The organism is Halorubrum sp. AJ67, assembly GCF_000513435.1.
Window position 1 is genome coordinate 140,807 of sequence record NZ_CBVY010000001.1, and the last position, 108,661, is coordinate 249,467.

Here is a 108,661-nt window from a genome sequence, read left to right on the forward strand (position 1 = left end):
GTGGATCGTGGCACCGAGAAGCGGTACATCGTGCCGGCGAAATCCGCAGATGAATCGACGATCCGGCTCCTGCTGGCTGGCCGCCAGCAGGAGCCTCTCACCGTCTATACCGATGGATTTCGCGCGTACGATCCGCTTGAAGAAGACGAAAACTTCGAGCGTGAATACGTCGTTCACGGCGACGGCGAATACGCCGACGACACGATCCACGTGAACACGTGCGAGAGCCACGCGTCGCTAGCGCGACGGTGGCTCTCGCCGCATCGAGGCATCTCAAAAGACCGTCTCACACAGTATTTCCGAGCGTTCCAACTCAGACGAGAACTCTACCGCAAACCCGGACGAAAAGCGCTCAAACACGCCGTCAAAGCAACTCTCTGAGATCAACAATGTGCTACACAAGAGCGTATTCACGATATGGATTTCAAGTTGAATGACTCTAAATTAATCGTTGAAGACGGGTCGAGTAGCTCCTATGTGTTTGGAGGCGAAGAGCTATTCTCGTTCGCTGGTGTGATCTCCGTCTCTATCGAAGCGATAATCTCTGACACCCACGATTACGTTACGAAGCGCCAGTTGATAACAATGTTGGATAATTTAACCGGTATCCACAACGTCCCTCTTTTTCACCTGACAGGCCATGAAGCTCCTATCATCCATTCACCAATGGAGCCAGCCGAAAAGAACCCATACAGGTGGGAGCCTTTAACAGAAGAAATCATACAAATCGCTCCCGTCGCTGAAGGTGATGAGAACTTTTGGCTGAATCTTGTCGGGCTTCATAACGGGGATGTTGTGAGTGAATGGATGATTCCCGGCGATGAGGTAATGGAGTCTCTAGAACCGGGATTTGATGTGTCCTCCGGTGACTTCGAGCAATATTCTGTTTAGTGCCGTTTCAACCAATAAATTGCTAAAAACGACCGAGAGATTCTCTATAGCAGGAATATAGCAGATAACGACTGAAGACCCACTAGTTCTACTCCTACGAGACCAGTCTCTGATTCCAGAATCATAACGTGTACCAGTTCCAGAAGCCGTCTGGTACAGGAGTAAAGGTGGCTGTGAAAGTCGTGGACCTACAGCAGTAACGAGGGGCAGAAACAGAAGGTACCACAACTAAGAGAGAGGAACGAGTACGTGTTCTGGAAGGGGTTGTGGTCACGTCACACGCTCTCAGCCCCTTCGTTTCAAGTAGAAAACTAGAAACGTCACGAGACGACCGTAACGGATCCGAAAAAACAGCAGCACCGGGCCGCACCGTATATCACCACGACACACGCCACCCGTCACTGTAGTTTTATCAAGATACCAGTACGTAGACGGAGACGAACGCCCGATGAACCCGTTTGATTTCAGTGACGTAGCAGACAACACCACGGACGAACTCCGTGATTTACTCCGAGAATACATTCTTACAAGCAGCAGCGAACTCCACGGTGAGCTCGTCACCACGCGCCGCACCCGGCAGTACATCGGGACCGGGCAGATCGTTGAGGTAACCGAAATCGAGGCAGTACAGTACGGAACCGTGATTCAGACGCACGATGCGTTCGTTGAGACGGACGCCGGCACTGCATTACTCACGTACCTTGTAGAGACACACGACTTCGAACCAAGCACACCGTACTTAACCAATCTACTACGATACGCGTTCGAAGAACTCGATGCCGTAACCGTCAGCGAAACCGAGACCGGGGATGAGAACGTACAGGAGTTACACGTGACGGTGAGTGATGATGAGTCGCTGCGAGGTGTTGTTGACGAGTGCATCCGGACCGTTACTGCTGATATTAACGAGCAACACCAGTACACGCTCCGCCTTGCACTCTCCGGTGCCGTGGTCGAAGATGGACCCGTCGAAATTAATGATACGCACCGGCTTCGCGGGGTGGACGACGGGTTACTGCTCGGAGAGAAACGAGTATCGAACACGGCCCCGGAAACCAAGCGCGGGAAGAACGTGAAGAGTTGGAGTACAGTCGCAGAAATCGACATGTCGACGCACCACGCGTTCAGTGACGCACCGGACGTAGCTGCCGAGTTCCTCGCAGTGACTCTCAGCGTGTTCAGTCAATCATGGATCGCCGTGAAAAACCATCACACCGTACCACAGACGTTCCACGTGCAAATGCACGGGTTTCCGGCACCCGGTGAAAATGGTGTATCTCTCGCAGAAATTGAAACGGAGCACGCCACGCAAATCAACGCGTTACTCGAATTATTACGCCCGTATTGCGACGGGTCAACAAAACTACAGCAATCGAATCCGTACTTCATCCAGGAGCTCTTCACACCGCCGATCAACCTTGCGTTGCACCACTGCGGTGAAGCGATCATTCGGTCCAGGTTACCGCAAAGCAGCATCGGACGCGTGTTGTTCGGGCTCGAGGCACTGTACAAGCAGTACACGGAAGGAAAGACATCATCCCGTGATGTCGCACGGTACGCCGCATTCACGATCGGGCAGGCGAGTAATGATATTGACCCGGAAAAGATCTTGGCGGACATCACTGATGCGTACGACTATCGGAATCAGTGGGCGCACGGAGACCAGACAGGTGAGATACCCGAGGATCTACAGCAGCGACTGTTCGGGTACTTGCGGTGCGCGATTGTTGTCTTCGCGTGGGTCGACACGCATACTGAACTCATGACTCCGAAACACTTGGACATCGAATCCGCGTTCATCGATGAATCGGTCCGAGAGGAGTTCATTGAGGAGCTTACCGGGTTAAAAATCACGGATTTCATCACCGGACTCCCAGCAAACGAGCAGGAACAGTAGTGACTGGAAGTGGTTTTACCTGAAACAGTAAGGATTACGTCCTGTTCCAGGTCTTCTTTGAGGCTTCTCGGTGTTTTTTGACGGTGAGAATGTGTGGTGGAACTCCGAAATCCGTGTATCGAACTAGTTTTTCCAGCGTGGTGTATTCCTGGTTTCCAAGGTTATCAAGTGAGTCTGTATCGAGTAGAAACTGGATTCTTTCGGTGCCTGGCAGTATCTCCTTGGAGTCCATGTCCCCTGTCTTTGTCCCCGATGTCAGTTAAGGGTCTGCCCTCGCATTTTAAAAACCATTTCCGGTACTACAGCGTAGCAAGGCCTTTAGACACTGGAACACCAGTCCTACGTAAGAAGACGAAATGCCTGAGCGGAAGAACCAGCACTACGTACCCCAGCACTTCCTGAAGGGGTGGGCTACGGACAACGTGGTTAACGTCCTACCTCTCTCTGAGGGCAAAATCTTCCCCAACAGCATCAGGAAGGTCTGTTCACGCGACTACTTCTACGGGAATCCTCCAAGGGTCGAAACCGAACTCGGCAAATTAGAAGGACATCAGCACAGCCCTTTCAAAAGGCTGCGTAACGGGGCTGACATCGGAGATCTCTCCGGCCAGGAGGTCAAGCTGCTTCTCTCTTTCATCACGACTCAGCGGGCGAGGACCGAAGCCGAGCGAGAAGATATCCGGAGTGCGGAAGAGTTCATGCGTGACGCGGTCAAAGACGATATGGAACACGACCGGTACGAAGGCAGTGTCATCTGGGACTCTGACCTTACCGAGGAAGAAATGGAGGACACGATGGTTGACGCCTCCCTTCTCGGAACACACCATTACATCATCACCCAGGGAATCTTCGGCTACACAGGAATCCAGGATCTCGAAGCTGTAATGCTGTGCAACGTCACCGAAAGAGAGTTCATCATCTCCGACGCACCGATGGTCCTTGACAATCCTCGCTACAAACCACGGTACGGAGCAGTACCGGCAGGGATCGGCAACAGAGGGCTTAAAATCTATTGCCCCATCGACCAGAACAGGATACTACTCCTCTACGACCCACAGGTCTACAGGTTCAAAAGCAACTCCCGGAAAGAGGTCCTGATCAAAGATCCTGACGTCGTCGACCAGATCAATCTAACCCAGTTCCACAACGCAGAGAACGCCGTAATATCCAGCTCCAGCAGCGAGGACTACATTCAAGGCCTACACAGCAGGATCAACGAAGTACGCCGGAGAGAAGAAATCACGATGCCTCTGGAAACAGAATCTATGGAAACCGTAGAGGTAGAAAAGACTCCGGCCTACCAAGCACCAAAAATCTCTCCTGACATACCCGGCTGTACCACCATAACCCATCTCCGGTACGACAAAAGACGTCCCAGCTGCCAGGCACCGAAAGGCCAGAACCTGGCCCGCCGGATTTTCAACGAGGTCGGATTTCCTGACGCAGCACTCATCTACGCAATCAGATTCTTCGAAGAACAACTGGAACTATAGGTGGCATACTGAGTCTATGAGAGCTCGATAATCCGGTCGACACCGCTGTACTCATCGTCCAAGATTTCTGGGGACATCAGCAGCTAAGTCACTATTACTGGTTCAGGTTTAGACTAAGTAAAGGTTATAAGGCCACCATTACGTAATATATGTATCAAATGACTCAGAAAACAATCGGACAGAATACCGGTCAATCAGGCCGTGTGAATCTGTCTGGTCCTGAACTCGCTCAATTCGATGCCGAGGTCGGCGATCCAATAAAGGTAGATGTCGCTGAGTCGAAGGGAATTGCTAAAGCCATCATTGAGAATAGCATTGAGGAGGAATTCGTTATTGTTTCCAAACCAGTCAATACCTCATCATCTACGGAGGAAACGGATGAGTAGCGAGTATCCCTCTCTGTTCGACAGTTGCCAACCTCGCGACGATGTACTCGACGGTTCTCTTCAGGAGGAACAGTTTGCTGCAAAACTATCTACCGTTGTTCACAACCCCGACAATGCTGCCCCTGTCTACCGCGATTCCGGTTCTTTCTATGATATGACCTACCCCACAGAGGGGTTGCGAACACTCCTTTCAAACCTCACTGGGCGGTTTCTTGCGACGACAGAGTACGATCCCGGTTCATACACCTCGAGTATTCTTTGTCTTGACACACGCTTCGGCGGTGGGAAAACACACGACTTGATTGCTGCCTACCACCTTGCGAAAAACCCGAGTACGATCAAGAATCTCTCACACTATCTTTTGGATGGCGACGATACACTTGCGTCAAACTACCAAGACGCAGTTGCTGATGATCTCGATATTGCGACCGGCGTTTTCATCGGGACGAAAGCCGACAGCAAAGATGCCCGTCACGCTGACGACGATCCGAATGCTCCAAACACCCGTACAATGTGGGGCGAACTGGCCTACCAGCTCTACGGTCTTGATGGCTACGAGTTTGTCAAAGACTACGATCAAGACCAGGCCGCTCCTGGTGAAGGTACTCTTTCAAAGCTCTTCGCTCAATATGACCAGCCGGCGCTGATCCTGATCGACGAGATTGCTGACTACATGAACAAGGCCGCCGGCACGCCTGTCGGCGATAAAACGCTTGCCGATCAGACGCTCTCGTTTGTGATGGCGCTGCTTGAAGCAGCTTCCGAATCGGATAACGTGACGGTCGTCTACTCTATCGCAGATACAGCATTCGGCGAGCAGGCCGACCGGGTTCGGGACAGCGTCAATGATCACATCGAGGAGGTCAACGAGATTGGTCGCCGACAGCACAAGACAGTCACCCCCACGGGTGAAAATGAGATCGGTAAAGTGCTACAACACCGGCTGTTTACTGAGGTTCCAGACGATACTTCTCGTGAAGCCGCTGATACCTACTTCCAGTTCTACGACCAGGAAGATCGTCAATATCCACAGGAAGCAACTGACGCCGGCTACGTAGATGTCCTTGCACGTGAGTACCCCTTCCACCCCTCACTAATTAATGCGCTCACGGACAAGATCGATACAATCCCCCGGTTTCAGCGTACTCGTGATGCTCTCCGCTTGCTTGCGCGAGCTGTCTACTACCTCTGGAATCACCAACCCGACAGTTACGACCGCCACTGGATCCGGATTTACGACCTCACAGTCGCCGATGACGACCCTGGTGGTGGGATTCAGACGATTCTTCGGGAACGGCTCTTCGACTTCGTTGACCTCGGCCCTGCAGTCACCGCCGACATCTACGACGACGACGGAACCGCTCATGCCCAGCTTGAGGACCGCAAATGGACTGAAAACGGCCTCCCACCGCTCGGCACTCACCTGACGACGACGGTTCTCTGGCACAGTCTCGCGTATGGTGAGCAGGCAGCCGGCCTGACACACGCGGACTTGAACCTCGCTATCGGCCACCCGGACCTGAACTTCGACGACTACGATGCCGCACTATCTGCGCTCCGGGGCGACGATATGGACGTCGCGTGTTATTTCCTCTACGAGGAAGAGCGAATCCGGTTCAAGCAAGAACCAAATCTGATCCGAATCATCGATCAGCGGATTGAGTCCACTCCAGAAGCGACCGCACATTCGCGTTTCGAGAACCGTCTCACTTCGAAGGAGATTGGGGACGGTGGCTTCCAGCCAGTCGTGTTCCCCGAATCGCCGGCGGACTTACCGGATACACCCGACACACCGAAACTCGCGGTTATGCATCCGGACACCGCTGCTGTCGAGGATGGTGGTGATACGTCGCCAAGCCGTGTGACCCAGCTCTACGAGCAGCAAGCCGCGAAACACGAGGGGGAGACAGAGACACGTATCTACAAGAACTACGCCCTATTCCTCGCTCCTGACGCGGACCGCATGGATGCAGCGATCGATGAGGCTCGGCGTCTCGAAGCAATTGAGGCCTTACTTGATAGTCCTGAGCAGAAGGCCGACCTCTCGTCAGAGCAAATCGAGGAGCTCCGAGAGCGAAGCGACGAGGCACAGCTGATGCTTGGGGAGCTCGTACGGAACGTCTATCGTCACCTCTACTACCCAGACCGGAACGGGCTAACCCACATCACCATCGGCGCGACCGAATCCAACGGCGGGACGACGCTGGTTGATGCTGTCCAGACAACGCTTGAGGATAAGATCGTGAAACGCGACGCCGGTGCTCGTGGGTCCGCACACGTCCAACAGAAACTCTGGCAGCAGACTCAGGACGCTATGTCCACCGAAGCGCTGGTCAACCAGTACGCGAAGAAGCCCGGACTGGACTACCTCTTCAGCACGAAACCGATTCGTGAGACTGTCTCCACCCTCGTTAGTGATCACGGGTACGCCTATTGGGATGGCGAGTCCGGAACTGCGTACTGGGCCGGGACAACAGAACCTCAGGCGTGGCCACACCCCGAACCGTTCGTGGAATCTCCCGATGTCGAGACATCGATTCGGGACAGCGACGTCCAGATCGGGAGTTCCTTCGTCGTCTACCGAGATATCGACCCACTCGTCGACAACCACCTCGACGAAATCGACCGACCAGAACAGACAGTCGCTACCTGTGCTGAGTGCGGGACGGAGATTGAAAACCCAGAAGGTACCGAACCCCACTACTGTGAGGAACACCAGTCGGATACGACCTGTAGTTCCTGCGGCAAAGAGGTCGCTAGCGAGCAGCTGCTGGACGGACGCGGTCGCTGCCAGGAGTGTCAGCCCGACGAGTCCTGGGAGGCGAGCAAGAAGACGATGTCTGCCTCACGGGCGTTCTCAGAAGTCCGGCGTGATGCGGAATCGAAGGCCGGGCCGGACCGGACGCCGCTACTTGAAGAGGTAACTATCCAGGTCGGCGGGGATGATCCCTTCCAGGCGGCCAAGTTCGTGAGTCAGCGCCCTGGATTCAAAGCTCGTGAAGATGCGGTGACGGTCCGAATGGAGTATGAAACCCGAACTGACGATGGGACGTACAGCGCGGAATTCACGGGATCACCGAGCCGATTCCGGGATGTGATCGACCAGCCCGGCTCGTTCGGCGACGACCGAGAAACAATCCAGTTCCGCTTCCAGTTCGACGAACCCGAGCCGATTACTGACGATCGCGATGACCTCCTCGCTGGCCTCGATAATGACCTCGATGCGGGCAACATCGACGTCCGGGTCGAGGGACGTGGCCCGATTCAGGCGAGTTCGGAGGTGACGGTCTGATGGCGAGCCGCGGATCGGAGTTTGAGACCTCACCTGCTGAGGGAACAGAGGAGGATCGGTTGGTCCGCTACGGAACGAGTATGTTCGGTGGCCGCCCAACGTTCACGCTCGTCCGGCGAGAGACAGACAGTGGCGGCGAGTGGACGCTCCACGAACTACTCCCTCGCGAGCAGGCCGAAGCCCGGCGTGACCGCTTGGAGCGGGATGGCCGTTCGCTGAGTACTACTCCTGTCGAGGATCTCATTTCGGATGTCGCTGGCGATGATCTCCTCTCCAAGCTCGACGGCTGGACGTGGAATGGGTGGGTCGGCGCAAAGGTCGCACGGCTTGATCCGACCCGCGTCCGTGCGCTCCAGGACGTCGTACGGGAGGCGATCGAGGACACACCGGGAGAGACGTCGGAAGTCCTCACTGGTGGGGCTGGATTCGTGTTCCTACCTGAGACAGCAGGCGTCCGGCTTGCTGTTGCCTTCCGTGGCGTGAAGCCGCTGCAGCGCATCGACCGGATGCGCTCGCTAGCTCGAGGCGTTGCACGGATGAGTGATGAGGAGTGCTACTACTGGTACGCGAAGTGTCGATCCCCGTCGAGTCCGAACGGTGAAAAGGCGCTTCGAGTGTTGCTGACGGACCATATCAAGTGAATTTCCATGGCTCAAAATAACCCTAAAACCGATGAGAAATCCGAATTAGATCAGCTTGCTATTGAGGGGAAGCTCCCGCTCAAAGCAGTTGGAATCGAGAATCTAAAGGAGGCTAACCCACAACATATGCCGCCTCATCGGTATCTTCATCCTTGGTTCGCACGGCGACCAACTCCTGCCTCCCGACTTGCTGTCCTAGCTTCTGTCCTACCTTCGGGAGTTGATGCTGACGACCTGCTTCGATGGATGAAGATTGGTCCATCCCAAGGAACAGACGGCGAGAGTATTGTCGAATACGTTGCACGAAAGAAGAGTACTGAGGATGAGCGGGATGGAACACTACAAGATCACTACGATTACCCGCGTCCATTTACTCAGTCACCGAGTGAGAACGACCGAAATGAGATTCATCAACTTCTTCGGGATCAATGGGACGGCGAACTACCCACCGTTCTAGATCCAACAGCTGGTGGCGGTGTAATTCCATTTGAAGCACTCCGGTACGATCTCCCAACGATTGCAAACGAATTGAATCCCATCCCATCGCTAATGCTCAAGGTTATGAACGAGTACGCGCCGGAGGTGGGTTCTCTGCAGAGCGAATTGAACCGATGGAGTGACAAAATCGATGAGCTTGCTTCAGAGCGGCTTGAAGAGTACTTCCCTAGTGAGAACGACCGCCGTAGTCCATCCCATTATGCTTGTACATATACCGTCACTTGTCCTGACTGTGGATTCGAAATACCTCTAGTGAAGAAGTGGTGGCTTCAAAAGCAGTCGTCGACAAGCGGTGTTGCTGCCCGCCCGCATCTAAATAAAGAAACAAAAGGTGTCGAGTACGACTGTGTACAGCTTCCTGATGAGGTGTCAAAAAACGAGTTCAACCCTCAGAATGGCCCACATTCCCGGAGTGGCGCAGAATGTCTGAATTGTCCTGTCGTGATGGAGTCAAATGATATCCGTACAGCGTTTAAGAAGGGGGAGTATGAGACGACAATCTACGGTGTCAAGTACGTCAACGATGGCTCTGGATGGCGGGCTCCGACTGAAGAAGATTACAAAGCCTGTAAAAAAGCCTCTGAGCGCACAGAATCTGATTTTCGACTGAATACAATTCTCACTCAAGATCGGTACATCGGTGACGAGGATCGAGCCGGCCCGTACGGGGTCAATAAATGGCAAGATGCCTTTACTGATCGGCAACTCGTCACTCATTATGAGTACCTTCGGGCCTTTGAGGAAGTGGAAGACGAAATCCGCGAAAACCACTCGGAGAAGGAGGCAGAAGCTATTCTCACGATTCTCTCTCTGGTATCCAGCAAGGCAATTGACCGAAATACACGGTTTGCACCTCTCGATACTGGAAAAGGATACCCCGCAAATGCTCTTGGTGGGAAGCACTTCACACTCCAATGGTCGTTTGTTGACAACAACCTGTGTACAGGAAATCAATCATGGGGAGATAACTTCAATCGTATCCGCGACTCCTACGAGGAGCTTGTTTCATATCTTCAAGACATCGAAGATCCCGAGTCGGAGGTTCTAGTCGGTGACGCAGCCGAGTTGGATATTGAAACTAACACCGTCCAAGCTGTTGTTATTGACCCGCCATACTACGACAGCATCATCTATTCCGAACTTTCCGATATTTGCTACGTTTGGCTGAAAGAATACCTTGGGGACACCTTCACCAAGATGTTCTCTGGTGAACTCTCGGATAAAGACGACGAGGCTGTGGCGAATGTCGCTGAATACGAGGAAGTTGCAGACAGCTCTAAGTCGAAAAAGGAGTTCGCCTCTGAAGATTACGAAGACAAAATGGCGGAGATCTTCCAAGAACTCTACAGAGTGCTTGAGCCTGGTGGAGTAATGACCGTCATGTTCACGCACAAGGAGTCCAGCGCGTGGGATACTCTCACTAAATCCCTCATCAGATCTGGATTTACTGTCACTTCAACACATCCCATCACGAGTGAAATGCCACAGAGGACTGATACCCGAGGTGGCGGGTCAGCCGACAGCACATTGCTCCTCACGGGCCGCAAACCAGTTGATGCGAATCAGCACAAGACGGACTCGACCCCGACCCTCTGGACTGATGTCCGTACAGATACACGAGACGTTGCTAAGGATGCTGCGCGCGAACTGCTTAATTCGGGTCTTCCACTTACAAAAACGGACGTGATTATCTCTGCATTCGGACCAACGCTGAAAGTCTACGCTGACGCCTATCCCGTTGTTGATGACCAAGATAATGAAGTTCCTCCCCGTCGAGCCTTAGAAGAAGCACGCGAAGCTGTAACGCGAGTCCTCGTCGAGGAATATCTTGAAGGCGAACGACTGGACGACTTGGATGACATTACAGAGTGGTATATTCTCTCCTGGCTGGTTCACGAGTCCGATACTTTCCATTACGATGATGGTCACCAGCTGGGCCTCGGCGTTGGCGTTGATATCGACGATATCAAACGCTCTACGAAAATCTGGGGGAAGAAACGTGGTGACATTCAGCTGAAGACGCATGAGGACCGCGTCCAGGACATCACACTCCCACCCGAGGAGAGATCCAACCGGACGCCGGTTGATCCCGAAGCGTTGTCCTACACTATTGCCCTCGACGCGGTTCACGCAGCAATGCACGTTTACGAGAAACAGGGCGAGGACGTCACGATCGATTGGCTCAAAGAACGCAACTTCGACACTGACGCGGGGTTCAAAGCGACGTTGAAAGCTCTCCTACAAGTTCTTCCCCAGAACAGTTCGGAATGGGAGGCTGCTCGCGACCTCGCCATTGGTCGGACCCACGACGCACTCGGCCTCGAATTCACCCCCACCGATTTCACTGATCCCTCAGAAGATAGTCTCGAACAGAGCGAACTCGGTGACCACGCCTAACTTGAAATATACCCAATATGACTAATCTGCGTGAACGCGAGTGGCAGTCCATCTACGAGAGCAAGCCCGAACAGGGGCGAGCCCACTTAGTCAAGGACTTCTACGAGCCCGCACTGGAACGCAGCCAGCAGTACGATCGGATCGCGGGCTACTTCTCCAGTACAGCACTCGCGGCTGCTGCTAATGGTGTTCACGCCCTCGTCGAGAACGACGGCGAAATGCGGCTCATCGTCGGTACCGAACTCTACGAGTCAGATCGACCGGTCCTTGAGACGCTCACCGACCGCCTCGAAGAGAACCTTGAGGACCTAGACGACGAACGCTTGGATGCGAACCTCCGCATTCTGGCACGCCTTCTCCGCGAAGGCCGAATCCACATCAAAGTCGCCTATCCTCGCTCACCCTCTCACGATTGGGAGATTTTCCATCCGAAAGTCGGACTCTTCTACGATAGCGAGGGCAACACGATTTCGTTCGAGGGCAGCATCAACGAGACTGTCGGCGGCTGGGCTCGCAACTACGAGCGGTTCAAAGTCCACCGTTCATGGGTTCCTGAGCAGGCGGACTACGTCACCGGCGACGAGGAGACCTTTGAGCGGCTGTGGAGTGATGAACACCCCTTCGTCGAAGTGTATGACCTCCCCAAGGCGATCGAAGAGGACATTATTGACTGGAAAGCTCCCGACACCGAGAGCGACCTCCAAGAAGCGATTCAGATCGCGAACGGGACAGCGCCGCCGACGGAGCGGGACAAGGCGAACATCATCCAAGATGGACCCATCTCCCCCGGCGGGCTCGCACTCGCCGAGGAAGCAAGCACGATTACGCCGTGGCCACATCAACGAGTGGTTTCAGACACACTCGTCAACACCTATCCACAGAGCTTCCTGCTGTGTGACGAGGTGGGGCTCGGGAAAACGATTGAGGCCGGCCTGACACTCTCCCGACTAGGGCTTACTGGCGAGCTTGAAACTGGGCTGTTACTGGTTCCGGCGAGTCTACAACGGCAGTGGCAAGAAGAGCTCTGGGAGAAGTTCAACATCAACGCTGTTCGCTTCGACCGGGACACGGCGGGAGATCACGTATTCCGAGACGTTCGTGGTCGCAACTACTATCCACCATCGGCTACGGACCTCGACCTCACCGGAGAGCGCGAATGGGCGGATAGCCCCATCTGGCGGTTCCTCTACGAACAGCAGTCGACTGACGCCGATGCATCGTCGCCGCTGGATGGGCCGACGGTCGTCATTATGTCCTGGCACACGGCTCGTCTCGACGACCGGTGGGATCAGGTCGCTCCCTTAGACCGTGTATCTGACCGGTCTCGGGACGTCATCCCGGCAAGCTGTCGCGGACGTGACCACGATACGGAAGACCGGATGGGTGTGTGGGACGCCGTCATCGTCGACGAGGCGCATAACGCCCGGCGTGGCAGTAATTTCTACGCTCTTCTCGAGCAGCTTTGCGATTATACGCACGCCTACTACCTCCTGACTGCTACCCCGATGCAATTGCACTCTGGCGAACTCTACGACCTGATGCAGTTGCTGGATCTTCCGGGTGGTTGGGATAACCGGGATTCCTTTATGGAGTTCTTCGAAACCCGAGACGGGCTGTCGCAGGCCCTCAACGGGGTTCTCGACAACCCTAGTTCAGAGTCCGACGAAGCGGAGGCTTCCTGGGGCACACAAGCTACGCTCGATGGACTGGAACATCAAGACCGGCTCCCCACGGATCGACCCTTCTCCTCGAAGGTCTTCCAGCACCTCGCAGACGAGCTCGAGATAGATGAGGACGGACAGAACCGTGCCATCGCCAAAGAGCGTGTACTGACCGCGTGCCGGCTCGCACGGGCCTATGGTGACGCATACGACGGCTATCTCGACGATGTCGACGATGCGATGTCAGAATATGACATCGACCGGTTTGAAGCGAGCGAAGACACGAAACTCAAACGCCTCCTCTACCCCGACGACGCCGACGAATGGTTGATGGCGTCCCATAGCGACCGTCAGGATGCACTGGACGAACTCTCTCAGGGCGGTTGGCGAGTTATCCGCGATGTCCTCGCGGAATCCACACCCGTCGACGCGCTCATCCACCGGAATACGCGGGATACCCTCCGGAAGTATGAGGCTGTTGGTCTCCTTGACACGACCGTACCGGACCGCAACCCGGAACAACGAAAAATCGAACTCACCGAGGAGGCACGAGCGGTCTACGACCAGATCGACGAATACACACGCGAATTCTACAAGCGAGCCCAACAGACTGACGAGGCACAAACACGCGCTATCGGCTTTGTGATGACTACGTACCGGCAGCGGCTCACGTCGAGTGTCTACGCGATCAGTCAGAGCCTGAAACACCGGCTAGAGACTCTTCGGACGCAACGAACCGTGCTTGCCGGTCGAGAGCGTGCTCGTGATCGGGATTATGGTGATGCGGAGCAGATCGTCCTCGAAACGCTACAAAACGCGGACCTCGATGACGGAGACGTTCTGGATGAACTCGACGCTAGTAGCGACGACTTGGACCTCTCTGAACTCATCCCGAGCGTGACCGAAGAGGGGAAACAGCTTATCGAGGAAGAAATCGAGGCCTTGGAGGCATTTGTCAACGACTTAGACTTGGTTGATACAGACCCGAAGATCCAGCAGCTGTACAACGACCTCGACGAGCTGGACCGGGCTGGCCACAACCGAGTGATTGTCTTCACGCAGTACGCGGACACAATGGACTTTATCCGGGACAGTCTCGCGGACCTTCTCGGTTCGACTATTGCTACCTATTCCGGACGTGGCGGCGAATTGTACGACCCTGAGACCAAATCCTGGGAACACGTCGGGAAAGAGCGCGTGAAGCGTGAATTCTCACGTGACGATGGACAGGTCGACATCCTCGTCTGTACCGACTCCGCGAGTGAGGGGCTAAACCTCCAAGAGTGTGGGGCGCTCATCAATTACGACCTGCCGTGGAACCCGATGCGGGTAGAACAGCGTATCGGTCGGATTGACCGTATCGGCCAACGGTTCGACGAGATCCGTATTCTCAACTACAGCTACGAGGATACGGTTGAGACAGATATCTATGATCGCCTTGACGACCGGATTGGCCTCTTCGAAAACGTCGTCGGTGAGATGCAACCCATACTCTCCGGTGTCAGTCAACAGATCCGGGATGCGACCTTGAACGCGGACAGCGCTGACGACCAGACTGCAGTCGAATCAGCTGACCGTGAGTTCTCTGAAGAACTCGAAGAACGCGATCAGGGAGACCGCGTTGATGTTGGTGAGTCACTCGAGGACGTCGACGACCTCGTCGCTCAGGACGTCGTCGACGAAGCAAAACTTGATGCGTGGCAGTCCTACAGTCACCCGGATCTCGTCGACGTCGGCGAGGAGGAATACGAGTATCAACCGCCGTTCGAGACGCCGAGTCTTCAATCAGTGTTGGTCGATAACGACGCGCTTACCGAGGCCGGTGTCGAATTCACTCCGGTTCACGAGATTGACTTCGAATACGATGACGGGGACTTCGACTTTGCGGACAGTACATATCGCCTCTCAGTAGGTGACGCACCGATTGAGGTCCCAGCCGGGGATGGAGAACAGACGATTGCACAGGCTATTGCGACTGCTGCTGATGAAGTGGCAGTAACGTTCTCAGCTGTGTGTGCTGACGAGTTCCCATCGGTTCAGCATCTTGCGCCAGGTCATCCACTCCTAGGACAACTCCTCACAGTACTGCTGGATGAAACTGAGGAGCCGTCGCGATTCCAACAGCGGATCGTGACTCGACCCGATCAAGACCAGGAGCCAGTAGTGTGTGCGTGGGGGCGGGACGGCGTGTTCACCCGGATTACAGTTGATGGGACTGTAACTGAAAACGGACCGATGGATTCCCTTCCGACGTGGTGTGACCAATTCCTCGATAACCGAGAGAAGCCAATAAAGCAGCCACAGTAGCGAGGTAGTTTTGTAGGTATGGATTCTCCAAATAAACTAATAGATGCCAAACAATGCTCTTGAAGCAAATCTCCGCGGTATCGGAGACGGTGCCAGACTGGAACAGTTGGCGGTTGACCTCCTAGGTCGAGATGGATACGATGTTGATCCAACTAGCGTGAGGGGCCCGGACGGCGGGCGCGATACACTTCTTGAGCGCTAGGAGCTCGACACGATTTCCAGTACAATCGAAGAATTCACAGTGCGGATTGATCTGGGGACGTAACCAGTCACAGGGTAGTGTCGTCATCCAGAAGCGCGCCAAGCACCATAATTTACGATACTACAGCACACACTCAGTCGTAGACACGAGATGTTCAGTGAGGCGATCGGGGAGAGAACAATCGATATTACCGGGCACGACGAGTTCAACACAATCCGTGTGACGCTTACTGAGGACGGGACGATCACTGGCGCAGTCACAGAGACAAACGATGTCGGCGGGATGGAACTTCTTCAAAAACTTGTGAACGAGGAGTCACAATTTACGTACGACGTAACCGGAACTGACCGGGAAACCGGTGGGCGTGTAACAATCAGTGACAGGTACATTACAACGAATACTCGTGAACAACACGGAACTGAAGACGATGAAATCGGGTTCCGAGCTGGGACCGTCACGACAAGCACTGCGCCTGACGAGACAGTAATCCTCGACAGTCCCGTCACTATCCAGTTCGACATGCTGAACTTCGATCCGCCGACCGCGTACGTCCCGCTCAGCAACGATACACCGCTCCTTGAACGCGAGGATTTCGAAATCCACGCAGACGAACTCCCGGACACTGACGATCGAATCGAGGAAATCAAAGAATGGCGACGCTCGCTCCGCACCGGGAAACTACGCATCACGCAGCAAGTCAACGGCCCGCCCGATCGGCAAGTCAGTCATGCAACTTCCACGCTCGAACCAGTCACGTGGCTCCTCGCATTCACACAAGGTGTTCTACCAGCGCCAGTCAAAGCCACGATCACGACCGTGAACGGCACGGAACCTGACTGGCAGTACGAGAAATGGGTTGGATCATGGCGGACGGACATTGGATCCGCATTCGCCGGTCGGAGTATCAGTAGAGCAAACGATCCGTACGCTTTCCTTGACCACGCGTACGACCAGTTCGTACGCCGTGAAGAGGAGTACAAGTACCGGCGGTGCTTATCGTGGTACCTTGATGCGTTACTGAAGAACCGGACTGTAAACGCGAAAACCGCGTCAATCGCAGCAGGAATCGAATCGCTCGCTCGGCGGTACGCAGCGTACAGTGACGAAGTCGGGAGTGGCACGGACGAGGTTATCGATAATCTTGCTGATGAACTTAGTGTATCAGTTAACGATCTCGCAGATTTCTCAACCGGATTCGAAGAATCAGGAGAAGGGAGTAACGCGTACTTCTACGTCGGGACACGGAACGCTGTCGTTCATAATGACCGGGTGAATGTCCCGTTCGACGACTTATTCACAGACTACGAAGCAGCACTCACGATGTTGCGACGCGTGATCTTTCACGAATTCACAAGTGAAGACGAACGGGACCAGTACACAGGGCTGAACGATCTTGAACCACGCGACAACCGGTTCGATTAACACAAACCTAGTGTTGAATCCGGGTATGTGTCACTCTTGCGTGTATTCGTCGTACTGTTTTTGAAGAACTTTGTTCAGCTCGGTCCCATCCCGGTAGTCGGCATTGACTCCATCTTCCACGTCACTACCGAATATCTCGCCTACTTCGCCGTCTTCTTCTAACCGTTCCGCCTCCTGCTCGAGTGCGCTCTCGGCCTCCATGATGACGCTTTCGACGGTTCCATCTGGTCCCTTCTCGGATTCGGGTCCGTTTTCTTTCTGTATGACCTTGTTCCAGGTCTGGTCGCTGGGGTCGTAGCTGACGCCGACGACAAACGCCTCGGTGGCTAGAACGGCGCTTACGACCAGCGATCGCGAGCGGTCTTGGTCCGGATCGAGTACAACATTGATCGGCGCGGCAGCGACAAGTGAACCGCTCCTATGGAGGGACTGGAGCTCGTCAACAGACAGAGGGCGAGTGGGTAGGCTTGAGAGCATAGGACGGAAGTCGTTGCTTGTTCCTATACGGTTTGTGGTGTAGTTCTACGCGCAGGGTCGGAAGAGACAGCGAACTCACGTTGGACGCAGTGTGTCACGACCAGATGTCGGTTAGTTTCTCTCTGGTGACTGTTTCTATACTCGTCGAAAACAGTACTCGGTTCCGGAATCGGATGTTGGTATAGGAGGGGGAGAGGGGGGGTCTATGAATAATGGAAGCGGCCCAAAAGGTGGGGGTGGGGGGTCGCTAGAATCTCCCGCGAGACCCCGCTAAACACCGATATCTCGCGCTAGACCTCCCCAAACCCTCGTATCCAAGATTCTATCTTTAAAACTGAGGGTTTTATATCAGATAGACGCGAACAATACCCGCGATGGGAAATAATCAGGTTGTATAGTAGACAACGCGATTGGTGTTTGACAGGACCGAACCACCGTGAGATCGACTTCTGTCTTCTCCCGTGGACTGTAGCTACGGTGTCTCTCTCGTGGTATCTCCCGTGTTTTCTGGTCGTTATCTCCCGTGAGGGGGACACCTTCTGAGCCCGATCCATTATTCATAGACCCCCTCCCCCACCCTTACCGATAATCTGCGTGATTGGACTGTGGTGATCTCGAGATCGGGTGGCAGTTCTGTGTTTCAAATGTTTGATGGGTAGTTAGGCGACACAATCCTTGTCCGTCCTTTTGACCGAACGCTTTCCGTCCACTATTCATCCGTCTCTGTGTCTCTGGCGGGCTAAATCGCCCTAATAGTGTGATAGAGGGCTTGTAAACAGTGTATTTAGATATTCACAGGGGGATATCTTTTTAACCCCTCCCCTGTAAGGTAGTTTCCAATGACAGGATCGGGCAATCTTTCTATTGGTGATATGGTCCGGACTGAAGAGCCGGCCATATTCCGAAATCGCAAGCTGCTCTCCACGTCCCGCATCGTGGACGAGGATCGTATTGTGGGTCGTGAAGAGCAAATTCAGTCGTACGTCACGCTGCTTCAGTCGCTCAAGACTGGCGATACCCCGCCCGATATACTCGTCTACGGGCCAAGCGGCACTGGGAAGTCGCTGATCACTCACCGTGTTGCGAGCGAGTTTCAGACTGTCCTTGCCGAATCTGGAAAGTCTCTGGCTGTAATCGAGCTCAACTGCCAGTGGCTGAATACGAATTATCAGGCCGCCGTCGAACTTGCTGAATCTCTCCCCCCAGAAGCGGGCTCGATCACCGTTCAGGGAAAATCGACTCAGAAGGTTCTCAAGGAATTCTTCAAGCGACTCGAGGAGAATTTCGATGCCTCGTTGGTCATCGTCGACGAGGTCGATCACTTGGTGAATCCGGTCGACAACACAGATGAACCGGCTTATTCGTCTCTCCTGTACCAGCTTTCGCGCGCGGAGGATCTCACAGATATCGAGACGTTGGGAGTCATCGCGATCACGAACGCTCCCGACTTCGTCGAGGAGCTCGATCCACGGGTTGATAGTTCGTTTAATCCCCGAGATATCGTCTTCTCCGATTATGACGCGAACCAGCTGAGGCAGATTCTGTACCGCCGTGAAGATGCTTTCGTTGAGGGTGTCCTTTCGGACGACGTCATCCCGTATGTGGCGGCTCTCGCGGCACAAGACCACGGCGATGCTCGGAAGGCTGTTGACCTACTCCGCACCGCGGGGGCGCTAGCACTCGATGAGGACGCCGAGAAAGTATACAAACACCACGTCGACCGGGCTCAAGAAGAGGTCGAGCGCGATCGTCTGCTTGAGCAGGCAAATGGCTACAGCAGCGGGAAGAAACTCGTTCTGTTCGCGACGGCGGCTGTCCACGCTTGGTCTAGTGATCCGATTGACTCTGTCCCGAATCCTGTCATGCAGCAAGTGTACTCGTTCATGTGCGATATAACTGAGTTCTCTGAGAAATCACAACCGACGCTCTCTCGGTATGTTGACGAGTTCGAACAGGGCGGTCTAATCGAGACTTCACATGCTAGCAAGGGGGTTTCGACCGGTGTTTACCGCCAGATCAAAATGGCTCGTTCTTCGGAATTACTCGTGGAGACTCTCTCTGAGAACGACAGTAGTATTCACGACTTGCTCGATGATCGTGAACTGATCTCCTCGGTCGTGGACACGAAACTGAACGAGTTCTACACCTAACGGGTCTCACCGTTCCATTATTCATTGACCCCCCCACACCGTTTTTCCAGTGTTCTTTCCCACATCCATTATTCATTGACCCCCCACACCGTTTTTCCAGTGTTCTTTCCCACATCCATTATTCATTGACCCCCCTGTTTATTCATGCCACTGTTGTCTGTGGCTCCGGGTTCGGGCCTGTCAGCTTCTACTACGGCCAATTTCGATGGTGTCCCCGGCGGTGATGCCTTCTGTCCCGCCGTTGATCGGCCTGAGTAGGACGTGCTTGCTGGTCACCTTCTCGACTGTCGCGACTGTTGTGTCGTCAGTGATCTCTTCTTTGAGTTCCTCGAGGTGCGCGATTGCCGACTCTATTTCGAGGACCCTTTCGGATTTCGGAGCTGGTGGGGTTGTCTCGGCAGTCGGTGCTTCTGCGACGGCCCCGTCGGTCCGGATCGGCTTCGGTTCCGCACCGGACGTGGTGTTGTACTTCGCATCCACGGGCTGGGATGGCTTGGAGAAGGTGATCGAGCTCATGTCGAGGCCCTCAGCGGCGAGACTGACGCCGTCAGGGGCGTCCAGCGCGTGGCCCCCGGCGGAGCGGAACTCGATGTTGGACCTCTCCTGTGTGGTCTTGAGGAGGTGTTTTGCCGCCTTGTCCTTGACCCAGAAGGGGGCAATCCACTCGCCGTTGCGGTATAGGGTGTAGCACTTGCGCTCTCTGGGTGCCCAGACGATCGCACTGTACTTGTCCCGGTATCGCCGGAGTTCTGATCCCTTCTGATGAGTGAGGTAGATCTCTCTCGGATTCACAAGTTCGATGTACTCGTCGACGGCAGTCTCCGTGGGGTGATTACTGAACCGGAACTGGTTGAGAGTACAGTTGTAGGAACCGATGTCTGCTTCCTCGTCACCACTCAGGAGAATGGCTCCAGCGTTCGGATCGTCTTTGATCTGCCTGAAGAGCTTCCTCGCACCTCCTTCAGTGGGCAAGTCCGGCCCGGTGATCGTGATTGGATTCTCGGAAAGGACGGCCTCTGGGGCGTACTCCGGGATCGCAGTCACATGAGGCGGGTTGAGGTCGAGTTTATCGAGCATCTTCGCGGCTTTCCCGACAACGGACACGCCCATCTCGAAGTTGCCCTCTTCAATTGCGGTTCCGAGCACTGTTGCGAAGTGGACGGCGTTCAGTGCTGTAGCCGTTACAAGGGCGGGCGAACCGGAGAGGCCCTGTCGGATTGTCGTTGCGACGGCCTCCGTGAGGTTGTCCTCGAAGTCTGCCTCTGTTGCGCCCGTCAGAACGACGAGATCGGCGTCTACAGGTGGGAGACCGGGATATCCGGCAACGGGCCGCCGGGTGAAATCACCCGTGATGAGGATGGATTCTGTTTCCCCACCGCTCGATAGCTCAAGGTAAAACCCGATCGCGCCGGGCGTGTGCCCAGCTGGAACGGCAGTGACATCGATCTTCCCGCCAATTGTAACACCGTCGTCGACTGAGGTGGCTGAGCGTTTGATCTCTGACTTGTCGATGGCGGTGTCCACAAACTTGTTCGCGTCGTCGACGGCGACGTCGAGGAGGTCTATGTTTGTCTGAGAGGTGTACACTGGCGCACCATCTCGCATGTTCTCACCCAGCGTGGCGTAGTGGTCCATGTGGAGGTGGGTGAGCAGGATTCCAGTCAGGTATTTGCCACGGCCGAGTAGCCCGTCGGTGTCGACCCCCGGACCGGGATCAACAAGAAGGTTCACTGACTGTCCTTGGAGAACTCCCTCAATGGTAAGGAGCACACTCGTCTTCGACCGGTTCGCGTATTGGCATTTGATATTCATGATTGGTGGATAGTCACGTATCGGTGGCTGATCTAACCTTCTCGGTCTGATTATAAACCCATTTGGGTCAGATTAGCAATTCAACTTCTATCACCCCACTCTGAGAGCTAAAAACCTCCCTCCCAGTGTGAGTTTTTAGCCGTCTATTCCGTCAGTCGTGTTCTAAAACTGCTACAGCGTTACAACTCATAGCCGCCGGGGCGTTGCTCTAATTTGGGGGTGTTAGCGTTGTGGTAGACTCTTCACAGCATGATCCTCGCAGCGAGACCAGCCATCACGCCGATGGTGAGGATGGATGCTCCGATGAGCGGGCTGTATCCGAATTCGATGCTTGCGGCGATCGACCAACCGCCGACAAGAGCGCCAGCGAGTGCTCCACACTGAAGTCGAGCGGCTTCGTTTTCGTGGTCGATTGCCTTGGTCAGGTCGAGGAGCCGATCGTTGATCGCGGCCTTGCTGTCTTGAAACGACATCGTCAGTCACTCTGGACGGCGGCGTTGAGCTTCGCGCTGGGCTGGAAGTACGACTTCTGCCAGTGATGCCGGACGGCCAGCATCTCTTTCCCGAGTTCCGTGATCACGTAGATGTTCGACCGCTCGTCTCGCTTCGACTTGTCGACGAGGCCCTCTTCGCTGAGTTGGTCCATGTTCGGGTACAGCCGACCATGGTTGACATCTTTGCCGTAGTAGTCTTCGAGCTCGTGCTTGACAGCCAGTCCGTGCGGGCGGTCCAATCCAGCGATGACGTGTAGGATGTCTCGCTGGAAGGAGGTTAGTTCTTCCATCGCAAAAGAACGGTTCGCTGGTATGTGGTTAAAACACTTCGGTCAGATTGACTTTCTTACTCGCTCGCCTCCACCGACTTTTTCGATGCTGTGGTGGTCGCGGGAGTGATCTGTTTTGGGGTGGTTGAGAGTATGTTCGTACGGAGGTGTATAGCGATGTTACTCGCTAAGACTGGTGGGACTGCGTTCGCAACCATCTCGTACTGTTCTGTCTTCGTGCCTGCGAACGTGAACGGGTCAATGAACGTCTGGATACGGGCAACCTCGCGCACGGTGAGCCGGCGGACGTCGTCGACGCTCCCGTCATTTGAGGGGGTCTTCCCGATGTAGTGGACGGGTGGTGTCCCATCGGAGTGGGTCATTGTCGGGGCCGGCTTGTCGGGGTCGAGCCGGCGGGCGGTTGTCGGCGGGCCGGACTTCCCGAGTTCGTACTCGGCCATCTTCTCACGGTGCGATCGACTGTGGTCCTGGTGTTTGTGGTTCGTCGGGATCCATACGTCTTCGCCGTCGCGAGTGACTGGGGCGGAGACGGTTCCGGGATCGACACGGGTTCGGGTGTATGCGTTATCGGGCGTGCGGAACCGCTCTGCGAGTGTATGGTGTATCGGGTCGTCTTTTGCGGGCTGGCTTTTGAGAGGCTCTGGGAGGTCGCTGAGCGCCTCGTGAGCCGTGGTGTATCCTTCGAGCCAGTTCCCGCCGTTGATGTCCGTCAGCCGTTGCTGGCCTTCGTTACAGACTCGTGGGGGCTCCCACTGGTCTGGTGGGGCGATATCATTGCGAACTCCGAGAATGAATAACCGCTTTCGGGTCTGGGGGACCCCGTAGTTCACGGCGTTGAGGGTGAGTAACTCGACTTGGTAACCGACATCTGCGAGGGCGTCTGTGAGCTCGCTGAGTGTGTCTCGGTGGGAGTGGTAGAGCCCGGTGACGTTTTCGATCAGGACCAGCTTCGGGTTCACGGCTGCCGCCCAGTCTACCATAGAAAACGCTAATCTGTTCCGGGGATCGTCTGTGTTCGTTTCGCCTTGTGCGGAGGAGAACCCCTTACAGGGTGGGCCGCCGGCTAAGAGATCGAGATCGTCGGGGAGCTTCGAAGCGTCGACGTCGGTCGCGTCTCGGTGTAAGGCGATATTGTTGGCCTCGCAATGGTGCTGGTGATACGTCACTCGCGGCATGTCTGCCTTCTCCCATGCCGCAACGACTCGGAAGCCGCCGCTCATGAGCCCCCAGGTCATCCCACCGCAGCCGGCGAACAGATCCGCTGCTGTTGGGGCGTCCTCAGGGCCTTCAAAATGTGGACACATAGTTGGTGTTATCGTACTTCTCCGCGCGGGCCGCTACTCAGTTCGTCTTCTGGTGTGTGGTCTGTCCCTCCGAGACGGTCGGTTGGGTATCGAAGGTAGTGGCCGACGCCGTCTCCCCACTCTGCGACTGATCGATTTTTCGTCTTGGGGATGGGGATCTCGATGGCGGGACAGTGGCCGAGGATCCACCAAACGTATTGCCAGGGTATCGCTGAGCGCACGTCTTGCTTTCTTCCGCTCCACGAGTCGGGGACGCCCTTGGCCTCTGCGAGCTCCTTTACCGATTGGTCACCTCGGGTGTCGATCGCGAGGTCGGGATTTCCTTGGATGTACGCATCTGGCACATCGAAAGTCGTCTCGAAATGTCGGGTCATGCTGTAGGGTTCGCCGAAGGCGAGTCCGTTCACCCGGCAGTTGGCGTCGAGGTCGCCGACTCGAGACGCGCCTTCTACGTTTTCAATCACGTAATGCGCGTGGTGGTCAAGAAGCCACTCGCGGAACGCATCGGGGATTCGTGGGTTCTCTTCGAGGGCGGCCTCCTTTGACCCGTAGTGCGTGGCTGAGAGACTCGAGTAGGCCGTACATGGCCAGCTGACCCACGCGACGTCGGCGATGGTCCCTGAGAAGGGAAGGTTGGTCTCTGAGGAGTCTCTGTGCTGGCTGGTGAACGGACTGATCAGATCTGCCTGGAGGAACTGTCCGGGGTAGTCGTCTCCATACGGTTCGATATCGACGCCGAAGTACATGTGCCGGGGGAGCCACTTATCGAGGGCATTTCCGACACCGCCTCTGCCACAGAAGTAATCCGCCACTTGGTATCGCCATTTTGGGGTCCATGTCTGGGGCCAGTGGTTTCTATCGAACCGTGGCGTGTCTCGTAGATACTTCCGTGACGGCATTGTGCTATCCGATTATTCGCGATCGCCCACAGCGGGTACAGGTCTGCTTGTGTGACCCGGACTGTTGGAGGCTGGAACTGAGGGTGCCTTGGCAGTACGGACAGCCGTCTCCGGTGTGGTCGTCGATCGTTCCCGGCTCGTCACTGAGTAAGAGAGCGAAGACTTCGGCAAAGTTCCCGAATTGCCACTCCCCCGTCGGGATCTTCAGGCCGTCGCCGTACTCAGAATGCCACAGGTACACCCAGTTGTTGTATCCGTGGAGATCGACACGGAACACTCTCCAGAACCCGTTGTCTGCGAGCGTCGTCGTGTACTCCTCGTGGAGCTCGTCGACGCCGACGTCATCGTCAGCGTCGAATTGTGGGTGGCTCTCGAGGAAGTCGCTGAGCCCGTCGCTAAACGGGAGTGGGTGTTCGGTGATCGGTGTGAAACTGCGTGGCTCGGTGGTTTCTCGTTCTGCAGTGGTCATTTCTGTATTAGGCGTGTCCGCCCCACTCGGGCGTTTCGGTATCAGATGGTCGGAATTCCACTTTGGGTTCTGCGATCTCGTGGCCTGCTTCCTCGAGGGCCGCGTGCATCGCGTCGGAGAGGCAGCTGTGTTCTTCATCGGAATCCTTGACCCGGTATGTCGAGTCGTCGACGGCGTCTTCATCGATCTCCCACTGTATATCCGCTTGTTCGTTGACGAAGACTTCCTCCGAGTCGTCCCACTTGAGTTCGCAGGTGACCCACCGAGAGGTGTTGGCGTCGAGGTCCGGAAAGACCGGCTCCGTGACGATCACGGAAGGGACTCCGGTGTCGAGCTCTCCGTCCTTCGCTTTTTGAACGTGTTCAGTGGCTTCCCCGAGATGGGCGAACGTCTCCTCACACCCGGTACAACAGAGGAAGATTTCACTGTTGTACGTCTCGCGGACCTCCGAACGCTGGTACTTCAACTCACTGTTCACCAGCTTCATCACTTCCTGTAGGACGGATCCCCGGTGTTCGCGAATGATCTGATGGCCGTGATCCGGAACGCGCGACTGAACGTACTCGTAGGTCTGGATATCGTTCGGCTCGACGAAACCCATCTGGTCGCCGATGAGAGCGACAATTTCTCCCTCCGAACCCTCCATCACGAGGACGTTATCGCGGCCGTGTTCGGTAGCGAGTTCATCATGCGCCTGTTCAACTGCCTCAACATCTTTCGTAGATTCCGACGTCTCGTAAGTCATCCCTCACTTCACTCGGGGGATAAAAACAACTCGCGGCCCCCTTGCGGATTGGCCGGGCTATACAGCGCCGGCCATAGCGAGGGTAAGGAGATCGGTGAACACGACGTACAGGAAGGCTAGAACGAACGCGAGGAACCCACCCGTCCACATGCCGAGGGTGATAAGCGCAAATGTTGGCTTACTCGAATGGGCCATCCCTGGGATGCTCGTGAGGCCTGCGATCGTGAGGGCACAGAACCCCGCAACACCGAGGACTGGATTCTGTACTAGCAGGGGAAGGACCAAGACCACTCCACAGATGCTACCCACCGCGAGATACCGCTGTGTGTACCGGTGCTGTCTGTCCAGTTGCCTTTGTGCGCGTTCTTCTAGTGATAGCTCCTGATAGTGGCTCTCCTCTGTCGTGTTGGTTCCCATGTGGTTGTTGTATAACGGAGTATTCGTCTTTGAAACGGACTAAGGGCGTTTCAAGGTCTCTTCCGACTTTGATATCTACCTCCAAATCAGCGCGTAAGGAGGTATAAAGGTTGTTTAACGGCCGGGGAGGGGAGGGAGGTGTTTGCCTATACGACTCGCATCTCTTCGTTAGAGACCACATCCCACTCGTCTGGGGTGAGGGTGTGGCCGCCGAAGTCGCCTGCCTCGGGGTAGGCGGTGGTGATGAGCATCTCACTCGCGCCCTCAAGGAATTCGGTGAGGCCCTTGATGTGCTCGGCGGCGAGCTGCCCGACTCCGTCCACGAGAATGGCGGGGACGATCTCGTCGACATCAAACGCCTGGTGCGCTGCGAGTGCGGTCACGAAGCCGATGAGTTCGACTTCGCCTTCGCTGAGGTTCGCGACCGACGTTTCGCGCCCATCTCGCAGGACGACGAGTTCGAAGGCTTTGGTCGACCCGTCATCAGTGACACTCCGGTCAAGACGCAGCATCTCGAATCCGGGGTCGAACTGCTTGAGCATGTTCTTCATCGCCGTCTCGAAGCGATCGACGACTTCCTCGTGCTTCTGGTTGCGGCGTTCGCGAAGGTTCACGATTTCGTCTTTGATCGTTTCGAGCTCGTCTTCCAGATCATCGGTTTTTCCGGCGGTTTCATCAAGCCGTTCGAGCTTTTCTCGGGCATTCTCGAGTTTCGTTTTCAGAGAGCCGATATCTGTACGAACCTCGGTTAGCTCCTCGTTAAGATCGTCTTGGGCCTCCTCGTACTGACTTTCCAGTTCGTCGATGTCTTCTTGTAGGTCCTCGACACGCTCGCGGGCCTGTTTGAGTTCCTGTTCATCCTCTTGGATGTCCAACTTGAGGTTGCCGATCTCATCTTCGAGGTTGTCTCGTTTTCGCTTTTTCGACCGAATCGTCCGTTTTTTGCTTTCGAACTCGTCGACTTCTTGTTCGAGTTCGGACTTCTCCTCCCGGAGTTCGAGTCGCTTTTCGTTGAGCTGGTCCAGCCGTTCTTCGATCTCGTCGGCGGTGGTCTTATCGCCCGACAGCCAGCAGACGATATTGTCACCTTCGATGCCGTGTTCGACATCGGTCACAAGGTCGACTGCGTCTTCGTCGAGGACCTGCTTGTTCGCGCTGTGGACTCTCCGAAGGAGATCGATCTGAAGATCTAACTCATCGATTCGCTCCTCTTTCTCGTTGATGTCCGTGTTGATCTTGGGCTCGGATGGGATTTCCAGTTCGTCCAACTCGTCCTGTTTGCCTTCGAGATTGGACTTCTTGCGTTCGATCCGCGATTCGAGCTTCTGGATTGTGTTTCTCGTATTGTTCAGACGCGACCGCTTGTCGCTCAGTTTGCTGCTGAGTTCCTTTTGCTCGCTGTCTTCGTCTACCTGGTCTTCTAACTCGTCTTTGCGCTCTCGGGCTTCCTCAAGCTCTTTCTCAAGTCTCGTGACTTCTTCCTGCGCTTTGGGAAGTTTCTTGTTCGCCCGCTCAGCTTCATCGATCTCGCTTTCGATGCTGTTCCGTTCGCTCTGGAGCTGGGCGATCTTAGCATCGATCTTGTCGACGTCGAGCGGCTCCATCAAAAGCTCCGTTAGCCGCTCGTCACCATCGGGGGTCGGATCTCTCACCGCGGCTCGGACTGGGTTGTTCTCACCGAGGAATGCGAAGTGGTGAGCGCAGGTGATATCTGTCTCTTCAGTCAGGTACGGGTTCCCAGACCGAACGACGCTCCCACCTTCTCGCTTGAGCTCTACTCGGTAAGTACCATCGTCGGTTTCCAACTCAGCGAATCCTTCGTTTTGGCCTTCTGTGAGGGGGTGGGAACCATCGACGCCTGATGTCCCCATTACCGTTTGGATCGCCTTCAAGAGACTCGACTTGCCTTGAAAGTTTGATGCCTGTACGACGTTTGTGCCTTCCTTGAACGTCGCTGTACCAGATTTGATCCCGGCGATGTTCCTGACTTGAAGCTTCCACATGGTAGTTATTGAATAGTGAGGGGTCTCTCCTAATAAAGCCTACCCAATATACTGCCTAAAAACGCCGCAGAAGGTGGATTGGTTGGCTGCTGGGAAGGTTTCTATACGGGCGAGGACTGGAACTCGTCTTCCATCTCAGCGGTATCTTCTGAGGCATCGTCGAGATTGCTATCTTCGCCCATGTGTTCCTTACAGATGTAGCCCCGATCGATGGCCCGTTTGAACCGGACCCGCGTCGTACACTTCGGACAGGACAGCATCAGGGGCACGCTCACTTCTGCCTTCGTCGCGTGGGGGATTTTCCCCTTATTCTCTAACGACTTCAGCGCCTTGAGGGAATTGTCGAGCGCGTTGTTGAGTGCGTACTGGATGCTCTCTGCTTCCCAGTTCGAGTCTGTCTTCTCGTCTGAGGACTCTTTTTGCGCTTCCAGACAGTTGGTGAAGTGCCGGTATAGCGTTGTCTTGGAGATGAAATCACTCGCGAGCTGCTCTCCATCGATTCCATCTTGCTCCAGATCTGCGATTATCTCGTCTTTCGCAATCTCGTCATCCCCGGTAAGGGCTTCATAATCGGATTCCACCTGCGTTTCGATGGTCCTTCGATCGTGCTCGGTGTAGACCTTCTTGAGAATTCTGAGGTTGAAGTAATCCGTTAGCTCCTGGAGCCCCGTCTTCGGGAATTCGTTATGCCCGTTCCACCGGGCTAGAAGGTAGTCATTCAGATCCCCAGTTACCACGTCGGTTTTGAGATCGTATCGGTCGATAGCCTTCCCAACCTTACAGCAACCCACCATATTACCATTCACTACGGTTTACTCCTATACAAAGCTTGTGTAAAATGGCGTGATTATTACATATGGGGGTATTTCAACCCGGAGGTGTGAATACCTTGGTGTGGGTCCGGTTCCAGTCTGTCAGTTTTTCGTGCGTTGGGGTGGGTGTTGGTTGGTCGGATTGTGTCAGTTATTCCTCATGCGCTGTCGCCATGACATCCGCCGGCCGTGCTTGGATGAACTCGTCTATCTCGTTGGGATGGGCGATGTGATCGAAGTTGTCGGTGTCGTTACAGCAGCTACACTGTTGGTCGCGTAGCATGATTATCTGCTGTTTGTAGCCGTTCTCACGTTCTGGGGTGGGGGGCATCAGATCCGTCCAGTGGACTCTCTTCCCGCAGCTACGACACGAGAACTGTTGTTGGAGCTTCCCGATCTCGATTGCGTGCTTGACCTTGTTAACGATCCGAGCCTTCTCGATGTCGTTCTTCGTCGGGGGGGAATCGAAATAGTACGTGAGGTGGTCGTACCCGTGGTTGGCGTCGACTGCCCAGTCTGTCGCGAACGCTTCGTCGGTGTTGCCGTGGGAGATGAGGCCCTCCTCCAGCTTGTTCTCTGAGTCCCCGTTCAGATCGAGGCTGTACACCGTCGCGATTTCACCAGTGTCCATCTCGATGTCCTGGATAGGGACGTAGTTGATACCTGCCTGAGTGAGGATGGTTCGGGTGGGATCTGGGTTGAACTCACGCTGGAAGTAGCCTGATTCTCTCGCAAGCCGCGCAAGGTGCCGCTCCGTTGAGCCGTCGATAAGAACACTGCCCTCCATTACTGCTGACCCCCGATTGCGAATCCGTTGCCAGACTTCATCATATTCCACCCGTAATCAGGTCGACAGTATAAACCCCATAGTTATTTGAAGAACTACCGCTTAGGGTCTGACTACTATGAAGAACTCCGCCTCCACGTCCCGCGATTCTCCGTCGGTACATTCTGACACGGTACATTCTGCCACCATTGATAGCATATCAGAATCGACAGTTGTTCTTGTCGGTGAATCTGAAGGTGGTGGTTGGTTAGCTTCTGCTGCCGAGAACCAACTGTGGGATCTGGTGCGACATGACAGCTATGACGAGGCTCTTGATGCTGTTCGAGCTGGAGAGGCTGATTGTATCGTTGATAATTCTTCTGTGCCTGCAAGTAGCAGCGCGGATTTCCTTGCGGACATCCGATCGATCGACCGACCGGTCCCGTTCCTTCTCTGGACGGCGGACTCCGATACCGAGTTGTTGCGCGATATTCTTTCTGAACCCCATACGACCTTTGTCCCGAAGGCGACGGAGGGGGTCTCTGATGGGGTCCTGCTTAACCAGATCAACGAGGAGTTACGCAAGCACTATCTCCAGTACATCGCCGACGTTCAAGTCGACGCGATCGAAAATGCGAAAGACGGGATTGCGATTCTCAACCCGGATGGGGAATACGTTTACGTGAATCAAGCCCACGCTGAGATTTACGGATTTACTGGGCCTAATGACTTCCTTGGGGAAACGTGGCAGCTCTGCTATCGGCCTCAAGAGGTAAACTGGTTGGAACAGGAGGTCTTCCCGCAGGTAGATGATGAGGGTGAGTGGGCAGGTGAATTGACTGCCCGTCGTGAAGACGGAACCATGTTCTCTACGGAGGTCTCGCTCACGGGGCTCGCAGAGGACTGGCTGATCTGTGTTGTGCGGGACGTCTCCAGCCAGTATGAGTATCAGCGTGAGTTGGAGACGGAACGGGAACGGTTCAGTAAACTATTGAATGCCGCACCGGACCCAATTCTGGTTGTGGATCCAGCCGACCGGACGATCGTAGAATCGAACATCGCGGCACGCGACATCTATCAGACACCGTTCCAACTCGAGGGCACGAGTATCTATGAACTGCCACTAGAGAAAGATCGTGACCGTGCTGAGGAGCTGTTCTCCCACATCTATGATACGGGTGGGGGGTCTTACCGGGAGTATTTCGATGGCGAGCCGATCATTTTGAAAACGGCTCAGGGCGAGACTGTGCCTGTTAGTATCAACTCGAAACTGGTGAGGATCGATGATAGCGACTTCATATACACGATTGTCCGCCCCATCGGCGAACAACTTGAGTATGAAGACAGTCTGAAAACACTCAACAGCGTCGTAACGGACCTTCTCGAACGCGACGGCGTGTCTGATGTCGCCCAAGTGGTTGTCGAGTCCGCGGTTGAAGAGCTGAGTTACACTTCGTGTGGGTTGTTCGAGTTCGATTCGGATGCTGTCAGACTCCAATTGCTGGGCTCGTCTGGCCCGATGCCGGAGAGGGTTGTCACTGAGCCCACGTTTGGGGCCGACGGGTCGAACGCATGGGAGGCGTACCGCGATGGTCAAATCAAGATCTACAACGGTGTTACGCTGTCTGGTGAGGGGGGCGGTATGGGTGATCGGATTGGGAGTGAGATTATCGTCCCGTTAGGTGATGAAGGCGTCTTGCTACTCTCTGATTGTACTAGATCGGAATTCGATCCGGTCGATATCGAAATCGCTGAGCTATTCGCCACAGCGGTTGAATCTGCGCTTTCGAGGGCGGAGAAGGTGAGATCTGTTCGTGAAAAGCACAAGCAACTGCGGAACGAGCGGAAGCATCTGGATTACGTAAACGACCTGAATGAGCAACTGCGAGCAGTTCACCACGCGCTTGTGAGTGCCGACTCCCGCTCGGAGGTCTACGCTTCAGTTGTCGATTCCCTGACCGAGATAGATGATTTCCTTGGTGCGTGGATCGGCTACACCGACCGAAAACGCGAAGAGATCGTCCCCGTGGAGTCGTCTGGTGTTCCGGATTGGTATCTGGATGGGATGGACTTCGATCTGTACAGCAACCAACCCCACATCTCCGCGCAGGTTTCGACATCCGGGATGCCTGATGCAATTTCGAATATCGCATCGGGACTGAAAAACGCGCCTCCGTGGCGGAAAGAGTCGGTCGATTACGGGGTCAGATCGGTTGCTGCGGTCCCGATCACGTACGATGGGGTCAGGTTTGGTGTGCTGGTGGTTGAAAGCCCCCTCTCGTCTCGCTTCGACGCACAGACAGTGGATGTTCTTTCAGAGATTGGTCTATTGACCGGCTTCGCGTTAAATACGATCAGCCAGCAGCACAGTCTCATGAACGAAGGGACCACCGAGATGGAATTTGATATGCGGGGAGAAACGGGTGTGCTGTCGTTAATCGCTCAACGTCTTGGGACGTCTCTGCTCGTTCACAATGTAGTTCCCACCGCTGAGGGGTCATACCTCATCCACTGCGGAGTCTCGGACTCGGCAATTTCTGTGAGTGAATTTGCTGAAGCGGCTTCGTCTCACAAACGGGTGGCGGATGTCGACGAGATATACGGTAACCCGATTCTGTTTGAGGTGATTGTGGACGGTGAATCGATCCCGACGAAAATCGGCGGGCATGGGATGAATGCTCGGGAGTTAATCGCGAAGCCTGATGGGGGCTACCAATTCAAACTCACAGTGCCGCCTGAACTGCCGCAGACCCGATTCGTCGAGGAAGTCAAGGACTACTTCCCCAACGCAGAGATCGACTGTCACGAGGCAACTTCGTCTACGTACACGGTCCCGTGGAACACCATCCTTGGTGATGTCCTTACGGAAATCGAACTGGATACACTTCGCACCGCGTACGTGCGTGGGTACTTCCTGACCAGCGGTGACTCTGGGACGGAGATTGCGGAGTCACTCGGGATTTCCCAGTCAGGATTCTCGAAGCGGATTCGGCGGAGTCAAGAGAAACTGAACAAGGTCCTGTGGGGGGACTCGCCGCGGATACCGTACAAAAAGTAGTGCCGTCTAGCTGTTGAACTGAAGACCCCACTCCTCGGCCATTTCGAACAGGTCATCGGCGTTCATCAGGCCGTAGATCATGGCGAATTCTCTCACGTCTGCTTTGTTGATCTCCGCGTCGTAGCGATTCTCGAACTCTCGCCTCACCGTCTTCACGAGGTCGTCAAGGTCGGGGTTTAACTCGATCGTCGTCCGGCTACGTCCGGTCGAGGTCCCGTCTCTCCACATCGCGTACGGGACCTGTGGGTCTTCCTCGTGGTACTCCCGATCCATGAGCAGCTGGGCTATCTCCTCCGGGGAGTAGCGTCGGAGAATGTCGACATCCCCAAGCTCTGGAACGTCTGTGCGATCGCCGCGGGCCGAGTCCTGATCCACCTTCGGGGCGGGCTCGGCGGTGGTTGTTCGCGTCCCTGCTTGTTCTGTTCCCGAGGTCGTGCTCTGCTCGTCTGTCGTGTCTTCCACGGGCTCTGTTTCTTCGTCCGGTTCCAACTCGGTATCATCGCCACCCTCCTCCTCGCTGAACGGATCCTGCATCGGCTCGCTTCCGTCCTCGAAGCTCATTGGCTGGCCTCCGTCGTGACAGGCTCCTTGATGGCTAACTCGGAGCTGTCGATCTCGCCCCAGAAGTCATCGCCAAGGAACAGCTCGTCTTCGTCCCAACCGCCGTTCGGTAGGTCCGCACCGGCCCGGTGCGCGATGTATGCGGCGAGAGTTCGGAACTTCGGCATGATGTCTGCGTTGTAATCGCGCATCCGCTGGCCTTTGAGATGGTCGAAGACCGTGTTGAACTCGTCTTCTGCTTTCTCGTACGCGCCCAGATTCTTGAAGTAGACTGGCGAGGGGTACGTCTCCTTTATTTTCTGGGCGTACTCTTGGTGGATGTTCTTCGACTTTTTCACCATCGTGGGCACGACGCCGACATTGGTGATCGCGATGTCCATCGCATCGCCGAAGTTCTCGGTGCTGTTTTTCACACCGTGAATGCTTTCGAACCCGCCTCGAGTGGGGACCGCCGGGATCAGGATATTGCGGGTGGCGTAGAGGGCTAGATAGAGTGCTTCGTCGGCCTTCGCGTTCGGGTCAACGAGCATCACGTCGTACTCGCTCTGGATGTCGTTCTGTTGGAGGACCTGGAGGAACCTCTGGTAGCGTGGGTACTCCCACCCATCGGGCTTCCCCGACTTGAGGTACTGTGCGTGGTCGTCGAGGCGATCGTCGACGGAGTTGAATCGTTTGTGCGACGGAATCACATCGATGTGCTCGGTTCCATCGACACTCCGTATCAGATCCTCGAACGGGCCTTTCCCTTGGTCGATCAGATGGAGTGTGATGTCGTCGGCATCTGGGTTGTGCTTGTCTTCGTCGAGGTCCAGGTAGTTCGAGACGCTCCCGTTTTGCGCGTCGAAGTCGACGATGAGCACGTCTAACTCCTGTTCTGCGAACGCGCCAGCGAGGTCGCGGGTGAGCGTCGACTTCGCTTGGCCCCCTGATTGGTTATAGACTGTAAGTGGCAGCATCACCCGTGTTATCGGCCATGCGGGTAATAAATGTTCGTAAGACATACATCACCTTAGTGACTGTATCACCTCCTGTTCAGTGTGTATGATGGTACAGAATCGTAATGGTGGTTGTTGGTTATGGGTGTTCACAATGGGTGTTCATACTGTGCGTTCATAATGGATTATCCAACATGACCCTCGTACAGATTGATATTCCACTATTCTCGGTCTTGGTGGCCTCTGTGTCGTGTTTTGAACTACGAACGTTGGTTGTGTATCTGTTCTGTGTCAATAATGTCTGGCCGGAAAATGTGGTAGTGGTGTTCATCCGGTATTGCCGATCGTGGACATCAGGATTCCATCGCTGTCACCCTGTTCAACACCTCTCAACAATCTTTCAGCTCAATCCTCCTTTTACACTCGGTGTTCGGGGGGTCCTCTCCTCCACTCCACCACTCCTCACTGTGGGTTCTACTGCGGTGACTTGGAACGGACTAACCGTATTTCACGGGGGGACTGAGGGGAAGAGTAATGGCACCCCTTGGAGTATCCTGCTACAAGCCCTATGAGTAGTGACGGCAACGCGACGGGGGTAGTCGACGATCCGCAAGGCGGTTTCCAGCTTGGCGGCGACCTGACGGAGGCCGCTGCGGTGAGCCTTGACGCCTTCGTTGACATCCTCATCGGTTTCTTCCGAGTGTATCTTATCACGACGACGAGTATCTTCATCCCGATCTTGCTCTTCTTCGTTGTCAGTTACTACGCCGGTCTGTGGCCCAGCAGTTACGGGTCAGAGATGATGATCAGGCGGATTCGGCGTTCCTCTACCGGTCTCTTTGCCATCTCCGTCATCCTTCCCATCCTGTACCTCTCGATGTGGTTCCTCACGGGGACGGAGTCGCATGATGGACGGGCGGCCGATCTTCCATCGAGCGGTGTGTTCGGGACCTCGTGGGAAGAGCGTCTTATCGGACCTGAGCCTGCTTCGGGTGGTCTCGGGATGCTGGCCGACATTTTCGTGAGCATCTTCTACACGTACCAAGTGACGGTCACGTTCGTCCTGATTTCGATCCTTGTGTTCGCGTCGGTGATTTTCCTCGTGATGAAATGGCCGTCCGAAGTGGACCCACTGGTCCGTCGCGATCGCGTCTACCGCATTTCGTTTGGGATGCTCGTGTCGTTTTCCATCCTCCCGGTTCTGTACGCTATCAGCTGGATCGCAACTGGCTGGTACACTCCGAACGAGTCGTTCACCCGTGTCTCCTCGCAGATATCACTCCCGTATGATTCGCTGTTCGGGGGCTCTCAACACCCGTTCTTGGAGCAGTTAGCGGCCGAGAGCGACCCACTTGAGGTGACCTTACAGAATGTTCTCTCACTACACGTTGAAACGCTTCTCTTCGTCGGGGTTCTCGCAATCGTGTTTGGTGCGATCCTGTTTGTGTTCTTGGGCAGGTCGAATTACTTCCAGACCAATCTTGGACAACAGTCGTTCCGCGGGGGCGTCATCATCGTCATCGTGATTCTGTTAGCGCCGACTATCCTTGCTGGTGGGGCGTGGCTGGCCACTGGTGTTGCTAGCGGCGTCGATCTCGGTGAAGGCCCGCCCGGATTCACGTCGCAGTGCCAAGACTTCGAGGATGGCGAGATGGGTGCGTGGTCGGCGTCGAGCGGTCGTGCTCAGGTACAGCCCGACGAGTGGTCACTTAGACTCGATGGGACGCTTGAGCGGAGCGTCTCGGCGGCAAACCATGCTGATCGGATGGTTTCGATTACACCCGCACAGGAGTCGTACGGCGAGGATGAGTTCCATATCCAGATGTACGACGGGGATGAGCTTGTCTTGGATGAAACGACGACATACCGTGCGTCGTTCACTGAAGAGGTCCAAGGCGATACAACCATCCAGATCAGCTCTGATGGTGGGGAGCTTGACCGGATCTGTACTGGCTTTCAGACGGTTGCTCTGCCCGTTATCGCGTTAGAAATGGATGCCCCCGAGGAGGTGATCCTTCGCGAGGGTATCGATATCGATTACAGCGTGTACAACGTCGGCCATGTGCCCACGGGAGAGGCGTTCGACGTTGGTGTCTACGCTAATGGAACTGGGTTCTTGGGTGAACACACGGAAGCATCTCAGACGTGGCGGCAGGATCCGCTGACCGGCGGTGAATTCAGCCACGAACAGGTCTCGTTCGACGGGCTGATCGATGCTCGGGCTGTTGGAGAAGTGGTGATCGTTACTGAGGTCGATCCGAATGGGGAGATGTCCCAACGGACGACCGTGCCGGGGCGGTCTACTCGAACGGTCAATGTTCTGTACGCGAACCTTGAGAGTTCGATTGATGCTGACGACGTCGAGCGCGCCAATCAAACCGACCTTCGGACTGAGGTGTTCAACAACGGGACGGCTTACAGCCTTGAAACGCCCTCTGACGTGCGGATACTCAATTCAGAGGGGAACACAATCCGGTCATGGTCTCCGACGGTCCCCGAATTGGATCCGCAGGAAGTCACACGAACGGACTTTGAGCATGTGTTTCGGGTTCCGGGGAGCTACACTGCCCAGATAGATGTCCACGATACCCTGTTCCCCGAGGGGTCTACCGACGAGGTAGACTTCGATATTATCGCACCCGATCTTCGTGGTGAACTGGTCAACGTCGACGATGACTCGCGGGTGGACACTGAGACGGAGTTCGACGTGGTTGTTGAAAACGCTGGTAATCTCAACATGAGTGGTGGGACGACGGCTGATGTCGACCTTCGGAATTCACAAGGCGAGGTCGTTGATGAGTGGGTGGTCGATGTCCCTGAACTTGAAGAGGGGGAGACGTTCGAAACGACGCTCACGTCAACGATTGAATATGGCGGTGTTCACACTGTTTCACTTGACGTTCACGACGAAGATTTCCCGTACGGCGCTCAGGACTCTGACCAGATTATCGGTATCGGGCCGAACCTGGCGACAAATGTGGATGGCTCTCGGATCGATGTGGGTGATACGACGGATATCGACGTGGACATCTCCAACATCGGGTCCGACGTGTCGCTCGCGACAACAGCGGATGTGACGCTCCGAAACGAGTCCGGTGACGTGGTTGCTGAAACGCAGTTGGAACTGCCGCCGATCGAGGCCGGCGAGCGATACACCGAACAACCGTTCGGGGTTGTGCTTGATGAGGAAGGGTTCTACGACGTCGACATCGATGTCGCACCAACTGCTGACACGGGACGGGCGACGGACTCGGACCGGTTCGAGGTGCGGTACGTCGACCTTGTCGTCGACGTGGACGCGACACCTCTGTCTGGCTCGAACGAAGCCCGAATCGACGTGACTGTCTCGATCGAAGGGACTGGGCGGAGCGAGTCTGTTGATGTTGATTCGGTAGTTACTGATGAGGGTGATACGATCGTCTTCAGTCGAGAGCTCTCGTTCGGTGAGCTGAATCCTGGTCGCTCACAAACGCGGAGTCGCACCGTAGAGCTTGATACCGACGGTCTACACACTGTAACCGTTAAAATCGACGAACAAGACGGCGATACCGACACTGAGACGTTCAGCAGCATGTCGCCGAACCTGAAAGGGAACATCACGGCGACTGAAACAGAGGTCTACGGACTTGGAACGGATGTCCGCGCCAAAGTAATCAACGTGGGCTCTGAGGCGAGTGACCGCACAACTGCGGACATTGTGGTGTACGACACGGCTGATGGCGATATCGTTGACACGTCGCGCATCTCTGTTCAGAGTCTTGAAGCCGGCGAACATCAAGAACGGGACGTGCCTGTGAACTTCCCCGGTGCTGGTGTCTACAAGGTCAAGATCGATGTCGATGACGACCTCTACTCGGGGAATACTGTCGATCGCACCGAGGAGATCCGGGTGTATCAGTCAGATCTCTCCGTCCAACTGAGTGCGAACGATAGTGAACTCCCGCCGGGGGCAACTGGTGGGGTGGAAGCGACGGTCTACAATAATGGGAACCACCGCAGCGATCCGTACGATATTGAAGTTGAGTTCGTGAACCCCCGCGTCTCGACGGTTGCTGTTGAACAGGACATGGTAGAGAGCATCGAGGTCGGGGAGAACGCGACCCTCTCGTTTGAGTCTGTTCTTGATGATATCGGTACGAACGACGTTATCGTCCGCGTTGATACTACGGAGTCTGGGACGATCTCCGACTCGGCAGAGATAGATGTCTCCTTACCACTCGAAGTTACGGCGGCTGAAAGCCAAATCCCGCCCGGTGAGCTGGGTGTGGTCGACGCAACCGTTTCGAATCCGGGTGCTGTTGAATCCGGGACGTATGATGTCACGGCTGAGTTCATCGCTCCCGACGGTTCGACTGTCTCTACAGACTCGGCCACTGTTGGCCCGATCCAGTCTGGCGGCGAGGAGACGCTCCAGTTTGAGTCGACGCTCGTTGATGCTGGTGTTCACGACGTGATTGTTGACGTGGACACGGGCGGAGAGAACAAGCCTCGGGAGGGCGCGTACGTTGAAGTGGTTCGGTCTGAACTGCGCGGTCAGGTGAACGCCCGCGATATCCATGAAGGCGATTCTGCTGATATCGACATCGTGGTGGATAACGTTGGTACCGACGCGAGCCCAGAGACGAACGTGACTGCCGTCCTGCGCGATCCTGACGGTGACGTGGTTGCTGATGAGCAATACACGGTCGGCGTCCTTGAGGAGGGCGAGAGCGACTCTCAGCAGGTGTTCGACACCCAACTGGATACTGTTGGTGTCTATGTGGTAGAGATGGTTGGCGAGCATGAGGGGAGCGATGACCAAATCCAGTCTGTTAGGTCGTTCGAGGTCCTGTATTCAAACCTCACTGCGAGTGTTACGGCTGACGACGTCACTCGGGTCAACGAGGGGGACGTTCAGGTCACAGTCGTGAATGAAGGGACTGGTCGGAGTGACGCAGCGCCTGTCGAGGTCGTTATTGAATCACCGGATGGATCGGTCATCCGGAGTGTTGACCTTGATGTTCCTGCGCTGTCTGCTGGTCGCTCCTACAGCGAGACACTTGAGTTCACGACCGGGGAGGCGGGAACCCACCGAGCGAGTATCGATGTCGAGGATACCGACCGCCCGGATGGGTCGGTTGCTGAGACGGAGTTCCACATTACTTGGCCGAACCTCCACGCTCACATCGAAGCTGAAAGCACTACCATCGAGGACAACACAGCAACGTTGAATGTGGAGATCGAAAACGTCGGGCCGGGTCAGAGCCGCTCGACGACGGCGAGCGTGGATATCTTGGGCTCGTTCGGGAACATCGTCGGGACGCGAACGGTTGATGTCCCCCCAATTGCTTCAGGCGACTCCCATGAGGTGTCTGTTGATCATGTGTTTGTCCGCCCCGGTTCGTACTTCGGCCGGATTCAGGTTCAAGACCCTGAATTCCCTGAGGGAACTACCGATAACACGGAAACTATCGATATCATTCACGGCCACCTGAATGGCGAAGTCCAATTCGATGAGGGCTACACCGTTGTTGAGAGCGAGACCAAATTCGAAGTGACGGTTCAGAACGTCGGTAACGACGGCGCTGCGCCGACCACTGCTGATGTGTGGGTCACCAATGCTGACGGTGAGACAGTGTATACGGATGTGATGGATGTGGGCTCGCTTGAGAAGCGTGAATCACAGAGTGAGGAGTTTACAGTGACTCTCAATACGAGCGGGAGTGCGACGGCACACGTCGATGTGAACTACCCGAAGTTCCCGCTGGGAACTGAAGATCAGGATGAGATCAGCGTTATCTCTCCTGACCTCCGGGCCGACCTGACGATCGACGATGTCCAAATGGGTCAGGAGACTACGATTCAGATCGATGTCTCGAACGTGGGTGAGACGCAGGCAGAGGCGACGACTGGTGAGCTGCTCATCTACAATCACGATATGGATCGCGTTGTTCGCGAAGAGTTCCCCGTAGAGAGTCTTGCCCCTGATGAGTCGACGAGCATCGAGTTCGTCCAGCTGATCGCAAAGGAGTGCTGGCGGACGGAGATGAGTTGTGCTCCGGGCGCGGAGCTTGGGACGGCAGGGACGTTCACGGGCAGCGTCGATATTTCGACGATATTCGCTCCGGAAGGGTCTGAGGACTCTGATACGTTCTACGTGAGCGAGGATTAGGGGGCCAGATCTGCTAGATTTGGACGCTCACCTCCCGAAACAGCTAATGTGTTCTGCTCAGTGGTCTAAACTATGAATGGCAGATTAAAAATTGTAGGGGGAAACGGTTTTACTCGGGTACTGCTTGGGTAAGGTATGCTAGGCCAGTCAGCCCTCCGAAAAGGCACTGTGACGTATGCGGTGTACTTCTACGTGCTGATCACCGTTGGGAGTCTTCTGTCGATCGCGTACTCGCTCCGGGGTGGTCAGTACCTAAGTTCGCTTCATGCGATAGGGTTGCTACTTGTGATCTTCGCGGTTGGGTTCTCGGTGTTGCGTGGCGATTATCTCCAGACAGATGTGCGATCGCGGGCAAGCGAGGACGATCCCGGGGAGGATGGGGATCACGACACGGTGGGTGACCTGCCGTTCAGTGCTGGTTTCTGGGAGGCTCTTTACACTCGGTACATCGACCGGTCTGGGTTCAGGCGCGTCGAAATGGGGATGTACGCCGTTGGTGTCCTCTCCCTCGCGATTGTCCAAGCAGCCGTGAAGTTCGGATTCTGAACTTACAGAGGTGTTAAGAGCGTGACGGTGTTTCCGATGGTGACTGCGGCTACAACCCCGAGAAACAACGGAACAACCAGTGGAACGACTGGCTGGATCCGCACCGACTGAGCGGTCAGTATGTGCTCGAGGCTGCCCCGGAGGTTGTCTGGTGATGTCCCATATGCTGTGTGGGTGATCGAGTCCAGAAACGTTTCTGCCCCCCACATGTCGTCCTTCTCGATGGGGACGTTCGTGTCGGCGATGACGGGGTTCTCGTGGCTATCGAAATCCTCTGATGCGAGTGGGTGACTTGAAGGGATTTTCGAGTAAACCACGCCCTCGTCGATTTCGTAGACGGCTTCAATTTCGGTGGCGGTTCGGTGATCGTCCGAGTGCTGGAGGATGTCCTCTACAGTGACGTTCTTCCATCGGAGGTACATTCGGAGTGCGTCGAGATCGAGTGTGTACGGTTCTCCTGTTTCGTCAGTCCACCGCATCTGTCCGGCCGTTTCTGGTATCTTGTGGACGGGGATCTTTTTGGTGATCAGCAGGTTGAGGGTCCGCTCTCCACGCCTGTAGTTCTGTATCCACATCTTGGGGAGGTACAGAATTGCGCCGAACAACATTGCATTGAATCCAATTGTGATAACCGCGATCTGGCCACGGTGGGCGGGTAACAGTATAGAGAGTGCTGGCAGGGCGTACTCAATGGGCGTCGGGAACACAAGTCCGAGCGCGAACAGCGCCTTCACGTCGGCTCCCCCGAATGCTCCTGTGCGAGAGAGGGCCAATGCGAAGAATCCCGTCGCGGGTGGGACGATGATGAGCTGCGTGAGGATCCGGTACTCGTCGACGGTGTGGATGGGGGCGATTTGGTCGACCTGCCAGACCGCGGCGATAGCTCCGATAAAGATGAGGACCGCCCAGACCCGGCGGTCGACACGTCTGGTGTGGTGGTCGCTCCATGCGGCCCACGCTAGCGGGGCGATCGCCAAGAGGCGAAGTAGGTCGGGATCGGCATCTATCATGTCGTACTACTACTCGTAGTCCGACCGGTGGTATGATTCTACTGGTCAGAGTGGGGTCTTCTCCGCGTTCTCGGGAGTGTTGTCTGATCAGTACCCACAACCGGGCGGCGCTGGGACGCCTCCTTCGGTCTGGACCATCCCCTCGGCACCCCCGAGGTTATCGTTCCGGCTGGGGAAGAACTGAATCTGGACGTGGACCTCGACGTCGTGGTTCCGGTACTCCGCTGGGTGTGCCTTTCCGGGCGGGTTCTTCCGGGCCTTTGTGATCTGCTTGGACTCTGTAGCGGTCGTCGACGCTTCCACTTCAAAGCCGGCCTCCCCGCCGGCCAGGTCGTTGACCGGCAGCACAGTATCGACTGTGAGCTCGTCAGTATCCCACTCGACGTTGCTGGTGTCTTTGATCCCGTCTGTCTCGATCGCGGTCGCGATGGCCATTTGTCCGATGCTCTGCTTCCATTCTGGGAGTGATTTGGTCGTCATTGTGATTGGTGAGGTGTCTCTTGTCAATCTACTCGGAGTGATCGTTGTAACGATTGACAAGACGCAATTCAGCGCCAGTCGCTCAGCATCGCCTGTTCTCGAACGGTCTCGACGGGACAGGCGAAGACCCACTTGTATCGGTCACGGATCGCTTTGTAGTCGCGGTTGGACGCCTGCTTCGGAATTGACCAGCCGAGACACTGCCATCCCTTCGTTCGGAGCGCCTTGATCATCGAGCCCTCGAAGTCTGCCCGGACGAACGTTATCAGGTAGTCAACCGAGTCTGGACATGCTTCGGAGTCGACGAACGTCTCCTGGCTGGCCGCGAGCGAGCAGCTGGCTAGATTAGCCATCTTGACTCCGATACAGATCCGATTCGCCTCTGCAAACTTGTCCCCTTCGAGGACGACGGACTCGCCGACGTCGTCTTGAGAGATGTCTTCAAAGAGGTCGCGGGCTTGGTACTCCATCTCCGGTGGGAGCTTTTCGAAGTCCGACTCCGTGTACGGCTGTGGCATCAACTCACCGTCCGTATCGAAGTGGAGCTTTTTGAGCGAGAACGGCGGGTATCTCCACGTAATCGCGCCGGTCAAATTGTTCTGATAAAATAACCCGTGGTGGGTGAAATTGGCGTTATGGAGGTCGCTCCCGCCCATATAACCGTGGTGTTCATCGTAGATATCGACGGCCCACTGCTGCGGGACCGACTCAACGTGTACGTGGGTCGAGAAGGGTAACCCCAGCGGGGCGGTGAAGGGGTCTTGCTGGCGATTCCGGTGGATCGGGCAGGCGCAGTCACCGTCGTGCGGTTGGTGCTGGAAAGCCTGCGGCTGAACAGCCACTGATGATTCTGAAGACATATCTGAGTGTTACGCGGTAGTCTGTTCTTTTGACGAGTCTGGCTGGGGCCGCTCGGGCGTCACCCAGAACTGGTTGGTGTTCACCACGAGGTAGTTGGCCGAGTCTTCGATTGGGATGAAGATCACCTCCTCCCAGTCCTCTGCGTTCTCTGGAAGTTGGCTGGGTCCGATTCGCCCGAAGGCTTTCTCCTCGACGAACATCCGGAGTTCTGTCCCGCAGTTCTCACAGGTGTGCGCGGCGGACTTTCGCCCCCGGTTGTTCGTCCAGATCACGTCGCGGTCCTCGTAGAGGCCGTCCGTGACGTCAGGGTCGATTCCCCTACCGCACTCGGGGCACTCTGCGAACTCGCGGAGGACACACGACGCGGTCGACGGCTCGATGCCGTCTCGCGGACCACGCATCGCCATCGCTCTCGTATTCCAGCCGATTTCTTTCTGGATCACTCTAATCCCTCACTCCTCGTGGGATTCAAAAACACCACTACTCGGAGCTGATCGTCCAGATCTTCCAGCCGTTTCCATCCTTCAGCAACTGGACGGGTCTTGTCGGGCGGTGCCGGCGACCGTTCTCGTTGTAGTCGATAACTGCTTCCACTTCGGCCATATCTGAGACCGTCGCGACTTGCGGGTTCGTGCCGTCTTCGTAGTGGTTGATTTCTTCTTCGAGGGCCTCGCCAGCCCCGTCCAACTGGTCAAGCTCCTCATAGAGGATTTCTAGTTCTGTATCGACCTCAGTCTCGTTCAAGAAGTGATCTTCAGGCTGTGGGTCCGTGTCGCTCTCTGTGACGCTGATGAGGCTGTACTCGTGAATCTGCATCCGCTCGGCGTCTCGCATGGTGATCGATTCAATCCGGCTTCCACGGTGGATGTGGGAATTGGCGGTCTCCACGTCGAGGGCGAATTGTGACTCGTAGAATTCCGTCACCACCTCCTCTGGGTTCATCCCGATGAGGGGGATCCTGTTGAGACAGCCCGATAACCCACCGATGACTATAACCGAGGTTGAGAGCAGCTCTCGTCGTCGCATACACCCTGTCCACCGGCCACCTACATATCTGTTTCCGTGTTTGACGTGTTCCCCCGGTGAACTTTATATAGGGTCACCATCTTATCTTTCGATATCGATGGACACGCAATTGATGGAGACGATCTCAACGGAGAACGTCGTGGCGTCGACGACGGTTGGACAGGAACTTGATCTCAACGCTGTCTCGCAGGACCTACTCGGTGTTGAATACGATACCTCTGAGTTCCCCGGCGTCGTGTATCGGACTCAGCACCGAAGGCGGCATCTCTTATCTTCCGCTCGGGGAAGATCATCTGTACTGGGGCAAAGAACGTCGACGCTGCTCAGGAATCGCTCGAGAGTCTGTTCGATGAGTTTCGCGACCTCGGAATCGATGTTGACGACCCTGACGTGGCTGTCGTGAATGTGGTCTCTTGTGCTGACATGGGTTCGCCCATCAATCTGAGCGCCGCAGCGATTGGATTGGGATTGGAAGCTGTTGAATACGAACCTGAACAGTTCCCTGGCCTCGTGTACCGCCTCTCGGAGCCCGATGTCGTGATCCTCCTGTTCAGTTCGGGCAAAGTGGTCATTACTGGGGCGACGGATGTGTCGACTCCGCCGAAGGCGCTCGAAGCGGCGCACGGTAAACTGGATTCCCTCGGGCTCTTAGCGTAGGTCTGGTTTTGCGATCGTCGTCGTCAGTCTCGTCTTTCAACCGCCCGGAAGCATTATGCTCTCCACCTCTGTCTCTCCGGTAAGAAGATGGATGACACGCCTCTATTCACAAGTGACAGGCGTACTCGAGACGATTCTTCGTGGAGCGGCGGGGACTGGGAAGCGGGGAGTGCGTCAAACGTAGATATCGTCGATGGTGGATTGGTCCCGGTGGTGACGAACCTATCCGGAGAGATTGGCGATCAGTTCGCGACGAGTTTCGAAACGGCCTCTGTGGGGTCAATTCCGGATGGGTGGACGAATGCGATTCACGGCTCTAACGGTGGTGCCGGTGTCGATGACGGGCGGGCAGCTGATGGGTCGCGATCGCTGAAGAACCGGGATCCGAATACGGGCTCGCCATCACACAGTCACATCTCGACGGCGGCGTACTCGCCGACGGGCGACCATGCTTTCGAGTTTGACTACTACGTCCACGGAAACAAGAACAACAGCGGATCTGCTGACTCGTTCAGTTTCACCAATCTCAACCAGGTGTACGACGCAACTTCGCACAATGGGATTCAGCGGGGATTCAGTGTGAATGCTGTAAACAACGGCTCTTGGATTGCGGCTTATGACGGTGATGGTGACGGGGGCGGGAATAATGTGAATCTGGAACCGGCCATCTTCGACCGCTGGGTCACGTTGCGGTTTGTCGTCGAGTATTCTCAGAATCGCTACTCCGTCTTCATCGACGGAGAGCAGTACGGTCCGTTCGGATTCCAGTACAACGGAACTTCGGCAGACTTCCCTGTGTTCGCGAACTCCGTAGACAACTACACCGGCTGGATAGACAACTTCCGTCCTGCTTGAGTCGGTTGGTGGTAGGGCGGGTCTGGTTACGCTGGGGCCGAGCTGTTCGTGTCCGTCTCGGTATCGACTGGAAGCGGGTCAGCGTCGTAGGTCTGAAGGTGGTTCCGAAGGCGGGCGTACGGCCCGTCGTTCGTTCGCGTCGACGCCGGGAATCGGTTCTTCGGCGTTTCGAGCGGGTCGCCGTTGTTGGCTTCCCAGTTTTCGATCGTCCACTCGTGGACGTCCAGGTCCTCGCCGTCCTCGTAGACGCCGATGACTACGGGGACATCGTGATTGTTCGCTCGGTAGGCCAACTTGACACGCTCGTCGCTCGTGTCGAATCTGTGCCATCCGCCGACGTTGTCCGGGGGACTGTTCTGGAACTTCCGTATCTGTAGCTCCCCATCGGCGAGCGCAGCTGCTTCGTCCCACATGGAGCGGGTGTCGCTGACGTAGTTCTCCTCGATCTCGACGAGGACCTCGGCGTCGATGTTGTCCCGAGCCCGCGCGAGGACGGTGCGTGCCTTCTGCTCTTTCGTCTCGCCGTCGCCTTCGAGTCGGCCGAAGTTGATCTCGTGAGACGAGAGCCCGAACGCGCATTCGCCCCAGTATCCGGGATCGTCGTCGACGTCTTCGTTGTACTCCGGTGCCCACCCGTGGAGAGACCGCCTGATCTCCGTGTGGTGAGTGAATCCCGTCCGGTTCCCACCCGCGTTCAAGACTCTCTTCGCGAGGCCGATTAGGTATTCACGGGGGGTGTCGGGGGCAGACTCGGGGTAGTCGACATCAACGAAGTACGGGAGTTCGTACTCGCTCTGGATGTAACTCCCGAAGCCAGCCTCCAGTATGCTCTCCTCAAGGAATTGTGCTTCACAGTTTGCGCTGTCGTTGTTGGGATCCATCTCTAAACCTCCACCTCCAATCGGGTTCTAAAAACTCCTCTCGGTCTCTCTCACGACGGGTGTTGAAACGCGGTAAGTCTGTTTCAAATCGGTGTGCATCGGTGGATCTGGGGGAAGACATAAGACAACTGACTGTGAGCGTTCTTATATGGCGCAGCGGTCATCGTCCGGTGGCGACAGCCGCGGACCAAGCAGGATGAGCCTCTTACGGGATGCTGCCGTAAACTGGGGCTGGACGATCGCACGGACTCACCGCGACGACATCGGGGTGTTCGCGCTCAAACTCCACACGGGCGAGGAGTACGTCTACGGCATCACCAAGGATATGCCGTATCAGGGGTGTGCCTCGTTCCCGAAAAAAGTCGCCAGTCGAGCGTCGGACAACGACTGCCCGGTGATCGTATTCTTCGGTGAGAAGCCGCGACTGGGGAACTCGTACGTCTTTGACTCAGATACGGTCCTCTGTGACGGCTACCCGAACATGGAATGTACATCTCCGACGCGACGAAAACTGTGGCATGACATCCCTCTAGAGAAGGGGGTTCTTCTCGGGGATTACATCAGCGGCCGGGAAACGGTTCTTCCGTAACCCCCACCTCTGTGAGTTCCACTTCATACGCCCTGCCGGATCTATCGCGTGTGCTTGCGTTGAAACGGAGTCCGGTGTGTGATGTCTGGGGGTTACGGTTCTTGAGACGGCGATTCAGCAATTCCCCAGTCCCACTCAGATCCTGATTCGGCTGTCTGAGCGTCTCGGTCCTTCTTGATCTGGTCGTAGATCATGTTTCCGTACAACGTTTGGAGCGCGAAGTAGCAGTCGTGATCGAATCGCTCGTTGAGGGTGATGGCCTTGAGGAACTCCTCATCGCCGCCGTGGGTGGGGATATTCCCGTCCTCGTGTATCTCGATCAGGCCGGATAGGTGGGACAGCACAGTTGGAAGGGACATGCCCATCCCGGTCCCGACGACTTCGTACACGCCGATGTGGTACGATACTTTTTCCAGGTCTTCGACACCCAACCGCTCTCCGATGTCAGTCGTTATCTCGGCGAGCTTCCGTAACCGTTCGCGCGGGTCGTCGATCTCGGTTGCGTTCTGGATCTGTTCGTCTTCTTCTGGGGTGAGTGTGAGGGTATTTGCTCTGGTCCGTAGTGGTGAGGTCGTCTTCGATGGTCTCTGTGAGTAGTTTACTGACGGCTTTGCTGTGGTGGTGATTGATGGGGTTGTTTTCGGACTGGATGTGTTCACGCAGTTGCTCACGCGAGGTGACGCCGAGGAGAATCAGGTTGCGACTCTTCGCCGGGCCGATTCCTTTGATCTCCTGTAGATCACGTTTCGTCTCGCCCATCTCCGATACTGGCCGTGGAAGCGACTCTAATGTATTCACGGCGATTTCATAGGCCATTGTTTTACTGACGCCCTTCGCGATCGTGGTCGACTCTGTGTCCAGTTCTCTGTATGAGACGGTGTGTGGGCGTCGGGTGTGGCTGTAGTGAGAGATTATTTCTGTTTCCTCACAGAAGAGCTCGGCCCGTCCGAGCCCCAATTCCCATTTCGCTAAGCCGATTGGTTGCTCTTTGGGCAGCGAGACGGCATCCCACTCGCCGACGCCGGTCGGAAACGTGGGTGGCTCGGTGAACGGCTCGATGCCGGGGTACCGCTCCATCCGCTGTTTTGCCTGATCACAGATCCAATCGAAGTTGGACGGGTCGTGTTGGCTGATGCTCTGGGTGTTGAGCAGATGGCGATACTTGTCGTAACATCGCTTCACGAGGGTGATGTCTCCATCACCTCGCTGGCGAGCGACGAGCTGCTCGAACGAACATGCGATATGGGTACACCCCTTTCGCCAGTATTCGAGGATGTTCCCCGGTTTCGTGGTCCGGCTGGTCCACCCAGACACGGTCTCTGGAAGGGTACACTCTGGGATGTTGGACTGTGGCTGTTGCTCTTCGGCTGGATTCTCTGTGTCGATCATGTGGGCTGATTCGCTACACTGGTTGGTTCGGCTCTAGTCTATTGGCTGGGAGAAGTCACGGTCAGTTACCACAGAACCAATTTTCTAAGCGTCCACCCCTCTCGCGGGCTAAAAACTACTTTCGCCGTTCGTCACGCGGTGATATCGTGCGGTTCGTAGATGATGACCTTGACCGGCGTCTCTAGGGTAACCGTGTCGTTGTAGTAGCGATTCAGGGTGAGTAGTAATTCCGGGATGGTCGATAGTCCGTATTCGGCTCCGTATGCTCTGACGGGGCCAAAGGCGCACATGGTGAGTAGCATCTCACAGTGGACCACCGTTGCGGTGCCGAACGGTTCCCCGTTAGCATCCTGTAACACGAGGTCGCTTCCCGCGCCGATCTCCTTTTCGTCGTCGTAGCGTATTGTCGCCGCGAGTGTCTTGTCTTCGTGGGCAGTTCTCGCCGTCTCTTGTGGGCCAGTTCCGTATTTCAAGCCGACTGGTCCGGATGGTTTCGTACTCATTTGCGTCCACTGCTGTTTTCGAGTGCCTTCTCGATCGCCGCCGATATCTTTCCTTCTGACCGGTTCACCGGGTTGATATCTGATAGTCTCTGTCCATCTATAAGAAGTGCGGGGACGGCATCGATTTCGAGACTGTGAGCGTATCGTCTGTCCGCTTCCGTGTCGGATTCGTATGTTTTCCAACTCCCATGGGCGATCGCAGTACATGGATCCACACCCGCGGCGCTTGCGGCGTCGCCAACGCCTTGCCATGTCGGCTGGTCAGAACTGAATAGTTCTGCTGCCGTCTCGATATAGCTCCGGTAGCCGTCCTGTCCGGCCTCGGCATAGATGTAGCGAGCGACACTCGCGAGTTGGTGTGCCCAGTCTGGGTCGCCGGGCACGGGTAGGTCGTAAAACTCGATTCGAGCTGTGCCTGTATCCACATAGTCGTCGAGAATCGCGCTGAGGGCGTGTGTGGTGAACGCCCACGTCGGTCTGTTCGAGAGGTCGTGGAACACCTCAACGCTTACTGGGGCGCTCTGCTGTCCGATGTGGGGCTGTCTTGTATGGGGGGTGGTCGTTGGTTCGTCGACGGCGCAGTCGTAGGCGGTCTCAACGGGGACCCCTTCGGTACACCCACTAAGGCTCACAGTGGAGCCGGCGGCAAGTGTGCCGAGGAAGGCTCGGCGCGAACTTCTCATTACGTACTGTCTCGCTGACCGGGGTAATGACTGCTTCGCTGCTGTCGTCGCGCTCTACGCTTCCTAACGGCGTTTATGATGCGACCGTTACGATGGGACGTCTTGGTCTTCCATTAGCTCAGCGGCGAGCTCGGCGCAGGCTTCGTCGGTCTGCTCTTCGGCCACGGCCGAAACGACGTTGCCTCCATACCGCCATTCGGAGTGGTCCTCGTTGTATTCGTACCGATCAATGTCGACGCCTTGGAACGCTGAACCGTACACTGCCTCGAAGTAGGTATCCGGTTCATCCGGTTCGCGATCGCCAACCTCGTCTCTGGTACTCCAGATACGACAGAATATGTGGCTCCCCGTGTGGACGACTGCTCCTCGAAACCACCCGTCTGGGGTGTCTATTGGCGATTCGTCTAGCGGGTCTTCCCAGCCTCGATCCTTCAGCTCGTCAGCGGAGAGTATTGGCATGGTGTTGAATCCTCTCGGGGCTCTAACTACCCCTTACACCCCTTTCTGGGGCTAAAAACAATCTCCGCCTCCAGATGACACGCGGTGGGTTGAATAGGGCTGCCTGTGTAATACTGTGTATGACTTCAGTAACGTATTGCCCTAACTGCGGGGAAGATGCTTTGAAAGACGACGGGTCGTACTCGTATGAGTGTGAGGAGTGTGGGTGTTTCTGGGAGATTCGGTGATCTGCGATTGAATGAGGTCTTCTTACTCTCGTTTCAGATGACTCGACTGTCGTGGTTCACTTGAGCGGGCTCGCGAAGTCTACCTTCTCGGTGGTGAACTCTGCGAAGTGGTACAGGCCGTTCGTTTGCGTAATGCCCCCTGACAGCGTGAGGTTGACTTTGAACGTGGGGCTGTCAAAGAGCCACCCGATGTTGATGTCGATGTTCTGGCCCGCGGTTTCGACCTGTTCCGGTGGGTCCCCTTCGTGAGTTAGGAGGTCGTCGATCGCGAGATATGTTGAATCGCCTTCGGAGAGGAAATAGCCGCCCAATTCGTGTGGGTTGACCGGCGTGAATCGGCCACTGTTCGGTTCTGGTGCGATCGCCGCGTTCGCGAACGATGTCGTTTCGATGCCCTTGGTGAGGGGAACGTCCTGAGAGGGGTTCCGAACAATGATCTTGTCTATCCGGGTTGGGCCTCGGCCACGGTTCGTGATCTCGAGGATGGGCGTCGCTGCTTGGATTCCGTCTACCGGCTGGTACCCCATCGATTCTGCGGTGTGAACGTCTGTAAGCCGTACAGCGGGGGCGTACGTCCACTCGGTACGTTTGAACCGGGTCCCTTCGGTATCTCGGAGTGTGATTGTGAACTCCTGGTCGTGGCTGTAGGACTGCTCGGCTGTCCCGATTGTTGCTGCTTCGCCTATCTCACAAGTGGCGACGGGATTGTCCTCGGTCACTTCGTCGACGCCAATCTGCCCGTCTGCCGTCTCGAAGATCACCTCGCTGATCTCTGATGGGGCGGTGATTCTGGCGTTGAGCTGGAGGTCCTCGCTCCAGACTCTATCGAATTCGGCGGTGTACTCTTTGGTCTCCCCCGTACACCCTGCGAGAGAGATAAGTGAGGCGCTACTGGACGCGATAAGGAAATTCCGACGACTCGGTGGCATTGGCTTGTACAATCCGTCTCAACGCCCCTGCTTAAACTACTCGCTCACTTTGAGACAATCGGGCCTGATTTGGTGCGGTTGTCTGCTTTCCACTATGCGCTGAGAGTCTTCAAATTTTGAATCGCCACAGAGGGGGCGGATTTGGGGCTGTTGGCTGCTCAGAAGTCTTGGAGACTGGTGGGTTGTCCCCCTGCTTTCGAGAAGGACACATCAGCGGTTGCGCCGTCTTCAGACGGGTTGATCTCGAGTGCCGTCTCCTCTTCCGTTGCGAGGTTGGTTGCGTTGAAGTCGTTCGACTGGATGAACTCGGAGATGTTCTTCGCCGTCACGTCGCCGATCATGGTGACCTGCTCGCTCAGGACCTCTTCGAATTGCTCGGCACTTGAGGTGTGGTCGTAGAACCCGATGAGCAGCGTCCCGAGAGACTCGCTTGAATCGAGATCGAGGGTCTGGGTTGCCATCTTCTCGAGATACGCTCGTAGGAAGCGAATCCGGGCACGCCCCATCGCGTTGATGTCGGCGGCCACGCCGACGGCGTCCTCTCTGACGCCCTTGTCCACGCGGAAGACGAGGCTGTCGTGCCAGTCGGGCTTCCGGGCGTTCGGTGCGGCTTCGACCACGTACTGCGTTGCGCGGACCGTGTTGCTCAACTTGCGGGCGAGACCGGGGAGATACGTCGGGTCGACACCCGTCTCCTCTTCGATCCGTTCTGTCGAGTAGTTCCGCATCCAGTACCAGCGCACCAGCCCGGCCGTAATCCCCTGTTCCGTCGCTTCGTACCCGTTATCGATGAGCGTCGGTTCGAGACGCCCGTCGACGGCCCTCACCGTGAGCGCGAGATCGAAGTTGTCGATCACCTGGTGGAGGTAGTCCAGCTGTCGGATGTCGCTGGACGCGGTTTCGTCGGCCCACTCGTAGAAGCTCTTGATGCTCTGTAACTCGGCGTCGACGAAAGAGTTGTAGTGGAAGTTGACGGCTCCCCGGCCGAGGTGCTTCGTGCTGAAGCCTTCGCGGGTCGCGTCTTCGCTGATGAAGTCCTGATCGACGAGCCACGCCGTCGAGTTCTTGAGCCGCTTCGTCAGCTTCTCGTCTTTGGTCTCCGGCCCCTGCCCCCAGGCGTTGTTGACCGTTATCTGGTGGTAGTAGAGCGATTTGTGGATGAAATCTCGCATCAGGTCGATGCTGTCCCACCCGTTCGCGATGAGCTCCAGCGTCAGCCACCGGAACTGCTCGTCGTTATCGATGTGGGTGTGGACGTCTTCGAGTTCGCGGGTGGGTTCGAAGAATCGCTCTGCGGCCTCTTCCGGGTCGTCTGCGAGTACGTGACAGTGGCCCTCTTCGTAACCCATCGACGGGCGAGCCGCACGCCCTGCCCACTGTACGTATTCGTATATGCCCACGTATTCGCCACGGCGCTTGCAGTCCGCGACGATGACCGTCTTCACGGGAGAGTCGAAGCCGTACGCCAGCGAGGTCGTCGTCGTGAGGGCCTGTATCTCGCCTTCGTCGTAGAGATCGAGGACGAACTTCTTGACGGTCCCCGGAAGGTCGGCGTGGATGTAGCCGACGCCGTTGTGGAGCATGTCGAGGATGTCTCGGTGGGTCTCGGTGAGGAGGCCGTCAACCTCGTTCGAGAGCTCGCGACGGAGATTCCGATCGTCCGACGGGCCGTCAAAGATACCTTCTTCAGCGAGGGCTTTCGCTCGCGATTCCGTCCAGGTCTTCGCGAAGCAGAACACCAGAAACGGGCCATCGTTTTGGTTCTGCTTGATCGTCTGGACGATGGTGTCTTTCGTCGAGGAGGTGCTGGAGTCGACAGCTAACTCACGGATGGGCGTCTGTCGATCCTCCGGGCTGACGTGGACGTTCGCGTTCATCCAGTCGCCGATCTCGTTGGAGTCTTCCAGAGTCGCGGATATTCCGTAAAGGTCGATATCGTTGTTTAGAGCCGCTGAAATGGCCAATTCTATCGATGTCCCACGAAACGAACCATATATTTCATGGAAATCGTCGAGTATTAAAGCGTCTAAAGACCGAGCGCCCTCTTTCCCTTGGAGAACGGCCTGATAGAACGAGTCGAACGTAGCGACGGCGACGTCGCCGCTACGGAATTTGCCCCGTCCGGAGTAGATCGAGTAAGTATCGCCCGCCCACTCTTCGATAGCCTCCTTTTTGTCCCAGACAAGCTGGGTCGACGGAACGAGGTAGGCTACGCGGTTGCCCTTCTTCAGGTGGTTCAGGGTGACTGCCTCGGCGGTCAGGGTTTTCCCGTTCCCCGTTTCAGCGATCAGGAGGTCGTTTCCTTCGTCGAGGATGCCACCGTTGAAGGCGAACGCTTGCGTTTTCTTCAGCCCAGTGTATCCGTGGGCTTGCATGATCTCTGCGATCGTTGCTTGCTGTTCAGGTGTGACGTCGAGGTCGGCTGGTGTGTTCATGGACTCAAGACTACGCTCTCGATCTGCGGGCTCGGTACTGGTAGTTGGATTGTTTGTACTCAGGTGGGCCATATTGCTCTTTCGCAGGGGAGTGCGGTCACTCCTTCCTACCAAACTACTGCTTCACCAACTCTCGGTGGCTAAAAACATCTTCCGCGGCTGACGGCAGATCGATTCCCTGACTGGGGGCCGGCTGGACTGTTGCGGTCGCTATCTCACTCAGTGATGAGCGGTTCTTCGATAACGTTGTGGCCTGCGACGGTCCGTTCAAGCTGGGCGCTTTCTCGAAGAGTATTCCGCAACTCTCTGGCGAGTTCGTAGGGCATCGGGGTTTCGTGTTCGGAGACGACGATCCAGTCATCGTCGCTGCTCGGGTTACACCAGAGGACACGAACGATGTTCTCCTCGATCGCGACGACCGCGGGGACGACTTGGACGTAGTAGCCCTGTTCGTCGGTGTCTTCGACTCGGAAGATGGGCAATATCATGTCGATGCCAGCATCGCGCTCCAGTTCGTTACACTCGTTGACTGTGATCGGCTCGTCGGGGAACGAGCTATACTCTGAGTGGACGATATCGCATTCGGGGCACTCGCCGTTTTTGATGTGGTCGGGGAAGCAGGGAATCATGGCTCTATTTCGGCTTATACACCCCTTTCGCTGTGGTAGACTAATAGTATTCGGGTGTGGGTGTCCAGTGGTTGGACCTCGCCATACCCGCTTTCCTCTACTCTGCGTATCTCGGGAAGCGAGAGATGTTCTTCTCGATGAACTGAGTCGGGAACCCCCACTCGTTTGCGAACGCTCGGAACTGTGCGAAGTCAGGTTCGGTTCGAGTGAGTGGGGTATCCGGAACCGACCCGATCGTCGGGGAGAGGAACAACTCACGTAACTGCGAGAGGCCGTCGATGGTCGCGTCTTTGTCCTCAAGGATATCCTCGACCGTCTTCCCGCTAGAGATGTACTGGACGCCTCTCTTCGGGCCGATCCCGCTGATGCCATCGTTGTAGTCGGTGCCGCACATGAGCCCGATGTCGACGAGCTGCTCGTGGGTGATCCCGTGGTTGTGGAGGGTTTTGTTCAGTAGTATCTTCTCTGCTGGGCCTTTCCCGGTGTACTGGCGAATCGTCGTTGGTGAGCCGAACAGGAGTGCGTCGTAGTCGTCGGTCATCGCGGCATCTGCGAGGCCGTATTCGACCATCTTGGCTGTGTAGGCTTCTCCAGCGCCGCCGGCTTCGATGTAGGGGATGCCGAGTAACTCCAGCGCCTCTCGGGTCGTCTCGTGGATGGTTGGCGTCAACGACTGGGTTTGCGCCTTGTACCGCTTCATGGCGGCGGTGTCGCCAGCTTCAGCAGCGTCGGCCATCTTCTGTTTCGCCTCCTGTTTTGCGTCTCGCCGGCTCTGGATTTCGTCGGCTTTCCGTTCGTGGGGCTTCCCATCGAACACGAAGATGGGTGTGATGTCTTCTCGGAGGATCGGGGGGAGTCCGCGGAAGACACCCGCGATATTCGGGAGCTCCGTCCCGTCTTCGGTGGTGTAGATGTCGTCGTCCATGTACCGGGTCAGACCGGTGAGATACCGGTAGATCCAGTGGTGGGCGTCGATCGCGACCGTTGCCCCTGCATATTCTGAGAGGGGTGTCTCCTCTAATGTTGCGAGCGTTCGGAGTGCGCTATTCCCCATTACACCCTCCACCGTTTCCGAAGCTTTTGGTTCTCATTATCTACTCTACTCTCAGCCGGTGGGCAAAAAACCACACTCTCACTTCGCGGGGTCTACATGCCCGAGCGTGTATTCCCCGATGAAGTATTCGACCTTCTCCTCGGCGGCTCGGCCCCTGATCTCTGCGAGCGCGCTGATGGCTACTGTGGTCCCTTCACCGGAGATCTCACCGATGACGTAGAAGAACTGGCCTCGCTTGTCTTTGAGGTGCTGCTGTTCTTTTTCTCGACTCTCCTCGTTGAGCTCGGGATATGGGGTGTCGAGTTGGATTGCGCCGCTTTCGGTGTAGTTGGCAGTCACCCAGTCAGATGTGAACTCCGATTCGATGAGGTCCTCGGCGAGAACTGCGTCTCGTTTGGTGACGTCGATGTCGTTGATGTCGGTTGGGGCGTCATCGAGTCGGTTCGCGCACTTGCGGAGTATCGCCTCGGCTTCGAGATCTTCGCTGTGGTAGTAGAACCCCATCGTTGCTTAGCACAGAGATTCACGCCGGGGTATGTAGGGGTTCCGGTGGTCTGGGCTCGTGGTGAGTCAGAATGGAAGTGGTGAGCCAGCGATCGCGAGATACCAGCGGCCGAAGATCACGGCGTTGTAGGCCCCGTGCATCATGGCGACGACGATGAGGTCTTCGGTCATGGCGTAGAACCCGCCGAGAAACAGCGAGAGGGTGAAGACCGTTGCGAGGCTGGTCAGTAAGCCTGCCGTCGTTCCTGTCGCATACGCCGGGATATGAATCGCTGAAAAGATGATACTCGCGATGATGACGGAACTCGCTTTTGTGAAACTCTCATAGAGTCGCTTCTGCACCAGATTGCGGAAAATGAACTCCTCTGCCGGACCGATCAACAGGAACGATAGCGGGATCATCAACAAAACGTACTGTGGATCGACTGAGCCCGCCGCTACCGCTTGGGAAGCGGTGTGTTGTGAGGCGTCGACGTTGAGGTGTGACTTGAGGCTGTTAATCGCGTACAGGGCTGTGAGGAGCGAGAGCGTGCCGCCGATGACGAAGATGGTCCGTCGCTTCGTCGGGATTTCGAGATCGATGTACTCCCGGCCCTTCCCGGAGTATTTCAGATAGAGGATGCCGATCGTCACTGCGGCGAGGCCCAAGGCGATATCGTTCATCACCATCGCCTCTCCGTAGCCGGGTGTGAACGAGGGGAGGTCTGAAGCGAGTCGGAACGGTGTGTACCAGAAGATACTGAGGCCGTAGCCCCCGAATCCCAGCACACTAGCGATTCCGAGGGTTCGGAGCTTGTCTTTGAGGTCGGTAAGTAGGTCTGATCCATCGGGGTGGTCCATGTGGTGGGTTGATTATTCTGTCTCCCGAGCTGCGTTGATGATCTCTGAGCGTCCTCCGACATCCGTGTAGATTGCCGCGTAGTAGTCGATCGGAGGAGTCCGGCCTTCCAGCTTCTGCTTTGCTTCGTCCTGGTCGTTCGCTCTGATGTGGTGGGTTTCGTCTGCTGGGTGGTCGCCGCCGGTTGGGATATAGACGGTACAGACTTCGCACCATCCCACGTCCGCTAATTCGACGACTGAGAGGCTTTCAACCTCTTCTTTTTGACCCCACTTCCCCTCCGTTTCTGCGTAGATATAGGTTCCGTCGCCAAGCCGAACGATGAGCAGGTATCGCTTGCCCTCGTCGTCGGTGAGTACCCGTGCCCAGCTGATTGCTCGGTTTGAATCGGAGACAGGATCGGTTCTCGTCAGGGTTGCCTCGGTGTCGTTCACTTGGATTCTGTCACCTCCTGCCAGTTCGAGGAGTGCTTCCATGCCCTCGTCATCGTATCCACCGCAGATGTCGAGTTCGATATCGTCGTGCCCCTCCGGGTGTTCGCTGGCTGCCATCTCTACTTCTCTGTTTGCGTTCTCTGACTTGAGTCTACGGGTCGGCCGTAGCACTTGCTCACACGAAACTCGTGAGTGTATTCTGGTTATCGTCTGTCAGCCGGCTTGGTTCGCTCACGTCGACGCCGATTCGAGACTGGGCTGTCGCGATATAGTCTTCGTTGAGTTCGATGCCGATCCACCGCCGACGGAGCGATTTGGCTGCCTTCCCCGTTGTGCCGGACCCAAAGAACGGATCGACCACGATTCCCGCTTTCGGCTCCGTGTCTGTCTCGCAAGAGCAGGACGGAATGTGGCTGGTTAGCTCCTTGTTCGGGTTGGTGAATTCTCTCGCGTAACTACCGAGTGCGTCTTCGGCCTCTGTGGCGAGTTGTTCGACGCTGTCGGTGTTGTTCCCGGTTCCGGACTGCGTTCGCTTTGCCTGTCCCGTGTGGCCGAGCCCGACCGATCTGAGAGCCCGGAGTTGGTCGTCAGTGAGGTCGTGTCTCGACGCGAGTTCGAGAGCTCGCTGAGCTTGTGGACGATCGCTGGGGAGGTTCCGAATATCGGTGACCTCGTATTGCTCTTCGTACGGTGCGCCACACTCCGGGCAGACCTTCTCGGGGACGGTCGTCCGGATCAACTCTTTCGGCAATCCGATGGGGTAGACGGCGTCATGATCGGTGTCGCTCGTCCCGACAGCGAAGTCGAAGACGTCGGTCGGATCTGCCGAGGCTTGTTTGTGGAAGTAGTGATCGCCGCCGTCGTGGGCGATGATCAGGATGTGCTCGTGACGGTGAGAGTAGCGATTCGTCGCGGCGTCGGGCTTTCCGTTTGGCTTCGTCCACGGCGCGTGGTGGACGATCTCGAAGCCCTGCTTGGTGATCTTCTGGTGGAGGCGGTGGGGGATTCCCTTGACCGACCCACCTTGATATGCGTCGTCGACGACGAGAGCTCCGAGGCCATCGTCGCGGGTGACCCGCATGAGCTGGTTGACGACGGCCATGATGGACTCGAGATACTCGGTGACGGACCCTTCTCGGCCGATTTGCCCGTCGACGTCGTAATCTCTGAGGTCGTAGTAGGGGGGCGAAGTGATCCAAGCGTGGACCGAACTGGTCGGAATCGTCGCCAAGACCTCACAGGCGTCACCGTTGTGGATCTCGTTGGTGAACTCGCCGACCGGCTTCGTCTCGCCGGCTGTTGCGGTGGTCAGACGGATTGCCCTTTCAGGCGGGTGGGTGTGGGGGTAGTTCTCCTTAGCGTACGCAGATGGGTCCCCATCGCCGGAGAGGATTTCCGGACACGGGGGGTGGGTTACATCTGCGGGGATGTTCGTGGATAGTTCGATGAGGGGGGCCGCATTCTCGTGAAGAACGTACTCGCCGGTCTCGTGATCGACTCGGTTGCCGGGGAGGTTGATGAACGCCCCACCGAGAAAGAGCCTGAAGGACTCGCTGTTCGACGAGTAGCAGAGGATACGGTCCGAATTGGCGATTTCCAAGCCGGTGCGGTACTTCGCGGGCGTTGGTAGAATCGCTACCACGAGAAGGTACTCCTCGTAGTCACCGCCACAATACTCGAGGATGTCACCGGGTCTGATTACATCTCCGCTGTGGCCTATCGTTGCGGCCGTATCCTCTCGCAGGCGCTGAAACACCGGGACTGGCCACAGGTAGTTTTCAGCGGTTTCCCGGTTCCCGCCTGTGAGATACGCTTCGGAGAACAGAAAGCCGTCATCTCGGAGCGTATACTGGACATCTCTACTTGGTGATCGGGTGGACATGGAGATCTTCTACTTCCTCCTCTGCCCCCTCCGGGATACAAAAACCAGTCCCTATTACGCCCGTCTTGGTTGTGTTAGAGGATGAGGAACGTCCAGCCGGCCATCAACACGTAGAGACCGGCCGCAGATCCGAGTGCTTTCCCACCACTCATCTGCTTCGAGAGGGCGATAAACAGCCCTGTACTCGAAAAGAGGAGTAGTACGAGGACCATCAGTTGGAGGGGGCCGATTCCGAGCGATAACATGAGCGGAACCTGAAGCGGCGTACTGAACGCAAGCGGTAATGTCGGCATTTTCCTATTTGACGGTTGGGGGAGACTGTCTTAGAGATACCGGTCGGATCGGGTGGGCGACCTCATACGATGGAGTATGATTGATCGAGTGTACGAGACGCCTTGGTGCCCGAAAAAACGGTTCCGCAAACGTTGGATCTCGGTGCTAGTTAGCTAGTTAGAGCCGGACCGCTTCGCCGTTGTTGCTGAAGAGGTCCGGGGCACGGAGTTCGACCTGCGTCGTCGCGCCTACGGGCGACACGATGTCGAGGGTTGCCTCCTGACCTTGGTTGAAGGCCGTCCCGTCGTCGAACGCACCCGCGGCGGGGTTGATCAGGATAGTGTAGTCATCCTGGTCGTTGAGGACGGGGGAGGACTCAAACGCCCCATCTTCCCCAACAGCGAACTCGTTCGCTCCGAGGTCAGCGACGCTGTTTCCGCCCGAAGTCGTGGTACTCTCGGCTGCACTGCCGGAGTCCACAGTCTGGGTGACCTGCGTGTCGAGAACGGAGCTGTCGCTGGTGTCTTGGAGGTCAACAACGAACTCGTCTCCAGCCGAGAGTGAACCCCCGGTGTTGATCTCGCTGTCTCCACTACCGGCCGAGTCGAAGGTGAACGACTGACCGTCGAGGCTGCTTCCGGTGACCGTCGTGGTGTCGTCCGCAGCACCGGAAACACCGCCAGCGTGGTACTCGAGAACCAGATCCTGATCGGTGTCAGCCGCGTCAAGACCGTCGATGTTGTCGTAGTTGATGGAGATGGAGACACTGGTGTCACTCGCCGCGATGGCCGGAACGGACAGCTGAGTCACCTGCGAACCACCGGATGTCGAGTCAACGAAAACCAGATTCTCCTGTCCACCCGGCCCGACGGCTTGGATGGTCGTTTCAGAGAGATCGATCTGACCCGCTCCGGGAGCGCCCGTGATTGAGAGGCGAATCTCGTCGAGCGTACCCGCGGTACTGTCACCGACGACACCGACCTCGCTGTTCACGTTGACACGCTCCGAGACGAGGTCTGTGCTTTCTTCGCCCGTTGCTTCGGCCTGCGTCTGAAGGAAGCCGGCCGTGTTGATCAGGACGCCTGCGGCGATCCCGGCGACGAGAACCATCGCGATGAACACGATGAGCGTGCCGATACCTACCTGCCCTCTGTCTGTGTCTTGTGTCGTCATGTTGTTGTCATTGTGTCCGTCCGTCCGTTGAACGGGTCGTTCATTACCATCTGCCGTAGTGGGCTAGTCATGATCTGCCACTTCGGAGTGCGTCGCTGTCTGGCTACATAGGGGGTCGCTGGGGTTCGAACCCAGAGCTGCCTCGCGTGAGTTGGAAAGGCCGGACGATTATACAATGTTCGAAGTTGTCTCACAGCTAAGGTTTTCTGCCGTTTGAACTACGGCCCCTGTTGCGGTTGCCCGAGGTGATCGGGCGTCTTCTATCTATTTGATTCCCACCCCAAAACGGGAAATATAAACAAATCTAGAGGCGGCTTCTCTAATCAGTCCAGTCTACTTCGGTTCGATTTGAAACGCGGTAAGGCTATTTCACTTCTGCGGGCTGGTATTATTCGAAGAGGTCCGCAAGGGCGATTCCTGAAACCCGGTGGATGGCTTCCCAGTAGGTCTCCAGCTCTGTGCTTACTCGCTTGAACGTAATCCGCATGTCTGCGCTGTATCCCTTTGCGTTTTTCCACTGGATGTGGAGTCGGTCTTGGCCCCACCGGTTGTCGTCTTTGATCCTGACGAAACCGTACCGGTCGTCGACCATCTTCGGATTAATGAAGTCGGCTACTTCTTGAGCACTGTAGATGCCTTCGTCGCGAGCGGTGTTGGTGTCGATGGGGAATTTGAAATCGTCCTGGCGTTCGCACTTGAAGCGTCCCGACACGGTGTATGGGTTGAGCGTGCCCGTCTCGTCGTCGTATGTCAGGACTGTTGCGCGGTCTGGTTCAGGGGTCTCGCGAACGAATCGGAAGGGCTGAGAGCAGTCTGTGTTGAGACATCGCTTGATTTCGATCGTCTCGGTTCCCTGCTCTTCGATGCGGATCGGTTTTCCCGTTCCATCGTGCGTACAGCTGGGACAGGACCGAGTGTCTGTGTCTGGGAGATACGAGTGGAGCATCTCTAGACCGTTCGTTTTCAGCTTGTAGATATCCCCGAACTCGCCGAGGAGGTGTGCCTTTCGAACGCCGCCTGTTTCACAGTCTGCGAGTGTGTCGACCCACGCGACGCCACCGGCTGAGCCATCGGTCATCCCTGCTGCGAGCTTCCCATGCGTACCGTTTTCGCCGACGACGATGAGGGGGTTCTTCCCGAGGATGGTGAATGACTCGTCGACGACGACGTATTCCGTTCCGGCGATCCAGAGGACATCCCCTTGCTCACAGTTGAAGACTTGCTCGGGGATGGTGATTGTTTCTTCAACCGCCGATTCGTCTACTTTGGGGGCGGCGATGGTCGTATAGTCGATATCTGAGAGCGTTACAGCACCGCCTGATTGGGTTGTTGATCCGGTCATATCTCTTCTCACCTATTCCGAACTCCGCATCACTCGATCTGGTGAATAAAAACTTCAGGTCCAGTGGTTCAGATCGCTTTGTCCGTCGCTGGAGTCAGAGTCCGTTTCCGTGTCTTCATCGGCCGACTCTGGTTCGGGGTTGTCCGTCGGTTCTGCGTCTTGGTCGCTGCCTGCCTTCCTGACGTGGGCGATCTGCTCACCGTTGATCTTGGCTGTGATCTCGTCAATCGCGGTGGAGAGTGCGTCCTCGAGTGAGGCGTTCTCTGTGAAGACTGGCCGGAACGGCTCGTAGTTCGCGAGGCCCATCACGGTCCATCCTGAACGGGTGGTTGCTGGATTCGTCGGGTAGATCGCGATCGAGTAGCGCGTTTCCCCTTCCGCACGGAGCAGTGAGATGTGCTCCTCGATGTTCGTGGAGACCACCCAGCCAGACGGAAGATCGGGAATGTCGTGGTGGGCCATGTTGTTATCGAGAAACTGGTGTCTGAGGGTTTGACCTTAACGCTCTACACATCACCCAAAACGCATACGAGGTGATTCGCTGCGGGGGTGTCGCTGTTGTGGATGTAAAGCGAGCTCATGGTGTCTATCCAGGCGTACTTCGCGAGTGCTTTCAGCACTGGAAGTAGCACCGTGTAGGTGTCGAGTTCGATGAAGTCAGTCGTGATGAACGATGTCCAGTCGTCGACCTCGACAGCAGTTGACTCGAATGGCGTCTCGTCGAACAGGTCTGTCGGGAACTGATCCAAACCCCCTCGGTTGACGATGACGCTGACCTTCGTAGTGCGCGTGGGGTTCGAGACGTGCTTGAATTCGAGCGATACAGCTTCCGGTTCGTGGGTGATCGTAACGGCTCGCTCGGTCTCTTCGTAGGTGAATTTCCGGTTCTCGTTGTCGGAGTATGGGTAAGTGGTCATGGTCATGGGATGATCGTCGCGACGACGTGGGAGTGGTGGTCCGATTCGACCGTCTGGACGTTGAGCCAGCAGCCGCCGGGATATTCCCAAGCGTAGTTCGCGACCGTCGAGAGGACGTCGACCAGTTCTTCGTAAGAATCCACGTTGTGGAGTTCGGTCGTGAGGAAGAAGTGAGCGGAATCCTCGTGGACCGTGTCGATCTCGAAGTCGGTCTCGGCGAACGGCTTGACGAGGTGGTCTGCGATCTGGTGTTCGTATGCGACGACGCTGAACTTGGTCGGGGCGTCTTCATACGCCTTATCGAACGTCACCTCTAGCGGTTCATCTCGGTGCGAGAGCCGCACTGAGTGTTTGGTTTCGGTGTAGTCGATACAGGTCTCGGTGCTTGTCGCTGGGTGGTGTGCTGAACTCATGAGAATTGAATCGGTACGGGCTACAGGTCAACGCCGGTCTCGTTAATGACCTCGACTAGGTCATCATGGATCCGGTCTGTGAGATCGACTTCCTCCGCTTCGAATCGGTCCAAAGCGTCGAGGGCGATGTCGGCCTCTTCGGAGCTGGTGATCATTATCGTGGGGGACCCCCTACACCGACCTTGCCACAGTCGCTTGAAATCTGACACCTGCTCGGCGTTGCCGTACTCTCCGTCGATCGCCTCTTTGAGGAGGCTGCTGAGTGCGTCGTCGACGTCGACAGCCTCCTTTCGGGTGACTTCGACCTCGATGTATGCTTCCGGGTCGGTGTTCACTTCGGTCACGCTTCTGTCGAGTGTCTCGAACGCTTCGACGGTGATTGTATCCATGTGTGGTGTCTCCTTAGACTCCCCTACATCTCTTTTCGGGGGCTACAAACTCTCTGAGGTATTCAACTGGCTCTTCTCGGCCACCGTGGTCAAGTCCTCGGTCAGTATCGCGCTTACAGCGCGAATTGACGAAACGGTGGTGTACGCAGACTTCGACTCGAGCCACCCGGTGAGGCCGTCCGGGAAGCTGGGATCGACGAGAGGGGCTGTCGTCGTGTCCTTCTGTGGCAACGAATCGCTTGGATCGGATGCGGTTAGCCGGAGTTGGTTGGTCGATAGCCTGAGTATCAGGTCTTCTTTGGGGACGCAGTCGGGCGCATCTGTGCTCCACGTGGCACTCACGAGATCGTGTTTGACTGGTTCCCACGGGGTGTCTTCTGTGTCTGGGAGGTAGTTCCGGATTGGGACTGGTAGGTGGTGAAGGAGGGCGATCAGGTCGATGATCCCGTCTCTTGGGTCCCCGAACTTGCGTTTGGTCCCGCCGAGAACAGAGAAGTCACCGGGATTGTCGCCGACACTGTGGCCGCGAATTCCGAGCATTGGTGACTCGTCGTCCGGAGTGTGCGACCGTATCTTCTCCCCGTTGGTGTACCCGACAACTTTCTCGGTTCGGAGGTGGTACTTATCATCTCGATTGGCCCCGCGGTCGTTTAGCGAGAGCTTGAATCTGACTAGCGAGCCGCCTTTGCCGTATTCCGTATCGTAGGCGGGTCCATCTGCGAGATAGCTCACGTGGGTGGCATCGTGGGTGACGAGCTTCCACTGGCCGATTGTGTCCGGAAGCGCATCAACGGCGGTTGGGATTCCGTTCGTTCGGTACCGTTGGTTCTCCGGATCGGGTGGCGTGACGATCGCTTGGTCCCGGAGGAATGCTGGATAGGCCTCTTCGATATGTGCCTCGACATCCTCGTACAGGTCTGTGAGAGGGGTCTTAGACTGAGGTGACGTGGTCGGTGTCGGCGTGGTTGTCTTCCCTGCGTTAGACTGTTCGGGCTGTTCGCACGTTTCGTCCTGTTTCTGTGGTGTACTCTGTGACGAGGTGTCTGGTGTCGAAAACGCTGAGAGAGACTCTTGGGTCTCGGTCATTTGTCTCCCCCAGTGATGTCATGGTGCGCGGCGAATGCGAAGAGTAGTTCTCTGAACGCTTCCGGGCTCTCGCTGTGGTGGTCGAGTTTGGATTTCTGGTCGATCGTGTTCGAGAACTGGGTGAGGATACTTTCCGCATCGAGGGGATACCGGCCAAGCGCGTGCTCGACACGGGGAAGTCGGAGCAGCTGCCGGTCAAAGGCGAGCTCGGCGTCGAGGTCGTTCCGCATGAATTCGGCCATCCGCCTTACGGCTTGGCCCCACTCTGGGTAGGTCGTATCACCCCGCCCGTTCACCCAGTCGGAGTCAGTAATCTCGGTGCGGATGTACGGCAGCAGTTCGTCTAACCGGGCTGTTCGGTCGTGATCGGTGACGTCGAGCGTCTCAATAGGGGCGACCTCGGTGGGTTCATCGGGGCCGTCGCCGGCAGGGACGAATCCGACTCGGTCGGGGATTTCGTCGCTGTAAGAGTGCGAATGGGCGAGAACCCCGGCGAACTGAAGGCCGTGGTCTGCTGAAGGCCCGTGGTAGAGTCGGTATGATTTAGTGTGGTCGTCCGTTTCTGCGCCGACCAACAGTGGCTCGTCTATCTCGTTGATGATAACGCCCGTTCCCCACGAACTGAGGGCGGAGAACGCCTCCAGTACGTGAGCGGGCGCTGACTCGCTGATCTGCTCTACCGAAGTGGGGGCCCCGGCTAACTCGAAGTCGCCGATCGTGGTGCTGGATTCACTCATGAGTATTCTTTATCTGATGGGCTCTTTTCGAACCCCTCCACCTCTAATCCGGGGGAGAAAAACTCACCTCCGGCGTGGTGGATAGGCGTCTCTTGTCAATTGCTTCCGCTATCGGATTGTAACGATTGACAAGACTGGTTCTGCTACTCGTTGTCGAGTTCCGCGAATGTGGTCTGCCCAGTCGGATCGGTTCCGTCTGCTAACTCCTTGAGCTTCCCGCGCTGGTCGAATAGTTGGACCCCCTCAAGCGGGTCCCAGATCGTCACACTGGCGTCGAGAGCGTCTTTCAACTTCTCTGCGTAGTCTCGCCCCATCAGGATGAGAACCTTGTCTGTGTGGGTCACGTTGTCTGCGACCTCCTCGGCCAACTCCCACTGTTCGTCTTCGGGGAGTTCTGAGATCTGCTGGTCGTACCACGGGAGCTTTTCGTCGGGTTCGACGTAGCCGAACTTCCCAGAGAAGATCGCCCACTCATCGCAGTTCGCTTTAAGCGCGTCTCTCCGGGAGTCGAACAGCCAAGAGTCGTAGAGGTGTTGTGCTTCGATCTTGCCTTGGAAGTCGTCGTCGACGCTCTTCGATTTACTACACGCCGTTATTCCGACTACTGTTTGGTCTGACATGGTGTTAGTCCTTCTTTCGGCCGAGGAGGAGGAGTCCGAAGAGTGTCCCCCACGCGAGAATCTGCCCAGAAGTGCCAGCTACTCCGAAGATGACCGGTAGAAACAGAAAGAACAGGATTGCGATGCTGATCGCTTTCAGCCAGCCGGCGTCTCCCGACCGAGCGGCGTGATAGACGACGGCGAAGAGGGGTCAGGGAGCCATTATTCTGGAGTGTACTTCTGGAGTTGGTCATATATCTGTTCGTGTTTTGGCAGGGACTTGAGGATCTTCTCGATCTCTCGTTGTGACCCGGTGTGTGTCTCTCCGTCCCCGAAGAGCGTCCATGCGAGTGTGTCGGCGGTCACCCGCTCGTCAGCGAGACGCTGGATCTTCCGGCTGGTCTTCTCGCCGATTCCGTCGAGGGATTGGAGAGTCGTTTGGAGTCGCGGTTCGGGGAGTGGTGATTCGAGGACCGTCCTGTCTGGTTCGATGACCGTTGGGTCCGGCGGGTGGTCAATCGTCGTGATCTCGATGTCCGAATAGCCGAACCTCACGTCGCGGGTGAACGCCGTATTCGGGGTGGGCGGCGTCTTTTTCGACCCGCTCATGTAGCACGTGGGACCGTCTCGGTACCGCGAGTCGGAATTCGGATTCATCCCGATCTGATAGTAGCCGCCTCGCGGATTTGCGACGACGACCGCAGTCACTGGGACCGTCTTCTCTCCGAGTGTCCCTCGCGGGATGACCGCGTGTGTTTCGTATGGCTCGGAGATGATGTCGAGCCGGGTCGCGTACTCCGGCGTCTCGATCTTGTCGCCGGGAGAGAGGCTGTCGAACGCTTCTTGATGTTGTTCTTTGGCCTTCTCTTGCGCCCGTTTCTCGGGGTTCAGGTGTTCGAGTTCGCCGGCTTCCCAGTGGGTCAGCGCCTTCGCTGCGCGTTGGCTGTCGTGGTCCGTTTCGGGGACGAATACCTGATACGAGCCGAGCCGCTTCGTCTCGGTGGTGTCTCGGCTGCGCTTGGCGTGTCGGAAGAGCTCTCGGTACCCTACCTCGACGGTCGCGTCGACGGCCCTAGTGTCTGTGAGGCGTCCAAGGACGAATCCACACCCCATCGGTGTGTTCATCCCGCCACCAGTCACGAGGAGTGGGTGACCTTTGAGTTGGTCCAGCAGTCCTGCTACCTCGTCGCGGTTGTCGATCTCCGTGGTTGGCCCCATACCGCCTGACCCGGCGAGGTGGGTGAACGTTACCGAAACTGCCCCCTCTGGGATACACAACGAGACGCTGATCGTTGATCCATCGGTGAGCGCGCCGATCTGGCTGTCGGGATACTCTCCCCCGGCGGATTCGAACTGGCTGTGGCTGGGGATGCTGATGGATTCGGGTGGTGTATCTGCGGGCTCTGGCTTCGTTCGGGCTGTCTTCCCGTCGAACTCCGAGAGAGCGGGTTGTGAGTCACTCATTGAGGAGTAGGAGTGGGGGGTATTCGATGGGACCATCAGTGACGATGCCCTCCGGGGTGAGCTTCGCTGGCGGCCCTCGGAAGAACAGCTCGGCGGTGTGGCCTGCCTCCTGGGCGATACTGAGCGTCGTGATGATGTTGTGGTCGTCGACATCGTTCGCGACCGTCCACTCGGAGGCAGGCGCGGCCAGCGTGATCCCTCGCTCTGACCCCCTCGCGGGAATCGACTCGACGATGATGACGGGCTCGTCCTGCGCTTTGAAGCAGAGAGTGATCTCACCAGTTGTGTCGGCGTAGTACGGCTCTATCTGGTACTTGACTTGAGAGTCGCCTCCGATGTCTATGTCTACCTGCTCGCCAACTGTCTCTCCGATCGCGACGAATTCCTCTCGGCTGAGTCCGGTCTGGCTCATCGGTGGCTCCCGCTGCGCTTGGGCATTATTACACATCTTCTACTACCACTCGGAGGCTAAAAACAGACTACTCCGCTGCTGAAAACCGGCTCAACTGCTGATTGTTCTGCTGCCGTCGCTCGATCTGTCTGGCTTCCGAGCAGGGGATACAGAGATATTTGCCAGCGAGTTCGGCGTCGTCCGGAACTTCCGTGTACTTGTCGATATCTGCGACATCTTCCCAGCAGTCCACACAGACATCGCGAAACTTGAGGTCCGATGTGAACTCCGGAGAGAGCGGGTACACTCCGGTGGTCGCGATCACGTCGTAGGCCGTGATGTAGTGGGTTTCCTTGAACACACCGTAGAGGTCGCCTTCGATGTGCTCTTCGTGATAGGCCTCGGCGTCGAATTGGGTGTACACCTCCGCGAGAACAGCCCGGTGTTGTCTATTCCAATGTGTTGCGATCGCTTTCGCCATCTCGGGGATGCTGGCCTCGGGAAAACTGACCCCGCAGTGAGCGCAGGAGCAGCTTTCGAGCGGGAAGTTGATCTCCGATAGTCTCTCAGTCATGGGTGGTGATCCGGGGTGGTGATTGTGTTATAGATTGGACTCGCTCTATTCAACTCTCGGTGTTCGGGGATTCAGTCTCTGTCTCATGAGGCTCCTGGAAGACTTCGGTTGGCTCCTCCTCTTCGTCGATCATCAGGGTGTCGAGATCCGTGATTGCTGAGAAGCGGTCCATCGCGGCTGCCGGGCTAAGTTCTTCGTAACAGGAGTGGGGGGCTTCCCACTCGTCTTCGATACAGTGCCGGGTGTGGACGTGGTAGCTGTAGTGGTTCGGGATCGACTCTCCCTGCTTGTTGGGGGCTTCGATGAGGAACTCTTCGTTTGTCGGGTCGAACGGATTGGGGTGCTTCTTGACGATGTGGACCGGGAACTGGTCGCGATCGTCGATGAGTAGCTGACCGTGTTCTCCCGTGTCGATATATAGATCCTCAAGGCCGGTCTGAGGGCACGTCTTCGTCGTGACCGCCAGATCGAGAACGTCGGTGGCTTCTCTGACGATCGCCTTCAGATCAGTCCCAGTTGACTGGTGTTCCCACGGCTGTTCAGGTCCGGCTCGGTGTTCCATTTCGAACTCCTGATCTGACGGGACCACCCTCACGAACTGCTCCGTCTCGGTGTTGTACAGTTTGAGGTTCGCGGGTGAGAGTTCCGCAAGACAGATGAGATACTCTGGACTGGGGGCGAGCACGGCGGCGTCGGTGTCGTCTGAGTGTGAGTGGTTAGATTCCATACATGGAGACTTCTTTAACAACAGGACACTCACAACGTGTAGTATAAACTCTATCCCCCGTCTGTGTTTGACCCTCAACACTTTTGATGGGGTGGGCTGAATCGATGGGTAAGAGACAGCGGCCAGCCGCTGTATCAACAATGAGTGACGAAAACACGAATTCGAGCGGAGAAGTGGATAGTGACGATGCTGCTGAGTCAGAGGAAGTGGTGGAGCCTGAAGATGGACAGCCCTCCTTAGTGCTCGTTCTAGCGGGGGTCGCGGGATTCGGCATCCTCATCGGAACTGGCGCTCTCATTGGGGTTGAAGCGTACACCGTGGATTGGGATGGCGAAGTCGAGCTGGTCTCGGAGGGTGAGACTGTTGAGACGTTCTCTGTCGTTCACGCGGACACGCAGTCGGAGAAAGAGTCCGGGCTCGGTGGGGTCTCAGAACTTGAAGCAGGTACGGGGATGCTGTTCCTCCATGATGAGATGCGGACGTTTACCTACGCGATGCCACGGATGGAGTTCGGCATCGATATTCTGTTTATCGACGATTCGTGTGTCATCCAAGCGGTTCACGAAGCGGACGCGCCGACTGGGAATGAGACTGGGGTTGAACCACATCATCAGTATCGAGGCGTTGGCAAATACGTTCTAGAAGTCCCCAAAGGGGCCGCATCTGGTGTTGTCGAGCCGGGTGATTCCGTGCGTATCGATGGCGGTTGTGGGGCATAATTCACGCTGACGGACGCGATGGAGAATCGAACGCCGGCTTCGTTGTCCCGGTGATCTCTTTGTCCCATCTGTCGAGCCGGTTCTGGAAGATACAACCCCGAGGGGCAGAACGCTTCTCGGGAGCCAGTTGTTCGGCCCACCAGACCCCGTCGACATCGAGGTGGCTGGCGTACCAAATCGGCAATAGTCCCTCTATCAGGACTGGTGAAGCGTGTTCCGGCGCTTGCCTGAACGCCTTGCTCCAGTAGTTCACTCCTTTCGCGGCGAGCGTGAGGATTGGTTCCTCTGTGTATCTCGACTGTCTGGATGCCGCTTCTTCCTGAGCAGTACCTTCGTCTTTGACTTTCAGATACCGCTCGTCACCGTTCTCGTCGGTGAAGCTCACACGATAGCCAGTCACCTCTGTAATGTATCCCGCATCAATACACCAAGCCCGCTCGGCTTCTAACTCGGCAGTGGGGTCGACGTAGTAGAACTCCGCTTCTCCATTTGAGAGCTCGTAGGTGTGGAGCGTTTCGTGGGTTGCTGTACCATCTCCTCGGATGATCCCTTCCCACACGTCAGGGTGGACTGAGATGGAGAGTTCTCCGCCTTCCTGTGAGGTGTATGGAACGGCTCGCTCTTCATCGAGATTTCCGACATGGTAGACTGTCGGTAGGGGAATCGTCTCACCGTGGGCTGCGTCTTGCTCACGGAGCGTGACGGCTGCGTTTCTGTGATTCATTCTGTGGGTTCTGGAGCAGATCGGGATTAGTACCCGAAGACCGGTGTTCCGGTTGCGGCTGTCTCTGGAGTGATCCGGGAGTTGCGAACTTCCTCCTCTGTAAGGCTCTTCGATTCGTCGAAGCGGAGATCAGACAGTTTGAGTCTGCCCTGAAGGTCCACTACCACCCATGCTTTCGGGTAGTGTTTGTCTCTGGGATCAGGTGTGTAGACGAGCTGGTAGAGGTGGAACGTCGTTCCTCCGTAGGATGCTGATATGGGGACGTTCTGATGGCCGGTCGTCTCTCGACAACGGTCTGTTCCTTCGCTATCTTGTGTGGTCATTCCTCGGTCACACCTGTCGTTTCGCGAGTGACTTTCTCTCGTGCTTCATCGACGGTGTCGCAGGGTGTCGTATCTACGGTCTCGTCGTCGTCTCCGTGGTGGTGTTCGATGAGGATGTCTGGGTGGTTGTCGTTGTCCTCGGGGGTCGTCCAGATGATGTACTGCTCGCCGTCTTTGTTCTCGTACGCCTCGACGCAGCTGGCGATCGTGCTGTCAGGCTTCTCCGGCATCTCGACCCAGCCGGTTGCTTTGAACTGCTCGCACCGGCCGATCCACTGGCGCTGTGATTCTACGAGTGCGTCGACGTCTTCTACTGCCGTTACCGCTGGGTGCTTGCCCACTTCCTTTGAAGCGGCTTCTACCGCAATGAGGGACTTGGAGAGGCCGATCTGGGCTTCGACGCGGCGGAACTCTGCGGTGCCGTTGGTGATCGAGAACAGGACGTCTGTCTCGTAGGGTTCCGCAATCCCCGGTGTGTAGAACTCGACGGTCAGCGTGATCGTCGACGGCGAACCCAACTCGCCGCCGGACGACTGATAGCCAGTGATTTTTGGCGGGTCGGGGAGGTGAGTCGGCGGTGGTCCGGGCTGTTCTGTCTGCTTGACGGTCGTGGTGTCGCTCATGTTGGATTACGCATGTCCGGCCGGCGTGTTCTCGAAGCTGTCTAGGGTACTCGTTTCGGAGTTCGTGTCCGGTAGGGGCTTGATTATCTCGAGCGCGAGTTGGTTCTGGAACTCTTGTGCGTCGATCTCGTCGGACTGTCCATCTTCGTCGATAGTGACGACGCTTCCAACGAGCTTCGGATCCTCTCGCTTTCCGCGGATGTCGATGGTGTGGATCCGTTTCGCCTCGCCGGTACGGGTGTGTTCGTACCGAGTAATGTTACTCCGCTTCAGCTCTTTCAGTGACTTGATGTTGGTCATTCGGTAGTTCTGTTTGGGAGGTTGAGTGCGATCGGGTAGATGTCCGGCCCTACTTCGTCTTCGATTTCTTCTGCGACCTTTCGGTGGGCGTTCATTACGGCGCGCTGGAGGGGTTGGTGACCGTATCCAAGCTCTCCTAGACCGATGGAGTGGGCGTCGTACGAAGTCTCGATCACGAAGCAGTCTGCGTAGGCTGCGTAGATTCGGACGTACCCTTCGTGGACGGATTCGAGGTGCCCTTCCAGCTCCTCATCGAGGAAGTAGGCCTGATACTCACGGAGGAGAGCCATGAAGACCTCAAGGTCCGGCTGGTCATCCTCTTCCTCAAAGGTGGCTTCGAGTGCCTGCTGTGCTTGGGCCTGCGTAACCGGCGTTTCCATCAATTCCATAACTCACCCCACTCGGTTTCTAAAAACTCTCCCTTGGTGGCTTCTGTAGGTAGCTATCTTGCCGTCAGGGTGCCGCTCGGTCTGCTCACACCCTGTATCTCTACTGAGACGCGGGCGGGAAGTTGAGCCAAAGATACTTGATAAGTGACTGAGTACGAGTTGTAATGAGCCAAGACGATGATGGGTCAGGGTTTGTCTATCCCGATCCGGATTCCGATTCGGAGTCTGAGGCGATAGAATATCCCGAAATGGAGCCGCCTACTGATGAGGGCGGTGGTAAGTCTACTATCGGGTTGTGGATCCGCGACGGAAGTCTCGGGTTCGGGATCGTGATTGTAGGGTTGCTTCTACTTACGGTGGCTGCTGGCGTTTGGCCGCCGATGACTGTAGTTGAAAGCGGGAGTATGGAGCCGAACATCAACCAAGGAGACCTGACTATCGTGTCGGCTCCTGATCGGTTTGTGAACGAGAACGCTGACGAGAACGGCGTCGTCACTCACGACTTCGCCGTTCAGGAAGGGATCGAGAACCTCGGCGGATACGGGACGGTGATCGTGTTTCAGGATCCACAAACGAACGGTCCAGCAACGATCCACCGTGCCATGTTTCACGTTGAGGAGGGTGAAGACTGGTTCGAGCGGGCGAATGAATCGTTCCTTCATGGAGCGACATCGTGTTCTGACCTCCGGAACTGTCCTGCTCCAAATGCTGGCTACATCACGAAGGGAGACAACAACCCGTACTATGACCAAGCTATCGGCCTGTCCCGGCCGATCGACGGTGGCTGGATAAGCTCGGTTGCTCGCGCGGATGTCCCCTACGTAGGCTGGATCCGACTGATCTTTTCCGGTCGGCTCATCGTCTAGCTGCTAGGACTCGCTATACTCGATTTCGAGACCGTCGTCTGTCCACTCGAAGTCGTGAATTGACGCATCACTGGGGATGCCAGCGGCCTCGAGAAGCGATTCTATCGGGAGAGTAGTGGTTGTCATGGGTGGGCGTGTTAATCGAAGTGGTAGCCGACCTGGGCACTTCCGTCGTCGTTCTGTTCGATGTCCTCTATACAGTTCCCACCGAGTTTCTCGATGAGGTCTGCGAACTCGTGGACTGACGTCACGTGGAAATCGGCTCCCGTTGGGTAAGGGAGGTCGTGGCGGTGGGAAGTGACGACGGATAGTAGATCGAATTCGTCGTTCATCTCGATCAGGGTTCCGATGGTCCGGTTCATCGGTGCACCCTGTAAGTCGAAATCGCGGTGGATCTCGCCGGACTCGTCAACTGCGTCGGTGAATTCGTCGATGTCGGTGTATACTCCGTTGTGCATGGGTCTAGGGGGAACAGGATTCGATCTGGGTACAGTCGTGTCGCTGCTTGATTTCGCTTGGGGATTCGTAGGTCGTTGCGATTGCGTTGATGATTGGCCGAATTACGTCTGTGTTCAGCCGTCGGTCTGTGTCTTCTAGCGAGTAGTCCCCGTCACTCGCTTGTCCCTCTTCAGGGGGGAGCGTCCACTCATCGACAGTCCACGTGAGCCACTCGCCGCCTTGGGCGTCTCGGATGTAGACACAGCCGTCGTTGACGACCGTCGCGAACAGCGGGAGTTCGTCCCGGTGATCAACATCGCTCTCGTACCACTCGACGAGCTGGCAAATGAACGCCAACACCTCGTTAGGGTCGGCGGTCTCGGTCAGCTCCTGCTCGAACTCTCCGTCATCGACGACGTGGACTGCTCGGTCTTCGGCGATGTGCGTATGCCGAGAACTCACTGAACGGTGTGGCGGGGTATCTCGGGCGTTCACGCTAGTGCGTCCATGGTTGCCGGGTCGATTTTCCCCTGTCGCCAGTCCTGGTACAGCCCAGTGATCGGAACGCTCCACTGGCCGCTTCGGGCATCTTGCGGGTGATTTACTGTGGGGTCAGCGAGGACGAGTTTGTCGACGTCGATGTCGATAGCTTCGACCTGGTGGGCCTCCCCGCCCGCTAGATAGACATCTCCGTTTTTCAGCCCCATCTCATCGATCAAGGCTTGCGTGTAGTTGATCGGATTGATGGCACTGTGGATATCTTCGTTATACCAGTGGGTGAATCCCTCTTCTGGTGATTTTACCTTCTCCATCTCACCCCTCTCCGGTGGATAAAAATTCCCGCGGTTCAGGCGGGTGACTCGGTGCGGGTAAAGGAATCCTGTGAGCGGGCCTGACTCTTCGCGTCGTCGGGGTTCATCTGTGTAATGCGACCATCGACCGTGACGCGGTCTGTATAGATGAAGACCTCTTCTCCGCTATCTGTGACCCACGTTTCGTCCGGACTGTCATACTTCACGTGGGAGAGCTCCCAGCTATCCAGTGTCTCTTCGTCTGGGAGTTCGCTCACGTACGCATACCGACTGTGCTCCTCGGGATACTCGATGGAGTCTGCCGCGTTCGCGAGGGCTTTCTTCGCACCATGTGGGAACGGTCTGTACGGTGAGTGGATCGTCTTGAATCCGTTTCGCTCAGGTGGGCTGTCGTCTAGGTTGGTGGCGTGCGTCATTTGTTGGTTGGGCTGTGTTGAATCGCCATACGGCGGCAGGGTAGGTCGCTAAATCAAAGGAGCTGAAGCGGGAAACTGCGGTTGTCTATGACGCAAATCTCCCGCTTCATCGGGGAAGTTGTGCCGGTTGCTCAAAGAGTTACTGGCGATGGAGGCGAATCCGCCGCCCCGGAAGGCGGCGGCGGATTCGCCGACTACGCACTCGTTTCCCTCCACTGTCTGCGAATTTACCTCGACACATCCTATCGGATGACAATCGACCTACTCAAAGAGATGCCACAAATAATCGGGGAGATCGGCCTTGACGCGGCCGATCTCCCCGTGCCGTCCACGTTGTGTAAGGCGTTCGACCGGATCAGTATGAGCGTCTGTCGAGTGCTGCTGCGTCAGTCGGCGCAGCTGCACGATCTCTCCGAACACGCCGCGATAGACGCTACATTCTACGAACGCTCAGCAGCGAGCCGCCACTACTGCCAGCGAATCAGCTACCACGTTCAGAAGCTGAAAGTCACGAAACTCGTCGATACAGCGTCTCAAGCTATCCTTGACGTTCACTGCTCAACCAACCGGGAAGGAAGTGACGCAGATCTCGCTGAGCAGATCGCCCGCCGGAACGCGGGCGATCTGCGGTCTCTCGCTGCCGATAAGGGCTACGACAAGCAATCGCTCCGCGAAGGATTACGCGATCTCGGGATCAGACCGCTGATCAAGCACCGCATCTTCGCACCGTACGACCACGCACACAACGCCAGAATCGACGATAACCGCTACAATCAGCGCTCTATGACCGAAACCGTGAACTCGGCTATGAAGCGCTCGCTCGGCTTCGCCGTGCGAGCGCGGTCGTGGTTCCGCGAGTTCCGTGAGATCGCTCTGATGTGTATGGTCTACAACATCAAGCGCTTCGTCAAACAGTGAATCTCTACGCCTTACAGCGATTCAACACAGCCGTTGGTTGGGTCTGGGCTCAGTTCCGCTTTGATTTCAGCAGAGTTCATCGTGTCGAGCTCTTCGAGAGTGTACTTACAGGTGGGGTCAGCGTCGAGAAAGAGTTTGTAGGTGTTCCGAACCGTCACTTCGCTCGCGAGTCCCGATTCGTCGACGGTGGTCTGGGTTATCGGTGATCCAAGGGTGATGCTGGCTGTATAGAGGGAGACAGCAGCGAGTGCACTCGGCTTACGCCCGGAGATGTGATTTGTCTCCGAGAGGTGGCTGGTCAGCCGTTTCGCTTCAGTGACGACTTGCTCTGAGACATCTAGCTCGTTTGCGAATCGCGGAATGTAGGCCTCGGGTGTCGTCGGCTTGATCGGGAGGTTCAGCTCTTTGTCGATCGCTGACTGCGCTCGTCTGATGGCTGCCCGTTCGACTCGCGAAACGTGAGCGAATTCGTCGAAGGTTCGGGGGATGCCCTCTAGCTGTGCGGCTAGGTAAGTCGCACCCGTTGCGACAGCTTCGATAGATCGTCCGGGGAGGACTTTCTGTTCAGAGGCTTTCCTGAAGATGACTGCGCCCGTTTGTGCGATGTTGGCTGGTAGCCCTAGCGCCGAGGTCATCCGCTGGATCTCGGTGAAGCCCTTTTTGTTGTTGCGATCTCGGATGTCCTGCGTCCGGAATCGCTCGTCCCACTTTCGGAGCCGGGACATCCGCCTCTGCTTTCGTGAGGAGATCTGGTTCCCGTTTGCGTCTCTGTTCTGCCAACTGATCTGAGTCGAGAGTCCCTTATCGTGTAAGGCCTCGGAGGCGGGCGCACCGACCCGGCTGTTGTCCGTTTCGTGATCGAAATTCCGCCAGTCGGGACCGTGGTCGATTCGGTTTTCCTCGATAACCATCCCACAGTCAGCACAGTGGCGCTCTCCGGCGGCCTCGTCAGTGATGATTGTACCCTCGCAGTCAGGGCAGGTGGATTCGTCTTGACGACTGCTAGCCGGCTCTTGGCGGGCTTCTTCCGGGGAGACCGCCGACGTGGTCGAGGATTCTTGCGGTGCGGTTGCTACGGATGTTCGTTGAGTCATTAGTGGTTGATTGAAGTGATCTGTCTGGGATCTACGGTGGTGCTTCTAAGGAAACCCCTTCGCACAACTCCGGGGGACAAAAACAAGGAATCATATCTATTCTATCAGGAAGTTCCCCCACTGTCGTCATTTGATATTTCGTCCGTTTCGGCCCCATCTGTCTCCTATAAACAAAGTTTATATTGAGGGGCACCAGAGTATAATCCGCAATGTCTGACCTAATCGTCAAGGCGGCTGTGAAGGAAGCCCTGGATGACAAGAATGTGGCGGCGGACTTCTACGACGCGCTCGATGGGGAAGTCGAGGAACTGATCTCCGACGCTGCGGCCCGAGCTGAGGCGAACGATCGGAAGACGGTCCAGCCGCGCGACCTGTAGATACCGGTCTGCTACCCTCTTGTAGTTGCGGTTTCGACGCTAGTATGACGGCGTGTTGAGCCCAGCTCTGGTGTTTGAGGGCTCGGTGTACCTCGCGATCAGTTCGGCATCAGTGACTGTTCCGTCTTGGCTGATGGTCGTCTTGATGAAAAAGCCCTTGAGTAGAGCGCGGTCGCTGTCGCCTTCGATCTCCTCGTTGTCGTCGTCGTACCATCGTTGGCACGCAGTTACGATCGGGGCGGGCGGCGGTTGAAGATGGGGGACTGCCGGCGTGCGAATCGACCTGTTCGTGAGGGGGTCGATCAGCGTGTCTGTGTCCGGAATGTGAAGATTCCAATAAAGCGTCGTCTCGTCTTCTGGCCAATCCTCACAGAGGGCGGCCATTTCTGCGATAATTTCGTGTGTGACTCGCTTGGTGTCTAACGGAGCAGTTGTCCGGTGGTGGATGGGGGCGATATTGACCCACCTGATGTTGACTCCGTCACTCGTCGCGTTCCTGAACGCTTCGAGGGTAACTTCCTCTTCGACTGCGATTGTATATTCTGTTTTTGTGAGGTTCATACGTTTCCAATCCACGCTGAGCGGGGCGCAGGTCTTCGACTCGCACTGTTCCTATCTGGCTGGTTCTGTTCTTGGTGACTCACTAACAGGTATGGCACGGTATTATAGTTTCGCTCAAATTGGATCTTGGAATCTACTTCCAAGTAGTTGTTGGTTCTATGAAAATTCTTGGCCGCCCGGTGACTATTGCTGGTTGGCCGGTTTGCGTCGTGGGAGACGGGGTTTGATCAGGCCGAACGTGTAGCGGCCGATGATGATGATGCTCACAAACATCGAGATGATGACGACTGCGGGGTCCTCGCCTCTCGCGATGAGGCCAACCGACGGGACGATGACGTACGTCCCCAAGATGATCCGGTGCATGACGTCGTCTGCCCGCATCATGTAGTTCATCGAGTATGCAACGGTCCCCGCGACGGTCCCGGCGATCAGGATGCCGATTGCGAGAGTGAGAAGCGTTGTGAGTGGTGTCATGGGTGTGTTCTGCGTGGCTGTGGGTTTGAACTTATGGGTGCGCCCGCGTTGGGTCGTCTGCCGGTGATTCTGTGTTCGAGCGAACGAACTTCCGGAATCGTGAATGCGCCACGATGGGCGAGCAGTGTTCCGGTGTCGGGATAGACTCGGTGGTCTTCCGGCCGGTCTCGCCCGCCTGTTCGATGCGTGTCACGCGAAAGTCTGTGCTTTTCGACGGCCCGGCGATCTCGATGAACACGTCTGTCTCTTGGTCCGGCGGCGTCTCTTTGCGGTAGCGGACGTGGAACTCGGCTCCATACCGAACGCCCGGCGACCGATCAAGGACCCATCCAGCCGGTGTTTCGAGCAGTTGTGCGTCGAACGCTGGGTGAGCAACGCCGCCGGGACTGTGCCGTCGCATCCAGCGGACCGCCTTGTCTCGGAGGTCACTGGCCAAGGTGGTCGATTGGACCTTGCTGTCGAATCCGTCCGGCACCATCGCGGCGTCTGCGCCCGAAACGCGGCTGTCGAACACCTTCAGAAACGAGTAGTCGCTGGGGTTGTGGTGAAGTTCGACTCGGCGTTCCGGTGTGGTCGTGCTTCGCCAGACTTCACGCGACAGCCTGGCGTGTGGATCGTACTCCCAGCCGTTGATCGCCATCGGAGCGCCCGGACAGAAGTCCCACGATGGGTCGAACGGTGACTCTGACTCCGGGTGGTACTCGCCTGCGGCTGGCTCCCACGCAAGATACGGGTCGTCCGTGTCTTCGTGAGACTTCTCGAAATAGAACTGCTTGAGGTGGGCGCTCCCCTGCGTGTGCCAGCGGCCTTGGAGTATCCGGATGAGCTCGCTGGTCTCGGCCGTTTTCGTCGTCCACTCGTATCGCTCTGGGCGGTGAAGCACGACGTCGAACTCGTTGTCACTCGCGTGTCTCGCCCAGAGTGCGTACTCCCACTCCCACTCCGAGGGGTGATCGGCAGGCCCGTCGCCGCTCGTCGCGTGGAGAACACGGTCGGAGTCGTACAGTGGCTCCAGCTGGTTCCGTTCTGGTTGGGCTTTGAACCACGGCTTCTCGGCGGTGGCCTCTCCGAAGCTCGCAAGCCCGACTTGGTTCTCGAAGAGTGTGCCCAGCGTGATGCTGTTCGCGAAGTCCTCGTGAGCGTCGATCGCGACCGTCTGTCGGGTCACCGGGGGATTCTCGCCCGGCACGTCCCGTGGGTCGTCGATGCCGCCTTTCAGCTGGTCGATGGCCGCCTGTTTCGAGTCGGCCTCCCAATACTGTGCGTCGAGAAACCGGGCTCGAACGATCGCCCAGCAGTCGTCTGCGAACGGCGGCTGGATCGAAATCGGCCACGCCGAACTCATCGCCCTGTCGAGTGGTGGCGGCCCATCGTCTCGCGGGCTTGATCGAAGATTGCTTCTCGCTTCCCACGTCGCGACTCGCCAGTCGCCGTCACGACGAGCGCGTACGGCTTCTCGTTGGCGTTGGGCAGTCGGACCACGCGGATGGTCCCGCCCGCTGGGTGGCTCCATAGTGCCGTCTCTCTGCGTGGCGTGTCGGCTCCGCCGCCGACGAGGTGCGCGTCGAGGTCCCAGCCGTTTGGCGGCGTGCCGTTGATCGGATCGAACCGTTCGCCGTCTTTCGGGTATGGGCCACCGCGGCCGTACTCGGTCTCTGTGGCAGGCATCGTCGCTACTCGTCGTCCTCGCGAAGGCCCCACGGATCCTCGTGGACACGCAGGTCGTATTCGCTCAGGTCCTCCCGGAGGAACTCCGAGGGACAGTACGTGTATCGCTTGTCCTCGAGTACCCACATCACGAGCCCGTGGTCGTACACTTCCAAGACGTATCGGACGTCGGCGACCGTCCCGCCGTTGTGTGGGTTTCGGCGTTCGATGACATCGCCGACGTTCACCGCAATCTCGGTCTCGTCGTCGGACTCGGTGTGCGGCCTCCGCTCTGGCGTCCCCGGCTTGGGGATGGTCGTCTGGTCGTACGCTTCTCGCAGATTTTCGGGGTTGATGGGTTCGGTCATGGATTTCACTTCGCTGTCTGCGCCGTGGCTGGTTCGTTCTTGTCGAAGGACTGATCGCTGTGGAGATGGACGTTGATCAACTCTTCGAGTGATCGAAGGGCGACCGCTTCGAGAATCGAGTCCGCGTACTCTGCGTTGCGCCCCTGTCGGTACGTTTCGAACTCGTCACCACACAACGTGTGGACGGTCCGGATGTCTCGCAGTAGTTCGAGGGCGTCGCGCTCGCCATCGTCCATCACCACCAACGACTCGTGCTGATGGGCGATCTCGTGGGCGGCCCCCACTCGCGAGATGTTATCGTCCTCTTCGAAGTAGGCGGTCGCCTCGTTCAGGATCTCCTTGAGGTACACTGGGATATTTTCCATCCTTCATCACTCTCGGGAGGTATAAACTCTCCTACGAGAACGTCGACTGCCGCTCGACTCCCGTGGCGTCCGGCTTCGGCGGCTCCGGTGTCAACTCTGGGATACTCGACTCGGCGAGTGCGCTGGCCACCTGGTCATCGTCGATCAGGTCACTCGTCAGCAGGCTCAGTTCGCCGGCCAGCTGGACCAACGGACACGAGTCGGCTGTCAGATTCTCCGTGCCTTTCGCCGAGAGGTACGATGCCGACTCCGTGGCCACGAGCCCAGCTGCCTCGTGGGGGAGCGTCACCGAGTTGATCAGCCCGCTGTGGTTGCGAACGATTCGGACAAGGTCGGCGCTCACGTGGGGCGCGTGGATGTTCAGATTGACACCGCCCTCGAGGACGTCCTCGATCGTTGTGAGGATGTCCTTGAACTGCTCGTAACTCTGTGTTCGCGAGGAGAGCCCACGGACGGCGAAGTCAGTCGGATTGTTTACCGACCGGAGTCCGCTGGCATGGTCTGTCTCGTACAGGAGATGCTTGATACAGGCTCCCGTCAGCTCGTACGGCGCAACAACCGGCACAAGCAGTGTCGGTTCCGTCTGGAAGTCATAGTTCGAGTACAGCCGAACCGCGTCCGCGATCGCGTCTCTTGCCGTCCCGGTATAGCTCGCTGGGAGCACTTCGTCGACGTGAGCGTTATCGGCCGTCTCGAAGAGTTCCATCGGGAAATTGCTTCCCGGTGGTCGGTTGTCGACGAGTCGGAGTGTCTGTGTCCGGCGGCGCGTTCGTTCGACTGCCTTCGGCTGTTCACACGCTTGTTCGAGAGTGACTGACCGGTACGGCCAATAGTCGCCCGCCAGATCCGACACGTAGCGAGAGTCGTCGAGCTTGGGAACGAAGACGTCGATGTCGGAGCGCGACGCGATACGGGTTCGGTCGTCATCGTCTGCGATGTGCTGTGAGAGGCCGTTCATGGTGGAAGTGTCGCTGAGCGGTGGCTCACCGGATTTCGGATTCGTCAATCGTGGACGCCCAGAAGCCGGGGTTCACGGTGTAGCCGGTGCCGTCGACGACGAATTTCTGCGGGAGCGCCGTGATCTCGAGTGTCGAACCGATGTGGCTGGTGACGAGCCACGTGAGCTCGTCGGCGACCTTCGCGTCCAGATACACGGAGCCGCGTTCGACGGTGAAAAACTCCGCTGGGAGCCCCCAGTACAGATCCGTCTCGGAGTCGATCTGGCTTTCGAACAACGCGGGCTCGAGGATGCCTTCCACGCGGTCTTCCGTTTGGACTCGCGTTCTCACGCCGACTTCTTCTTTCTCTTTAGCTTCCATCTCATCTCCTCTCGGAGGCTATAAACCTCCTCAAGCGGACCCGAGTGTTGTGTTCGCTCCACCGCCGAACGTTACTTGATCGAGATGGTTGGTCAGCTTGTCGCGAAAGTTCACAAGGAGGTCGGTGTCGATGTCGTTGGCGTTACTCGACGCGAGCAGTTCGTCGAGCGAATTGTAGCGTGACTCGAGCAATTCCCACTCGAAGTCGGGATTCGCGTCGAGGATGTTGTTTTCGAGCCGCTTGTGGTACTTCTCGAACTGGTCCCAACGGACGCGAACGTCCTCGTCGCTCGTCATTGCCGGCGAGAGCATCCGGGCGATGTCCATCAGTTCCGCCGACATCAACTGCGCCGAGGTGCTGGCACTGTCGGTCCCCTGTGCGGTCCCCACATAAATGGGAATCCGCGAGGTGCCGGCGATCCGGCCCGACGAAGCGTGGTGCTGGGGTGTCGAGAAGTCCACCGATTGGAGCAGCGCCGGGTCGTCTCGTAGGGCTTGGATGAGCACTCTCGAAGAGCCCACGCCGAATGCGTGGACGTACGGCGCGTATCCTGCGACCTCTCGGAAGGACTTGATACAGGCTACCTGTTCGGTCGGCGTGAGGTTCTTCATCCCACCGAGCGCGAAATGCCCGCGTTTCGCCTGTCGAGGGTAGTGTTCGGCAAGATACGCGAAGTGGAGGGCGTGGTTCGGTTGAAGCGGCACGATCACGGTCGCCGGGAAGGTGGTCTCATCGACGTAATCGAGAAACGCCGCAACCTTTTCGGCAGTCTCTTCGATCGCCGTCCGCATCTTGACGTTGGGCGTGTTGACGGTGTCGTTCGGGATGATGTAATCGGGCCGGCGCTCGTAGGCGGCGTCGACGAGCTCGTTGATCTTCGCCCCGGACAGCGACGGCTCACGAGACGGTTCGGCTGTCGCGGTGGCCTCTCCGGTGAAATCTCCGAGCGTGGCGTTGACGGGTGTGTCCGTGTTCGATTCCGCTTCTTGGAAGCCGGAGTCGATGATGTACTTTGAGGAACTGCGTCGGACGGTCGGGATCGATTCATCGACCGGCTGGAGCCGACATGGCCAGTACAGCCGACCGTTCCCGCCCGACAGATAGATGTCGACGACGGCGCTCCGGTTCGCCAGAATCCGCTGTTTGACGTCTTCTTGCATAGCTCAAATCTTCCTCTCTATTCTCTTCGGAGGCTAGAAACGCTCTTAGGCGGCCTGCTCGGTCGCGCTAGCGTGTGCCTGCTGGTTCCGCTCGTGGTCTTCGATCAGCGTGTCGATATCCGTCTTGAGGCTCCACGTGAGACAGCGCGACATGGTGTCGTACCCGTTATCGAATTTTCGAGGCCACTGGAAGTCGTGCAAGATCGACTTGACCTCGTCAGGGAACCGCGGCGTCGAGATCACGACGGAGATTGTGCCGTCGTTGTCGATTCCGAGGCTGGCGGTCCCGATGTCACAATCGATGTGTGCGAGGCGTCCACAGAGGTCTTCAAGCGCCGCCTGCTTTCGCCGGATTGTCGCTCGCTGGTCGCGATACTCGTCGTGAAGCGTCTGGGCGTCCTCGAAATACAGGTCGGTGTCGGTGTTACTCGCTGAGGTGTTATCTGAATCCATAGTTGGGTTGAATCGTCGTTTCTCTGTGAGTTCTACGCCGCTGGGGGGAGAAGAACATCCACGACGAAGCCGTATGCCGTCGTGTCGCCGCGAACGAGCGTGTCGAACTGTGCGTCGAGCCACTCGTCGACGTCTGCGTCGGGTGGGATGTCGAGATCGCCCCGAGAGGCGATCCACTCGCCGACGTTGTCGGTCCACCAGCACGCGAGCGTCTCGTCGTCCAGTGTTTGGAGTTCCTGGAGGTACGCCTCAAGGTCGGCATCCGAAAACCGATTCGGCATTTCCAGTTCGAGTTTCCAGCGACCGAGATCACGCTGGATTCGCCGTCGTTGAGCCGTAGTGAAGCCGTCTGTCGGCACTTTCTCTTTGGACATCTTCTCTACTCATCCCCGGAAGATACAAAACATCAATCAAACGATGTGTGTGGATCGCACTACAGGGACGGGGTGTAGCCGTCCATCTTCTCGATCCGATAAACAAATATTTAGTGACCATCTGGAGATGGTTGTCAGAGGCACGGGGGCGGGGGCTCTCCCGTCCCGTCCTCAAAACAACGTTGCCTGCGTTTCCTGTGCTGCCGTCAGCGCCGCTGGATCGGGGGCGTAGAGGTGTTGGCTCGTCAGGATCACCGGTCCGTCGATGGATTGCTTGAGTTGGGCCTCCTTCGAGCCGCTGTCCCCGTACGTTTGGCCACGACGGATCGTTTTGAGATACTTCGACTCGATATCCGCAAGCGGCCGGCGACTGAGCACGTCTCGATGGGTGTTCGTCACGAACGCGGCGATGGCGGTCTGCTGACTGTCGGTGAGTTCGGAGGTGGTGTAGTTTGGTTCGAGAAACACGGCGTTTGTGCTCTCCGCCTGTCGCCACGCTTGCGCTTGGGCCGGGTAGTCCCAGAGTTCGATCGAGGTCCCATCGGCGAAGATGGTCGCGTACGCCGCGCTGTGGAAATAGATATTTTCGCTACAGGGTTCACAGACGACGGCGTTGAGTCCGATGAGCCTTGCATCGACTGGCGCACAACCACAGAACGGACAGGTTGGGCTGGTGTGGAGGAGCTCTTTGAACGAATCGTTCATGCTTGGGCGTGTTCGCCTGCGAGTTCTCGCTCGAAGATGTCGGTCGTCGACTCGAAGAGGGCGTCCCACTCCGGGGGCGTCTCGAGAATCCTGTTGAGTTGGGTCTGAAGTTGTGCCGTCGTCTGGACGGGATCGATGAAGGGGACGTACTCGTACGTCCAGACGCTCGTGTCGTCGATCGAGAGCCACGTGGAGTGTTTCTCGTTGGCGAGTGCCTCGTCTTCGCTGGCGACGATGGGAACGCCGTCGACGGCCTCGGCGGTCTCGTATCGCTCAATGCGATCTTCGTAGAAGCGGCGTGCGCCGAAATCGAGAAAGAGGATGCCGTCCGGTGAGAGCGTACACACGCGACCCGTTCTACCGGCCGCCAGCTCGAAGAGATCGTGATGGCCTTCGAACCACGGGACTGGCTCTTCAAACAGCGGGACCAGCGCCGGCTCGACGCGGTGGCCGTCGTGTTCGATGCCGTCTGTGAGTTTCGTGACCGATACGTCGAGTGGGTCGACTGTGCCGACGCCGTCGCCGATCAGGGTGACGACCTCGCCGTTGATCTCCGTGATGAAGACGTTGTCGCGGCCATGCTCAGTCGCGAGGCGGTTGTGTCGGGTTTCGATCAGGGTAGCGTGCTCGTGGTCTTCTGTGTCGATAAAACTCATCTTCCACTCCCAAACGGGATTTATAAACCTTCTACTGGCCGTATTGTTGTGTCAGTTGACAGCATTACCCAAACAGAGATACTACTGGGCTGTGGAGGCTAAAGTGTAAGCCATGGGATACGGAGAGTACGACGAAGACGAGTACGCACGGTTTGAGGGGATGAGGTCGTTCGAAACCGACGAGGAGCCTCTTTCCGGTCAACATGATGGAGAGCTCCGTACGGAAGGTGGTGAGGACACAACTGCGTTAATTGAGAGGCTAGATGAGATGCGTTGAGTGTCGGTAGCTATCGTTCGCTCTTCTTGTTGTGGTTGTTCTCAATTCGGTGCTACTGGGGCTTGTTTCTTGTCTGTTATGCCGATCCGTTCCTCAAGTGATCCGAGTTTCTTCACCGAATGTTTGTATTCTGGGGTAGTATAGCAGTTTCCGTACGGTGACTTGTCTAGCGCCCGGTGTTTCGACCTGAGGGCGTGGTATTCACGTTGAGGTGGGTTGTGTAGTGGTCTGGATAGGAGTTCCTCGACGGCACCAACCAGGTCGTGTTCACCGACCGGCTTTTCGAGGCACGCATCACAAGGAATGTCAAAAATATCGGTCTCCGGGGGGTTTGCAGAAACGATCGCGACGGCGGGTGTGTGTTCGCTACGGTCGATTTCTATGGCTGTTTCTGTTCCCGTTAGGCCAGGCATCTTCCGATCGAGAAGAACGACGCAGACTGTCGGATCAAGTGCATCTAAGGCGGATTCTCCGGAGCTTGCTGTTTCTACGTCGTATTGGGGCTCAAGAAACAATCTCTGTAACTCGCGGAGCTGGGGGCCGTCGTCAACGACGAGGATCTTTTGGTATCGGTTTACTTGTTCTTTCATGACTCGTTTCGGGTATCATGGAGGTGACGGGAAGGCTGGGATTCGAACCCAGGAGTCCTCTCGGACACCGGTTTTCAAGACCGGCACAATAGCCACTCTGCCACCTCCCCTCTAGCCACGTAGTGAGTACAGCCCGTTAAGGCTGTTTCGGTCGGCTGTTTGGAACGAACGTCATGTTCCAGTAGGTCACTCTTCGGGGTCTGCTCTGGCGTCGTCAAGGGCTTCAACTACTTCTCTGTATTCGTCGTGGTCGTGGTCTGTGTTTGTGATGAATGCTCCTTCGAATGCGCCATCCGGCTTGCTTCTCGTTGCTAGACGCTCCCACGAGTCTCCATTAAAATGGACCCCGTGGATCGAATCCTCGGTGATGAGGACGAAATCGGAAATCGTTGGAGCGTCTTTCGGGTCGCCCACTCTCGTGGGAGAGACCGTCACGGCTTCGAGAGCGGTGGCAGCTAGTTGTTCTTTTTCGTTAAACGACAACTTTCGGTTGGGGAGTGAGCTGATGTTCATGGTGGTTGGTTAATCTGAAAGTGCAGTCTGGATGTGCTCGATGCTTTGTGATGGTTCAGTATAAACACCCGCCGGTTCGAGGTAGGTCTGAATAGTGAGCGTGATCGCATGGATGAGCACGGTGACACACCGGTCGTGGCTGTCGTCGTGGCTCAGCGTGAACAGATGCCAGTCTCCGGTCTCGTCGACGCACGGTTCGGCGGAGTCGGCGTCCAGTGTCCACGAGTTGTCGTACTCGAGAGCCTCAAGTAGTTGTTCGCGGAGTTCCTGTGCGGTTTCTTCGGTCAGGTGATCGGTGTTTTTGAGTGTGGTTTCGAATTCGGTCATCGGTTTGGTGTTGGGTGGGGGCGTCATCGGCGGTGGTTGTCACTGGGTGGAAAGATGAAGAGAGGAGAGAAGGCCGCAAGAGCCAGGACAGGGATTTGAACCCCGGTGTCTCTCGATTACAAGTCGAGCGCATGAACCACCCATGCTCTCCTGGCACTACGATAGTTCCGGGCGGATTCGAACCGCCGTCAATGGCTGACTTCGGGTATTCGACCGTATGGTACGGTTGAATCCCCTCCAAAGGCCATTATGATTGGCCACTACACCACGGAACTCTCTTTTGTTGGTCTGTATTCCAACGTCGGCGACGTGTGGTATTTACTTTTCGGTAGGGCAGAGAGGGAATTCCTCTGCTCTCACACCCTCACCGAGAGCTACAAACTCTACTTCGCGGCCGATTCCGCCCGCTGGGCGATGAGGGGGGCGGCCTCGAGTCCGGCGATAAACGCCCGCATCCCGGCTTTATCGAACGTCTCGCCGAGGTCTTTCTGGAAGTCATGGTCGTGTTCGCTCGGGTCGACGGGCTCGATCACTAGCCGATACCGCGGCGTGCCGGGGATCTCCCGAAGGACGATCTCGCTGTCTTTGAGTTCGTCGCTGTAGCGGCTGTTGAGCCGTTTGACGCTGACATCGAGCGGTCGATCGGATGAGGAGTCGCTCATGGTCACACCGGGGCGGGCGCTGCGTCGGGTTCCTCGTCGGCCGAGATGTGGTCCTCGGCGATCGGCTCGACGTCGTCGCGGATGATGCTCACGTCGAACTCGTACTGCTGGTCGGCCTCGCTGTCGAACGGGGCCGTGTCGTTCTCGTACGCCTGTACCCGTTCGAGCGTGAACTTCGTCGCCTCGGCTGTCCACCGCTCGCGAGTGCCTGCGTCGGAGACGAGGAGGAATTCGGGCTCGACCGAGACGTACGTCTGTCCGCGGTCGGTGGTGTAACTGTTCGGCTTGCCCATCACCATCACGTGTTCGACTTCGGACGCCGTCAGCTCCTCGCGATCGCCGTCGGGGGCGAGCTCTTCGAGCACGCTGACCGTCTCCGGGTCGTACTGGCCGGCGTACACGTAGAAGACGCCTGTCGCGTCGCGGATCTTCGCCCGGTAGGTGGTCGGGCTGTCGTTGACCTTCGCGACTTCCATCAACGTCCCCATCATCAGGACGCGGTGGACGCCTGCGCCGGTCGGCGTCAGGTAGTAGTTCGGTGCGCGGTCGCCGTCAGACTCGATGTCTGCGGGCATCTTGAACTCGGTGTTGGACTCGTTGAACTCCGTTGCGAACATCCGGGTCGCTTTGTTCCGTTCGCGCTGGGTGCCGTTGCTGTTGTTGGTGTCGTTGTCGCTCATGGGTGTAGTGTTGTCTGGTGGGTGGTTGTCGGTCGTTACGCGGCGGTCTCGGCGGGCGTTGCGTCGGCGCTGATGTCGGCGTCATCGCTCACGAGGTCTTCGAGTGCGGCGACCACATCGTCGTCTGCGCCCGTACAGAAGGTGGCGTCGTTGACGAGGAGGTACTGCCCGAAGACGGGACCGCGAATCTCGACGTACTTGCCGAGGACCTCCGCGCGAATCTCGTCGGCGACGACGGTCGTGTCGAGCGCGTCCATTGCCATCTCCTTGGCTTTCTCGAGGTCCATGCTCGTTGCCGCCTCGGTCGCCTCCTGATCGAAGACGACATCCTGTGCCGTCTCGCCGTTGTCGATGACCGCCTTGATCCGAAGGTCGAACTCGCCCTCGACGGGGCCGTGTTCGGCACACCGCCCGTTCTGGATGACTCGGGTGCAGTCGTCGTCGGGACACCGCTTGATCAGTCCCGAGCCCGTGTTGATGGCGACGATGGCTCCTTCGTGAGCCGTCTCGCTGCTCTGGATGTCGATCTCTTCGTCTTCCGCGACGGTGACCCGGCTGTTCTTCGTGAACTTCACCGAGTACCGGCCTTCGTACTCGTCGGCGACGACGTTCTGAATGTGGTAGGTCTGTCCCTCCTCGAGTTCGGGGATGCCCTCCGTTCCCTCCCAGATTGTGAACTTGATCTTGTCCGTTTCGTCCCCGAGCAGACCGACCTGCGCCATGCTGTCGCTGTTGGGCGACCACAGCTGGACGACCTCGACGGCGAGATCGTGCCAGGTGCCTTCCTCGTTGATCTCTTCGACCGGGGTGGGGTCGAAGGCGTCGTAGTTCGTCTCTGCTTCTGTGTCGTTCGTCGGCGTCTCGGACCGCTCGATGCCGGCGTTGTCGCAGATGGTGTTCTCGACGCTCCGCGTTGCTTCGTCGACGGGGAGCATGTATTCGTCGACGAGATTCTGGATCTGCGCTTCGATCTGTTCGACGTTCAGGTCTGCTTGGTCGCCGTACGTTTCCACGAGGTCTGCCGCGTTGCTTGCTACGTTGCTCATGTCTGTTGGTTTCTAGTCCGATCTTCCGAGAGAGGCTTGAGCGGAGGCTGCTTCTCCCCTTTTTCTCTCTCCTCACCCCCTCTCGGGACATACAAAACCTCTCTGCGGGGCGCGCTCTTTTCACCACCCCTCTAATTGCGGACGTGGCGGGGGATGGTGTTTATTTTCTGATTGTCTTTTAAGAGCAATTCAGAACATCTTGTCGACGTTCCGACCGTATTCGTGGAGGAATTCTTCGGGTGTGATCTTACCTTCTTTGAACGCATTGATGGTGTCGTCGCCAGCGACCTCTCCAATGGCGAGCGTACCAGCCATGGACGCGCCGTACTTGAGATACTGCCCGAGCGTTTCGGCGTTTTGTACTCCACCCACGAACTGTGTGAGTTTTGGAGCGTTGCCTCCGAGAAGTTGTTCGGCAAGTGCACGAGCTTCGTTCGCCGCATAGCCCTTTTCGAACTTGGTATCGCCAGCCTCTGTTTCTATGCTTAGTTCGGTCAAGTACAGAGATGGTGTTTGGAGAACTACCACGGTACAGGTGTAATCGGACCCCTCGAAGTCTAACACGCATCCTTCCGGTTCGTATATCAGTTCGACTGGTTCGCCTATCGGCGAGGTTCTTCCCGGTTCTGGGTCGACAGCACGAAAGCCGTCGGGCGTGTTGTCGGTGTCATCGCTAGTGTCGGACATGGTGTGATTTTCCCGTCGGTGCTGGATGTGATTAATCTTCCCCGCCGGGTCACCCACCTCGCCGGATACAAACTAACCTCCAGATCTCCACTATTGTTAACGGGAGCAGGCTTTTGTAAAGTGGTTGTGAGCGGGCTGTATGGAGTATTCGACCGTCGGCGTAGACGAGCGTCTATTCGTACGGCTACAGGATGGAGAGGAGCTTCGTGCGGGAATCGAACAAGCTGCGTCGGATGTTGGCGCAGAAGGGGGCTGGTTCATCGGGTTCGGTGGGCTTCGCAACGCGACTCTCTGGTTTTTCGACCAACAGGAGCGGCACTACGACAGTATTCACTTCGAGGAACCGCTGGAGCTGACCTTCTGTGTCGGAAACTTCGCGTGCGTCGACGGGTCGATGTTCGCTCACACTCACGTCACGGTCGCGGACATGGAGGGCAATTCGATCGGTGGCCACCTCGAGTCCGCAGAGGTGTTCGTCGGCGAGGTGTATGCGGACCTGTTCGACGAACCTGTCGACCGAGAGAGCAGCGCAACGCCCGTACTGGATACTCGACAGTGGTTGAGTGCCGAGATCGAAGCGAGCCCGAAGACGCACCCCGAGACTGGCTTCACCCTGAATCACACCGATGTGTGACTTGGAGGAATACGTCCGGCGAGTCGAGCGGTGGTTGCCCGATTCGGAGATGGTTGAGCTCCACAACGGGATCGCTGTTGTCCGGACGGTCGAGGGAGATGTCCTTGAGACAAAACAGACGAAAAACGGCCTGTATCACCAGTTCACGATTGCGAACGATCCCTGCTGGCTCGACCTTCTCGCACCCACGGTCACATGTGACGAGTGTCTTCACCTGGGGGACCTGAGCGTGGAGTACGACGATGGATTTCTCGTCGTCCGGTGACCGGCTACTGGCCGGCGCGGAAGATGAGCACGTACTCGTCGGCGATCAACCCGCCTGTCTGGCCGGGAATGTTCTCCGGGGCGTTCTCGTATGGGAGTGTCTTCGAGGGGATGGACCGCGGGAGGCTGTGTTCGAGTTCGAGCTGGAACTGCTGGGCGATTTCGATGGTGATCACGCTCATCGGAATGGGGACTCGTGAGACCGTCCGATTGCCTAAGACGATCGCAACTGGCTGTCCTGGCTTCACGACGCGGGCCATCTGTTCGAGCGTTTCGGCGTAGTCCGCGAAGAAGTGGAGCACGTCGTCGTCTCTCCCATCTACGTCTTTCAGTGCGTCGACGGTGGCTCGAAGCGTTGGCGACCACTCGTTGACCGTGGCGAAATAGATATCTGAAGTGGACTTGCTCCCGCCGAGGCCACTCGGGTCGACGTCCGTCATCTGGTCGAGTTTGAGCGGCGTCGCGACGGCCGCGGGGTCGGTGCTGAAACCGCCGTAGGAAACGGTGGTGGAATGGTCCCCGTACGGGGGGCTAGAGACGACTGCGTCGGCAGAATCCGGCGCGAGAAGGCTTGAATCGCGACAATCCGCGTACTTGATCGTCGCGGTCGTTCCGTCTGAAACCTGCGTGGCGTACTCAAGGAGCCCCTCGAAGTTCTCTGTGAGCGTTTCCACGAACACCTCCATGAAGTCTGGGTCGTGGCTTTCGCGGTCAGTCTCTGGGATCCGGTGACGCTTGAACTCCGAGTCTCGCTGGTAGCTGATCTTGCGTGCGGCCTGTGCGAGGGCGAGCCGAATGAACCGGATCACCTCGTGGTCGTATTCTGCTCGCAGCTCGCTCAGCAGGCGGCTCATAGCTGTGATCTTCGCTAGTTGCGGTTCAGGGAACCAACCCTTTCGGACCCCGTATGCGTTGTAGTTCTGGTCTCCCGAATCTTCCGGGTAGATGTCGCCGCCGTGTTTGGTTCGGTGTTGGCTCGCTGCGGATTGGTGATCCTCCTCGATGAACCGCTCGCGAGTCGCCCAGTCTGTCCCGAGACACTGCCGAATTGCGGACTGAAGCGCATCGAGATCGGGAACCGTTGATTTGGTCCGCGAGAGGAGACATGCGAAGGGATTGATGTCCGTCGCGATGGCGTTCAAGCCGTGTCGCCGGGCTTCGGCCGCTGTCGTGCCGCTTCCAGAGAACGGATCGAACACCAGATCGCCTTCGGAGAGCGTCCCTGTATGCGTCCAGTGTTCGAACAGCGCGTCCGGAATCTGGGGGATCATCCGCGCCGGGTACTTGTGAAGGTCGTGCGTGCCGTAGTCGGTCGTCGCACCCTTAAACGACCAGTCTCGGTCCTCGAGGCCGGGGCGATAGTCGGTGGTGGCTGTCAGTGTGGATTGCATTGGTTAGGCGAGTTCAGGGAGAACCTCTGGGGCGGGCCTCGCGAACGCTCCGACGTCGACGCCGGCTTTCTTCGCACACGAGGTACAGACGACCGCTGTTCCAAGCCTGCTACCTGAGCGTCCACTGAGGACCTCGCAGGCTTTGTCTTCTTTCGAGAAGCCGTGGTCGCATCGGTTACATTCGGGGCTGTTCGACGTTTCGTGGTTGGTCTGTAGGGTCATTGGTTTGAGCCTGAAAACATGGTAACGTAGATGTCTGGGCCGTTTTCGTTGACGCACAGTTTACAGTCGCCGCACTGGATCTCGCCGTCCGTCGCGTCGTACGGGCACAGGACGTGCTCTGGCCCGGCTGGTATATCTTCGACGTCGTCGACCACCTTGTACCGTCGATGGCCGTAGTCGCCGTCGTTGGACCGGTTCACCGTAAAGCCGTCTGCCTCAGACCAGTCAAGCCACGACGAGGCAGAATAGGTATAGATGTCGAATTCGGGGAGTTGCCTCGCGATCTCTGTGACTTTGAGGATGTCGCGTCGGCTTGAGAAGTCGCCGGCCTCGTTCAGTCTGATCGTTGTGACCGGATTCTCCTTCCGTCCAACGTGAAGCCTGAACGCATCCGCCCAGGTGACCGGATCGAGATACGACCAGATGATCTCCTGTTTTCGCCGGAAGTGGAGTGGCATGGGAAAATCTCGTTCGTTTCTCGCGGCGAAACAAGTCATTTTATCCACCTGACAGAACTCAGTCCCGAGATTGACGCAATCCGTGGCCGCACTCATGTTAAAAATCGCAACATGTGGGGCGATCTTCGCGTTCCGGTAGCTCGTGTAGGTCCCGAGGATGTGCGACCACGCTTTTGCCCGGTCGACGGCGTACTCGGCCTCGCGGATCCGGCGACGGAATCGGTCGAGCCCCTCGACGGCGTCGACGTCGAAACTGTACGCCCAGTTCGGCGCGATATACTCCGCCAGCTCGTCGTCCGCCGGGGGTGCGGGCCGGGCCTCGGCAATCCGCTGGGCGCGGTTGCGGCCGTTCTGGAAGGAGTTAATACGCGCTTGCATGGGACTCGGGATGTGTGTCTAGTTGGCCGGCGTGAGGTCGTCGGGGCCAGCCGCTTCGAGGCAGGTCGTCCCGCCGCGGCTGATCGGCAGGTCTTGTGTCGAGATACCCGTGAACTCGGCCCAGGTCCACCATGTTTCGTCGACAGTCGTTGTCTGACCGTTCTCGCGTTTGTAGACGGTCGCGGAGACGCCCTCGGTCCCGCGCTGGATCTCGGTCCAGATACGCGGGTCTTCGTCCTCGTCGTCGGTGCTATTCGGGGATGCTTCGGTGGCGGTGTTGGCTTCCATTTCTACTCTCTCTCTCTCAGTTTCTTCGGAGCACAAAAACTCCCTATGGCGGTGCTGCTGACCGGTGTGGCTACTCTGACTGGGCCGCCCGCTCGGCCCGCCACTGCTCGCATTGGGGGGCGATCGTCGTCGCGAGTCGACAGTCGTCGTCCGGGTGCGCGTAGCCGTAGTCGATGAGGTACGATTGGCCTCGATACACCCCCCAGTTTTCATGAGCGAAGATGTCGGAGGTCGTGAACCCGAGCTCGTCGAGCTCCTGCCAGGCACGTTGGATAGTCGGGCCTGCCGCCGTCGTCTCGTTTTCCGGGGCGGCCCGCGGGTACACCCCCCATCGATACCCGTCCTCTGGCGTGGCGAGACAGGGCAATGTGACTGTAGAGAGTGCTGTGGGCGTCGTTGAAATGTGGTGTTCGAGCGCGTTCTGGAGCGTCCCGCTCGTGAAGCCAGTCCCCCATTGGGGGATCGCCAGCTTGGCGACGGTGGTGTCCGGTAGCAACGGGAGCGCGACGACGAGCCGGCCAGCGCCCGCGCCGAGACACTCGGTGCCGTCGGGAAACGTCTCGTTAACGTCGGTCCAGATGACGGTCTCTCGGTCCACGATCGCATCGAGGATGTCTGCGAGTGTGGCGGCGTACGTGGGCTGGTCGTCAAGTGACGCAGTGAGCGACTCAAACGCGGAACTGGCCATCGATCTGCTCAGTTGGGCTCGGCCGCCTCAAGCCGGTCGCCGACGTCGACGGTCTCGGCGTCGGTCGCCGACAGCGAGGCGAGCCCGTCGAGGACCGTGAAGTCAGCATCTTCGGGGATCATGTACGTGTCCGGACCGGCCCAGACGCTGTCGTCGTTCCGTTTGGAGAACGGAAGGACAGTCGCGGTGACGGTGGATTCGGCGCATCCAGATGAGACCTGGAGCGTGGTTGGTTCCGCAAAGACGATGATTCCTTCGGGATCGTGGATGAATTCGGCACTCATTGGTTTGGGCGGTGGTTGTCGACGCGCTGTTGTTCGAATCGCTGCTCTGCGGCATCGGCCTCGACATCTTCGATGAGCTGGCGGTGGAGTTCCTCGTCGTCGACGCCAGCAAGTGGGCAGTCGGCCTCGTGATCGCGTCCGTCGTGGATGACTCGCTCGCAGTCCGGACACTCCGGAGCCGGTGGGGCGTTCCACGGCGCTCGCGAACTGTTCGGATTGATGTGTGGTGGGAACGGCAAATTTCAGTCTCCTCCACCATCATCGGGAGATACAAACTCTCCAACCGGGTCGCTCGGCGTGGAGATTCGACTGAATCGAGTATGGATCGATTGAGTCGAATAGAATTCGACTGAGATGGATTGAGTTCGGTTCAGTGTGGCTCGCTTCGATTCAGCCAATCGGGGAGTGGCAATTTCGACTGAATCGAGCGCAGATCGACTGAGTCGAATAGAGTTCAACTGAGCCGAATTGAGTTCGATTCAGAGTAGCTCGCTTCGATACAGTCGGGCTGGCGGGTCCCGAACACCCGCACTAACTGTGAGTTCTGTATCGGGACTGGGGCAGGGAGGAAGGGTGGCAGGGGATGATGGGTGTCGGCCAGACCCCACAGGGGAGAAGAAGTGGGGTGGCCGCTGTTAGACCTGGTACTCGACTTTAACCAGGTGACCGCACAGGAGGCACTCTTCGACTCCGCTTTCGATCTGGAAGTCTTTGCTTCCACAGTCAGGACACGCTTGGTCGATTAGCTCCTCGCACTCGGGGCACTGGAGCCGGAAGGGACTTCCACCTTCGGTCTTGACCGTCGCGTTCTCTAACGTCAGGTACTCGCCACACTGCTCACTCGGACAGAACGCCGGAAGCGTCCCGAGTCGCAGGAATCTGTTCTCCTCAATGGACAATTTCTCCCCTGCCATTGCGTATAACTATACACAAGTACCCGACTTAAAGTTTACTATCGAATTGGTTAGTATATCAACGCACAAGCACTCAAAAAGAGAGATATTGTTAGAGTTTTCCAGCAAATTGCTGTCGTCATCTAAAGATAGGAAGCACGTAATATGCCCTTCTGTTTCGGGGTGAACCTGACCTCACTTTGAGGGGTGATGAAGACGGTTCGGAGCTGTTCTCGCCCAGTGTTCGGTATGGGCCACTCTCGAAGGGAGTTCGTATCCTCGGAGGTGATGATTCGGTACTGCTGATCTGTCTCTGTGTCTTCGAGGAGGGCCTGTATCGATTCGATCTGGTCCTTTGAGGCAGCGACCTCGAGGTGCGGGTTGGATTCCGGCTCGGTGTTGATCACTTCGATGCCGTTTCGAGCGAGTCGATCGGCGACCAGCTGAATGTCAGTTTGGTGTGGACTGGTGGTTTCACTCGTTTCGATACACTCTGGTTCGGGGGTGTCTCTTGCGGACATTTTTCTATAATCCACTCCGTTCGATGGATAGAAAACCACCTCTTAGGCAGGCAACGGTCGGTTCAGTATTCGCTGTTGGTAAAATAGAGCAGTGGGAGGATGACGAGAAATGAGAGCAACGCAATTGCTCCGGTGAGCATCGTAAAGCCCCACTGGACCGCGAAAATCGTGACGCCGATACCTACGATCACAAGCGCGATCGTCTCTCGACCGAGGAAAGAAATGAATCCAGAGACGCCGCCGAGATCAGGTGCGTCGGTGGTGTTTTCGTCTGTCTTTGGCTCAGGATCGTTACTTGGAGTCTCTTGAGGCTCGTCAGAGTCCCGGTTAAACTTCGTTTCGTGCTTGCGGATCGTCCAGTCGGTTAGTCCTTCACAACTGAGGCACCGTGTGAGGCTGATAAAGGAGTCGTCTGGGAGGCCGTAGCTAACAGATTCGACTTGGCTCGGCCCACAACTACAGCGTTCTAACTGCTTGTGCGAGACGCGATCTCGGCCACCCTTTGGTTTGGTTTTTGTCTCCGCTTCTGCTTCGGCGTCTTCCATCTGCATACTGATTCCGACCACTACTATATGTAGGCTTTCCCGTTCCTTCCTGTCTCTGGGGGATTCGCGTGGTAGTTGACGGGAACGCCTATGGTGATTGCTGGTTGGAACTGACTCGTGGTGCCCACCTGCGCTCGGGCACTCAGTCGTCGTCTAACAGGAGTATGGTGTAGGGGTTGGGGTTGTGGTGGACTACGTTGAGGATGAACCGCTGTTCAGCTGCTTCGAGGAGTTCTTCGATCAGGATACCTTCTGAGATCTCGATCGTGTAGTCCTCGTTAAACGGCGTGCCGGTGACAGCCTCGAATTCGTCTTCGAGGCTGAGTTCGTCGACGACGCTTCGCCAGTAATCGAATTCGAACGTCTCTGCTGGTTCTACTAGGGTCATTTTTGGATACCTCTCACCATCCATCGGAGGTCACAAACTCTTTTTTCTGGATGGATTCTGGATGTCGATCTGACCGGAATTGCTATACCTGATTGCTGTGACGGCGGTAGTTGTATGAGCGAATCGAGCGCGGATAGTGCTGCTGTGGATAGTCTGGGGCCAGACAATGCGTGCGAGCTCGTGTTCTTTGGATTCAGTGAACAGGCTGTTGAGGAGCTTCGAGAGGGCATCGGGCTTGCGGGAGTGAAAGTCAACAATGTGGGCTTCACCACCATCGAACAGGAGACACAGTCGCCGTCCGTGACCATTCAGGGGCTGGACACGAAGAACTCCCGGCTTCTGGCGACGACGCTATCTGAGGCTGGTCTTGGTGGCCTCGTCGAGTCTGACCCCATCGTCATCATCGAGTCGAACTAACTGTACGCGAAGAGGTTCCCGTTTTCCCTGTCCTGCGACTCTGTAGCGTTCGTTGAAAGCCCGTGATCGAACGTCATGAGTGAGATGTCGGCTGGGGTGTGCTGCTCGAGCGTTTCGAGCGTGGTGTGATCCGGTCGTGCTTTCGAGGATTGGGCCATGAACGCGACCCCGTAGTACCAGTTCTCGTCGAACATATCGCGGCTCTCTCCGACGTAGTCGTGGGTATCGATGTTCGCGGGGTACGGCTCGCCGTTCGGGAAGTAACGCTCTACCAGTCGGCGATCGTGGACTACGCTATCTGCTTCGTTCTTTACGATGACGCCGCCGTGCATGTCGATTTTAACCTGATAGCCGTCCCACGGGCACATCTCACGACTGTTCGCGTAGACGACCTCGTACGGGTGGATGCTTTCTCGCGTCCAGTCGCCGAGCTGCTTTGGGAAGCTGACGGGCGCAGGTCCGTATCGCTGATCCCGCAGGCTGTCGATCTCATCGGCGTCTCGAAGGTCGTATGCGGACTGGAAGTGCGCCGGGTTGAGCGACTCCATGGCCTTGACGGCGAGGCTGATGATCTCTTGGCTGGTAACGACTCGCTGCGGGACGTCAATCTCGTACAGGTAGTCGTTCTCACCTTGGTTCGCGTCGGTGAGCGTTCCGGGGATGGGGGCAGTGAGATACCAACAGTTGTACCCGCCTCGCCATTTCGCCGTGATATACGTCGACTCGCCGTTACACCACTGTATCTTCGTGATGAGGTTGTTCTGGAGGTGGTTGGTGTCGCGGTCGTATTCGTCGGTCTCCGAGAGCGTCCAGCCGTTGACTTCCTCGGGGATGTCGATGTCGGTCCCTTCTGTTAGCCGCTCTCTGTACTCACCGAGATCACTTCGCGAGAGAAGTTCCAGTGGGTCCCGGCCGGGCTTCGCAGAGGCGCTCTTCCCCGATGAATTGCTGTAGGTCGGGTCAAACGAAAGCGAGACGCCGAGTTCGCTCACCCGTGTGAGTTCCGTTTCGTAAGTGGCTGTTTCGTCGGGGTCCGGCCTTCGCCCCCAACCGTGTCGTGGCTTCTGGACTTCTGCGCGCACCGTGTCGCCTAACTGGTAGACGTTGCCGTCTGGGCCTAGGACTGCGAGGGCGGTGTTGTTCACCTCCTCGAGGACCCGAGAACGCCGGGAGAGATCGTCGACGTCCAGGCGGGTAAAATCGAAGCCATCCCACGTGAGGTGCTTGGCTGCTTGGGTGATCGCTTTGCCGTCGTGGTTCTCGAATACTCGCGGGTCCCCACACCAGATTGCGCTCCGAAGTTCGGATTCCGTAGTGATCCCGTCTCCCGTTAGCAGCTGGTCGATGCTGGCGTGTCGATCGCTCATTCTGATTCTGGCCTCAGTTCACCGTGGTTGATGAGGTGGGACAGTTCGTCTTTGAATTCGGAGATGGCTTCTTCGCTAAACTGTTCGTCGTCTTCTGCCTCCCACTGTCGGCGGGTGTTCCACGTGTTGCGGCCGCGGAACTTCCGACCCTTCTTTTGGATCCTGACGAGTGATTGAGTGTATACAGAGACACGCCAGCCTGCGAGGCCCTGCTTACGGAACAGGTCTCCGTCAGCCCCGGAGTACGGAAAGAACCCGAGGTCTGCGAGAACCCTGAAGGGGGTCCCTTGATCCCAATCTGCGTCGGAGAACGACTTACTCATTTCAATTCACCTTCTACTCTATTCGAGGGTCAGAAACTCTCTCTGTGGGGGTTCGTGTCCGTCTGAGCGAGGCTCTAATGTGTCGTTACCGGGTGAAATCCGCGAGTGTTTTTCGCTGGCGGTCCTCGTTTTGGACGTTCGTGATCAGGACCTCATCGACTTCACCACGACTACTGGCATCGCTATTAATCGCTCGTGTGGCTCCTACATATGTCGTTGAGAAGGACTCAAAATCTTCGTATAATTCCACGACGGGCGGGGAATTCGAGATGACAACCGAGACGCCCTGGTTGGAGAGTTTAACAGCGACATCCCGCAATCGCCGCTGGTCATCTCGGTCAAACCCCTCTGCGTGGTACGAATTGAAGTCGGCTGTCTTCGAGACTGGTTGATAGGGAGGGTCAAAATATACAAGATCGCCGCTTTCGGCGGTCTCGACGATGTATTCGAAATCTGTGTTGTAAATCGCTGTTCCTTGGAGTCTGCGGGAGGCTTTGCGAATCCGCTGTTCTTGTACCCAGTCGGGGTTCGTGTAGTCGCCAAATGCGACGTTGAATTCGCCGTCGTTATTCTCCCGGTAGAGGCCGTTGAAGCACGTTCGATTGAGGTATATGAGGAGACTTGCTTCTCGAATGCGGTCCTGTGTAGTCAGGTTCTGTTTTGAGAGAAAGTCGTTGAATTCCGTCCGCACTTCGTAGTAGTAGTCTTTCGAGTGGTCGTGGGTCCTGTTCTCTTCGATGAGTGCTGCCGGGTGGTCGCGGGTGATCTCGTAGAGCGTAGTGAGGTGGGAGTTGAGATCGTTGACTGTCCCTTTGCTAGGATTGAGGTAGAAGAAAACCGCCCCGCCTCCAATAAATGGCTCGTGATATGCGTTGTATGTCGTCGGGAACAGGCCAGTAATCTCCGATAACAATTGACGCTTCCCGCCTGCCCACTTCAAAATTGGATCCGTCATTTGGCCTTGTGAAGTGGACTGTATCTTCTGGGGATTCGTTACTCTGCCGGCGGGGTGTAGAGGGTCTTGTCTCGGAGGTAATCTCCGTGGAGCGACCAGATGAGCTCGCGTTCGGCGGTGGTCGGTTCGTCAAGGTCGGCGTCTCGGTTCACGTAGCCCACACCGAAACTGATGGGGAACGGATCGACGTTGTTGCGCTTGAGGTTGCACTTCGTAATCTCCTCGGGGTCTTTCCCAAGCCGGTGTGCGAGCTCGACGATGTTGACGAGTTCTTCTGGGGCGACCTTCCCGGCTTCCGTCTCAACCGCGTCGTAACTGACTACCATCGGGTCGGGGTTGGTCGGGTGGATGTACTTGATGAGGATTTCGTCGCCGTCCTCCTTGACAGTCGCCGCATACATGCGCTGATCGAAGCGCGTCATCGACATGTGCTGGCCGTACTGTGCCCAGGTCTCTGGGATGGATTCGCCGTCGACGAGGCCGTCGGCTGGCCGTTCGGGGATGACGATCTCGTCTCTGCTCGACCGCTGGCTTTTCTGGACGGTTGGCGATAGGCCATTGCTTCCAGCCTCTGTTCTCTCGGTTGATTCGGTCATGGTCTGAGTTGGTGTTATAGCGAACCGCGGGCGACGTGAGCGACGACTTCCCCGTCGAGGAGGAAACACGGCGGATCGATTCCGGGCTTGTAGGGCCGCCCGTCGAAAACGAGACCGCGCTCTACCGCACGGGTATTGAGTGGGTGTTCGTGTCCAGAGTTGTTCTCGTGGACGAAGAGTGTGGCCGTCTCCATGTCTTCCGGGAGATCGACGAGGTCGAACGCGAGCCAGCCACAGCTATTGGTGCCGTCTATCTGGACTGTCTCGGCGCTCCACCGCTCTCCATCGTGACAGGAGACTTCGTGTGTTTCGTCAGGGTCGCGATCGAAGTCGCGGTGTCGCCCTCTCCACACACGGATGGTTACTGTCTCGTCGTTAGACATCGGCGCTGCGATCAGCTCCGATTGTGACATCGGTGTCGGTTATCTGGAGACTTGCTGGTAGCGACGTTCGGATGCTGTCTTCGATGAGTGGGAGTTCGTAGCCATCTCCGATGACTGTTGCGGTCACCCCTGTGTCTCCTGTGCTGGTGTCGACGCTTACGGGGGTGTTGTTGCCTATCTCGGTGATGAGGTTGGCGACGTGTTCGCGCATCGCGATGCTTCCGGACTCGATCGTGTACGTCACCTTGTCGGTGGTCATGCGCTTGCTTGGTCAGAGACGAAGACGAAGTCCCCGATGTAGTCGGTTTCGTTCTTGAGGGTGTGAGCGGCCTTGCTGATCTGTGGGTACTTCGGCGAGCTGACGACGAGCAACTCTGTTTCTTCAGAGACGCCAATATCCCCGATGGTCTCGTATGCGCCTTGGTAGTTGTACGACGCTTCGTCGACGGCACTGATGACGTATCCGCTGATATCTTTGTGTCGCTTCTCACCATCGATTGCGGAGTCGGTTCCGAACCAGAGTCGGATGCTGCCCTCGCCTTCGGCTTGGAAGTCGTTCGCACCGAATATTTCGAGGAAGCCCGATCCGTCTGATTTGAGGATTTTGAGGTACATGGTTACTCGTAAAGCACGTCGTCGACGGGCTCTCCGTTCGAGAGGAGTTCTTTGAGATCGGTCGGGATACCGCCGATGTCGATGATCTTGATGCTGAACGGCCCGGACCAGTTCTGGACCCAGAACGGCGCTCGCTCGTGGTCCTTGAGCCCGTCCGCCTCGAAGTCGGTCGGGCTGATCAGCACCCCTTCGTCGTTTACCGCGTCCTCGACCGGGACGAGCCACGAACGTTTACCCTCCGTTTCGACCGGTTCTGCGCGGCCCCGGATCCATTCTTGGGGGGTGAACTCCAGTTCTACGTACGGGCCGTCAATATTGTCGACGTCCTCGACGGCTTCGATGGAGAGGCGCTGTTCTGAAAGGCCAGTCACCCGGCTTACCTCCCGAAGTGCTTTCTCCGGGTTCGGCGCAGAGACGTTGACCTTCTCTGCGACTGCTACAGTGTACTGTTTGCTGGATTCGGTCAACATTCTTTCTACGCTCTTGGGTAGAGGATTGTTGGTCAGTTCTCAGCAGTAGCTGGAAGTCACAGCAGGCAAGGGTGACGCGCCGCGTCACCCGACGAACGATGTTCCCTATCAAGACGTTCGTCTCGGAGCGTCGCGCCGCGAACCTGTTACAGCAGGTTCGCTGGCGCGACGGCGTCTATTGCCCGCGCTGCCGTGGCGAATCTGTGATTCGGTACGGCAGCTATCGCGTGTTTCAGCGGTATCTGTGTAAGAATTGCGACCGCACGTTCAACGATCAGTCCGGCACGATCTTCGAACATTCTGCGGTGGCACTCAGAAAATGGTTTCTCGCAGTCTACACCTATATCCGCTTCAACACGAGTCTCAGGCAGCTAGACGTAGAGATTGACGTTTCGTACAAGACGGTCTATCGGCGCGTCCAGCGCTTCCTACGAGCGCTGGACGCACCTCGACTCCATCTCAAAGGTCCTGTTGAGATCGACGAATTCTATGTGAAGGCGGGGCTCAAGGGCCGCGAGCGCGACGGCTGGTCGCGCTCGCGTGGTCTGTCCACGCGTGGGCGTGGTACATTCGCTGAGGACAAGCCTCCTGTATTTGTTCTCGCAGATCGTGGCAGCGGTGAGCGATACGTGGTCCCGGCGAAAACCGCGACCGAATCGCGGATTCGACTCCTGCTGGCCGACCGCCAGCAGGAGTCGTTGACCGTCTATACTGACGGCTTTCGGGCTTATGAACCGCTTGAGGAGGACGACGCATTCACTCGTGAATACGTCGTCCACGGTGACGGTGAGTACGTTGATGGAGACGTTCACGTGAACACCTGCGAGAGCCACGCGTCGCTGGCGCGACGGTGGCTCTCGCCACATCGAGGCGTCTCTAAAGACAGACTCACACCATATCTCCGAGCGTTTCAGCTCCGTCGTGAAGTGTTCCGCAAACCGGGGAAAGAAGCGCTCAAAACCATCCTCGAAACTGCGCTATGACTCACCAACAATCTACGCCACAAGAGCGTTCTTTCTAAGACTCCTTCACCTCCCCTCGGGTCATATAAACCTCTCTGGGGGTCGTTCGGACTGCTGGAGATGGTTTGGGTCAACGACGCTCGTCGGCAGGTGTGAGCGTACAGATGTGCTTCCCGTCGGGCCAGCCGTATGCTCCGGTGTGTGCTGAATCCAAGAGGAGGTCCGGGGAACGGCCTTCTGTATGAGTTCGGCAGGCATCTGAACAGTAGCAGTGGATTGCTGGGAATACTCGGTCTGTCGTGAGAGCTGGTTCGCCGCTGTTTGGGACCGAGTCGTAGTTTCGGGGGTTGTCCTGTATCTGGTGTTCGTAGGAGACGACCTGTGCCGTATCGGCCGAGGACTCTCGTTCGGTCTCTCGGTGAAAGATGTGATTCCCGCATCCGGGGCAGATCGGTTCGATGTGGTGTGCTCTCGGCGTCGTGTACTCAGTCGAGCCGGAGAGTGCCCCATCGGGCGTCCAGTTGAGATTAGAGAAGAGTGCGGCAATCGGTGAGAGCGGTTCGATGATGGTGGCTTGGGTGTCGTCCGTCCGGTAGATGGGTTGTGCTTTCCGCTCGGTATGTGGCGGTGGAGAAAGCAAGAGTTCACGCGCGTCGGAGGTTGTATTGAGTCTGATACTCTCGCCAGCATCGGCCGTGAGGAGTTCGTTTCGGGTCTGGATATCTGTCGGGTCGGTGTCTGGCCACACGCCGTGGGTGATCCAGTAGTGCTTCGCGTTCAAGAGAGAGTACCGGATGAGGTCTCTCTTCGGCGGGTACTGGTCTCTGAGGTTACGGTGCCACCCGCCGTTGGCCGCGGCGTAGTCGCCGTGGTCTTCGGCGTATCGCTGATAGCCGTTCCAATCAACGCCGACGATGTCGGCAGGTGGCTTCCCGGTGATGCTCTCTTGGGTCAGATTGACGATTTCAGCGTGGGTGGTGAGCGGCGTCCCCCCGAGGATGTGGATCCTGTTCTCGACCGATCGCCACTCGTCGTACGTCGCGATATCTGTGGCTTGGATCGGCGATGAGCCGTTCGGGTAACCAAGGACGAACTGATCTGGGATGTCCGGGAGGATGCCCTCGCATTTGGGGACGATGATGATGTTCGTATCCGGGCATGAGCCCCAGATTTCGTTGGCCGCATCGATGTGTTCCCGGAGCGAGCCCCGGTCATAGATGTCGCCGACGACCGCAATCTCAGGTTCGTACTCGAACACGCGGTCGACGAATCGGTTGAGATCGGCGTCGAGATACTCGTTATCGAGAAAGTGGACCGGGAGCGAGACTTCCTCGGGGATCCACTGATACGACGAGTCTTCACGGTGGCCGATGCCAAACCCGAGACGGGCGGCGTCGAATACGTAGGGGTAGCGCCCGGTGAACACGACCCAGTCGGCGTTGCGAGCTTCGCGGATGGTCTCTGGAAGCGGCTCACTCGTCGGTGTCGATTCCAAGCCAAGCTTTGGTCGGGTGCTGTTGTAGGTAGACTCGGTGGTCGACTCGGGGACGGTCGCGCCGTAATCACCTAATCCTGCTTGGCTACTACTCATCTACAATCACTCTACAAGCTGCCCTCGGAGGCTAAAAACCACGAGCGGGGCGGGAACCTATTTGTAGGCGCTCTGTGTCATCAGAGTAGGTAGAATGTCCACTGACAAAGTGAATGCGAGGAGGGCGGAGTGTGAATGGGTCCATATCGCCGCAGTCGCGGAAAACGGAGTCATCGGGAGCGACGGGGGTATCCCGTGGGACCTGCCGGAGGACATGGAGCGGTTCAAGGCCGAGACGATGGGTCACCCCGTCGTCCTCGGGCGAAAGACCTACGAGAACATCGCTGACGGCCTTGGTGGGCCGCTACCAGGACGATTTAACGTTGTGTTGAGTTCCTCCGATGTCGGCGGCCCGGAGTCCGTAGTTACCGTCCACGATGTGGATTCCGCGATCGCCGCTGCTGAAGCCCGAGCTGATGAGACTGGTGTCGGTCGATGCTTCGTTGCTGGTGGGTCTAGCGTCTATGAACAGCTCCTCCCGATGGCAGATATGCTGTTGCTGACCGAAGTTCACATGGAGGTTGACGGTGAGAGCCGGTTCCCTGAGATAACTGCGGGGGACTGGACTGAGGTATCCCGACAGGGGCACGGAAGATACGATTTTGTCGAGTATCGCGCCGTGTGACGCGCGGCTGGCCTACAGTGAGATGGAGTCCGCGTCAGCGATCGCGTCCATGATGGCGTCTGTAACAATCTCTTCTGCGTGGTTACCCCCGACGACGGAGAGTGGTTCTCCCTGCTCTGCGAGCGCCTCGATCGTCGTGTGGTAGTTCGCCTGTATCTTGGCGAGGAACTCACGCTCTTCGAAGATGTCCGTCGAGTCCCGGTCGCCCATCCGGTTGAAGCACTCGTTGAGGTCGACGTCGAGATAGACAGTCAGGTCGGGTGTGAGCGCGTGTTTGTTGATGGTCTGAAGCCAATCGAGAGGCGAGCCCGCTTCCTACTGGTACGCATACGAGGAGAGGTAGTAGCGATCCGTGATGACGGTCTTCCCGTCGTTGAGGGCCGGTTCGATGGTGGTCTTGATGTGGTTTACTCGATCAGCGGCGAAGAGAAGTGCGAGTGCCTGCTGGCTGAGTTCGATGTCTCCGGCGAGACCCGTCCGGATCAGCCTGCCGATTTCGCCGTCTGTTGGCTCTGCGGTGACGAGGGTGTCGTCTTCGGTGAGGCCGTCGTGTCGCTCGACGAGCTCGTCGGCGACAGCTTGGGCCTGTGTCGTCGTGCCAGCGCCGTCCACGCCCTCGATTGAAATGAATCGTCCAGTCATGTTCAGAAGAAATCGGCCAAAGACCTTCGCACTTTCTGATCCCGGCTCCCGATTACGCACTTCCCCTCGCCCAGCGGATCGAAGATGAGTCGCTCTCGGCGCTCGTATCCGAGCCTTGACGGCATCGAACTACCGTGGAACGTAATTTCGAGAACCTCACCGCCCGGTTTGAGGAGCCAGTCGAACCCCTCTTTAGCGAGTCGTGAGTGGCCAATCTGTGTCTTCTCCTCCGGGCCAGGAGTTTCGAACGGGAGGGTTGTGAGGTCGATATCATGCGTGTCGTCCTTCGATACCATGTTATTTTGGTACCTGAGGTTCGCCTGATATAAAGACCAAGGGGGGTCAAAGACAACCCGGTCGATGCTACCCTGTTTGAGGTCGGGGTGGCTTGCGAGCTCTGCGACGTCCATCTCGAAGTCGAGGTTGGGGCGTTCGCCACTGATGTCGTTACGGAGGATTTTGCCTCCGGGGGGTGGGGTAAGCTCCGTCTGCCCGGCACAGGCGTTGAGGATGGTTTCGCCCGGCTCGAATGAACTCTCGATCCAGTCCCGGATGGTCTTGTCCTCGAACGTCCACTTACTGAACGGCTGTACAGGGACGAAATGTGTTGGGACCGCCTGTGCGCCGCGTGGTCGCCTTTCGGTGTATTCGTGGCCAGAACCACTCGTTGGTTCGTCCGGGTGTGTGGCGGCGTCGTGCGGTCCAAAGAGCGTGGGTTCTGCGTCTACACTCTCGAGAGTCGGTGCGATCTTCGCGATGTCGGTCGCGACCGGTCCGTTGGGTGGGTCCAGTTGCTCTAACAGCGGCGTGGTCTCTGTGGCGTCGACGTCGATCGCGACGGTGAGGTCGCCCACGCTGAAGTACGTGGTTTCACCGACGGTTTTCAGGACGCCAGTTGGAAGCGGCGTGAGGTCGCCGGCTTCGATCGCTCCGGCGAGGTCACAGATGTTGTCGACGAAATGGTCTGGCAGGTCCGGGTCAGAGAATCCGTCTGAGAGTCCGTTTGCTTCGTGGCAAGGGGCGAGTGTGAACGTGTCGCCGCTATTTTCGATGTCGGTGACGGTGTAGACGGTCTCTGTCTCGTGGCAGACGAATCGGGAACCGGGGAGGACGTGGTGGCCGTACCAGATTCGGTCATTTTCGATTCGGCTCGGCCAATAAGCATCGAGTTCCGCAGGGCGGTCTTCGATGGGCTGTCCGTCTGGGGGCTGGGTAGTGGTTGTACTCATGCGTGATCCGAGATAGTTCCGAGTGTTTCCTGGTGATCCGGTGCGATGACGGCGTTTCGCCGTGTCTCGTATGCTTGCTTGGCGGTGTCGGTGACGTCGATGCCGACTGCGCGAGCTTGGGTGTCCCACAGCTGCTCGGCGGCGATCAGGGCGGGGCCTGAGCCGGCACACGGTGTGAGGACAAGCTCACCCGGCTCGACGAGGGCGTCCATCCAAACACGGTACGGTGAGACTGGTTTGACTGTGCCTTGTCCGTACTCCTCTGTGGGTTCGTTCCACCGCGGGTGCCGGGCGGGTTGCCAGACTGATTCAGGGAGCGTTCGGTCGGTTTCGCCCTTTGTCGCGAATATGATCGGATAACCCGCCTCGATACCGTACTTCCCGGTCGTGGAACAGTCCGGTTCGCCGGATTTTGTGTGGTAGCAGACTCGGCCTTGTTTCCTGAATCCTCCGCCCGTGTACGGACGGCCGTTCTGGTCGTTGATCCGAGCCTCGCCGTATTCGCTTCGGAGATACGCTTCGATCCGGGGGGCCGCGTATGAGTCACCGTCTGCGATGAGCCAGCCGCCGTCTTCGAGACAGTCCATGGCGACATCGATCAGTTCGCTCACGAAGCGCGTCGTGTCGATCTCGTCGCGGTCGAGCTCGCTTTCAGGGAAGTCGGAGAGCGCATCTTCGGTGATGGGCCAGGTGCGATAATCTACACCACGCCCACCATACCGAGCTGGGGCCGCCCACGGTGAGTCTAGGTGGACGAGACTGGCTTGGCCAGCAAACTCGTCGGCTATCTCGGTGAAATCGGTGATTCGGTAGTCGATTCTGGTTGTCATTGGGTCGTGGCAGATTCGGTGATTGGCTTGTGGCAGATCCGGATTTGCTTCGTAGCGAAACCGACTCTACAGAGACTGAAGCTCCGCTTTATCGGTGGTGAACACACGAACTGTACTCTCTGATCGCGGGCTGGAAAAGAAACGGCCTTACGCTGTTTCACTCGGGGTCAGAAGAACAGGCTACCTTCCCGTCTTCCGGATTTTGTGGTTCCGTGCTGGTCGATGGCTTCGATGATGTCGTCGACGGCCGGCGTGTCGCCAGCGACACCAACGTAGCCTGCGCCGCCTTGCTCGTTGTTGATGTTCGGGCCGTTCGCCTCGCCAGTGATCGGGTTGTTTGAACAGACGACCATCGCTCCCTCGTTGGCCCAAACGAACACGAAGCGATCGCGATAGTCGATATCGACACCCCGGCCCATGTCTCTGAAGACCCGGTAGTAGTCGTCGACGGG

Annotated in this window: 130 protein-coding genes, 3 tRNA genes and 2 pseudogenes (1 of these 135 only partly in view); 29 read left to right on the plus strand and 106 right to left on the minus strand. The window is 57.0% G+C overall.

Features of this window, described 5'->3' with window-relative positions; all coding sequences use genetic code 11:
- The 3 genes from BN903_RS00675 to BN903_RS00685 all read left to right on the plus strand — a co-directional run.
- A partial coding sequence (locus BN903_RS00675) for an IS1595 family transposase (protein WP_048075878.1) occupies window positions 1–381 on the plus strand: 381 nt, incomplete at its 5' end.
- A 36-nt stretch (window positions 382–417) separates the two neighbouring features.
- Window positions 418–891: a hypothetical protein gene (locus tag BN903_RS00680; protein ID WP_228840980.1), complete on the plus strand. Its 474-nt coding sequence runs from the start codon at window positions 418–420 to the stop codon at window positions 889–891.
- 448 nt (window positions 892–1,339) lie between these two features.
- A complete protein-coding gene (locus BN903_RS00685; RefSeq protein ID WP_048075880.1) occupies window positions 1,340–2,788 on the plus strand; it encodes a hypothetical protein in 1,449 nt (482 codons plus the stop codon).
- A gap of 34 nt (window positions 2,789–2,822) precedes the next feature.
- Here the strand turns inward: BN903_RS00685 and BN903_RS16200 are convergent, their stop codons facing one another.
- The gene (locus BN903_RS16200) at window positions 2,823–3,020 is read right to left on the minus strand and encodes a hypothetical protein (RefSeq protein ID WP_154017953.1); all 198 of its coding nucleotides are present in this window, start codon (window positions 3,018–3,020) and stop codon (window positions 2,823–2,825) included.
- Window positions 3,021–3,144: 124 nt separating this feature from the next.
- Between BN903_RS16200 and BN903_RS00690 the strand changes: the two genes are divergently transcribed.
- The 8 genes from BN903_RS00690 to BN903_RS00715 all read left to right on the plus strand — a co-directional run bounded on the left by BN903_RS00690 (window position 3,145) and on the right by BN903_RS00715 (window position 17,087).
- Window positions 3,145–4,281: a DUF4238 domain-containing protein gene (locus tag BN903_RS00690; RefSeq protein WP_048075881.1), complete on the plus strand. Its 1,137-nt coding sequence runs from the start codon at window positions 3,145–3,147 to the stop codon at window positions 4,279–4,281.
- A 158-nt stretch (window positions 4,282–4,439) separates the two neighbouring features.
- Complete coding sequence (locus BN903_RS15395) at window positions 4,440–4,667, plus strand: hypothetical protein (protein WP_079890518.1); 228 nt, start codon at window positions 4,440–4,442, stop codon at window positions 4,665–4,667.
- Entirely contained in the window at window positions 4,660–7,959 is a 3,300-nt protein-coding gene (locus BN903_RS00695) for an ATP-binding protein (RefSeq protein ID WP_195155664.1), read from the plus strand. Before BN903_RS15395 ends, BN903_RS00695 begins: the two co-directional genes overlap by 8 nt.
- A complete protein-coding gene (locus BN903_RS00700; RefSeq protein WP_052334865.1) occupies window positions 7,959–8,600 on the plus strand; it encodes a hypothetical protein in 642 nt (213 codons plus the stop codon). Before BN903_RS00695 ends, BN903_RS00700 begins: the two co-directional genes overlap by 1 nt.
- Before the next feature lie 6 nt (window positions 8,601–8,606).
- Window positions 8,607–11,495: a DUF1156 domain-containing protein gene (locus BN903_RS15400; protein WP_079890519.1), complete on the plus strand. Its 2,889-nt coding sequence runs from the start codon at window positions 8,607–8,609 to the stop codon at window positions 11,493–11,495.
- Window positions 11,496–11,512: 17 nt separating this feature from the next.
- Window positions 11,513–15,463, plus strand: a complete 3,951-nt coding sequence (locus BN903_RS00710) for a helicase-related protein (protein WP_048075882.1) — start codon at window positions 11,513–11,515, stop codon at window positions 15,461–15,463.
- Window positions 15,464–15,506: 43 nt separating this feature from the next.
- On the plus strand, window positions 15,507–15,665 hold the full coding sequence (locus BN903_RS16205; RefSeq protein ID WP_154017954.1) for a hypothetical protein: 159 nt from the start codon (window positions 15,507–15,509) through the stop codon (window positions 15,663–15,665).
- A gap of 150 nt (window positions 15,666–15,815) precedes the next feature.
- A complete protein-coding gene (locus BN903_RS00715; protein WP_048075883.1) occupies window positions 15,816–17,087 on the plus strand; it encodes a hypothetical protein in 1,272 nt (423 codons plus the stop codon).
- A gap of 30 nt (window positions 17,088–17,117) precedes the next feature.
- Here BN903_RS00715 and BN903_RS00720 read toward each other — a convergent pair whose 3' ends face one another.
- Entirely contained in the window at window positions 17,118–17,564 is a 447-nt protein-coding gene (locus BN903_RS00720; RefSeq protein WP_048075884.1) for a hypothetical protein, read from the minus strand.
- Between the two features lie 839 nt (window positions 17,565–18,403).
- Here BN903_RS00720 and BN903_RS00725 point away from each other — a divergent pair.
- Window positions 18,404–19,714, plus strand: a complete 1,311-nt coding sequence (locus tag BN903_RS00725; protein ID WP_048075885.1) for an AAA family ATPase — start codon at window positions 18,404–18,406, stop codon at window positions 19,712–19,714.
- Window positions 19,715–19,894: 180 nt separating this feature from the next.
- Here BN903_RS00725 and BN903_RS00730 read toward each other — a convergent pair whose 3' ends face one another.
- The 11 genes from BN903_RS00730 to BN903_RS00780 form a co-directional block, all read right to left on the minus strand.
- The gene (locus BN903_RS00730) at window positions 19,895–21,484 is read right to left on the minus strand and encodes an MBL fold metallo-hydrolase (RefSeq protein ID WP_195155665.1); all 1,590 of its coding nucleotides are present in this window, start codon (window positions 21,482–21,484) and stop codon (window positions 19,895–19,897) included.
- 284 nt (window positions 21,485–21,768) lie between these two features.
- Window positions 21,769–21,999, minus strand: a complete 231-nt coding sequence (locus BN903_RS00735) for a hypothetical protein (protein WP_048075886.1) — start codon at window positions 21,997–21,999, stop codon at window positions 21,769–21,771.
- 2 nt (window positions 22,000–22,001) lie between these two features.
- Window positions 22,002–22,310 (minus strand): PadR family transcriptional regulator, encoded by a 309-nt coding sequence (locus BN903_RS00740; protein WP_048075887.1) that lies wholly within the window; start codon window positions 22,308–22,310, stop codon window positions 22,002–22,004.
- Window positions 22,311–22,366: 56 nt separating this feature from the next.
- Entirely contained in the window at window positions 22,367–23,614 is a 1,248-nt protein-coding gene (locus BN903_RS00745) for a DNA cytosine methyltransferase (protein ID WP_079890520.1), read from the minus strand.
- Between the two features lie 8 nt (window positions 23,615–23,622).
- On the minus strand, window positions 23,623–24,360 hold the full coding sequence (locus BN903_RS00750; RefSeq protein WP_228840981.1) for a hypothetical protein: 738 nt from the start codon (window positions 24,358–24,360) through the stop codon (window positions 23,623–23,625).
- Between the two features lie 157 nt (window positions 24,361–24,517).
- Window positions 24,518–24,982 carry a hypothetical protein gene (locus tag BN903_RS00755; RefSeq protein ID WP_048075890.1) on the minus strand — a complete coding sequence of 155 codons (465 nt, stop codon included), beginning with the start codon at window positions 24,980–24,982 and terminating at the stop codon, window positions 24,518–24,520.
- Between the two features lie 7 nt (window positions 24,983–24,989).
- Window positions 24,990–25,727 carry a hypothetical protein gene (locus tag BN903_RS00760; protein WP_048075891.1) on the minus strand — a complete coding sequence of 246 codons (738 nt, stop codon included), beginning with the start codon at window positions 25,725–25,727 and terminating at the stop codon, window positions 24,990–24,992.
- 57 nt (window positions 25,728–25,784) lie between these two features.
- Complete coding sequence (locus BN903_RS00765; RefSeq protein ID WP_048075892.1) at window positions 25,785–26,144, minus strand: hypothetical protein; 360 nt, start codon at window positions 26,142–26,144, stop codon at window positions 25,785–25,787.
- 146 nt (window positions 26,145–26,290) lie between these two features.
- Window positions 26,291–28,147, minus strand: a complete 1,857-nt coding sequence (locus BN903_RS00770; RefSeq protein WP_048075893.1) for an archaea-specific SMC-related protein — start codon at window positions 28,145–28,147, stop codon at window positions 26,291–26,293.
- Window positions 28,148–28,248: 101 nt separating this feature from the next.
- On the minus strand, window positions 28,249–28,941 hold the full coding sequence (gene rdfA, locus BN903_RS00775) for a rod-determining factor RdfA (RefSeq protein ID WP_048075894.1): 693 nt from the start codon (window positions 28,939–28,941) through the stop codon (window positions 28,249–28,251).
- 169 nt (window positions 28,942–29,110) lie between these two features.
- A complete protein-coding gene (locus BN903_RS00780; RefSeq protein ID WP_048075895.1) occupies window positions 29,111–29,746 on the minus strand; it encodes a hypothetical protein in 636 nt (211 codons plus the stop codon).
- A 118-nt stretch (window positions 29,747–29,864) separates the two neighbouring features.
- Between BN903_RS00780 and BN903_RS00785 the strand changes: the two genes are divergently transcribed.
- Window positions 29,865–32,783, plus strand: coding sequence for a GAF domain-containing protein (locus BN903_RS00785; protein WP_079890521.1), 2,919 nt, complete (start codon window positions 29,865–29,867; stop codon window positions 32,781–32,783).
- 6 nt (window positions 32,784–32,789) lie between these two features.
- Here BN903_RS00785 and BN903_RS00790 read toward each other — a convergent pair whose 3' ends face one another.
- Window positions 32,790–33,344, minus strand: a complete 555-nt coding sequence (locus tag BN903_RS00790; RefSeq protein WP_048075897.1) for a hypothetical protein — start codon at window positions 33,342–33,344, stop codon at window positions 32,790–32,792.
- Window positions 33,341–34,300, minus strand: coding sequence for a ParA family protein (locus tag BN903_RS00795; RefSeq protein WP_048075898.1), 960 nt, complete (start codon window positions 34,298–34,300; stop codon window positions 33,341–33,343). The genes BN903_RS00790 and BN903_RS00795 overlap by 4 nt, the downstream gene beginning before the upstream one ends.
- Window positions 34,301–34,847: 547 nt before the next feature.
- Here BN903_RS00795 and BN903_RS00800 point away from each other — a divergent pair.
- Window positions 34,848–40,430, plus strand: a complete 5,583-nt coding sequence (locus BN903_RS00800; RefSeq protein WP_048075899.1) for a CARDB domain-containing protein — start codon at window positions 34,848–34,850, stop codon at window positions 40,428–40,430.
- A 135-nt stretch (window positions 40,431–40,565) separates the two neighbouring features.
- Window positions 40,566–40,976, plus strand: coding sequence for a hypothetical protein (locus BN903_RS00805; protein WP_048075900.1), 411 nt, complete (start codon window positions 40,566–40,568; stop codon window positions 40,974–40,976).
- A gap of 2 nt (window positions 40,977–40,978) precedes the next feature.
- Here the strand turns inward: BN903_RS00805 and BN903_RS00810 are convergent, their stop codons facing one another.
- From BN903_RS00810 to BN903_RS00830, 5 genes are all read right to left on the minus strand, one after another.
- Window positions 40,979–41,986: an A24 family peptidase gene (locus BN903_RS00810; protein WP_048075901.1), complete on the minus strand. Its 1,008-nt coding sequence runs from the start codon at window positions 41,984–41,986 to the stop codon at window positions 40,979–40,981.
- Window positions 41,987–42,073: 87 nt separating this feature from the next.
- Window positions 42,074–42,466 carry a hypothetical protein gene (locus tag BN903_RS00815; RefSeq protein WP_048075902.1) on the minus strand — a complete coding sequence of 131 codons (393 nt, stop codon included), beginning with the start codon at window positions 42,464–42,466 and terminating at the stop codon, window positions 42,074–42,076.
- 68 nt (window positions 42,467–42,534) lie between these two features.
- Window positions 42,535–43,326, minus strand: coding sequence for a hypothetical protein (locus BN903_RS00820; protein WP_048075903.1), 792 nt, complete (start codon window positions 43,324–43,326; stop codon window positions 42,535–42,537).
- Between the two features lie 9 nt (window positions 43,327–43,335).
- Window positions 43,336–43,770, minus strand: coding sequence for a hypothetical protein (locus BN903_RS00825; RefSeq protein ID WP_048075904.1), 435 nt, complete (start codon window positions 43,768–43,770; stop codon window positions 43,336–43,338).
- 37 nt (window positions 43,771–43,807) lie between these two features.
- Window positions 43,808–44,353: a hypothetical protein gene (locus BN903_RS00830; RefSeq protein WP_048075905.1), complete on the minus strand. Its 546-nt coding sequence runs from the start codon at window positions 44,351–44,353 to the stop codon at window positions 43,808–43,810.
- A gap of 112 nt (window positions 44,354–44,465) precedes the next feature.
- Here BN903_RS00830 and BN903_RS18525 point away from each other — a divergent pair.
- From BN903_RS18525 to BN903_RS00840, 3 genes and pseudogenes are all read left to right on the plus strand, one after another.
- Window positions 44,466–44,609 (plus strand): annotated as a pseudogene (locus BN903_RS18525) (TATA-box-binding protein); the annotation flags it as partial.
- Between the two features lie 167 nt (window positions 44,610–44,776).
- On the plus strand, window positions 44,777–45,010 hold the full coding sequence (locus BN903_RS18530) for a hypothetical protein (RefSeq protein WP_369317827.1): 234 nt from the start codon (window positions 44,777–44,779) through the stop codon (window positions 45,008–45,010).
- An 87-nt stretch (window positions 45,011–45,097) separates the two neighbouring features.
- Window positions 45,098–45,865: a hypothetical protein gene (locus BN903_RS00840; protein WP_228840982.1), complete on the plus strand. Its 768-nt coding sequence runs from the start codon at window positions 45,098–45,100 to the stop codon at window positions 45,863–45,865.
- Window positions 45,866–45,891: 26 nt separating this feature from the next.
- Here the strand turns inward: BN903_RS00840 and BN903_RS00845 are convergent, their stop codons facing one another.
- On the minus strand, window positions 45,892–46,746 hold the full coding sequence (locus tag BN903_RS00845) for a hypothetical protein (RefSeq protein WP_048075907.1): 855 nt from the start codon (window positions 46,744–46,746) through the stop codon (window positions 45,892–45,894).
- Between the two features lie 148 nt (window positions 46,747–46,894).
- On the opposite strand from BN903_RS00845, the gene BN903_RS00850 reads away from it, so the two are divergent.
- A complete protein-coding gene (locus BN903_RS00850) occupies window positions 46,895–47,335 on the plus strand; it encodes a hypothetical protein (protein ID WP_154017958.1) in 441 nt (146 codons plus the stop codon).
- A gap of 92 nt (window positions 47,336–47,427) precedes the next feature.
- Here BN903_RS00850 and BN903_RS00855 read toward each other — a convergent pair whose 3' ends face one another.
- From BN903_RS00855 to BN903_RS00985, 27 genes are all read right to left on the minus strand, one after another.
- Window positions 47,428–47,766 (minus strand): hypothetical protein, encoded by a 339-nt coding sequence (locus BN903_RS00855; protein WP_048075909.1) that lies wholly within the window; start codon window positions 47,764–47,766, stop codon window positions 47,428–47,430.
- A gap of 13 nt (window positions 47,767–47,779) precedes the next feature.
- Window positions 47,780–48,724 carry a hypothetical protein gene (locus tag BN903_RS00860; RefSeq protein WP_048075910.1) on the minus strand — a complete coding sequence of 315 codons (945 nt, stop codon included), beginning with the start codon at window positions 48,722–48,724 and terminating at the stop codon, window positions 47,780–47,782.
- A 131-nt stretch (window positions 48,725–48,855) separates the two neighbouring features.
- The gene (locus BN903_RS00865; RefSeq protein WP_048075911.1) at window positions 48,856–49,227 is read right to left on the minus strand and encodes an ASCH domain-containing protein; all 372 of its coding nucleotides are present in this window, start codon (window positions 49,225–49,227) and stop codon (window positions 48,856–48,858) included.
- Window positions 49,224–49,910 (minus strand): thioredoxin domain-containing protein, encoded by a 687-nt coding sequence (locus BN903_RS00870; RefSeq protein WP_048075912.1) that lies wholly within the window; start codon window positions 49,908–49,910, stop codon window positions 49,224–49,226. Before BN903_RS00870 ends, BN903_RS00865 begins: the two co-directional genes overlap by 4 nt.
- An 87-nt stretch (window positions 49,911–49,997) precedes the next feature.
- The gene (locus BN903_RS00875; RefSeq protein ID WP_048075913.1) at window positions 49,998–50,369 is read right to left on the minus strand and encodes a hypothetical protein; all 372 of its coding nucleotides are present in this window, start codon (window positions 50,367–50,369) and stop codon (window positions 49,998–50,000) included.
- A 283-nt stretch (window positions 50,370–50,652) separates the two neighbouring features.
- Complete coding sequence (locus tag BN903_RS00880) at window positions 50,653–51,525, minus strand: hypothetical protein (protein ID WP_048075914.1); 873 nt, start codon at window positions 51,523–51,525, stop codon at window positions 50,653–50,655.
- Between the two features lie 158 nt (window positions 51,526–51,683).
- Complete coding sequence (locus BN903_RS00885) at window positions 51,684–53,960, minus strand: DEAD/DEAH box helicase (RefSeq protein ID WP_048075915.1); 2,277 nt, start codon at window positions 53,958–53,960, stop codon at window positions 51,684–51,686.
- 215 nt (window positions 53,961–54,175) lie between these two features.
- Complete coding sequence (locus tag BN903_RS00890) at window positions 54,176–54,589, minus strand: hypothetical protein (RefSeq protein ID WP_048075916.1); 414 nt, start codon at window positions 54,587–54,589, stop codon at window positions 54,176–54,178.
- A 97-nt stretch (window positions 54,590–54,686) separates the two neighbouring features.
- The gene (locus BN903_RS00895; protein ID WP_048075917.1) at window positions 54,687–55,643 is read right to left on the minus strand and encodes a hypothetical protein; all 957 of its coding nucleotides are present in this window, start codon (window positions 55,641–55,643) and stop codon (window positions 54,687–54,689) included.
- A gap of 78 nt (window positions 55,644–55,721) precedes the next feature.
- Complete coding sequence (locus BN903_RS00900; RefSeq protein ID WP_048075918.1) at window positions 55,722–56,147, minus strand: hypothetical protein; 426 nt, start codon at window positions 56,145–56,147, stop codon at window positions 55,722–55,724.
- A gap of 66 nt (window positions 56,148–56,213) precedes the next feature.
- A complete protein-coding gene (locus tag BN903_RS00905) occupies window positions 56,214–56,987 on the minus strand; it encodes a CPBP family intramembrane glutamic endopeptidase (protein ID WP_052334869.1) in 774 nt (257 codons plus the stop codon).
- Window positions 56,988–56,999: 12 nt separating this feature from the next.
- Window positions 57,000–57,536 (minus strand): hypothetical protein, encoded by a 537-nt coding sequence (locus BN903_RS00910; protein WP_048075919.1) that lies wholly within the window; start codon window positions 57,534–57,536, stop codon window positions 57,000–57,002.
- A gap of 58 nt (window positions 57,537–57,594) precedes the next feature.
- Window positions 57,595–59,301, minus strand: a complete 1,707-nt coding sequence (locus tag BN903_RS00915) for a site-specific DNA-methyltransferase (RefSeq protein WP_079890524.1) — start codon at window positions 59,299–59,301, stop codon at window positions 57,595–57,597.
- A 74-nt stretch (window positions 59,302–59,375) separates the two neighbouring features.
- Entirely contained in the window at window positions 59,376–59,594 is a 219-nt protein-coding gene (locus BN903_RS00920) for a hypothetical protein (protein WP_048075920.1), read from the minus strand.
- A gap of 157 nt (window positions 59,595–59,751) precedes the next feature.
- A complete protein-coding gene (locus tag BN903_RS18280) occupies window positions 59,752–60,747 on the minus strand; it encodes an archaellin/type IV pilin N-terminal domain-containing protein (protein ID WP_048075921.1) in 996 nt (331 codons plus the stop codon).
- A gap of 388 nt (window positions 60,748–61,135) precedes the next feature.
- Window positions 61,136–62,089: a hypothetical protein gene (locus BN903_RS00930; RefSeq protein WP_048075922.1), complete on the minus strand. Its 954-nt coding sequence runs from the start codon at window positions 62,087–62,089 to the stop codon at window positions 61,136–61,138.
- A gap of 54 nt (window positions 62,090–62,143) precedes the next feature.
- Window positions 62,144–62,551, minus strand: a complete 408-nt coding sequence (locus BN903_RS00935; protein ID WP_048075923.1) for a hypothetical protein — start codon at window positions 62,549–62,551, stop codon at window positions 62,144–62,146.
- A 44-nt stretch (window positions 62,552–62,595) separates the two neighbouring features.
- Window positions 62,596–63,006 carry a hypothetical protein gene (locus tag BN903_RS00940; protein WP_048075924.1) on the minus strand — a complete coding sequence of 137 codons (411 nt, stop codon included), beginning with the start codon at window positions 63,004–63,006 and terminating at the stop codon, window positions 62,596–62,598.
- 2 nt (window positions 63,007–63,008) lie between these two features.
- Window positions 63,009–63,419, minus strand: coding sequence for a hypothetical protein (locus tag BN903_RS00945; RefSeq protein WP_048075925.1), 411 nt, complete (start codon window positions 63,417–63,419; stop codon window positions 63,009–63,011).
- A 20-nt stretch (window positions 63,420–63,439) separates the two neighbouring features.
- Window positions 63,440–63,808 carry a hypothetical protein gene (locus BN903_RS00950; RefSeq protein ID WP_048075926.1) on the minus strand — a complete coding sequence of 123 codons (369 nt, stop codon included), beginning with the start codon at window positions 63,806–63,808 and terminating at the stop codon, window positions 63,440–63,442.
- 42 nt (window positions 63,809–63,850) lie between these two features.
- Window positions 63,851–64,894, minus strand: a complete 1,044-nt coding sequence (locus tag BN903_RS00955) for a hypothetical protein (protein WP_048075927.1) — start codon at window positions 64,892–64,894, stop codon at window positions 63,851–63,853.
- Window positions 64,891–65,631, minus strand: a complete 741-nt coding sequence (locus BN903_RS00960; protein WP_048075928.1) for a hypothetical protein — start codon at window positions 65,629–65,631, stop codon at window positions 64,891–64,893. Before BN903_RS00960 ends, BN903_RS00955 begins: the two co-directional genes overlap by 4 nt.
- Before the next feature lie 143 nt (window positions 65,632–65,774).
- On the minus strand, window positions 65,775–66,251 hold the full coding sequence (locus BN903_RS00965; RefSeq protein ID WP_048075929.1) for a DUF6884 domain-containing protein: 477 nt from the start codon (window positions 66,249–66,251) through the stop codon (window positions 65,775–65,777).
- Between the two features lie 201 nt (window positions 66,252–66,452).
- Window positions 66,453–67,694, minus strand: coding sequence for a hypothetical protein (locus tag BN903_RS00970; RefSeq protein WP_048075930.1), 1,242 nt, complete (start codon window positions 67,692–67,694; stop codon window positions 66,453–66,455).
- Complete coding sequence (locus BN903_RS00975) at window positions 67,687–68,142, minus strand: hypothetical protein (protein WP_195155667.1); 456 nt, start codon at window positions 68,140–68,142, stop codon at window positions 67,687–67,689. The genes BN903_RS00970 and BN903_RS00975 overlap by 8 nt, the downstream gene beginning before the upstream one ends.
- A gap of 31 nt (window positions 68,143–68,173) precedes the next feature.
- Complete coding sequence (locus BN903_RS00980) at window positions 68,174–68,659, minus strand: hypothetical protein (RefSeq protein ID WP_154017960.1); 486 nt, start codon at window positions 68,657–68,659, stop codon at window positions 68,174–68,176.
- Between the two features lie 49 nt (window positions 68,660–68,708).
- The gene (locus tag BN903_RS00985; RefSeq protein ID WP_048075933.1) at window positions 68,709–69,386 is read right to left on the minus strand and encodes a hypothetical protein; all 678 of its coding nucleotides are present in this window, start codon (window positions 69,384–69,386) and stop codon (window positions 68,709–68,711) included.
- Window positions 69,387–69,526: 140 nt separating this feature from the next.
- Here BN903_RS00985 and BN903_RS00990 point away from each other — a divergent pair, with 140 nt between their 5' ends.
- Window positions 69,527–70,105 (plus strand): DUF192 domain-containing protein, encoded by a 579-nt coding sequence (locus BN903_RS00990; RefSeq protein ID WP_195155668.1) that lies wholly within the window; start codon window positions 69,527–69,529, stop codon window positions 70,103–70,105.
- Window position 70,106: 1 nt separating this feature from the next.
- On the opposite strand, the gene BN903_RS00995 is transcribed toward BN903_RS00990, so the two are convergent.
- The 5 genes from BN903_RS00995 to BN903_RS01010 are packed head-to-tail and all read right to left on the minus strand — an operon-like array spanning window position 70,107 to window position 72,455.
- The gene (locus BN903_RS00995; protein ID WP_048075934.1) at window positions 70,107–70,829 is read right to left on the minus strand and encodes a hypothetical protein; all 723 of its coding nucleotides are present in this window, start codon (window positions 70,827–70,829) and stop codon (window positions 70,107–70,109) included.
- Window positions 70,830–70,855: 26 nt separating this feature from the next.
- Window positions 70,856–71,152 (minus strand): hypothetical protein, encoded by a 297-nt coding sequence (locus BN903_RS16210; protein ID WP_154017961.1) that lies wholly within the window; start codon window positions 71,150–71,152, stop codon window positions 70,856–70,858.
- On the minus strand, window positions 71,149–71,775 hold the full coding sequence (locus BN903_RS01000) for a hypothetical protein (protein ID WP_048075935.1): 627 nt from the start codon (window positions 71,773–71,775) through the stop codon (window positions 71,149–71,151). The genes BN903_RS16210 and BN903_RS01000 overlap by 4 nt, the downstream gene beginning before the upstream one ends.
- A 6-nt stretch (window positions 71,776–71,781) precedes the next feature.
- Window positions 71,782–72,075, minus strand: coding sequence for a hypothetical protein (locus tag BN903_RS01005; protein WP_048075936.1), 294 nt, complete (start codon window positions 72,073–72,075; stop codon window positions 71,782–71,784).
- The gene (locus tag BN903_RS01010) at window positions 72,072–72,455 is read right to left on the minus strand and encodes a hypothetical protein (protein ID WP_154017962.1); all 384 of its coding nucleotides are present in this window, start codon (window positions 72,453–72,455) and stop codon (window positions 72,072–72,074) included. Before BN903_RS01010 ends, BN903_RS01005 begins: the two co-directional genes overlap by 4 nt.
- A 173-nt stretch (window positions 72,456–72,628) precedes the next feature.
- On the opposite strand from BN903_RS01010, the gene BN903_RS01015 reads away from it, so the two are divergent.
- The gene (locus tag BN903_RS01015) at window positions 72,629–73,330 is read left to right on the plus strand and encodes a S26 family signal peptidase (protein ID WP_154017963.1); all 702 of its coding nucleotides are present in this window, start codon (window positions 72,629–72,631) and stop codon (window positions 73,328–73,330) included.
- Between the two features lie 3 nt (window positions 73,331–73,333).
- Here the strand turns inward: BN903_RS01015 and BN903_RS18285 are convergent, their stop codons facing one another.
- The 5 genes from BN903_RS18285 to BN903_RS01035 are packed head-to-tail and all read right to left on the minus strand — an operon-like array spanning window position 73,334 to window position 74,996.
- Window positions 73,334–73,456, minus strand: coding sequence for a hypothetical protein (locus BN903_RS18285; protein WP_255331269.1), 123 nt, complete (start codon window positions 73,454–73,456; stop codon window positions 73,334–73,336).
- 11 nt (window positions 73,457–73,467) lie between these two features.
- Window positions 73,468–73,788: a hypothetical protein gene (locus tag BN903_RS01020; RefSeq protein WP_048075938.1), complete on the minus strand. Its 321-nt coding sequence runs from the start codon at window positions 73,786–73,788 to the stop codon at window positions 73,468–73,470.
- Window positions 73,789–73,792: 4 nt separating this feature from the next.
- Window positions 73,793–74,230, minus strand: a complete 438-nt coding sequence (locus BN903_RS01025) for a hypothetical protein (RefSeq protein ID WP_048075939.1) — start codon at window positions 74,228–74,230, stop codon at window positions 73,793–73,795.
- 29 nt (window positions 74,231–74,259) lie between these two features.
- The gene (locus tag BN903_RS01030; protein WP_048075940.1) at window positions 74,260–74,580 is read right to left on the minus strand and encodes a hypothetical protein; all 321 of its coding nucleotides are present in this window, start codon (window positions 74,578–74,580) and stop codon (window positions 74,260–74,262) included.
- 35 nt (window positions 74,581–74,615) lie between these two features.
- Window positions 74,616–74,996, minus strand: a complete 381-nt coding sequence (locus BN903_RS01035) for a hypothetical protein (RefSeq protein ID WP_048075941.1) — start codon at window positions 74,994–74,996, stop codon at window positions 74,616–74,618.
- 87 nt (window positions 74,997–75,083) lie between these two features.
- On the opposite strand from BN903_RS01035, the gene BN903_RS01040 reads away from it, so the two are divergent.
- Entirely contained in the window at window positions 75,084–75,914 is an 831-nt protein-coding gene (locus BN903_RS01040; RefSeq protein ID WP_079890526.1) for an IS5 family transposase, read from the plus strand.
- A gap of 11 nt (window positions 75,915–75,925) precedes the next feature.
- On the opposite strand, the gene BN903_RS01045 is transcribed toward BN903_RS01040, so the two are convergent.
- Window positions 75,926–77,008 (minus strand): transcription initiation factor IIB family protein, encoded by a 1,083-nt coding sequence (locus BN903_RS01045; protein WP_079890527.1) that lies wholly within the window; start codon window positions 77,006–77,008, stop codon window positions 75,926–75,928.
- A gap of 209 nt (window positions 77,009–77,217) precedes the next feature.
- Here BN903_RS01045 and BN903_RS01050 point away from each other — a divergent pair, with 209 nt between their 5' ends.
- Window positions 77,218–77,385, plus strand: coding sequence for a hypothetical protein (locus BN903_RS01050; protein WP_048075943.1), 168 nt, complete (start codon window positions 77,218–77,220; stop codon window positions 77,383–77,385).
- Between the two features lie 39 nt (window positions 77,386–77,424).
- Here BN903_RS01050 and BN903_RS01055 read toward each other — a convergent pair whose 3' ends face one another.
- From BN903_RS01055 to BN903_RS01115, 13 genes are all read right to left on the minus strand, one after another.
- Window positions 77,425–77,946, minus strand: a complete 522-nt coding sequence (locus BN903_RS01055) for a hypothetical protein (RefSeq protein WP_048075944.1) — start codon at window positions 77,944–77,946, stop codon at window positions 77,425–77,427.
- Between the two features lie 183 nt (window positions 77,947–78,129).
- Window positions 78,130–78,420 (minus strand): hypothetical protein, encoded by a 291-nt coding sequence (locus tag BN903_RS01060; protein ID WP_048075945.1) that lies wholly within the window; start codon window positions 78,418–78,420, stop codon window positions 78,130–78,132.
- Window positions 78,421–78,451: 31 nt separating this feature from the next.
- Entirely contained in the window at window positions 78,452–79,765 is a 1,314-nt protein-coding gene (locus BN903_RS01065) for a hypothetical protein (protein WP_048075946.1), read from the minus strand.
- Complete coding sequence (locus BN903_RS01070) at window positions 79,762–80,088, minus strand: hypothetical protein (RefSeq protein WP_048075947.1); 327 nt, start codon at window positions 80,086–80,088, stop codon at window positions 79,762–79,764. The genes BN903_RS01065 and BN903_RS01070 overlap by 4 nt, the downstream gene beginning before the upstream one ends.
- A gap of 5 nt (window positions 80,089–80,093) precedes the next feature.
- Window positions 80,094–80,435: a hypothetical protein gene (locus BN903_RS01075; RefSeq protein ID WP_154017964.1), complete on the minus strand. Its 342-nt coding sequence runs from the start codon at window positions 80,433–80,435 to the stop codon at window positions 80,094–80,096.
- A gap of 5 nt (window positions 80,436–80,440) precedes the next feature.
- The gene (locus BN903_RS01080; RefSeq protein WP_048075949.1) at window positions 80,441–80,800 is read right to left on the minus strand and encodes a hypothetical protein; all 360 of its coding nucleotides are present in this window, start codon (window positions 80,798–80,800) and stop codon (window positions 80,441–80,443) included.
- Between the two features lie 31 nt (window positions 80,801–80,831).
- A complete protein-coding gene (locus BN903_RS01085; RefSeq protein WP_048075950.1) occupies window positions 80,832–81,758 on the minus strand; it encodes a hypothetical protein in 927 nt (308 codons plus the stop codon).
- A 25-nt stretch (window positions 81,759–81,783) separates the two neighbouring features.
- On the minus strand, window positions 81,784–82,119 hold the full coding sequence (locus BN903_RS01090) for a hypothetical protein (RefSeq protein ID WP_048075951.1): 336 nt from the start codon (window positions 82,117–82,119) through the stop codon (window positions 81,784–81,786).
- Window positions 82,120–82,149: 30 nt separating this feature from the next.
- On the minus strand, window positions 82,150–83,280 hold the full coding sequence (locus BN903_RS01095) for a hypothetical protein (protein WP_048075952.1): 1,131 nt from the start codon (window positions 83,278–83,280) through the stop codon (window positions 82,150–82,152).
- 45 nt (window positions 83,281–83,325) lie between these two features.
- Window positions 83,326–83,733 (minus strand): hypothetical protein, encoded by a 408-nt coding sequence (locus BN903_RS01100; protein WP_048075953.1) that lies wholly within the window; start codon window positions 83,731–83,733, stop codon window positions 83,326–83,328.
- A gap of 32 nt (window positions 83,734–83,765) precedes the next feature.
- Window positions 83,766–84,107: a hypothetical protein gene (locus tag BN903_RS01105; protein WP_048075954.1), complete on the minus strand. Its 342-nt coding sequence runs from the start codon at window positions 84,105–84,107 to the stop codon at window positions 83,766–83,768.
- A gap of 171 nt (window positions 84,108–84,278) precedes the next feature.
- Window positions 84,279–84,812, minus strand: coding sequence for a hypothetical protein (locus BN903_RS01110; RefSeq protein WP_048075955.1), 534 nt, complete (start codon window positions 84,810–84,812; stop codon window positions 84,279–84,281).
- Complete coding sequence (locus tag BN903_RS01115) at window positions 84,809–85,468, minus strand: hypothetical protein (protein WP_048075956.1); 660 nt, start codon at window positions 85,466–85,468, stop codon at window positions 84,809–84,811. Before BN903_RS01115 ends, BN903_RS01110 begins: the two co-directional genes overlap by 4 nt.
- Window positions 85,469–85,580: 112 nt before the next feature.
- Between BN903_RS01115 and BN903_RS16215 the strand changes: the two genes are divergently transcribed.
- Window positions 85,581–85,745, plus strand: a complete 165-nt coding sequence (locus BN903_RS16215) for a DUF5786 family protein (RefSeq protein WP_154017965.1) — start codon at window positions 85,581–85,583, stop codon at window positions 85,743–85,745.
- Between the two features lie 41 nt (window positions 85,746–85,786).
- Here BN903_RS16215 and BN903_RS15410 read toward each other — a convergent pair whose 3' ends face one another.
- The 10 genes from BN903_RS15410 to BN903_RS01160 all read right to left on the minus strand — a co-directional run bounded on the left by BN903_RS15410 (window position 85,787) and on the right by BN903_RS01160 (window position 90,250).
- Complete coding sequence (locus BN903_RS15410) at window positions 85,787–86,335, minus strand: response regulator (protein WP_079890528.1); 549 nt, start codon at window positions 86,333–86,335, stop codon at window positions 85,787–85,789.
- 27 nt (window positions 86,336–86,362) lie between these two features.
- Window positions 86,363–86,445: transfer RNA gene (locus BN903_RS01120), tRNA-Ser, on the minus strand.
- Window positions 86,446–86,521: 76 nt separating this feature from the next.
- Window positions 86,522–86,848 (minus strand): hypothetical protein, encoded by a 327-nt coding sequence (locus BN903_RS01125; protein WP_048075957.1) that lies wholly within the window; start codon window positions 86,846–86,848, stop codon window positions 86,522–86,524.
- Between the two features lie 9 nt (window positions 86,849–86,857).
- On the minus strand, window positions 86,858–87,175 hold the full coding sequence (locus BN903_RS01130) for a hypothetical protein (RefSeq protein ID WP_154017966.1): 318 nt from the start codon (window positions 87,173–87,175) through the stop codon (window positions 86,858–86,860).
- Window positions 87,176–87,255: 80 nt separating this feature from the next.
- A tRNA-Thr gene (locus BN903_RS01135) sits at window positions 87,256–87,330 on the minus strand.
- Window positions 87,331–87,337: 7 nt separating this feature from the next.
- Window positions 87,338–87,450, minus strand: a tRNA-Gln gene (locus tag BN903_RS01140).
- A 108-nt stretch (window positions 87,451–87,558) separates the two neighbouring features.
- Window positions 87,559–87,837, minus strand: coding sequence for a hypothetical protein (locus BN903_RS01145; protein ID WP_048075959.1), 279 nt, complete (start codon window positions 87,835–87,837; stop codon window positions 87,559–87,561).
- A 2-nt stretch (window positions 87,838–87,839) separates the two neighbouring features.
- Window positions 87,840–88,517, minus strand: a complete 678-nt coding sequence (locus BN903_RS01150) for a hypothetical protein (protein ID WP_052334874.1) — start codon at window positions 88,515–88,517, stop codon at window positions 87,840–87,842.
- A gap of 35 nt (window positions 88,518–88,552) precedes the next feature.
- Window positions 88,553–89,563 (minus strand): hypothetical protein, encoded by a 1,011-nt coding sequence (locus BN903_RS01155; RefSeq protein ID WP_079890529.1) that lies wholly within the window; start codon window positions 89,561–89,563, stop codon window positions 88,553–88,555.
- A gap of 189 nt (window positions 89,564–89,752) precedes the next feature.
- Window positions 89,753–90,250 (minus strand): hypothetical protein, encoded by a 498-nt coding sequence (locus BN903_RS01160; RefSeq protein WP_048075960.1) that lies wholly within the window; start codon window positions 90,248–90,250, stop codon window positions 89,753–89,755.
- Window positions 90,251–90,389: 139 nt separating this feature from the next.
- On the opposite strand from BN903_RS01160, the gene BN903_RS01165 reads away from it, so the two are divergent.
- Both BN903_RS01165 and BN903_RS01170 read left to right on the plus strand, forming a co-directional pair.
- Window positions 90,390–90,884, plus strand: a complete 495-nt coding sequence (locus BN903_RS01165; RefSeq protein ID WP_052334875.1) for a PPC domain-containing DNA-binding protein — start codon at window positions 90,390–90,392, stop codon at window positions 90,882–90,884.
- Window positions 90,877–91,149 (plus strand): hypothetical protein, encoded by a 273-nt coding sequence (locus tag BN903_RS01170; RefSeq protein WP_195155669.1) that lies wholly within the window; start codon window positions 90,877–90,879, stop codon window positions 91,147–91,149. Before BN903_RS01165 ends, BN903_RS01170 begins: the two co-directional genes overlap by 8 nt.
- A 4-nt stretch (window positions 91,150–91,153) precedes the next feature.
- On the opposite strand, the gene BN903_RS01175 is transcribed toward BN903_RS01170, so the two are convergent.
- The 11 genes from BN903_RS01175 to BN903_RS01220 all read right to left on the minus strand — a co-directional run bounded on the left by BN903_RS01175 (window position 91,154) and on the right by BN903_RS01220 (window position 97,204).
- On the minus strand, window positions 91,154–92,539 hold the full coding sequence (locus tag BN903_RS01175) for a DNA methyltransferase (protein WP_048075962.1): 1,386 nt from the start codon (window positions 92,537–92,539) through the stop codon (window positions 91,154–91,156).
- A gap of 3 nt (window positions 92,540–92,542) precedes the next feature.
- A complete protein-coding gene (locus tag BN903_RS17815; protein WP_228840983.1) occupies window positions 92,543–92,761 on the minus strand; it encodes a hypothetical protein in 219 nt (72 codons plus the stop codon).
- Window positions 92,758–93,597: a hypothetical protein gene (locus BN903_RS01180; protein ID WP_052334876.1), complete on the minus strand. Its 840-nt coding sequence runs from the start codon at window positions 93,595–93,597 to the stop codon at window positions 92,758–92,760. The genes BN903_RS17815 and BN903_RS01180 overlap by 4 nt, the downstream gene beginning before the upstream one ends.
- Window positions 93,598–93,615: 18 nt before the next feature.
- Complete coding sequence (locus BN903_RS01185; RefSeq protein WP_048075963.1) at window positions 93,616–93,885, minus strand: hypothetical protein; 270 nt, start codon at window positions 93,883–93,885, stop codon at window positions 93,616–93,618.
- A 70-nt stretch (window positions 93,886–93,955) separates the two neighbouring features.
- Window positions 93,956–94,573, minus strand: a complete 618-nt coding sequence (locus tag BN903_RS01190; RefSeq protein WP_048075964.1) for a hypothetical protein — start codon at window positions 94,571–94,573, stop codon at window positions 93,956–93,958.
- An 8-nt stretch (window positions 94,574–94,581) separates the two neighbouring features.
- Window positions 94,582–94,857 (minus strand): hypothetical protein, encoded by a 276-nt coding sequence (locus BN903_RS01195; protein WP_048075965.1) that lies wholly within the window; start codon window positions 94,855–94,857, stop codon window positions 94,582–94,584.
- Entirely contained in the window at window positions 94,854–95,096 is a 243-nt protein-coding gene (locus tag BN903_RS15415; RefSeq protein ID WP_154017967.1) for a hypothetical protein, read from the minus strand. The genes BN903_RS01195 and BN903_RS15415 overlap by 4 nt, the downstream gene beginning before the upstream one ends.
- Before the next feature lie 396 nt (window positions 95,097–95,492).
- A complete protein-coding gene (locus BN903_RS01205; RefSeq protein ID WP_048075967.1) occupies window positions 95,493–95,771 on the minus strand; it encodes a hypothetical protein in 279 nt (92 codons plus the stop codon).
- A gap of 122 nt (window positions 95,772–95,893) precedes the next feature.
- Complete coding sequence (locus BN903_RS01210; RefSeq protein ID WP_048075968.1) at window positions 95,894–96,271, minus strand: hypothetical protein; 378 nt, start codon at window positions 96,269–96,271, stop codon at window positions 95,894–95,896.
- A gap of 62 nt (window positions 96,272–96,333) precedes the next feature.
- Window positions 96,334–96,816: a hypothetical protein gene (locus BN903_RS01215; RefSeq protein WP_195155670.1), complete on the minus strand. Its 483-nt coding sequence runs from the start codon at window positions 96,814–96,816 to the stop codon at window positions 96,334–96,336.
- A 142-nt stretch (window positions 96,817–96,958) separates the two neighbouring features.
- Entirely contained in the window at window positions 96,959–97,204 is a 246-nt protein-coding gene (locus BN903_RS01220; protein WP_048075970.1) for a hypothetical protein, read from the minus strand.
- A gap of 114 nt (window positions 97,205–97,318) precedes the next feature.
- Between BN903_RS01220 and BN903_RS01225 the strand changes: the two genes are divergently transcribed.
- Window positions 97,319–97,621 (plus strand): hypothetical protein, encoded by a 303-nt coding sequence (locus BN903_RS01225; RefSeq protein WP_048075971.1) that lies wholly within the window; start codon window positions 97,319–97,321, stop codon window positions 97,619–97,621.
- Here the strand turns inward: BN903_RS01225 and BN903_RS01230 are convergent.
- The 8 genes from BN903_RS01230 to BN903_RS15090 all read right to left on the minus strand — a co-directional run bounded on the left by BN903_RS01230 (window position 97,618) and on the right by BN903_RS15090 (window position 102,330).
- Window positions 97,618–98,988: a hypothetical protein gene (locus BN903_RS01230; RefSeq protein WP_048075972.1), complete on the minus strand. Its 1,371-nt coding sequence runs from the start codon at window positions 98,986–98,988 to the stop codon at window positions 97,618–97,620. The two genes, BN903_RS01225 and BN903_RS01230, sit on opposite strands and share 4 nt — an antisense overlap.
- Window positions 98,985–99,311, minus strand: coding sequence for a hypothetical protein (locus tag BN903_RS01235; RefSeq protein ID WP_048075973.1), 327 nt, complete (start codon window positions 99,309–99,311; stop codon window positions 98,985–98,987). The genes BN903_RS01230 and BN903_RS01235 overlap by 4 nt, the downstream gene beginning before the upstream one ends.
- A gap of 85 nt (window positions 99,312–99,396) precedes the next feature.
- Window positions 99,397–100,266 (minus strand): DNA adenine methylase, encoded by an 870-nt coding sequence (locus BN903_RS01240; protein WP_048075974.1) that lies wholly within the window; start codon window positions 100,264–100,266, stop codon window positions 99,397–99,399.
- 38 nt (window positions 100,267–100,304) lie between these two features.
- The gene (locus tag BN903_RS01245) at window positions 100,305–100,862 is read right to left on the minus strand and encodes a hypothetical protein (RefSeq protein ID WP_048075975.1); all 558 of its coding nucleotides are present in this window, start codon (window positions 100,860–100,862) and stop codon (window positions 100,305–100,307) included.
- A gap of 14 nt (window positions 100,863–100,876) precedes the next feature.
- Window positions 100,877–101,245: a hypothetical protein gene (locus BN903_RS01250; protein ID WP_048075976.1), complete on the minus strand. Its 369-nt coding sequence runs from the start codon at window positions 101,243–101,245 to the stop codon at window positions 100,877–100,879.
- Window positions 101,238–101,504, minus strand: a complete 267-nt coding sequence (locus BN903_RS01255; protein WP_048075977.1) for a hypothetical protein — start codon at window positions 101,502–101,504, stop codon at window positions 101,238–101,240. Before BN903_RS01255 ends, BN903_RS01250 begins: the two co-directional genes overlap by 8 nt.
- On the minus strand, window positions 101,501–101,860 hold the full coding sequence (locus BN903_RS01260; protein ID WP_048075978.1) for a hypothetical protein: 360 nt from the start codon (window positions 101,858–101,860) through the stop codon (window positions 101,501–101,503). Before BN903_RS01260 ends, BN903_RS01255 begins: the two co-directional genes overlap by 4 nt.
- A 2-nt stretch (window positions 101,861–101,862) precedes the next feature.
- Window positions 101,863–102,330: a hypothetical protein gene (locus BN903_RS15090; RefSeq protein ID WP_052334877.1), complete on the minus strand. Its 468-nt coding sequence runs from the start codon at window positions 102,328–102,330 to the stop codon at window positions 101,863–101,865.
- A 98-nt stretch (window positions 102,331–102,428) separates the two neighbouring features.
- Between BN903_RS15090 and BN903_RS01270 the strand changes: the two genes are divergently transcribed.
- On the plus strand, window positions 102,429–103,313 hold the full coding sequence (locus BN903_RS01270; RefSeq protein WP_048075979.1) for an IS1595 family transposase: 885 nt from the start codon (window positions 102,429–102,431) through the stop codon (window positions 103,311–103,313).
- A 109-nt stretch (window positions 103,314–103,422) separates the two neighbouring features.
- Here the strand turns inward: BN903_RS01270 and BN903_RS15095 are convergent, their stop codons facing one another.
- Window positions 103,423–104,883, minus strand: coding sequence for a DUF6610 family protein (locus tag BN903_RS15095; protein ID WP_154017969.1), 1,461 nt, complete (start codon window positions 104,881–104,883; stop codon window positions 103,423–103,425).
- A gap of 94 nt (window positions 104,884–104,977) precedes the next feature.
- Between BN903_RS15095 and BN903_RS01280 the strand changes: the two genes are divergently transcribed.
- The gene (locus BN903_RS01280; RefSeq protein ID WP_048075980.1) at window positions 104,978–105,508 is read left to right on the plus strand and encodes a dihydrofolate reductase; all 531 of its coding nucleotides are present in this window, start codon (window positions 104,978–104,980) and stop codon (window positions 105,506–105,508) included.
- 12 nt (window positions 105,509–105,520) lie between these two features.
- Here the strand turns inward: BN903_RS01280 and tmk are convergent.
- The 4 genes and pseudogenes from tmk to BN903_RS01300 all read right to left on the minus strand — a co-directional run.
- Window positions 105,521–106,150 (minus strand): annotated as a pseudogene (tmk, locus tag BN903_RS17820) (dTMP kinase).
- 2 nt (window positions 106,151–106,152) lie between these two features.
- Window positions 106,153–107,379: a hypothetical protein gene (locus BN903_RS01290; RefSeq protein ID WP_048075981.1), complete on the minus strand. Its 1,227-nt coding sequence runs from the start codon at window positions 107,377–107,379 to the stop codon at window positions 106,153–106,155.
- Window positions 107,376–108,209: a hypothetical protein gene (locus tag BN903_RS01295; protein ID WP_052334881.1), complete on the minus strand. Its 834-nt coding sequence runs from the start codon at window positions 108,207–108,209 to the stop codon at window positions 107,376–107,378. Before BN903_RS01295 ends, BN903_RS01290 begins: the two co-directional genes overlap by 4 nt.
- Window positions 108,210–108,376: 167 nt before the next feature.
- Window positions 108,377–108,661, minus strand: partial view of a hypothetical protein gene (locus BN903_RS01300; protein WP_048075982.1) — the 3' portion only. It continues 258 nt past the right edge of the window; 285 of the gene's 543 nt are visible here — the last part of the coding sequence; its start codon lies beyond the right edge, outside the window; it ends in the stop codon at window positions 108,377–108,379.

Excerpts from the sequence above, each read along its gene's own strand:
- BN903_RS00995 (WP_048075934.1), bottom strand. The coding sequence starts at position 70,829 with ATGAATCACAGAAACGCAGCCGTCACGCTCCGTGAGCAAGACGCAGCC.
- BN903_RS00950 (WP_048075926.1), bottom strand. The coding sequence starts at position 63,808 with ATGGATACAATCACCGTCGAAGCGTTCGAGACACTCGACAGAAGCGTG.
- BN903_RS01035 (WP_048075941.1), bottom strand. The coding sequence starts at position 74,996 with ATGACGCACGCCACCAACCTAGACGACAGCCCACCTGAGCGAAACGGA.
- BN903_RS01050 (WP_048075943.1), top strand. The coding sequence starts at position 77,218 with ATGTCTGACCTAATCGTCAAGGCGGCTGTGAAGGAAGCCCTGGATGAC.
- BN903_RS00680 (WP_228840980.1), top strand. The coding sequence starts at position 418 with ATGGATTTCAAGTTGAATGACTCTAAATTAATCGTTGAAGACGGGTCG.
- BN903_RS01020 (WP_048075938.1), bottom strand. The coding sequence starts at position 73,788 with ATGCACAACGGAGTATACACCGACATCGACGAATTCACCGACGCAGTT.
- BN903_RS01205 (WP_048075967.1), bottom strand. The coding sequence starts at position 95,771 with ATGGCAGGGGAGAAATTGTCCATTGAGGAGAACAGATTCCTGCGACTC.
- BN903_RS15095 (WP_154017969.1), bottom strand. The coding sequence starts at position 104,883 with ATGAGTAGTAGCCAAGCAGGATTAGGTGATTACGGCGCGACCGTCCCC.
- BN903_RS00990 (WP_195155668.1), top strand. The coding sequence starts at position 69,527 with ATGAGTGACGAAAACACGAATTCGAGCGGAGAAGTGGATAGTGACGAT.
- BN903_RS01290 (WP_048075981.1), bottom strand. The coding sequence starts at position 107,379 with ATGAGTACAACCACTACCCAGCCCCCAGACGGACAGCCCATCGAAGAC.
- BN903_RS18285 (WP_255331269.1), bottom strand. The coding sequence starts at position 73,456 with ATGACAACCACTACTCTCCCGATAGAATCGCTTCTCGAGGCCGCTGGC.
- BN903_RS00955 (WP_048075927.1), bottom strand. The coding sequence starts at position 64,894 with ATGACCGAGACCCAAGAGTCTCTCTCAGCGTTTTCGACACCAGACACC.
- BN903_RS01125 (WP_048075957.1), bottom strand. The coding sequence starts at position 86,848 with ATGAACATCAGCTCACTCCCCAACCGAAAGTTGTCGTTTAACGAAAAA.
- BN903_RS01005 (WP_048075936.1), bottom strand. The coding sequence starts at position 72,075 with ATGACCAACATCAAGTCACTGAAAGAGCTGAAGCGGAGTAACATTACT.
- BN903_RS01260 (WP_048075978.1), bottom strand. The coding sequence starts at position 101,860 with ATGTACCTCAAAATCCTCAAATCAGACGGATCGGGCTTCCTCGAAATA.
- BN903_RS00685 (WP_048075880.1), top strand. The coding sequence starts at position 1,340 with ATGAACCCGTTTGATTTCAGTGACGTAGCAGACAACACCACGGACGAA.
- BN903_RS00795 (WP_048075898.1), bottom strand. The coding sequence starts at position 34,300 with ATGCTGCCACTTACAGTCTATAACCAATCAGGGGGCCAAGCGAAGTCG.
- BN903_RS00735 (WP_048075886.1), bottom strand. The coding sequence starts at position 21,999 with ATGTCGTTTCAAGACAGCAAGGCCGCGATCAACGATCGGCTCCTCGAC.
- BN903_RS00880 (WP_048075914.1), bottom strand. The coding sequence starts at position 51,525 with ATGCCACCGAGTCGTCGGAATTTCCTTATCGCGTCCAGTAGCGCCTCA.
- BN903_RS00845 (WP_048075907.1), bottom strand. The coding sequence starts at position 46,746 with ATGGATCCCAACAACGACAGCGCAAACTGTGAAGCACAATTCCTTGAG.
- BN903_RS00820 (WP_048075903.1), bottom strand. The coding sequence starts at position 43,326 with ATGTCTTCAGAATCATCAGTGGCTGTTCAGCCGCAGGCTTTCCAGCAC.
- BN903_RS01145 (WP_048075959.1), bottom strand. The coding sequence starts at position 87,837 with ATGAGCGACTCCTCATCCGATCGACCGCTCGATGTCAGCGTCAAACGG.
- BN903_RS00920 (WP_048075920.1), bottom strand. The coding sequence starts at position 59,594 with ATGCCGACATTACCGCTTGCGTTCAGTACGCCGCTTCAGGTTCCGCTC.
- BN903_RS01110 (WP_048075955.1), bottom strand. The coding sequence starts at position 84,812 with ATGAACGATTCGTTCAAAGAGCTCCTCCACACCAGCCCAACCTGTCCG.
- BN903_RS01030 (WP_048075940.1), bottom strand. The coding sequence starts at position 74,580 with ATGGAGAAGGTAAAATCACCAGAAGAGGGATTCACCCACTGGTATAAC.
- BN903_RS00940 (WP_048075924.1), bottom strand. The coding sequence starts at position 63,006 with ATGACCACTTACCCATACTCCGACAACGAGAACCGGAAATTCACCTAC.
- rdfA (WP_048075894.1), bottom strand. The coding sequence starts at position 28,941 with ATGGTGGGTTGCTGTAAGGTTGGGAAGGCTATCGACCGATACGATCTC.
- BN903_RS00905 (WP_052334869.1), bottom strand. The coding sequence starts at position 56,987 with ATGGACCACCCCGATGGATCAGACCTACTTACCGACCTCAAAGACAAG.
- BN903_RS00765 (WP_048075892.1), bottom strand. The coding sequence starts at position 26,144 with ATGGGAACCAACACGACAGAGGAGAGCCACTATCAGGAGCTATCACTA.
- BN903_RS01065 (WP_048075946.1), bottom strand. The coding sequence starts at position 79,765 with ATGAGTTCGGCGTGGCCGATTTCGATCCAGCCGCCGTTCGCAGACGAC.
- BN903_RS00980 (WP_154017960.1), bottom strand. The coding sequence starts at position 68,659 with ATGACTGAGAGACTATCGGAGATCAACTTCCCGCTCGAAAGCTGCTCC.
- BN903_RS01180 (WP_052334876.1), bottom strand. The coding sequence starts at position 93,597 with ATGCAAGCGCGTATTAACTCCTTCCAGAACGGCCGCAACCGCGCCCAG.
- BN903_RS01280 (WP_048075980.1), top strand. The coding sequence starts at position 104,978 with ATGTCCACTGACAAAGTGAATGCGAGGAGGGCGGAGTGTGAATGGGTC.
- BN903_RS18280 (WP_048075921.1), bottom strand. The coding sequence starts at position 60,747 with ATGACGACACAAGACACAGACAGAGGGCAGGTAGGTATCGGCACGCTC.
- BN903_RS01295 (WP_052334881.1), bottom strand. The coding sequence starts at position 108,209 with ATGACAACCAGAATCGACTACCGAATCACCGATTTCACCGAGATAGCC.
- BN903_RS01195 (WP_048075965.1), bottom strand. The coding sequence starts at position 94,857 with ATGAGTGCCGAATTCATCCACGATCCCGAAGGAATCATCGTCTTTGCG.
- BN903_RS01055 (WP_048075944.1), bottom strand. The coding sequence starts at position 77,946 with ATGAACCTCACAAAAACAGAATATACAATCGCAGTCGAAGAGGAAGTT.
- BN903_RS00785 (WP_079890521.1), top strand. The coding sequence starts at position 29,865 with ATGAAGAACTCCGCCTCCACGTCCCGCGATTCTCCGTCGGTACATTCT.
- BN903_RS00895 (WP_048075917.1), bottom strand. The coding sequence starts at position 55,643 with ATGGGGAATAGCGCACTCCGAACGCTCGCAACATTAGAGGAGACACCC.
- BN903_RS01245 (WP_048075975.1), bottom strand. The coding sequence starts at position 100,862 with ATGACCGAATCAACCGAGAGAACAGAGGCTGGAAGCAATGGCCTATCG.
- BN903_RS00725 (WP_048075885.1), top strand. The coding sequence starts at position 18,404 with ATGACAGGATCGGGCAATCTTTCTATTGGTGATATGGTCCGGACTGAA.
- BN903_RS00740 (WP_048075887.1), bottom strand. The coding sequence starts at position 22,310 with ATGGAAGAACTAACCTCCTTCCAGCGAGACATCCTACACGTCATCGCT.
- BN903_RS00690 (WP_048075881.1), top strand. The coding sequence starts at position 3,145 with ATGCCTGAGCGGAAGAACCAGCACTACGTACCCCAGCACTTCCTGAAG.
- BN903_RS17815 (WP_228840983.1), bottom strand. The coding sequence starts at position 92,761 with ATGACCCTACAGACCAACCACGAAACGTCGAACAGCCCCGAATGTAAC.
- BN903_RS01045 (WP_079890527.1), bottom strand. The coding sequence starts at position 77,008 with ATGACTCAACGAACATCCGTAGCAACCGCACCGCAAGAATCCTCGACC.
- BN903_RS01075 (WP_154017964.1), bottom strand. The coding sequence starts at position 80,435 with ATGACCGAACCCATCAACCCCGAAAATCTGCGAGAAGCGTACGACCAG.
- BN903_RS15395 (WP_079890518.1), top strand. The coding sequence starts at position 4,440 with ATGACTCAGAAAACAATCGGACAGAATACCGGTCAATCAGGCCGTGTG.
- BN903_RS00745 (WP_079890520.1), bottom strand. The coding sequence starts at position 23,614 with ATGTGTCCACATTTTGAAGGCCCTGAGGACGCCCCAACAGCAGCGGAT.
- BN903_RS16205 (WP_154017954.1), top strand. The coding sequence starts at position 15,507 with ATGCCAAACAATGCTCTTGAAGCAAATCTCCGCGGTATCGGAGACGGT.
- BN903_RS01090 (WP_048075951.1), bottom strand. The coding sequence starts at position 82,119 with ATGGAAGCTAAAGAGAAAGAAGAAGTCGGCGTGAGAACGCGAGTCCAA.
- BN903_RS01155 (WP_079890529.1), bottom strand. The coding sequence starts at position 89,563 with ATGAGCAACGTAGCAAGCAACGCGGCAGACCTCGTGGAAACGTACGGC.
- BN903_RS01185 (WP_048075963.1), bottom strand. The coding sequence starts at position 93,885 with ATGGAAGCCAACACCGCCACCGAAGCATCCCCGAATAGCACCGACGAC.
- BN903_RS01250 (WP_048075976.1), bottom strand. The coding sequence starts at position 101,245 with ATGTCTAACGACGAGACAGTAACCATCCGTGTGTGGAGAGGGCGACAC.
- BN903_RS15400 (WP_079890519.1), top strand. The coding sequence starts at position 8,607 with ATGGCTCAAAATAACCCTAAAACCGATGAGAAATCCGAATTAGATCAG.
- BN903_RS00870 (WP_048075912.1), bottom strand. The coding sequence starts at position 49,910 with ATGAGAAGTTCGCGCCGAGCCTTCCTCGGCACACTTGCCGCCGGCTCC.
- BN903_RS00695 (WP_195155664.1), top strand. The coding sequence starts at position 4,660 with ATGAGTAGCGAGTATCCCTCTCTGTTCGACAGTTGCCAACCTCGCGAC.
- BN903_RS01210 (WP_048075968.1), bottom strand. The coding sequence starts at position 96,271 with ATGTCCGCAAGAGACACCCCCGAACCAGAGTGTATCGAAACGAGTGAA.
- BN903_RS00750 (WP_228840981.1), bottom strand. The coding sequence starts at position 24,360 with ATGTACTTCGGCGTCGATATCGAACCGTATGGAGACGACTACCCCGGA.
- BN903_RS00790 (WP_048075897.1), bottom strand. The coding sequence starts at position 33,344 with ATGAGCTTCGAGGACGGAAGCGAGCCGATGCAGGATCCGTTCAGCGAG.
- BN903_RS01070 (WP_048075947.1), bottom strand. The coding sequence starts at position 80,088 with ATGCCTGCCACAGAGACCGAGTACGGCCGCGGTGGCCCATACCCGAAA.
- BN903_RS00840 (WP_228840982.1), top strand. The coding sequence starts at position 45,098 with ATGGATGACACGCCTCTATTCACAAGTGACAGGCGTACTCGAGACGAT.
- BN903_RS01040 (WP_079890526.1), top strand. The coding sequence starts at position 75,084 with ATGACGCAAATCTCCCGCTTCATCGGGGAAGTTGTGCCGGTTGCTCAA.
- BN903_RS01000 (WP_048075935.1), bottom strand. The coding sequence starts at position 71,775 with ATGAGCGACACCACGACCGTCAAGCAGACAGAACAGCCCGGACCACCG.
- BN903_RS00915 (WP_079890524.1), bottom strand. The coding sequence starts at position 59,301 with ATGTCCACCCGATCACCAAGTAGAGATGTCCAGTATACGCTCCGAGAT.
- BN903_RS00850 (WP_154017958.1), top strand. The coding sequence starts at position 46,895 with ATGGCGCAGCGGTCATCGTCCGGTGGCGACAGCCGCGGACCAAGCAGG.
- BN903_RS00960 (WP_048075928.1), bottom strand. The coding sequence starts at position 65,631 with ATGAGTGAATCCAGCACCACGATCGGCGACTTCGAGTTAGCCGGGGCC.
- BN903_RS01060 (WP_048075945.1), bottom strand. The coding sequence starts at position 78,420 with ATGACACCACTCACAACGCTTCTCACTCTCGCAATCGGCATCCTGATC.
- BN903_RS01085 (WP_048075950.1), bottom strand. The coding sequence starts at position 81,758 with ATGAACGGCCTCTCACAGCACATCGCAGACGATGACGACCGAACCCGT.
- BN903_RS00700 (WP_052334865.1), top strand. The coding sequence starts at position 7,959 with ATGGCGAGCCGCGGATCGGAGTTTGAGACCTCACCTGCTGAGGGAACA.
- BN903_RS15090 (WP_052334877.1), bottom strand. The coding sequence starts at position 102,330 with ATGTTGACCGAATCCAGCAAACAGTACACTGTAGCAGTCGCAGAGAAG.
- BN903_RS01080 (WP_048075949.1), bottom strand. The coding sequence starts at position 80,800 with ATGGAAAATATCCCAGTGTACCTCAAGGAGATCCTGAACGAGGCGACC.
- BN903_RS01100 (WP_048075953.1), bottom strand. The coding sequence starts at position 83,733 with ATGGATTCAGATAACACCTCAGCGAGTAACACCGACACCGACCTGTAT.
- BN903_RS00885 (WP_048075915.1), bottom strand. The coding sequence starts at position 53,960 with ATGAACACACCAGCCGACCTCGACGTCACACCTGAACAGCAAGCAACG.
- BN903_RS01115 (WP_048075956.1), bottom strand. The coding sequence starts at position 85,468 with ATGAGTTTTATCGACACAGAAGACCACGAGCACGCTACCCTGATCGAA.
- BN903_RS00965 (WP_048075929.1), bottom strand. The coding sequence starts at position 66,251 with ATGTCAGACCAAACAGTAGTCGGAATAACGGCGTGTAGTAAATCGAAG.
- BN903_RS01170 (WP_195155669.1), top strand. The coding sequence starts at position 90,877 with ATGTGTGACTTGGAGGAATACGTCCGGCGAGTCGAGCGGTGGTTGCCC.
- BN903_RS01255 (WP_048075977.1), bottom strand. The coding sequence starts at position 101,504 with ATGACCACCGACAAGGTGACGTACACGATCGAGTCCGGAAGCATCGCG.
- BN903_RS01270 (WP_048075979.1), top strand. The coding sequence starts at position 102,429 with ATGTTCCCTATCAAGACGTTCGTCTCGGAGCGTCGCGCCGCGAACCTG.
- BN903_RS00800 (WP_048075899.1), top strand. The coding sequence starts at position 34,848 with ATGAGTAGTGACGGCAACGCGACGGGGGTAGTCGACGATCCGCAAGGC.
- BN903_RS00930 (WP_048075922.1), bottom strand. The coding sequence starts at position 62,089 with ATGACCGGATCAACAACCCAATCAGGCGGTGCTGTAACGCTCTCAGAT.
- BN903_RS01235 (WP_048075973.1), bottom strand. The coding sequence starts at position 99,311 with ATGAGTAAGTCGTTCTCCGACGCAGATTGGGATCAAGGGACCCCCTTC.
- BN903_RS00975 (WP_195155667.1), bottom strand. The coding sequence starts at position 68,142 with ATGTGTAATAATGCCCAAGCGCAGCGGGAGCCACCGATGAGCCAGACC.
- BN903_RS00910 (WP_048075919.1), bottom strand. The coding sequence starts at position 57,536 with ATGGCAGCCAGCGAACACCCGGAGGGGCACGACGATATCGAACTCGAC.
- BN903_RS00945 (WP_048075925.1), bottom strand. The coding sequence starts at position 63,419 with ATGAGTTCAGCACACCACCCAGCGACAAGCACCGAGACCTGTATCGAC.
- BN903_RS00810 (WP_048075901.1), bottom strand. The coding sequence starts at position 41,986 with ATGATAGATGCCGATCCCGACCTACTTCGCCTCTTGGCGATCGCCCCG.
- BN903_RS00935 (WP_048075923.1), bottom strand. The coding sequence starts at position 62,551 with ATGGCCCACCACGACATTCCCGATCTTCCGTCTGGCTGGGTGGTCTCC.
- BN903_RS00805 (WP_048075900.1), top strand. The coding sequence starts at position 40,566 with ATGCTAGGCCAGTCAGCCCTCCGAAAAGGCACTGTGACGTATGCGGTG.
- BN903_RS01190 (WP_048075964.1), bottom strand. The coding sequence starts at position 94,573 with ATGGCCAGTTCCGCGTTTGAGTCGCTCACTGCGTCACTTGACGACCAG.
- BN903_RS00755 (WP_048075890.1), bottom strand. The coding sequence starts at position 24,982 with ATGACCACTGCAGAACGAGAAACCACCGAGCCACGCAGTTTCACACCG.
- BN903_RS00985 (WP_048075933.1), bottom strand. The coding sequence starts at position 69,386 with ATGGAATCTAACCACTCACACTCAGACGACACCGACGCCGCCGTGCTC.
- BN903_RS01230 (WP_048075972.1), bottom strand. The coding sequence starts at position 98,988 with ATGAGCGATCGACACGCCAGCATCGACCAGCTGCTAACGGGAGACGGG.
- BN903_RS00830 (WP_048075905.1), bottom strand. The coding sequence starts at position 44,353 with ATGCGACGACGAGAGCTGCTCTCAACCTCGGTTATAGTCATCGGTGGG.
- BN903_RS01165 (WP_052334875.1), top strand. The coding sequence starts at position 90,390 with ATGGAGTATTCGACCGTCGGCGTAGACGAGCGTCTATTCGTACGGCTA.
- BN903_RS00770 (WP_048075893.1), bottom strand. The coding sequence starts at position 28,147 with ATGTGGAAGCTTCAAGTCAGGAACATCGCCGGGATCAAATCTGGTACA.
- BN903_RS01215 (WP_195155670.1), bottom strand. The coding sequence starts at position 96,816 with ATGGAAGACGCCGAAGCAGAAGCGGAGACAAAAACCAAACCAAAGGGT.
- BN903_RS00715 (WP_048075883.1), top strand. The coding sequence starts at position 15,816 with ATGTTCAGTGAGGCGATCGGGGAGAGAACAATCGATATTACCGGGCAC.
- BN903_RS16215 (WP_154017965.1), top strand. The coding sequence starts at position 85,581 with ATGGGATACGGAGAGTACGACGAAGACGAGTACGCACGGTTTGAGGGG.
- BN903_RS00760 (WP_048075891.1), bottom strand. The coding sequence starts at position 25,727 with ATGACTTACGAGACGTCGGAATCTACGAAAGATGTTGAGGCAGTTGAA.
- BN903_RS01015 (WP_154017963.1), top strand. The coding sequence starts at position 72,629 with ATGAGCCAAGACGATGATGGGTCAGGGTTTGTCTATCCCGATCCGGAT.
- BN903_RS00865 (WP_048075911.1), bottom strand. The coding sequence starts at position 49,227 with ATGAGTACGAAACCATCCGGACCAGTCGGCTTGAAATACGGAACTGGC.
- BN903_RS01095 (WP_048075952.1), bottom strand. The coding sequence starts at position 83,280 with ATGCAAGAAGACGTCAAACAGCGGATTCTGGCGAACCGGAGCGCCGTC.
- BN903_RS01220 (WP_048075970.1), bottom strand. The coding sequence starts at position 97,204 with ATGACCCTAGTAGAACCAGCAGAGACGTTCGAATTCGATTACTGGCGA.
- BN903_RS16200 (WP_154017953.1), bottom strand. The coding sequence starts at position 3,020 with ATGGACTCCAAGGAGATACTGCCAGGCACCGAAAGAATCCAGTTTCTA.
- BN903_RS01175 (WP_048075962.1), bottom strand. The coding sequence starts at position 92,539 with ATGCAATCCACACTGACAGCCACCACCGACTATCGCCCCGGCCTCGAG.
- BN903_RS00875 (WP_048075913.1), bottom strand. The coding sequence starts at position 50,369 with ATGCCAATACTCTCCGCTGACGAGCTGAAGGATCGAGGCTGGGAAGAC.
- BN903_RS00900 (WP_048075918.1), bottom strand. The coding sequence starts at position 56,147 with ATGGGGTTCTACTACCACAGCGAAGATCTCGAAGCCGAGGCGATACTC.
- BN903_RS00720 (WP_048075884.1), bottom strand. The coding sequence starts at position 17,564 with ATGCTCTCAAGCCTACCCACTCGCCCTCTGTCTGTTGACGAGCTCCAG.
- BN903_RS01010 (WP_154017962.1), bottom strand. The coding sequence starts at position 72,455 with ATGGAAACGCCGGTTACGCAGGCCCAAGCACAGCAGGCACTCGAAGCC.
- BN903_RS01150 (WP_052334874.1), bottom strand. The coding sequence starts at position 88,517 with ATGAGCGACAACGACACCAACAACAGCAACGGCACCCAGCGCGAACGG.
- BN903_RS16210 (WP_154017961.1), bottom strand. The coding sequence starts at position 71,152 with ATGACCACACAAGATAGCGAAGGAACAGACCGTTGTCGAGAGACGACC.
- BN903_RS01240 (WP_048075974.1), bottom strand. The coding sequence starts at position 100,266 with ATGACGGATCCAATTTTGAAGTGGGCAGGCGGGAAGCGTCAATTGTTA.
- BN903_RS01160 (WP_048075960.1), bottom strand. The coding sequence starts at position 90,250 with ATGTCCGACACTAGCGATGACACCGACAACACGCCCGACGGCTTTCGT.
- BN903_RS00780 (WP_048075895.1), bottom strand. The coding sequence starts at position 29,746 with ATGGAGGGCAGTGTTCTTATCGACGGCTCAACGGAGCGGCACCTTGCG.
- BN903_RS00815 (WP_048075902.1), bottom strand. The coding sequence starts at position 42,466 with ATGACGACCAAATCACTCCCAGAATGGAAGCAGAGCATCGGACAAATG.
- BN903_RS18530 (WP_369317827.1), top strand. The coding sequence starts at position 44,777 with ATGGGTTCGCCCATCAATCTGAGCGCCGCAGCGATTGGATTGGGATTG.
- BN903_RS00860 (WP_048075910.1), bottom strand. The coding sequence starts at position 48,724 with ATGATCGACACAGAGAATCCAGCCGAAGAGCAACAGCCACAGTCCAAC.
- BN903_RS01130 (WP_154017966.1), bottom strand. The coding sequence starts at position 87,175 with ATGACCGAATTCGAAACCACACTCAAAAACACCGATCACCTGACCGAA.
- BN903_RS00710 (WP_048075882.1), top strand. The coding sequence starts at position 11,513 with ATGACTAATCTGCGTGAACGCGAGTGGCAGTCCATCTACGAGAGCAAG.
- BN903_RS01225 (WP_048075971.1), top strand. The coding sequence starts at position 97,319 with ATGAGCGAATCGAGCGCGGATAGTGCTGCTGTGGATAGTCTGGGGCCA.
- BN903_RS00890 (WP_048075916.1), bottom strand. The coding sequence starts at position 54,589 with ATGATTCCCTGCTTCCCCGACCACATCAAAAACGGCGAGTGCCCCGAA.
- BN903_RS01105 (WP_048075954.1), bottom strand. The coding sequence starts at position 84,107 with ATGTCCAAAGAGAAAGTGCCGACAGACGGCTTCACTACGGCTCAACGA.
- BN903_RS15410 (WP_079890528.1), bottom strand. The coding sequence starts at position 86,335 with ATGAAAGAACAAGTAAACCGATACCAAAAGATCCTCGTCGTTGACGAC.
- BN903_RS00970 (WP_048075930.1), bottom strand. The coding sequence starts at position 67,694 with ATGAGTGACTCACAACCCGCTCTCTCGGAGTTCGACGGGAAGACAGCC.